Raw genomic sequence first — 115,343 nt, forward strand, 5'->3', positions numbered from 1 at the left:
ATTCCATTCATGATACCCATCATGAATGGAGCGGCCTTTTTTAGATGGTTTTTATCACGATATCCGTGAGCCTTCAATGGCACACGAGGGACAGTTTTCTTAAAGAACTGAAACTTTAGGGGTGTTACAAACCCGGATATTGTGTAAAATAGTATGGTATATATTCGTATCAGTCTAGTAAAGCAGGAAAGCAGATAGAATAGGAGTGAAAATACATGAGTCACGAAGAAATAAATGACCAGTTTCGCGTAAGACGTGAAAAAATGGAGTCCATCCGTGAAAAAGGAATGGATCCGTTCGGTAAACGTTTTGATCGTTCACACAGCTCATCAGAGATCAAAGAACAATATGATGAGTTTTCAAAAGAAGAGTTAGAAGAAAAAGAGATTACGGTAACGATTGCCGGCCGTATCATGACCAAGCGTGGAAAAGGAAAAGCCGGATTTGCCCACCTTCAAGATTTAGAAGGACAAGTTCAAATCTATGTTCGTAAAGATGCTGTAGGCGAAGAAGCATATGAATTCTTCAACACTGCAGACCTTGGGGATATCGTCGGTATTACAGGAACGGTATTTAAAACGAAGGTTGGAGAGCTTTCCGTTAAAGCGAAAGAATTCACATTGCTAACGAAAGCATTGCGTCCGCTCCCTGAGAAATTCCACGGGTTGAAAGACGTAGAGCAACGCTATCGTCAGCGTTACCTGGATCTCATTACAAGCCAGGAAAGCAAAGAGACGTTCATCGCTCGCAGCCGCATCATCCAATCGATGAGAAGATACTTAGATAACAACGGATACCTTGAAGTGGAAACACCTATGATGCATTCCATTGCGGGAGGGGCATCTGCACGTCCGTTCACGACACATCACAATGCCCTTGATATGCCGCTTTATATGCGTATCGCAATCGAGCTTCACCTGAAGCGCCTGATTGTCGGCGGTCTTGAAAAAGTATACGAAATCGGTCGTGTCTTCCGTAATGAAGGGGTGTCAACGCGACACAACCCGGAATTTACGATGATCGAGCTTTATGAAGCATATGCAGATTACCGCGACATCATGGCTTTAACTGAAAACCTTGTTGCTCATATCGCAAAAGAAGTATTCGGTTCTACGACTGTTCAATACGGAGAGTATGAAGTGAAACTTGAGCCTGAATGGACTCGCCTTCATATGGTAGATGCCGTTAAAGAACACACAGGAGTGGACTTCTGGAAAGAAATGTCCGATGAAGAAGCTCGTGCGTTGGCTAAAGAGCACGGCATTGAGATTAAAGACAATATGCAATATGGCCATGTCGTTAATGAATTCTTTGAACAAAAAGTAGAAGATAAGCTTATTCAGCCTACATTCATCTACGGTCACCCAGTGGAAATTTCTCCGCTTGCAAAGAAAAACGATGAAGATCCTCGTTTCACAGATCGTTTCGAGTTATTCATTGTGGGCCGTGAACATGCAAACGCGTTTACTGAGCTTAACGATCCGATAGATCAAAGAGAACGCTTTGAAGCTCAGCTGAAAGAAAGAGAAGAAGGTAACGATGAAGCACACATGATGGATGATGACTTCATTGAAGCATTGGAATACGGTATGCCTCCAACAGGTGGTCTTGGAATTGGAATCGACAGACTTGTTATGCTGTTGACGAACTCCCCGTCCATTCGAGATGTATTATTGTTCCCATTAATGCGTCATCGTGATTAATATGATTCGATAAAGAAAGCAGCGGCATTTACCGCTGCTTTCTATTTTTTGGTTCTGGTAAAGCTTATTGCCATTTTAACAGTCTCTGACTGTTGATCGAGATTGAGGGCAACTATCAATTAAACTAACTTCCAAATTCAGCAGTAGAAGATCGATCTTTGAATTAACCAAACAAGTTCAATTGAACCAGTTTAGTATTCATTAACGGTGGAATTACATATAAGGAAAGCAGATATATGTTCTGAAAATAAAAAGTACAAAAAAGATGAAAAAAACCCTTGCGCCATCGTTTATATGGTGGTATATTATTATCTGTTGCCGCAAAAACACGGCAAACACACAAAAAACTTTTTAAAAAAAGTTATTGACACCACGGTGTTGATGCTGTAATATTTAAAGGGTCGCTTCAAACGAAGCACATCAACAAATTGAACCTTGAAAACTGAACAAAACAAGACAATACGTCAACGTTAATTCTAGATTTACCGCAACGATAGAATCGTTGCAAACAAGAGCTATTCAAACTTTTATCGGAGAGTTTGATCCTGGCTCAGGACGAACGCTGGCGGCGTGCCTAATACATGCAAGTCGAGCGGATCGAAGGGAGCTTGCTCCCTGAGATCAGCGGCGGACGGGTGAGTAACACGTGGGTAACCTGCCTGTAAGACTGGGATAACTCCGGGAAACCGGGGCTAATACCGGATAACTCAGTTCCTCGCATGAGGAACTGTTGAAAGGTGGCTTTTAGCTATCACTTACAGATGGACCCGCGGCGCATTAGCTAGTTGGTGAGGTAACGGCTCACCAAGGCGACGATGCGTAGCCGACCTGAGAGGGTGATCGGCCACACTGGGACTGAGACACGGCCCAGACTCCTACGGGAGGCAGCAGTAGGGAATCTTCCGCAATGGACGAAAGTCTGACGGAGCAACGCCGCGTGAGTGAAGAAGGTTTTCGGATCGTAAAACTCTGTTGTTAGGGAAGAACAAGTGCCGTTCGAATAGGGCGGCACCTTGACGGTACCTAACCAGAAAGCCACGGCTAACTACGTGCCAGCAGCCGCGGTAATACGTAGGTGGCAAGCGTTGTCCGGAATTATTGGGCGTAAAGCGCGCGCAGGTGGTTTCTTAAGTCTGATGTGAAAGCCCACGGCTCAACCGTGGAGGGTCATTGGAAACTGGGGAACTTGAGTGCAGAAGAGGAAAGTGGAATTCCAAGTGTAGCGGTGAAATGCGTAGATATTTGGAGGAACACCAGTGGCGAAGGCGACTTTCTGGTCTGTAACTGACACTGAGGCGCGAAAGCGTGGGGAGCAAACAGGATTAGATACCCTGGTAGTCCACGCCGTAAACGATGAGTGCTAAGTGTTAGAGGGTTTCCGCCCTTTAGTGCTGCAGCTAACGCATTAAGCACTCCGCCTGGGGAGTACGGTCGCAAGACTGAAACTCAAAGGAATTGACGGGGGCCCGCACAAGCGGTGGAGCATGTGGTTTAATTCGAAGCAACGCGAAGAACCTTACCAGGTCTTGACATCCTCTGACAACCCTAGAGATAGGGCTTTCCCCTTCGGGGGACAGAGTGACAGGTGGTGCATGGTTGTCGTCAGCTCGTGTCGTGAGATGTTGGGTTAAGTCCCGCAACGAGCGCAACCCTTGATCTTAGTTGCCAGCATTCAGTTGGGCACTCTAAGATGACTGCCGGTGACAAACCGGAGGAAGGTGGGGATGACGTCAAATCATCATGCCCCTTATGACCTGGGCTACACACGTGCTACAATGGACGGTACAAAGGGCAGCGAGACCGCGAGGTTTAGCCAATCCCATAAAACCGTTCTCAGTTCGGATTGCAGGCTGCAACTCGCCTGCATGAAGCTGGAATCGCTAGTAATCGCGGATCAGCATGCCGCGGTGAATACGTTCCCGGGCCTTGTACACACCGCCCGTCACACCACGAGAGTTTGTAACACCCGAAGTCGGTGAGGTAACCTTTTGGAGCCAGCCGCCTAAGGTGGGACAGATGATTGGGGTGAAGTCGTAACAAGGTAGCCGTATCGGAAGGTGCGGCTGGATCACCTCCTTTCTAAGGAATATATATGAAACGTTTGACAGTCGAAGTTTTGTTCAGTTTTGATGGTTCAACCATCAAAACGAGGTATCTCGTATGAGATACACGTTATTTGTTCTTTGAAAACTAGATAAAGATATATTGATAGTCAAGAAATTACCGAGTATCGCCATTTTAGGTTTTAAACCTTATGTAACAACCAATTCGGTTAAGTTATGAAGGGCGCACGGTGGATGCCTTGGCACTAGGAGCCGATGAAGGACGGGACTAACACCGATATGCTTCGGGGAGCTGTAAGTGAGCTTTGATCCGGAGATTTCCGAATGGGGGAACCCATTGTTCGTAATGGAACAATATCCATATTTGAATACATAGAGTATGGAAGGCAGACCCAGGGAACTGAAACATCTAAGTACCTGGAGGAAGAGAAAGCAAATGCGATTCCCTGAGTAGCGGCGAGCGAAACGGGATGTAGCCCAAACCAAGAGGCTTGCCTCTTGGGGTTGTAGGACACTCTATACGGAGTTACAAAGGAAAGGAGTAGACGAAGAAGTCTGGAAAGGCTCGTCAAAGAAGGTAACAACCCTGTAGTTGAAACTTCGTTCCCTCTTGAGTGGATCCTGAGTACGGCGGGACACGTGAAATCCCGTCGGAAGCTGGGAGGACCATCTCCCAAGGCTAAATACTACCTAGTGACCGATAGTGAACCAGTACCGTGAGGGAAAGGTGAAAAGCACCCCGGAAGGGGAGTGAAAGAGAACCTGAAACCGTGTGCCTACAAGTAGTCAGAGCCCGTTAACGGGTGATGGCGTGCCTTTTGTAGAATGAACCGGCGAGTTACGATCCCATGCAAGGTTAAGTCGATGAGACGGAGCCGCAGCGAAAGCGAGTCTGAATAGGGCGAATGAGTATGTGGTCGTAGACCCGAAACCAGGTGATCTACCCATGTCCAGGATGAAGTCCAGGTAACACTGGATGGAGGTCCGAACCCACGCACGTTGAAAAGTGCGGGGATGAGGTGTGGGTAGCGGAGAAATTCCAATCGAACTTGGAGATAGCTGGTTCTCTCCGAAATAGCTTTAGGGCTAGCCTCATGTGTAAGAGTCTTGGAGGTAGAGCACTGTTTGGACTAGGGGCCCTCATCGGGTTACCGAATTCAGACAAACTCCGAATGCCAAAGACTTATCCATGGGAGTCAGACTGCGAGTGATAAGATCCGTAGTCGAAAGGGAAACAGCCCAGACCACCAGCTAAGGTCCCAAAGTATACGTTAAGTGGAAAAGGATGTGGAGTTGCTTAGACAACCAGGATGTTGGCTTAGAAGCAGCCACCATTTAAAGAGTGCGTAATAGCTCACTGGTCGAGTGACTCTGCGCCGAAAATGTACCGGGGCTAAACGTATCACCGAAGCTGTGGATTGACACCTCTAGGTGTCAGTGGTAGGAGAGCGTTCTAAGGACAGTGAAGTCAGACCGTAAGGACTGGTGGAGTGCTTAGAAGTGAGAATGCCGGTATGAGTAGCGAAAGATGGGTGAGAATCCCATCCACCGAATGCCTAAGGTTTCCTGAGGAAGGCTCGTCCGCTCAGGGTTAGTCGGGACCTAAGTCGAGGCCGATAGGCGTAGACGATGGACAACAGGTTGATATTCCTGTACCACCTCTTTTCCGTTTGAGCAATGGGGGGACGCAGGAGGATAGGGTAAGCGCACTGCTGGATATGTGCGTCTAAGCAGTTAGGCTGATGATGAGGCAAATCCCATCATCGCGAAGGCTGAGCTGTGATAGCGAGCGAATTATAGTAGCGAAGTTCCTGATTCCACACTGCCAAGAAAAGCCTCTAGCGAGGAAAAAGGTGCCCGTACCGCAAACCGACACAGGTAGGCGAGGAGAGAATCCTAAGGTGAGCGAGAGAAACTCTCGTTAAGGAACTCGGCAAAATGACCCCGTAACTTCGGGAGAAGGGGTGCTCTTTGAGGTGCATAGCCTCGAAGAGCCGCAGTGAATAGGCCCAGGCGACTGTTTAGCAAAAACACAGGTCTCTGCGAAGCCGTAAGGCGAAGTATAGGGGCTGACGCCTGCCCGGTGCTGGAAGGTTAAGAGGAGTGCTTAGCGCAAGCGAAGGTGCGAATCGAAGCCCCAGTAAACGGCGGCCGTAACTATAACGGTCCTAAGGTAGCGAAATTCCTTGTCGGGTAAGTTCCGACCCGCACGAAAGGCGTAACGATCTGGGCACTGTCTCAACGAGAGACTCGGTGAAATTATAGTACCTGTGAAGATGCAGGTTACCCGCGACAGGACGGAAAGACCCCGTGGAGCTTTACTGTAGCCTGATATTGAATTTTGGTACAGCTTGTACAGGATAGGTAGGAGCCTTGGAAGCCGGAGCGCCAGCTTCGGTGGAGGCGTTGGTGGGATACTACCCTGGCTGTATTGAAATTCTAACCCGCGCCCCTTATCGGGGTGGGAGACAGTGTCAGGTGGGCAGTTTGACTGGGGCGGTCGCCTCCTAAAGAGTAACGGAGGCGCCCAAAGGTTCCCTCAGAATGGTTGGAAATCATTCGCAGAGTGTAAAGGCACAAGGGAGCTTGACTGCGAGACCTACAAGTCGAGCAGGGACGAAAGTCGGGCTTAGTGATCCGGTGGTTCCGCATGGAAGGGCCATCGCTCAACGGATAAAAGCTACCCCGGGGATAACAGGCTTATCTCCCCCAAGAGTCCACATCGACGGGGAGGTTTGGCACCTCGATGTCGGCTCATCGCATCCTGGGGCTGTAGTCGGTCCCAAGGGTTGGGCTGTTCGCCCATTAAAGCGGTACGCGAGCTGGGTTCAGAACGTCGTGAGACAGTTCGGTCCCTATCCGTCGTGGGCGCAGGAAATTTGAGAGGAGCTGTCCTTAGTACGAGAGGACCGGGATGGACGCACCGCTGGTGTACCAGTTGTCTTGCCAAAGGCATCGCTGGGTAGCTATGTGCGGAAGGGATAAGTGCTGAAAGCATCTAAGCATGAAGCCCCCCTCGAGATGAGATTTCCCATCACTTTATGTGAGTAAGATCCCTAGAAGATGACTAGGTAGATAGGTCAGAGGTGGAAGCATGGTGACATGTGGAGCTGACTGATACTAATCGATCGAGGACTTAACCACAAAGAGTCATTTTTAAATGAACAACGGCAATACCGGTAATCTTGACATCAATCCTTTATCTAGTTTTGAAGGAACAACCCTTCAATTGAATATTCGTCTGGTGATTATGGCGAAGAGGTCACACCCGTTCCCATGCCGAACACGGAAGTTAAGCTCTTCAGCGCCGATGGTAGTTGGGGGCTCTCCCCCTGTGAGAGTAGGACGTCGCCAGGCGATTTATAATCCGGAGGATTAGCTCAGCTGGGAGAGCATCTGCCTTACAAGCAGAGGGTCGGCGGTTCGATCCCGTCATCCTCCACCATAGATTTTTGCGAAGCGCAGCGGAGCAAAATATCTTTCCTTCCTTTACTAAGGGCGAAGGAAACAAACGTCCTTAAATAGGACAAGCATAAACAACTTAACACGCCGGTGTAGCTCAACTGGTAGAGCAACTGACTTGTAATCAGTAGGTTGGGGGTTCAAGTCCTCTTGCCGGCACCATTTTGGTTTTTCTCATAACTTTTATGAGCCATTAGCTCAGTTGGTAGAGCATCTGACTTTTAATCAGAGGGTCGAAGGTTCGAGTCCTTCATGGCTCACCATTGATTTTTGCTCAAGCAAAACATCATATCTTTTATCATGCGGGTGTGGCGGAATTGGCAGACGCACCAGACTTAGGATCTGGCGCCGCAAGGCGTGGGGGTTCAAGTCCCTTCACCCGCACCATATATGCGGAAGTAGTTCAGTGGTAGAACACCACCTTGCCAAGGTGGGGGTCGCGGGTTCGAATCCCGTCTTCCGCTCCAAAGATTTTTGCCGGGGTGGCGGAACTGGCAGACGCACAGGACTTAAAATCCTGCGGTAGGTGACTACCGTACCGGTTCGATTCCGGTCCTCGGCACCAGAGTTTTTTTGAAAGAAAATAACATTCATTATATTAAGCGCCCGTAGCTCAATTGGATAGAGCGTTTGACTACGGATCAAAAGGTTAGGGGTTCGACTCCTCTCGGGCGCGCCATCTATTTCGGGAAGTAGCTCAGCTTGGTAGAGCACTTGGTTTGGGACCAAGGGGTCGCAGGTTCGAATCCTGTCTTCCCGACCACCTTAGATGGGGCCTTAGCTCAGCTGGGAGAGCGCCTGCTTTGCACGCAGGAGGTCAGCGGTTCGATCCCGCTAGGCTCCACCAAGATTTTTTACGCAGCGCAAGCGGAGTAAAAGAATCTACCTTAACTCACTTCGGTGAAAAAAGATTAAAAAAGTTGTTGACACTCACCAGTGTCGGTGATATACTTGAAAAGTCGCTTCAAACGAAGCACTTAACAAATTGAACCTTGAAAACTGAACAAAACAAGACAATACGTCAACGTTAATTCTAGATTTACCGTAACGATTATCGTTACAAAAAAGAGCTATTCAAACTTTTATCGGAGAGTTTGATCCTGGCTCAGGACGAACGCTGGCGGCGTGCCTAATACATGCAAGTCGAGCGGATCAAAGGGAGCTTGCTCCCTGAGATCAGCGGCGGACGGGTGAGTAACACGTGGGTAACCTGCCTGTAAGACTGGGATAACTCCGGGAAACCGGGGCTAATACCGGATAACTCAGTTCCTCGCATGAGGAACTGTTGAAAGGTGGCTTTTAGCTACCACTTACAGATGGACCCGCGGCGCATTAGCTAGTTGGTGAGGTAACGGCTCACCAAGGCGACGATGCGTAGCCGACCTGAGAGGGTGATCGGCCACACTGGGACTGAGACACGGCCCAGACTCCTACGGGAGGCAGCAGTAGGGAATCTTCCGCAATGGACGAAAGTCTGACGGAGCAACGCCGCGTGAGTGAAGAAGGTTTTCGGATCGTAAAACTCTGTTGTTAGGGAAGAACAAGTGCCGTTCGAATAGGTCGGCACCTTGACGGTACCTAACCAGAAAGCCACGGCTAACTACGTGCCAGCAGCCGCGGTAATACGTAGGTGGCAAGCGTTGTCCGGAATTATTGGGCGTAAAGCGCGCGCAGGTGGTTTCTTAAGTCTGATGTGAAAGCCCACGGCTCAACCGTGGAGGGTCATTGGAAACTGGGGAACTTGAGTGCAGAAGAGGAAAGTGGAATTCCAAGTGTAGCGGTGAAATGCGTAGATATTTGGAGGAACACCAGTGGCGAAGGCGACTTTCTGGTCTGTAACTGACACTGAGGCGCGAAAGCGTGGGGAGCAAACAGGATTAGATACCCTGGTAGTCCACGCCGTAAACGATGAGTGCTAAGTGTTAGAGGGTTTCCGCCCTTTAGTGCTGCAGCTAACGCATTAAGCACTCCGCCTGGGGAGTACGGTCGCAAGACTGAAACTCAAAGGAATTGACGGGGGCCCGCACAAGCGGTGGAGCATGTGGTTTAATTCGAAGCAACGCGAAGAACCTTACCAGGTCTTGACATCCTCTGACAACCCTAGAGATAGGGCTTTCCCCTTCGGGGGACAGAGTGACAGGTGGTGCATGGTTGTCGTCAGCTCGTGTCGTGAGATGTTGGGTTAAGTCCCGCAACGAGCGCAACCCTTGATCTTAGTTGCCAGCATTCAGTTGGGCACTCTAAGATGACTGCCGGTGACAAACCGGAGGAAGGTGGGGATGACGTCAAATCATCATGCCCCTTATGACCTGGGCTACACACGTGCTACAATGGACGGTACAAAGGGCAGCGAGACCGCGAGGTTTAGCCAATCCCATAAAACCGTTCTCAGTTCGGATTGCAGGCTGCAACTCGCCTGCATGAAGCTGGAATCGCTAGTAATCGCGGATCAGCATGCCGCGGTGAATACGTTCCCGGGCCTTGTACACACCGCCCGTCACACCACGAGAGTTTGTAACACCCGAAGTCGGTGAGGTAACCTTTTGGAGCCAGCCGCCTAAGGTGGGACAGATGATTGGGGTGAAGTCGTAACAAGGTAGCCGTATCGGAAGGTGCGGCTGGATCACCTCCTTTCTAAGGAATATATATGAAACGTTTGACAGTCGAAGTTTTGTTCAGTTTTGATGGTTCAACCATCAAAACGAGGTATCTCGTATGAGATACACGTTATTTGTTCTTTGAAAACTAGATAAAGATATATTGATAGTCAAGAAATTACCGAGTATCGCCATTTTAGGTTTTAAACCTTATGTAACAACCAATTCGGTTAAGTTATGAAGGGCGCACGGTGGATGCCTTGGCACTAGGAGCCGATGAAGGACGGGACTAACACCGATATGCTTCGGGGAGCTGTAAGTGAGCTTTGATCCGGAGATTTCCGAATGGGGGAACCCATTGTTCGTAATGGAACAATATCCATATTTGAATACATAGAGTATGGAAGGCAGACCCAGGGAACTGAAACATCTAAGTACCTGGAGGAAGAGAAAGCAAATGCGATTCCCTGAGTAGCGGCGAGCGAAACGGGATGTAGCCCAAACCAAGAGGCTTGCCTCTTGGGGTTGTAGGACACTCTATACGGAGTTACAAAGGAACGGAGTAGACGAAGAAGTCTGGAAAGGCTCGTCAAAGAAGGTAACAACCCTGTAGTTGAAACTTCGTTCCCTCTTGAGTGGATCCTGAGTACGGCGGGACACGTGAAATCCCGTCGGAAGCTGGGAGGACCATCTCCCAAGGCTAAATACTACCTAGTGACCGATAGTGAACCAGTACCGTGAGGGAAAGGTGAAAAGCACCCCGGAAGGGGAGTGAAAGAGAACCTGAAACCGTGTGCCTACAAGTAGTCAGAGCCCGTTAACGGGTGATGGCGTGCCTTTTGTAGAATGAACCGGAGTTACGATCCCATGCAAGGTTAAGTCGATGAGACGGAGCCGCAGCGAAAGCGAGTCTGAATAGGGCGAATGAGTATGTGGTCGTAGACCCGAAACCAGGTGATCTACCCATGTCCAGGATGAAGTCCAGGTAACACTGGATGGAGGTCCGAACCCACGCACGTTGAAAAGTGCGGGGATGAGGTGTGGGTAGCGGAGAAATTCCAATCGAACTTGGAGATAGCTGGTTCTCTCCGAAATAGCTTTAGGGCTAGCCTCATGTGTAAGAGTCTTGGAGGTAGAGCACTGTTTGGACTAGGGGCCCTCATCGGGTTACCGAATTCAGACAAACTCCGAATGCCAAAGACTTATCCATGGGAGTCAGACTGCGAGTGATAAGATCCGTAGTCGAAAGGGAAACAGCCCAGACCACCAGCTAAGGTCCCAAAGTATACGTTAAGTGGAAAAGGATGTGGAGTTGCTTAGACAACCAGGATGTTGGCTTAGAAGCAGCCACCATTTAAAGAGTGCGTAATAGCTCACTGGTCGAGTGACTCTGCGCCGAAAATGTACCGGGGCTAAACGTATCACCGAAGCTGTGGATTGACACCTCTAGGTGTCAGTGGTAGGAGAGCGTTCTAAGGACAGTGAAGTCAGACCGTAAGGACTGGTGGAGTGCTTAGAAGTGAGAATGCCGGTATGAGTAGCGAAAGATGGGTGAGAATCCCATCCACCGAATGCCTAAGGTTTCCTGAGGAAGGCTCGTCCGCTCAGGGTTAGTCGGGACCTAAGTCGAGGCCGATAGGCGTAGACGATGGACAACAGGTTGATATTCCTGTACCACCTCTTTTCCGTTTGAGCAATGGGGGGACGCAGGAGGATAGGGTAAGCGCACTGCTGGATATGTGCGTCTAAGCAGTTAGGCTGATGATGAGGCAAATCCCATCATCGCGAAGGCTGAGCTGTGATAGCGAGCGAATTATAGTAGCGAAGTTCCTGATTCCACACTGCCAAGAAAAGCCTCTAGCGAGGAAAAAGGTGCCCGTACCGCAAACCGACACAGGTAGGCGAGGAGAGAATCCTAAGGTGAGCGAGAGAACTCTCGTTAAGGAACTCGGCAAAATGACCCCGTAACTTCGGGAGAAGGGGTGCTCTTTGAGGTGCATAGCCTCGAAGAGCCGCAGTGAATAGGCCCAGGCGACTGTTTAGCAAAAACACAGGTCTCTGCGAAGCCGTAAGGCGAAGTATAGGGGCTGACGCCTGCCCGGTGCTGGAAGGTTAAGAGGAGTGCTTAGCGCAAGCGAAGGTGCGAATCGAAGCCCCAGTAAACGGCGGCCGTAACTATAACGGTCCTAAGGTAGCGAAATTCCTTGTCGGGTAAGTTCCGACCCGCACGAAAGGCGTAACGATCTGGGCACTGTCTCAACGAGAGACTCGGTGAAATTATAGTACCTGTGAAGATGCAGGTTACCCGCGACAGGACGGAAAGACCCCGTGGAGCTTTACTGTAGCCTGATATTGAATTTTGGTACAGCTTGTACAGGATAGGTAGGAGCCTTGGAAGCCGGAGCGCCAGCTTCGGTGGAGGCGTTGGTGGGATACTACCCTGGCTGTATTGAAATTCTAACCCGCGCCCCTTATCGGGGTGGGAGACAGTGTCAGGTGGGCAGTTTGACTGGGGCGGTCGCCTCCTAAAGAGTAACGGAGGCGCCCAAAGGTTCCCTCAGAATGGTTGGAAATCATTCGCAGAGTGTAAAGGCACAAGGGAGCTTGACTGCGAGACCTACAAGTCGAGCAGGGACGAAAGTCGGGCTTAGTGATCCGGTGGTTCCGCATGGAAGGGCCATCGCTCAACGGATAAAAGCTACCCCGGGGATAACAGGCTTATCTCCCCCAAGAGTCCACATCGACGGGGAGGTTTGGCACCTCGATGTCGGCTCATCGCATCCTGGGGCTGTAGTCGGTCCCAAGGGTTGGGCTGTTCGCCCATTAAAGCGGTACGCGAGCTGGGTTCAGAACGTCGTGAGACAGTTCGGTCCCTATCCGTCGTGGGCGCAGGAAATTTGAGAGGAGCTGTCCTTAGTACGAGAGGACCGGGATGGACGCACCGCTGGTGTACCAGTTGTCTTGCCAAAGGCATCGCTGGGTAGCTATGTGCGGAAGGGATAAGTGCTGAAAGCATCTAAGCATGAAGCCCCCCTCGAGATGAGATTTCCCATCACTTTATGTGAGTAAGATCCCTAGAAGATGACTAGGTAGATAGGTCAGAGGTGGAAGCATGGTGACATGTGGAGCTGACTGATACTAATCGATCGAGGACTTAACCACAAAGAGTCATTTTAAATGAACACAAGCGGCAATACCGGTAATCTTGACATCAATCCTTTATCTAGTTTTGAAGGAACAAACCTTCAATTGAATATTCGTCTGGTGATAATGGCGAAGAGGTCACACCCGTTCCCATGCCGAACACGGAAGTTAAGCTCTTCAGCGCCGATGGTAGTTGGGGGCTCTCCCCCTGTGAGAGTAGGACGTCGCCAGGCAAATAGGAAAAGCAGCTCATAGGAGTTGCTTTTTTGTGTTGATTCAAGTTCGTTAGGTTTTGGATTGTGAGTGGTTTTGAAAAATTAAGTATAGAAATTGAAAAAATATCTGGTTTTTTGAAAAAATATGGCCAGGAATTAAAAAAATAATCATCAGTTTTGAAAAAAGTCTCCTCATTGCCAAAAGACACAACTTCGAATGATTCCTAAATCAATGTATCTTAATCATTTCATTGAAAATCATCAAACTTTTCCCTTTTTAAGCCCTTTAATTTGTCTATTGTTAATAAAAACCCTCGTTCTTGCTGAAAAAGCAAGTCATGTTCTTCTTAATACGTAAGTATTTCATTCAAATCTCAAGAAATTGAATACCAGGTTGGATGCCACATCCGATATACAATCAAAAAGCCTCAAACCCCAAACCCTAACAAACCTGTAAAGACACCCCCTAGTAAACCCTTAATCTTCCGTTAACTTTCCAGCCCAACCAACATACAATACCTTAGGCTGAAGGAAAGGATCTTAAAACAAACTCAGGTAAACTCCTTTTCATACGTTTAAAAGTTTTCCAAAACAGGAAAACTTCTAAGGGTAAGTTCACAATTGCAAAGTTCATTTCCCGATTGTATAATTATAGTCAAATATAGTCAAAGTCAAAATGAGGAGGAGGTTTGATGAGGAACATTTCCGACATCATCGAGAGTTATTTGAAGAATGTTTTGGAACTGAGTGAAAGTGAAATAGTAGAGATAAAACGAAGCGAAATAGCTGATAAGTTTCAATGTGTTCCTTCTCAAATTAATTATGTGATCAATACCCGTTTCACGATTGAAAGAGGGTATGTGGTTGAAAGTAAACGTGGCGGCGGGGGTTATATCCGGATTATGAAGGTGAAAGCCCATGACCAGGTCCATCTTATAGATCAGTTGGTATCGCTTGTGACGAAAGCAATCAGTCAGAATACAGCTGCAGATATTATTTTCAGGTTAGTGGAAGAAGATATCATTTCGGAACGTGAAGCCAAGATTATGCTGAGCGTCATGGATCGTTCAGTGATCATGGTGAACCTGCCTGAAAGAGATGTGCTTCGGGGGAGAATGTTGAAGGCTATGCTGGATAGCCTGAAGTATGAGTAAGGGTTGAGAGGTGAGTTGGATGATTTGTCAAGAGTGTAATGAGAGGCCTGCTACTCTTCATTTCACTAAGGTAGTGAATGGGGAGAAGACAGAAGTGCATTTATGTGAACACTGCGCCCAGGATAAGGGAGATAAGTTTATGTTTGATACTTCGCCTGGATTTTCCGTGAACAACTTATTGGCAGGTCTTCTTAATATATCTCCTGCGTTCAAGCAGGCGAAAACGTCAGAAATTCCTCAGCAGGAAGTGCTGCAGTGTGAAAAATGCAAGATGACGTTTCAGCAGTTCATCAATGTCGGACGGTTTGGATGTTCTCACTGTTATGAGACCTTCAAATCACAACTGGATCCCATTTTGAAACGAGTGCACAGCGGCAATGTCGAGCACCATGGGAAAGTTCCTGAGCGTATGGGCGGAGCCATCCACTTAAAGAAAAGGATCCTTCAATTGAGGACAAATTTGCAAACATCAATCGAAAATGAAGAGTTTGAGCAAGCAGCCGAGATCAGAGATGAAATCCGCTCCCTGGAGAAAGAGGTTAAGAACGAGGGAGGAGATGCTGAATGAGCCTGGAGAAATTTTTGAGTAATGCCGTCAGCTCCTGGATGAATGAAGAAGGTCCGAAATCGGATATTGTACTCAGCTCTCGGGTGCGGCTGGCCCGTAATTTCACCGATTTCCGCTACTCCACCTTATATTCTGCAGAAGAAGCAAAAGAAATCGTCAGCAGGGTAAGGGATAAGGCCCATTTATACCCAAAAGATCTTGGTGAGTTGGAATTTCTGGCTACGAATGAGATTCAACCTCTTCAAAAAAGGGTATTGATGGAGAAACACCTGATCAGTCCTAATTTAGCGGAAAATGAAAAAGACGGTGCAGTGCTTTTATCAAATGAAGAAGATGTAAGCATTATGATAAACGAAGAAGATCATATTCGAATACAGTGTTTATTCCCGGGTCTGCAATTGAACGAAGCGTTGAACCGGGCCAATGAAATTGATGATTGGTTTGAAAGTGAATTCAATTATGCGTTTGACGAGAAACATGGATACTTAACGACATGTCCGACAAATGTTGGAACAGGATTAAGGGCTTCTGTCATGATGCACCTTCCAGGTCTTGTGCTGACCCAGCAGCTGAACCGTATCATTCCCGCCATCAATCAGCTGGGGCTGGTTGTAAGGGGGATTTACGGAGAAGGCAGCGAAGCATTGGGAAACATTTTTCAAATATCGAATCAGATTACATTAGGTAAATCAGAAGATGATATTGTGGAAGATTTATTGAGCGTCGTAAAGCAGATCATCGACAAAGAAGAGTCTGCCAGGGATGCATTGGTCAAGACTTCGAACATACAATTAGAAGACAGAGTGTTCCGCTCACTGGGAGTACTTGAACACAGCCGCATCATCGAATCCAAGGAAGCAGCGAAATGTTTATCGGATGTGAGGCTTGGAATCGATTTAGGATACATCAAAAACATATCCAAGAATATATTGAATGAACTAATGATTTTGACTCAGCCGGGATTTCTTCAGCAATACTCGGGAGGACCGCTTAGACCAAATGAAAGAGATATAAGAAGGTCTTCTTTGATAAGAGAGCGAATTAAATTAGATAAAGACGCATGTGAGGAGGAAGAATAATATGATGTTTGGTCGATTTACAGAAAGAGCACAAAAGGTATTGGCATTGGCACAAGAAGAAGCGATCCGCTTGGCACACAGTAATATTGGTACTGAACATATTTTATTGGGACTTGTCCGTGAAGGTGAAGGGATTGCGGCGAAGGCCTTGACTGCACTGGGGCTCAGCCCGGAGAAGATTCAGAAGGAAGTAGAAGGTCTGATCGGTAAGGGTACCGAGAAATCTCAAACCATTCATTATACACCTAGAGCGAAGAAGGTCATCGAACTGTCGATGGATGAGGCACGTAAGCTGGGCCACTCATATGTAGGTACTGAACATATTTTACTTGGATTGATCCGTGAAGGAGAAGGCGTGGCAGCGAGAGTGCTCGGAAACCTAGGTGTCAGCTTGAATAAGGCGAGACAGCAGGTTCTGCAGCTGCTTGGGAGCAATGATTCCAATAATCATCAAGGCGGAGGCAATGCAAACGCGAATACCCCGACACTTGACAGTCTGGCACGTGATTTGACGGCGATTGCTCGTGAGGGAAGTCTTGATCCCGTGATTGGAAGAAGCAAAGAAATTCAACGTGTGATAGAGGTATTAAGCCGCCGTACGAAAAATAACCCTGTGCTGATCGGGGAACCCGGTGTCGGAAAGACGGCCATTGCCGAAGGATTGGCACAGCAGATCATTGCCAATGAAGTACCGGAAATTCTCCGTGACAAGCGCGTCATGACGCTTGATATGGGTACAGTTGTTGCCGGTACGAAATACCGCGGTGAATTTGAAGACCGTTTAAAGAAAGTGATGGATGAAATCCGTCAGGCAGGGAATATCATCCTGTTTATCGATGAGCTTCATACCTTGATCGGTGCAGGAGGGGCAGAAGGAGCGATTGACGCGTCCAATATCTTAAAGCCGTCCCTTGCACGCGGAGAACTTCAATGTATCGGTGCTACGACACTTGATGAGTACCGTAAGTATATTGAAAAGGATGCAGCGCTCGAGCGCCGTTTCCAGCCTATTCAAGTGAATGAGCCGACTGCTGAAGAGTCCATCCAGATTTTAAAAGGGCTTCGTGACCGTTATGAAGCGCATCACCGTGTATCAATCACGGATGAAGCGATCGATGCCGCAGTCAAGTTATCCGACCGTTATATTTCAGACCGGTTCCTGCCGGATAAAGCGATTGACTTAATCGATGAGGCAGGGTCGAAAGTGCGCCTGCGTTCATATACGACTCCCCCGAATTTAAAAGAGCTGGAATCAAAGCTTGAGGAGATTCGCAAAGAGAAAGATGCAGCTGTTCAGAGTCAGGAATTCGAAAAGGCTGCTTCGTTACGTGATACAGAGCAGAAGCTGCGCGAAGAGTTGGAAGAAACGAAGAACACTTGGAAAGAAAAGCAAGGCCAGGAGAATACAGAAGTAACCGTGGAAGATATTGCGACAGTCGTTTCGAACTGGACCGGAGTACCTGTATCCAAACTTGCCCAAACAGAAACAGACCGACTGTTGAAGCTGGAAGAAATCCTCCATTCACGTGTAATCGGTCAGTCTGAAGCGGTAGTGGCTGTTTCCAAGGCAGTACGGCGTGCCCGTGCAGGCCTGAAAGATCCTAAGCGTCCAATCGGTTCCTTCATCTTCCTGGGGCCGACTGGTGTAGGGAAAACAGAGCTTGCCCGCGCATTGGCTGAATCGATGTTTGGTGATGAGGAAGCGATGATCCGGATCGATATGTCCGAGTACATGGAAAAACACTCCACTTCACGGCTTGTCGGATCACCTCCAGGGTATGTAGGCTATGATGAAGGCGGACAGCTGACGGAAAAAGTACGACGCAAGCCATACTCCGTCATCCTGCTGGATGAGATCGAAAAGGCTCACCCTGACGTCTTCAATATCCTTCTGCAAGTTCTGGAAGATGGACGACTAACAGATTCGAAAGGCAGAACGGTCGACTTCAGGAATACAGTGCTTATCATGACATCGAACGTCGGTGCACAGTCTCTTAAGAGCAATAAATATGTTGGATTCAACATTCAGGATGGAAAACAGGATTACAAAGATATGAAAGGGAAGGTTATGGAAGAGCTTAAGAGAGCATTCCGTCCGGAGTTCCTGAACCGTATCGATGAAATCATCGTATTCCACTCATTAGAAAAAGATCATTTAAAAGAAATCGTGACGCTTATGTCCGATCAGCTTACAAAACGTTTGAAGGAGCAGGATATCCACATCGAATTGTCAGCCTCTGCGAAGGAAAAGATCGCAGATGAAGGATTCGACCCGGAATATGGGGCACGTCCGCTGCGCCGTGCGATTCAAAAGCATGTCGAAGATAAACTGTCAGAAGAGCTTCTGAGAGGGAAAGTCCTGACGGGTCAAAGCATTGTGATCGATGTCGAGGATAAAGAATTTGTAGTGAAGGTAAAAGAAGAAGCTAATTCTGCTACCTGATCATCTATTGAAAAGAGGTACACGTATTTGTATGGCGTGTACCTCTTTTTTATAATTGCTTCGGGTAAAAACTTTGTGTGGTTTTAACAGGTACAAGCTGTTGATTGGAGTCGAAAGCACCCATACATAAACAAGAAGGGCTTTTCATTGAAAGCCTTACATAAAATCGTTACAATCAATCCAACAAGGATTGGTATGAATCAACAATAGATAAAATAGAGTAGAAGAGGAGAAGAAGTAATTTGGCAAAGAAAAAAACGAAATTTGTATGTTCATCGTGTGGATACGAGTCGGCTAAATGGATGGGAAAGTGTCCAGGCTGCGGTGAATGGAACTCCATGGTCGAAGAGGTTGCCATCACAGGCAAACAGCCGAGGGCAGCGTTTATGCATAGTGAGAAAACCGGGCCTTCCAAGGCAGAAAAGTTGTCCTCCATTGAAACCCGGCAGGAACCGCGGGTGTTAACCGATTCCAGGGAACTGAACCGGGTACTTGGCGGCGGGGTTGTTCCCGGATCGCTGGTTTTAATAGGAGGAGATCCGGGTATAGGGAAATCTACTTTGCTTCTTCAGGTATCCTCGCAGCTTGCGAGGCAAAATCAGAAAGTCTTGTATATATCCGGAGAAGAATCGATTAAGCAGACAAAATTAAGATCGGATCGTTTAAATATTAAAGGCGATGAATTATATATCTACGCAGAAACCAATTTAGAGTCCATTCATCAAACGATTGAGCATCTGTCTCCTGACTTCGTGATCATTGACTCTATACAGACGATTTATCATCCTGAAGTGACGTCTGCCCCGGGCAGTGTTTCACAGGTGCGTGAATGTACTGCAGAGCTGATGAGAATCGGAAAAACGAAAGGCATTGCCATCTTCATTGTAGGGCATGTTACTAAAGAAGGTTCGATTGCAGGACCGAGACTGCTCGAACATATGGTGGATACCGTTTTATATTTTGAGGGGGAGCGCCATCATTCTTATCGTATTTTAAGGGCCGTGAAAAATAGGTTTGGTTCTACGAATGAGATGGGGATTTTTGAAATGAAAGAGTTTGGTTTGGAAGAAGTAGCGAATCCGTCAGAGATTTTCCTTGAGGAGCGTTCCGAGGGGGCTACGGGTTCCACCGTGGTTGCCTCGATGGAAGGGACTCGGCCGGTACTCGTCGAAATACAGGCTTTGGTTACGCCGACAAGCTTCAATAATCCCCGCCGGATGGCGACAGGGATCGATCATAGCCGCGTTTCTCTAATTATGGCTGTATTGGAGAAGCGGGTGGGTATGCTTTTACAGCAGCAGGATGCCTATCTAAAAGTGGCCGGAGGAGTAAAGCTTGATGAGCCGGCGATTGACTTGGCCGTTGCCGCGAGTATCGCCTCCAGTTTCCGTGATAAAGCATCCAATCCCCATGATTGTATTATAGGTGAAGTCGGGCTGACCGGGGAAATCAGGAGAGTGTCAAGAATCGAACAACGGGTTCAGGAAGCAGCGAAATTAGGGTTCAAGCGTGTGATCGTTCCTCAAAATAACTTGAGCGGATGGCATCCGCCGTCTGATATTAATGTAGTGGGAGTAGCCACGATAAACGAAGCACTGGCCCTTATTTTAGGAGGATAAGGTATGGAAGAGAGAAAAACTGAAAAATCGATATCGGATATTCTGCAATTTGTCGCTCCGGGAGCTCCGATCAGAGAGGGAATAGATAATGTGCTCCGGGCAAAAACGGGAGGTCTGATTGTTGTCGGCTACAATGAAAAAGTGAGATCCGTCGTAGATGGAGGTTTTCATATCAATTGCTCCTTTTCCCCGAGCTATCTTTATGAGCTTGCAAAAATGGATGGAGCCATCATCTTAAATGAAGCCGGTACGAAGATTCTTTTTGCAAATGCACAATTGGCTCCGGATGTTTATGTGCCTTCTACCGAAACCGGAATGAGGCACCGGACAGCAGAAAGGGTTGCGAGACAGACGAATGCCCTTGTCATTGCGATTTCACAAAGACGAAATGTCATCACCCTTTATCAAGGGAATTTCCGGTATGCCCTCAAGGATATTTCGGTTATTTTAACAAAGGCGAATCAAGCGATACAGACGCTTGAGAAGTACAAGGTCGTGCTTGATCAGAGTATTTCCAATCTGTCAGTCCTTGAGTTTGAAGAACTTGTCACTCACAGTGATCTTCTTCAGGTTCTTCACCGATTTGAAATGGTCCTTCGGATCAAAAATGAACTCTTGACCTACCTGAGTGAACTCGGAACGGAAGGAAGGCTGATCCGCCTGCAGATGAATGAACTGCTCGCGGATATTGAAGAGGAAGCGATGCTCATCATCAGGGATTATGCTCAAGATCGAGATATCAAGCCATTTGAAGTATTATATAAATTCCAGGAGCTTGTCCATTCAGAGGTACTCGATGATAATGTCTTGCTGAAACTGCTCGGTTACCAAGGATACGTACATCACGATGATTCCATTTTCCCCAGAGGATACCGCGTATTGAATAAGATCCCGCGCCTGCCGGTCGTCATCATTGAGAATTTGATTACAGAATTCGAGACGCTGCCTAAGGTATGCAGTGCGTCTGTCGATGAGCTGGATGAAGTGGAGGGCATCGGAGAAGTGAGGGCAAGAAAGATCAAGGAAGGGCTGAAGCTCATAAAAGAACAGACGTTTGCAGACCGGCAATTATAGAGGCTAGTCAAAAAGACCCTGTTATGATACAATGGAATCTTTTTCAAAAAATTGACAGTTTGATGTGGACATGTTAGCCTTTTTTTATAGACCGTCATTATGATTGGGCTATCTGTATCAAATATATTTCTTTTCGGTTAAGTTCATGAAGTTTTCCGAATTCAAACGTTTTAAAAATAGTAAATTGTTTATAATGAGTAGGAGGAGGTGAGGGAATGTTAAAAAATATCGTTAAAGCGTGCTTCCTTATTGTAGGCGGGACACTGGGGATCTTTCTGCTTCCCGAATTGTTAACCGTAATAAACTTATCAGACATTCCTTTGATTAATAACCCTTATATGACTGCCATATTTGGTGCCATTATCTTTTATATTCTTACGTTTTGGGCAGTCGAGTACGTGGTCAACTTCGTAAAGTGGTTTGAAGATAGTCTCGTGAAGGCGCCTGTCACAGATTTATTATTTGGAAGTTTAGGTTTGATTCTTGGCTTATTTGTTGCGTATTTATTTGGAATTCCCTTTAACCAGATGGAAATTCCGATCGTCAATACGGTTGTTCCCATCCTATTGACATTGATTCTTGGTTATTTAGGATTTCAGGTTGGTTTTAAAAAGAGAGATGAACTGATGAACCTTTTTCCGGCCGCAGGCAAGGGAAAGAAAAAGGGTGCAGAAGATGATCTTGAAGAAAACGCCGTAAAAACGCTGAAAATCTTAGATACAAGTGTGATCATTGACGGCCGTATCGCTGATATTTGTCAGACTGGATTCCTTGAAGGGATCGTGGTCATCCCCCAATTCGTCTTGGAGGAGCTTCAGCATATTGCCGATTCATCAGATGTATTAAAACGCAACCGCGGGCGAAGAGGTCTTGATATCTTAAATCGGATACAAAAAGAACTTCCAGTCGAGGTTCAGATTTATGAAGGAGACTTCGAAGAAATCCAGGAAGTCGATTCAAAGCTTGTGAAGCTGGCCAAGCTTACAAATGGAATTGTGGTGACGAATGACTTCAACCTCAATAAAGTCTGTGATCTTCAAAGTGTACAAGTGTTAAACATCAACGACCTGGCGAACGCAGTCAAACCTGTCGTTCTGCCTGGAGAAGAATTAAAGGTGCAAGTGATCAAAGATGGTAAAGAACATAACCAAGGCATCGCTTACTTAGACGACGGAACGATGATCGTAGTCGAAGAAGGCCGCAACTACATCGGCAAATACATCGATGTCCTCGTAACAAGCGTCCTGCAAACATCAGCAGGCCGAATGATCTTCGCCAAACCCAAGCAACTGGAAAAAGCACTATAAACAGCTTTAATCAAGTCAGTCTGAAAGGTATTCCAATCTTTCAGGCTGGCTTATTTTATACTCAAGTATTCAGTAAAGGCATGTATCTTGTATTGAAACAAATGCATTTATAGTTCTAAATAAAGACTATTGTTTAAGTAAAGGGACTATCCAGCTATTGATTGGAGTGCAAGACGAAGACTCCTGCGGGAGAAGCGGGTTAGGTGAGACCCCGCAGGAGCGCAGCGACGAGGAGGCTCACCAACCGCCCGCGGAAAGCGAAGTCTTGCACGGAAATCAAAAGCGGTGATTTAAGGGGTCTCTTTGTATTACAATCTTAATAAAGAACATTGAAAATAATCTTTTGAACACCAATCATCTTTGCCCTGACTCCTCCAATACGGTAAGCTATAATAAAGATTGACAAACGAAAGAGTTAAAGGAGTTAACGCATGGAGTATCAAGTCGTCATCCCTGCTGCCGGACAAGGAAAGAGAATGAAAGCAGGTAAAAATAAATTGCTGCTTGAGCTGGATAGCTGCCCTGTCATCATCCATACACTGAGGGTGTTTGATCAAGATCCATCCTGCAAAGGCATCTATTTAGCCATCCACCCGGGTGATCGTGAAGCGCTCCAAAAATTGATCCAGCGCTACAACATCCAAAAGGTTGTTAAACTCGTCGAAGGTGGAGAAGAACGTCAGCACTCTGTATATAATGCATTGCTTGAGATAGATCACGAAATCGTTCTTGTTCACGATGGAGCAAGACCATTTATTAAACCAACGATGATCCATCACCTCGTGAAAGAGGCGAAATCTTCAGGAGCGGCTATTGCAGCTGTCCCGGTGAAAGATACGATCAAGAAAGTAAAGGGTGGAGTGGTCGAAGAAACGGTTGAACGCTCAAGCTTGTGGATGGTTCAGACCCCGCAGGCTTTTCGTGTTTCGTTATTGAAACGCGCACATCGGGAAGCGGCTGAGGCTGAGTTCCTTGGCACAGATGACGCTTCCCTCGTAGAAAGGCTGAACATCGATGTTTCGGTCGTTGAGAGTGATTACGATAATATAAAACTGACGACACCCGAGGATTTGTATTTTGCAGAAGCCATTGTAAAGAAGCAAGAGGAAATGAGTGGAGGAAACTAATATGTTTAGAATCGGACAAGGTTTTGATGTACATCAATTAATAGAAGGCAGACCATTGATCATGGGCGGAATCACCATTCCTTATGAAAAAGGATTACTGGGTCACTCAGATGCGGACGTCCTGCTGCACGCAGTAGCGGATGGATGCTTAGGGGCAATCGCAGCAGGTGATATCGGAAAGCACTTCCCGGACACTGACCCTGAATTCAAGGATGCCGATTCTGCCAAACTTCTGCAGCACGTTTGGATGCTTGTGAAAGATGAAGGTTATGAGCTTGGAAACATCGATTGCACCATCATCGCCCAAAAGCCCAAAATGGCCCCATATATCGATCAAATGAGGGAGCGTATCGCCGAACTGTTAGAAGCCGATATCACCCAGGTCAACGTAAAGGCAACCACATCGGAAAAACTAGGTTTCACCGGACGGGGAGAAGGAATCGCCGCGCAGACGACGGTTTTGATTAAAAAGAAATAACCACACAAAATCCGCTTTATTCCCTCTCACAACGGTGTTAAAATAAGCAGAGGATTTATGCACGTATCTAAAGGAGGAAACAATCATGACAAATGAAGTTCGTGTTCGTTATGCCCCAAGTCCAACGGGACATTTACATATCGGTAACGCAAGAACAGCCCTATTCAACTATCTATTTGCCAGAAGCGTAAACGGCAAATTCATCATCCGTATTGAAGATACAGATAAAAAGAGAAACATTGAAGGCGGCGAAGAGAGCCAGCTGAAATACCTTCAATGGCTTGGCATCGATTGGGACGAAAGTGTCGACAAACCAGGTGAATATGGTCCATACCGCCAATCTGAACGTAACCATATCTATGAGCAGTATTTGAACGAGCTGTTAGAAAGCGGGCAGGCATATAAGTGTTATTGCACCGAAGAAGAGCTTGAAGCTGAACGTGAAGCGCAGACTGCTGCTGGTCAGATGCCCCGTTATTCCGGCAAATGCCGTAATTTAACGACAGAAGACCAGGAACGCCTGGCTGCGGAAGGCCGCCAGCCGAGCATTCGTTTCCGAGTGCCTGCAGGCAAAGTGTACACTTTCAATGATATCGTGAAAGAAGATGTATCATTCGAATCCGATGGAATCGGAGACTTTGTTATTGCGAAGAAGGACGGAACACCTACGTATAACTTTGCGGTAGCGGTGGATGATTATTTGATGAAGATCTCTCACGTCCTTCGCGGGGAAGACCATATCTCGAATACGCCGAAGCAGCTGATGATTTTTGAAGCACTTGGGTGGGAAGCACCTGTATACGGTCATATGACGCTGATCGTCAATGAAAGCCGTAAGAAGCTGAGTAAGCGTGATGAAAGCATCATTCAATTCATCGAGCAATACGAAGCGCTGGGGTATCTGCCTGAAGCGTTATTCAATTTCATTGCTCTATTAGGCTGGTCGCCTAAAGGAGAAGAAGAACTGTTCTCAAGAGAAGAATTCATCGAAATCTTCGATCCTGAACGTCTATCCACTTCTTCTGCCCTTTTCGATAACCAGAAGCTGACTTGGATGAACAATCAATACATGAAGAATCTTGAGCTTGACGAAGTAGTGGAACTTTCACTTCCACACCTGATCAAGGCTGGCAAGCTGGAAGAACCGATGACAGATGAGAAACGTGAATGGGCGAAAGGCGTCATTTCCCTATACCAGGAGCAAATGAGCTTTGGTGCCGAAATCGTGGAACTTTCCGAAATGTTCTTCAAGAAGGATCTTGAATACGATGTGGATGCAAAAGCCGTATTGGATGAAGAAGAGGTGCCGGAAGTACTTCAGGCTTTCCTGGAGGAAATCGATGCGCTTGAAAATTACGAAGCGGCTGAAATCAAAAAATCAATCAAAGCCGTACAAAAATCGACTGGCCATAAAGGGAAGAAGCTGTTCATGCCGATCCGTGTTGCGGTAACCGGACAGACACATGGACCTGAATTGCCGAATGCAATCGAGCTTTTAGGGAAAGATAAAGTAAAGCACCGTCTTCAAAGTCTTTTAGGTTAACATTTTCGAATAAATGTAATATAGTAAGAGTACCAATTCATTAATATTGATCGCGTTGATGAGGAGAAGTAAGAAAAGGACGCTTATTAGAGAGAACCATCACCGGCTGAAAGTGGTTTAAGCCTCTCCTTTTCTGAAATGCACCTCAGAGCCCGTTACTGAAATAAGTAGGTAATGGCGGTTTCCTGCCGTTAACAGGTCGAGGTGGAGAAGAGAGATTCTTCTCAATCAGAGTGGAACCGCGCTGCCTATGCGTCTCTGTCATTACAATGACAGGGGCGTTTTTTTATTTTCTAAGAAAGTATAACTTGAATTTGAGAAATGGCCAGCTCCAGCGCCTAGCCCCTCGAGACGTTTCGGTCCGCCGGGTGGAGTCAAAGAACGACTTCACTGGTCGGCCCAAGAGCGCTTGTCGGGGCTGAACAAGGCGCTTGCGCTTTTCTAGATAGGAGGGGAGAAGATGTTTAAGACATTCAAAGAAGACATAGATGTTGTATTTGAACAGGATCCGGCTGCCAGGAGTTATATTGAAGTAATTCTGACGTATTCAGGGCTTCATGCTATCTGGTCCCACCGGATCGCTCATGCGTTTTTTAAACGGAAGTTCTTTTTTCTGGCACGCTTGATATCCCAGATCAGCCGGTTCTTCACCGGGATTGAAATTCATCCCGGGGCGAAGATCGGACGCCGTTTTTTCATTGACCATGGTATGGGTGTGGTGATTGGGGAAACATGTGAGATAGGGGATAACGTGACGATCTTCCAGGGGGTGACCTTGGGCGGGACCGGCAAGGAGAAAGGAAAGCGTCATCCGACCATCCATGATAACGCGCTGATTGCAACCGGAGCCAAGGTTCTGGGCTCGATCATAGTGGGAGAAAATTCTAAAGTCGGTGCCGGATCTGTCGTGTTGAAGGATGTGCCGCCGGACTCGACGGTTGTCGGCATTCCAGGCCGGATTGTGATAAGGGACGGAGTAAAGGTGCAGAAAGATCTGAATCACAGCAATCTGCCCGATCCAGTATATGATCGAATGAAACAAATGCAGGAAGAAATCGATGAACTGAAAACACTACTGAAGGATTATGAGGGAAGGAGTCGATCATTGTGACGATTCGTTTATACAATACGTTGACGAGAAAGAAAGAGGAATTTCAACCGCTGGAAGAGGGTAAAGTGAAAATGTATGTGTGCGGGCCGACCGTATACAATTACATTCATATCGGAAACGCCCGTCCTGCCATCGTGTTTGATACAGTCAGACGCTATCTGGAATACAGAGGATATGATGTTCAATTTGTATCCAATTTCACGGATGTCGATGATAAGCTGATCAAAGCGGCGAATGAATTGGGAGAAGAAGTCCCGGCCATTGCCAAGCGTTTTATTGAAGCCTATCATGAGGACACGGGAGCGCTCGGGTGCAAAAAAGCCGATATCCATCCGACCGTAACGGAAAACATTGAAACAATCATCGACTTCATCTCAGCCCTTGTTGAAAAGGGGTATGCCTATGAGTCAAAGGGCGATGTTTATTACCGCACCAGAAAATTCGAAGGGTACGGCAAGCTGTCACATCAGCCGATTGATGAACTGAAAGCTGGGGCGCGTATCGATGTAGGGGATAAAAAAGAGGATGCCCTTGATTTTGTCCTATGGAAAGCGGCGAAGGAGGGGGAAATCTCCTGGTCCAGTCCATGGGGAGAAGGCCGTCCGGGCTGGCACATCGAATGCTCGGCCATGGCGAAACGTTACTTGGGTGACAGCATCGATATCCATGCGGGAGGACAGGATCTCACTTTCCCTCACCATGAAAATGAAATCGCACAATCTGAAGCTCTGACGGGCAAGCCGTTCGCCAAGTACTGGATGCATAATGGCTACATCAATATCGATAATGAAAAGATGTCTAAATCACTGGGTAATTTCGTATTGGTCCATGACATCATCAAAGAACAAGATCCTCAGGTTCTTAGATTCTTCATGCTGTCCGTGCATTACCGCCATCCGATCAACTACAATCTCGAGCTCCTGCAAAATGCCGGATCCGCTCTTGACCGGATCAAGACAGCTTATGAAAACCTTAAACACCGGAAGGAATCAAGTACAGACCTTACCGACCACAATCAAGAATGGCTGGATAAGGTGGCAGGGTTAAAAGAACAGTTCATCTCTGAAATGGATGATGATTTCAATACGGCAAATGGTATATCCGTCCTGTTTGAACTTTCCAAGCAAGCGAACTATTATCTGATGGAGAAGAATACGGCTGTAGAGGTCATTGATGCTTTCCTTCATCAATTCGAAGATTTCTTTGACGTGCTGGGTCTCAGCCTGCAAGCAGAAGCCGAGCTATTGGATGAAGAAGTGGAAGAGTTGATTGAAAAACGTATCCAGGCACGTAAAGACCGGGACTTCCAGCTGGCGGATGACATTCGTGATACATTGAAAGACATGAATATCATTTTAGAAGACACACCTCAGGGTACCCGCTGGAAGAGAGGATCCTGATGATATACGAAACAAATGAACGTATCGATGCCAAACAAATTAATGCGCTTGCCCTTGCGTATATGGGAGATGCCGTCTATGAGACGTATGTACGGCAGCTCCTGTTGACGAAGGGGAAAATCAAGCCGAACCAGCTTCATCGGGCGGCAACCAATTATGTGTCAGCGAAGGCCCAGGCCGCGATTTTGAAAAAGCTTTTTGATGAGGAGCGGTTGACCGAGGAAGAAATCAATATTGTCAAACGCGGGCGCAATGCTAAATCGGGAAGTATCCCTAAGAATACAGATGTGCAGACGTATAATCACAGTACGGCATTTGAAGCACTGATCGGATATTTATTTTTACTTAACCGCACAGAACGGCTGGAAGAGCTGATCAAGATTATTTTTGAACAGAAAGGAAAGGAGGAATAAGAAATGAGTAAAGACTTTATTGGTGGAAGAAACCCCGTCATAGAAGCATTAAAGTCGGGTAGGGAAATTAATAAAATATGGATTGCAGAAGGTTCGCAGAAGGGTTCGATCCAGCAGATCCTGGGTCTTGCGAAAGAGGCAAACGTGATGGTTCAATATGTTCCCAAGAGAAAGATCGAACAAATGGTAGCGGAGAATCATCAGGGAGTGGTTGCGTCGGTGGCTGCTTATAAATATGCAGAGATCGATGATATTTTTGATAAAGCTGCACAAAAAGGGGAGGATCCGTTCGTTCTCATCCTGGACGAGCTTGAGGATCCCCATAATCTTGGATCCATCATGAGAACAGCCGATGCATCAGGCGCACACGGGATCATCATCCCGAAACGCAGGGCGGTGGGCTTGACCTCAACCGTAGCGAAAGCTTCAACTGGAGCGATCGAACATATTCCTGTAGCCCGTGTCACCAATCTCTCGAGGGCGGTGGACGAGCTGAAGGAACGAGGTGTGTGGGTTGCCGGGACCGATGCAAAAGGCAAGCAGGATTACCGTCAGCTTGATGGGACATTGCCGATCGGACTCATCATCGGAAGTGAAGGGAAGGGAATGAGCAGGATTTTACGTGATAAGTGTGATTTCCTGGTTCAGCTTCCGATGACGGGCCATGTCACGTCATTGAATGCTTCGGTGGCAGCCAGTATCTTAATGTATGAGGTTTACCGCAATCGCCACCCGCTGGGAGAATAGTGAATAATGGATATTCTCCTTGTGGATGGATATAACATCATAGGTGCCTGGCCGGAACTGAATGAATTAAAGAAAAAGGATCTAGCAGCGGCCAGGGACCGGCTGGTCGAGCAAATGGCCGAATATCAGGGATATACCGGCTACCGGGTCATCGTGGTCTTTGATGCCTACTACGTGCAGGGAATCGCTCGCAAATACAATAATTATAAGGTGGAAGTATTATTTACAAGAGAAAATGAAACGGCGGATGAACGGATCGAGAAGCTTGCCATCGAACTCAGTAACATAAAAACCCAAATCCATGTGGCCACATCTGACTTCACTGAGCAGTGGGCAATCTTCGGTCAGGGGGCTCTCCGTAAATCTGCGAGGGAGCTTCTGACAGAAATAAAAGTGATTGAAAGAAAGATTGAGAGAAAAGTCCGGAAATCCGCTGACAACAAGCCTTCCTCCAAGATTCAATTGTCAGAGGAAGTTGCTGAAATTTTCGAAAAATGGCGCCGTGGAGAAGGATGAACGGTTGACGATTGAATTTTCTGTAATGTATAATATTTCTATCTATTGTTTTGCGCGGGGGGATGAGTGTGAGCAATATCATCAAGAAGGATACATTTACCAGTCGATTTGAAGGTATGGATGATGAAGAAATCATAGAAGCCGTCCATCTTGGGAATAGTGAAGCGCTGGACTTCCTGATCAAAAAGTATCGGAATTTTGTGAGGGCGAAAGCCCGTTCGTATTTTTTAATCGGAGCGGATAAAGAGGATATCGTACAGGAAGGCATGATTGGTCTTTATAAAGCCATCCGTGACTACAAGGAGGACAAGCTGACCTCTTTTAAAGCATTTGCCGAGCTTTGTATCACGAGGCAGATCATCACGGCGATCAAGACAGCCACTAGACAGAAGCATATACCGCTCAATTCTTATGTATCATTGGACAAGCCCATTTACGATGACGAATCGGACAGGACACTGCTCGATGTCATTTCAGGTGCGAAGGTGATGGATCCCGAAGAGCTGATCATCAATCGTGAAGAGTTTGATAACATGGAAGATAAGATGGCCCAGCTGCTCAGTGACCTTGAGAGGAAAGTCCTGGCACTTTATCTGGATGGACAATCATATCAGGAAATCTCGGAAGAATTGAACCGTCATGTCAAATCAATTGATAACGCTTTACAGCGGGTGAAGCGGAAGCTCGAGAGATATCTTGAGGTACGTGAAATAACGATGTAATTGTGTTATTGACACAAATTGGTGCCCGTGTTATTTTTGATAGGACTTACTATGTATATTTTAGGTGAATGATATGACTGCTAAATTGGTACTGGCCTGTTCGGTGTGCGGTTCAAGAAATTACAGTGTTCCAAGTAACCGCAATCAATCGGTGAGGCTGGAAATAAAGAAGTTCTGCAATAAATGCAATGCTCACACCCTACACAAAGAAACAAAATAGTTGAGTGAGAAGTCTTGCGTATTGATACAAGTTGGAGGTTACAAAAGGATGGTTAATTTCTTTCGCAATGTTGCATCAGAGATGAGAAAGGTCAGCTGGCCAAAACGTAAAGAATTAACACGCTACACAATCACTGTTATCACAACAGTCGTATTCGTCGCTGTTTTCTTTGCTGTTGTCGATTTAGGGATTTCCGAATTGATGCGTTTGATCATCGGTTCTAAATAAGAGAAAGATAGAATTAAGTGTATATAACATGCCAAAGCATGGTATAATGAACATTAATAGAGTACATGACCTTTAAGCCCGTTCACTTTTACGGGTTTTTTCATTTGGAGAAAAAAGTCAGAGAGTATTCTTTAAATAGCGAGGAGGGACGGACGCTAAGTCCTATCAAATGGAGAAGAATTGGTATGTAGTTCATACTTATTCAGGATATGAGAATAAGGTTAAAGCCAACCTTGAAAAACGTGTTGAATCAATGGGGATGCAAGACAAGATTTTCCGCGTGCTCGTGCCTGAAGAAGAAGAAACAGATATTAAGAACGGTAAGAAAAAAGTAGTGAAGAAGAAAGTATTCCCAGGTTACGTCATCGTGGAAATCGTCATGACAGATGATTCCTGGTATGTTGTGCGTAATACACCGGGAGTGACTGGATTCGTCGGTTCAACCGGTTCGGGGTCAAAGCCTACACCACTGCTGCCTGAAGAAGTGACGTATCTTCTTAAACAAATGGGTATGTCTGATAAGAAGATCGAGGTAGATTTTGAATTGGGCGAGACGGTGAAGGTGAACGAGGGGCCATTTGCCAACTTTACAGGCACGATCGAAGAGATCGATCCTGCCAAATCAAAAGTCAAAGTCCATGTAAATATGTTCGGCAGAGATACCCCGGTAGAGCTTGATTTCTCTCAAATTGATAAATTATAATGGAAAAGAACTTGAAATCACTTAAAAAAAGTGATAATATTTCATAAGTCAGTGCGTCTCGACAAGAGATACTGAAACTAATAAACGTTCTTTATGTTGATAAAGACATTTTTTACATTTGAGTGGGAGGGTGAAAAGCCCAATAACCACATCACGGACTTAAGGAGGTGTGTCTCGTGGCTAAAAAAGTTATCAAAATGGTTAAATTGCAGATTCCTGCAGGTAAAGCTAATCCAGCTCCACCGGTTGGTCCTGCATTAGGTCAAGCAGGTGTTAACATCATGGGATTCTGTAAGGAATTCAATGCTCGTACAGCAGATCAAGCTGGCTTAATCATTCCAGTTGAAATTACGGTATTTGAAGACCGTTCATTTACATTCATCACAAAAACTCCACCTGCTGCTGTTCTACTTAAGAAAGCGGCTGGTATCGAGTCTGGTTCAGGCGAACCTAACAGCAAAAAAGTGGCAACACTTAAACGCGATAAAGTACGTGAAATTGCTGAAACAAAAATGCCTGACTTAAATGCAGCTAGCGTTGAATCAGCTATGCGCATGGTAGAAGGAACTGCGCGCAGCATGGGTATCGTCATCGAAGACTAATCCAGCTTCGCTTATTTGAATGTTCCTGTTGAACGAGGTTGCGATGATGAAATGTATTGTTTCACTCTCGCAACCTTATTTCGTGGGAGGTTATTCCGCTAAAACCACATCAAGGAGGAAGTTATAAAATGGCTAAAAAAGGTAAAAAGTTTCTTGAAGCTCAAAAGCTTGTAGATCGTACTACAGCTTACTCAGTTCAAGAAGCAATCGAACTAGTAAAGAAAACAAACATCGCTAAGTTTGACGCAACTGTAGAAGTGGCGTTCCGCTTAGGAGTAGATACTCGTAAGAATGACCAGCAAATCCGTGGAGCAGTAGTTCTGCCGCATGGTACTGGTAAAACTCAAAAAGTTCTTGTATTCGCAAAAGGCGAAAAAGCGAAAGAAGCAGAAGCTGCTGGCGCTGACTTCGTTGGTGATGCAGACCTTATCAACAAAATCAACCAAGGTTGGTTCGAGTTCGACGTAATCGTTGCAACTCCGGACATGATGGGTGAAGTTGGTAAACTTGGTCGTGTATTAGGACCTAAAGGTTTAATGCCAAACCCTAAAACTGGAACAGTGACATTCGATGTTGAAAAAGCTGTTAACGAAATCAAAGCTGGTAAAGTAGAATACCGTGCTGACAAAGCTGGTAACGTACACGTTCCTGTTGGAAAGATTTCTTTCGACAGCGAAAAATTAGTTGAGAACTTCACAACTATGTACGAAACAATGCTTAAAGCTAAACCTTCTGCAGCTAAAGGAACTTACATGAAGAACGTTGCTGTTACTTCAACTATGGGTCCTGGCGTTAAAGTTGATCCTTCAACTTTTGCAGTTAAGGCATAATTTGGTATTGACTTACTAGGAACTAGTCATTATAATTAGTTCTGTTGTTAAAAAACGAATACATTTGTACCGTAGACAGTAGGTGCTCTTCTGGAGCTTAATTTCCTGCCGAGGTAATTGCGATAAAAAATGCGCGTATGATGCGTGTTAGCGATGCCCTTATGTCTACATGATATAAGGGCATTTTTTATTGGATGACGGTATAAATGTTCATCAGTCAATCTACAGGAGGTGTAATGATGAGCAGCATTCTAGAACAAAAGCAACACATCGTTGGAGAAATCTCTGACAAGCTAAAGAACAGTGTATCTACTATCATCGTAGATTACCGTGGCCTAGATGTTTCTGAAGTAACCGAGCTTCGTAAACAACTTCGTGAAGCTGGCATCGACTTCAAAGTGTACAAAAACACTATGACACGTCGTGCTGCAGCGGAAGCTGGTCTTGAAGGGTTGAACGAATTCTTAACTGGTCCAAACGCAATCGCGTTCAGTTCAGAAGAAGTTGTAGCTCCTGCCAAGATCCTTAATAACTTCGCTAAAGAACACGAAGCACTTGAAATCAAAGCTGGTGTTATCGAAGGAACAATCACATCTGTTGAAGATGTTAAAGCTATCGCTGAACTTCCAAGCCGCGAAGGACTTCTTTCTATGCTACTCAGCGTGCTTCAAGCTCCAATGCGCAACTTCGCATTGGCTACAAAAGCCGTTGCAGACCAAAAAGAAGAACAAGGCGCGTAAGTTAAACAGAGTCGCTTAAATAATATTATGAACCAACACACTAAGGAGGAAATTTAAAATGAGTAAAGAGCAAATCATTGACGCGATTAAAGAAATGTCCGTTCTTGAATTAAACGATCTAGTAAAAGCAATCGAAGAAGAATTTGGAGTAACTGCTGCTGCACCTGTAGCTGTAGCTGGTGGCGGAGCAGAAGCTGCTGCTGAAAAAACTGAATTTGACGTTGTTCTTGAGAGCGCTGGTTCTCAAAAGATCAAAGTTATCAAAGTTGTTCGTGAAATCACAGGTCTTGGACTTAAAGAAGCGAAAGAACTTGTTGACAACACTCCAAAAGCTCTTAAAGAAGGCGTTTCTAAAGAAGAAGCTGAAGAGCTTAAAGCTAAACTTGAAGAAGTTGGCGCTGGCGTAGAAGTTAAGTAATAATCGCATAGAAGAAAAGCTCGCTTTATAAGCGGGCTTTTTTCTTCTTTTGGTTATTTACTCCAAGCCATTTAACTGATGGAGGTGTAATAATGACTAATCACTATTATTCCAGCAAGCCGGAAGTAGAAAGCAATCCCCAGATGATCCAATTTGAATTACGCGGGCATTCATTGCGATTCAAAACGGACCAGGGAGTCTTTTCGAAAAGAGAAGTGGATTTCGGTTCAAGAACATTGATCGAAAACTTTGAGCTGCCGGAAACAGAAGGTGCCATATTGGATGTTGGCTGTGGATATGGTCCGATCGGTTTGGCTTTGGCGAAAGATTTTAAAGACCGGATAATCCATATGGTCGATGTAAATGAAAGAGCCCTAACACTTGCCGGAGAAAATGCGAAAGCGAACGGTGTAGAGAATGTGAGCATCTACCAAAGTGACCGGTATCAAAACGTCAAAGAAAAAAGCTTTGCGGCCATCCTTACGAATCCTCCGATAAGAGCGGGTAAGGAAACCGTTCATTCCATTCTTTCCGAGAGTTATGACTACTTGGCGGATAAAGGTGAGTTATGGGTCGTTATTCAGAAGAAACAAGGCGCTCCATCCGCCATGGATAAAATGGAAGAATTGTTCTCAAATGTAGAAATCGCCGCACGAAAAAAAGGGTACTACATTTTGAGGTCGGTAAAATAAATCCGTTGACGTAGCTAGTGCGCTATGATAACATTATAAAATGCAAAAATATTATTTTCCGGTATTGTGTCCATATGTATACATATTGGATAAATTGGAAAAGATTATAAAATAATAGTTCGTCATATGAAAATGAGGTTTTATCATTAAAACCCTTTTTCTTTTTGTCTTGTGTAGAGTCAAATCTACTATAGACAATATAGACACAACCAAAACGCTTGATTTGAGGGGTGAATCAGTTGACAGGTCAACTAGTTCAGTATGGACGACACCGCCAACGCAGAAGTTTTGCGCGTATCAGTGAAGTTTTAGAATTGCCGAATTTAATCGAAATTCAAACTTCCTCGTATCAATGGTTTCTTGATGAGGGGTTAAGAGAAATGTTCCGTGACATTTCTCCGATTGAGGACTTCACTGGTAATCTCTCTTTAGAATTTATTGATTATAGTCTGGGAGAGCCAAAGTACTCGGTGGAAGAATCAAAGGAAAGAGATGTAACTTACTCTGCGCCGCTTAGGGTGAAAGTCCGTCTTGTGAATAAGGAAACAGGAGAAGTAAAGGATCAAGACGTATTTATGGGTGATTTCCCATTAATGACGGATACAGGTACTTTTGTCATTAATGGAGCTGAGCGTGTCATCGTATCTCAGCTTGTGCGTTCACCTAGTGTGTACTTCAGCGGAAAAGTAGATAAGAACGGAAAGAAAGGGTTTACTGCTACCGTTATACCAAACCGCGGAGCTTGGCTTGAGTATGAAACAGATGCAAAAGATGTTGTTTATGTGCGAATTGATCGAACTCGCAAACTGCCGGTAACGGTTCTTTTACGTGCCCTTGGGTTTGGCTCTGATCAAGAAATCATCGATCTGATCGGTGATAATGAGTACATTCGTAACACGCTCGAGAAAGACAATACGGAAGGTATCGACAAAGCATTGCTCGAAATCTATGAGCGTCTGCGTCCAGGAGAGCCTCCTACAGTAGAAAATGCTAAAAGTTTACTCGTTTCACGTTTCTTTGATCCAAAGCGTTATGACTTGGCAAACGTTGGACGTTATAAGATGAATAAAAAGCTTCATATTAAGAACCGTTTATTCGGTCAGACTCTAGCAGAAACTCTAGCAGATCCGGAAACGGGCGAGATTCTTGCAGAGAAAGGCACGGTTCTTGACCGTCGTACACTTGATAAAGTCATCCCTTACTTAGAAGAGGGAATCGGCTTCAAGACGTATCAGCAGTCCGGCGGAGTATTGGAAGAAGATGTCCTTCTCCAATCTATCAAAATCTACTCTCCTAATGAAGAAGGAGAACATGAGATTAATGTCATCAGCAACGCGTATGTAGATGAAGAAGTCAAATACATCACACCTGCTGATATCATTTCTTCCATCTCGTACTTCTTCAATTTATTGCATGGAGTAGGATTTACAGATGATATCGACCACTTAGGTAACCGTCGTTTACGTTCGGTTGGCGAATTGCTGCAAAACCAGTTCCGCATCGGTCTTTCCCGTATGGAGCGTGTGGTTCGTGAAAGAATGTCCATCCAGGACACGAACACGATCACTCCACAGCAGCTGATCAATATTCGTCCGGTCATTGCTTCCATTAAAGAGTTCTTTGGAAGCTCACAGCTGTCTCAATTCATGGATCAGACGAATCCATTGGCAGAATTGACGCATAAACGCCGTCTGTCTGCACTTGGACCTGGTGGTCTGACGCGTGAACGTGCCGGGTTTGAAGTGCGTGACGTTCACTATTCCCACTATGGCCGTATGTGTCCGATTGAAACACCTGAGGGGCCGAACATCGGACTGATCAACTCACTTTCTTCATTTGCGAAAGTGAATAAATTCGGATTTATCGAAACACCATATCGTCGTGTTGATCCTGATACAGGTAAAGTAACCAGTCGTATCGATTACTTGACAGCCGATGAAGAAGACAACTATGTAGTGGCACAGGCGAATGCGCGTCTTGGTGACGATGGTGCATTCCTGGATGAAGAAGTAATCGCCCGTTTCCGTGGTGAAAACACGGTAATCAAGCGTGAACGCCTTGACTACATGGATGTATCACCTAAACAAGTAGTATCAGCTGCGACAGCATGTATTCCTTTCTTAGAGAACGATGACTCCAACCGTGCCCTGATGGGAGCGAACATGCAGCGACAAGCAGTACCTCTTATGAATCCTGAGTCTCCGATTGTAGGAACTGGTATGGAACACGTATCAGCTAAAGACTCCGGAGCTGCAGTCATCTGTAAGCATGAGGGTGTTGTGGAAAAAGTTGAAGCGAAACAAGTTTGGGTTCGCCGCGTGAAAGAAATCGATGGTCAGGAAGTAAAAGGCGACCTCGATAAGTACCGTATGCAAAAATTCATCCGTTCCAACCAGGGAACTTGTTACAACCAGCGTCCGATCGTAAGTGAAGGCGACCGTGTAGTAAAAGGGGAAATCCTTGCTGATGGTCCTTCCATGGAAAAAGGTGAATTAGCCTTAGGACGAAACGTAATGGTTGGTTTCATGACATGGGACGGTTACAACTATGAAGATGCGATCATCATGAGTGAGCGTCTTGTAAAAGACGATGTGTATACTTCTATTCATATTGAAGAATATGAGTCTGAGTCACGTGATACGAAGCTTGGACCTGAAGAAATCACCCGTGATATTCCAAATGTCGGTGAAGATGCCCTGCGCAATCTTGACGAACGTGGAATCATCCGCATCGGTGCAGAAGTAAAAGACGGTGACTTGCTTGTCGGTAAAGTAACGCCTAAAGGTGTAACGGAGCTGACAGCTGAGGAACGTCTATTACATGCAATCTTTGGTGAGAAAGCCCGTGAAGTCAGGGATACATCCCTTCGCGTACCGCATGGCGGCGGCGGAATCATCCTCGATGTAAAAGTCTTCAACCGTGAAGACGGCGACGAACTGCCACCGGGTGTGAACCAGCTGGTCCGCGTCTACATCGTTCAGAAACGTAAGATCTCTGAAGGTGACAAGATGGCCGGCCGACATGGTAACAAGGGTGTTATCTCTAAGATTTTACCTGAAGAAGACATGCCGTATCTGCCAGACGGTACACCGATCGATATCATGCTTAACCCATTAGGGGTACCATCACGTATGAACATCGGTCAGGTGCTTGAGCTGCACTTGGGTATGGCGGCAAGATATCTTGGCATTCATGTTGCTTCACCGGTATTTGATGGAGCGCGTGAGGAAGATGTTTGGTCTACAATCGAAGAAGCAGGTATGGCACGCGATGCCAAAACCGTTCTTTACGATGGTAGAACCGGTGAACCGTTTGACAACCGTGTATCAGTTGGGATTATGTACATGATCAAACTTGCTCACATGGTTGATGACAAACTTCACGCCCGTTCTACTGGTCCTTACTCACTTGTTACGCAGCAGCCGCTTGGAGGTAAAGCTCAATTCGGTGGTCAGCGTTTCGGTGAGATGGAGGTATGGGCACTTGAAGCATATGGTGCTGCATACACACTGCAAGAAATCCTTACAGTTAAATCCGATGACGTTGTCGGCCGTGTGAAAACATACGAAGCCATCGTCAAAGGTGAAAACGTTCCTGAGCCTGGAGTTCCAGAATCATTCAAGGTTCTGATCAAAGAGCTTCAAAGTTTAGGTATGGATGTTAAGATCCTTTCAAGCACGGAAGAAGAAATTGAAATGCGTGACTTGGAAGACGAAGAAGAAGTGCAACAAGCTGACACGCTAAATATATCTGAGTCTAATGAGCAAGAGTCCGAGACAGTAGGGTCAAAGGAATAAATTTAGAGCAATTAGGGTTAGAGCCTGTAGATTAAAAGGGAGGTAGGCCCCTTGCTAGATGTAAATAACTTTGAGTATATGAAAATTGGTTTAGCTTCCCCCGATAAGATCCGTTCGTGGTCTTACGGGGAAGTCAAAAAACCGGAAACCATTAACTATCGTACATTAAAGCCAGAAAAAGATGGATTGTTCTGTGAACGTATCTTCGGTCCTACAAAGGACTGGGAATGCCACTGCGGTAAATACAAACGTGTACGCTATAAAGGCGTCGTTTGTGACCGTTGTGGAGTTGAAGTAACAAAAGCGAAGGTTCGCCGTGAACGCATGGGTCACATCGAACTTGCAGCTCCTGTATCTCACATCTGGTACTTCAAAGGAATCCCAAGCCGTATGGGTCTTGTATTAGACATGTCCCCTCGTGCATTGGAAGAAGTCATTTACTTCGCTTCCTATGTTGTTACAGAGCCTGGTGATACGGCTCTTGAAAGAAAGCAGCTGCTTTCTGAGAAAGAATACCGTGCTTACCGTGAAAAATACGGAGTGAAATTCCAGGCGGCAATGGGTGCAGAAGCAATCAAAAAACTTCTTCAGGATATCGATCTTGACAAAGAAGCCGACTTCTTGAAAGAAGAGTTGAAAACCGCACAAGGCCAGCGCCGCACACGTGCAATCAAACGTCTTGAGGTGGTCGAGTCATTCAGAAACTCAGGAAATGATCCTGATTGGATGATCCTTGACGTACTTCCTGTCATTCCACCTGAGCTTCGTCCTATGGTTCAGTTGGATGGAGGACGATTTGCAACATCTGACTTGAACGATTTATATCGTCGCGTCATCAATCGTAACAACCGTTTAAAACGTTTATTAGATCTTGGTGCTCCAAGCATCATCGTGCAGAATGAGAAGCGTATGCTTCAAGAAGCTGTAGACGCTTTGATTGACAATGGCCGCCGCGGACGTCCGGTAACAGGACCAGGTAACCGTCCATTGAAATCTCTTTCTCACATGCTTAAAGGGAAGCAAGGTCGTTTCCGTCAAAACCTTCTTGGTAAACGTGTTGACTATTCTGGTCGTTCTGTAATCGTTGTAGGACCTAACCTGAAGATGTACCAATGTGGTCTTCCAAAAGAAATGGCACTTGAACTATTCAAGCCATTTGTCATGAAAGAACTCGTGGAAAAAGGGTTGGCTCACAACATTAAGAGTGCAAAACGCAAGATTGAGCGCGTACAGCCGGAAGTATGGGATGTATTGGAAGAAGTGATTAAAGAACACCCTGTTCTTCTAAACCGTGCACCTACCCTTCACAGACTTGGTATTCAAGCATTTGAACCAACTCTTGTAGAAGGTAGAGCAATCCGTCTTCACCCACTTGTATGTACGGCATACAACGCGGACTTTGACGGTGACCAAATGGCGGTTCACGTACCGCTATCTTCTGAAGCTCAAGCTGAAGCACGCATGCTGATGCTTGCTGCTCAAAACATCCTGAACCCTAAAGATGGTAAACCAGTCGTAACACCATCACAGGATATGGTATTGGGTAACTATTACCTGACACTTGAACGTGAGGATGCTGTAGGCGAAGGCATGGTCTTCTCTGATGCAAATGAAGTACTGCTTGCTTATCAAAACGGATATGTACACTTGCATACACGTATTGGAATCAATGCAGGAACACTTCATAACAAAACGTTCACTGAAAAGCAAAACAATCAAATGTTATTAACAACGGTTGGTAAAGTAATCTTCAACGAAATTTTACCGGACTCCTTCCCGTTCATTAATGAACCGACAAAGACGAACCTGGAAGAAGCTACTCCAGAAAAATACTTTGTTGAGCCTGGTACTGATATCAAGGAAGAGTTTAAAAATCGCGAGTTAATCAATCCGTTCAAAAAAGGTTTCTTAGGAAACATCATCGCCGAGGTATTCAAGAAGTTTGCGATCACAGAAACTTCGCGAATGCTCGATAAAATGAAAGATTTAGGATTCAAATATTCTTCTAAAGCCGGTATTACAGTCGGTATCGCCGATATCGTAGTACTAGCTGAAAAAGAACAAATCCTGGTGGAAGCACAAAGTAAAGTAGATAACGTATTGAAGCAATTCAAACGTGGTCTGATTACAGAAGATGAGAGATACGATCGTGTCATCTCCATCTGGAGTGCTGCGAAAGATACAATCCAAGGTAAGTTAATGGCGACTCTTGATAAGCGCAACCCGATCTTCATGATGAGTGACTCAGGTGCCCGTGGTAACGCATCTAACTTCACTCAGCTTGCCGGTATGCGTGGTCTGATGGCCAACCCGGCTGGTCGTATCATTGAATTACCGATCAAATCAAGTTTCCGTGAAGGTCTGACGGTTCTTGAATACTTCATCTCTACCCACGGTGCGCGTAAAGGTCTTGCCGATACAGCACTGAAGACAGCTGACTCGGGTTACTTGACTCGTCGTCTTGTTGATGTGGCGCAGGATGTCATTGTACGTGAAGAGGACTGCGGAACAGATAGAGGACTGCTTGTTGGTTCCATCAAAGAAGGAACGGAAATCATCGAGCCGCTTGAAGAGCGTCTGCTTGGCCGTTACTCACGTAAAACATTGCGTCACCCTGAAACAGATGAAATCCTTGTCGATGAAAATCAGCTGATCAACGAAGACTTAGCGAAGGTCATCGTAGATGCGGGTGTTGAACAAGTGTCAATCCGCTCTGCATTCACATGTAACACACGCCACGGTGTATGTGAAAAATGTTATGGTACAAACTTAGCTACTGGTCAGAAAGTAGAAGTAGGAGAAGCAGTCGGTATCATCGCTGCGCAATCAATCGGGGAACCTGGTACACAGTTAACGATGCGTACGTTCCATACCGGTGGTGTTGCCGGAGACGATATCACTCAAGGTTTACCGCGTATCCAAGAGATCTTCGAAGCGCGTAATCCGAAAGGTCAGGCTGTCATCTCTGAAATTGACGGTGTCATTACTTCAATCAGTGAAGGAAAAGATCGTCAATACGAAATCACTGTTCAAGGTGATGTGGAAACAAGAAATTACACAGCTCCTTACACAGCTCGTCTGAAGTTCGCTGTCAACGATAAAGTGGCACGCGGGCAAGAGCTTACAGAAGGTTCAATTGATCCGAAAGAACTTCTTAAAGTGCGTGACGTATCAGCCGTCCAAGAATACCTGCTGCGCGAAGTACAAAAAGTATATCGTATGCAAGGGGTTGAAATCGGCGATAAGCACGTTGAGGTCATGGTTCGTCAAATGCTTCGTAAAGTCCGTGTCATCGACGCCGGTGAAACTGAGGTACTTCCAGGTACACTCATGGATATCCACCAGTTCAGAGACGCGAATGAGAATGCATTGCTTAACGGAAGCATTCCAGCTACAGGAAGACCTGTACTTCTTGGAATCACGAAAGCTTCCCTTGAGACGGATTCCTTCTTATCTGCAGCTTCATTCCAGGAAACAACTCGCGTGTTGACGGATGCTGCAATCAAAGGAAAACGCGATGAACTTCTAGGCTTGAAAGAGAATGTCATCATCGGTAAACTGGTCCCTGCTGGTACAGGTATGCAGCGTTACCGTAAGGCAGAACCTGTTTTAGCCGAAGAAACCATTGAAGAAACAGTTACTGTAGAGTAATCTAATATGGCTAACTCTTAGATTGTGTTCACTTTCTAAGAGTTAGCTTTTATAAATCTTTTGATTCTGTGTTGACATAGGAATTTTAAGATGATAATATATTCAAGGTTGCTCCTATTAATAACCTGCTACTTTGGAGGATATCAAATGTCTTATGAAAAAGTATCACAGGCGCAAGAAATTATTGTAGGGACAAAGCAAGCAGTGAAAGCTCTGAAGAATGGTCATGTACTGGAAGTTGTTATCGCGGAAGATGCTGATCCGAGGGTGATAGCGAAAGTGGTGCAGGCAGCTAAAGATCATGATGTACAGGTCAACAAAGTGGATTCTATGAAGAAGCTTGGCAGATCGTGCGGAATAGATGTTGGAGCGGCAGCTGTTGCGATTATACAGTAAAATAGTTTTTGTAGACTATATCTGCAAAAACTTTACTTTTACCCAAAAATGATCCACCTGGATGTGTGGGCTTACCAAGTAAGAAGGGAGGAAAACAAAATGCCAACTATTAACCAATTAGTTCGCAAGCCTCGTCAGTCTAAATCTACAAAGTCTAAGTCACCAGCACTTAACAAAGGCTACAACAGCTTCAAGAAAGTGCACACGAACTTGTCTTCTCCACAAAAACGTGGTGTATGTACTCGTGTAGGTACAATGACTCCAAAGAAACCGAACTCGGCTTTACGTAAATATGCTCGTGTTCGTTTGACAAATGGAATCGAGGTTACTGCTTACATTCCTGGTATCGGGCACAACCTTCAAGAGCACAGTGTCGTGCTTATCCGTGGAGGACGTGTAAAAGATTTACCGGGGGTACGTTATCATATCGTACGTGGTGCGCTTGATACAGCTGGAGTTGACGGCCGTATGCAAGGACGTTCTAAATACGGAACAAAGCGCCCTAAAGCAGCTAAAAAATAATAACAAAATCATAGATTCATTTCTCGTTGAAAGGAGGAAATCACATGCCACGTAAAGGTCCTGTAGCAAAAAGAGACGTTTTACCTGATCCAATGTACAATTCTAAATTAGTTACCCGCTTAATCAACAAAATCATGATTGACGGTAAAAGAGGTAAAGCTCAAAAGAAATTATACTCTGCGTTTGATATCATCAGTGAGCGTTCTGGGAAAGATGCAATGGAAGTATTCGATGCAGCTTTAAAGAATATCATGCCGGTATTAGAAGTTAAAGCTCGTCGTGTTGGTGGTTCAAACTACCAAGTACCTGTTGAGGTTCGCCCTGAGCGTCGTACGACTCTAGGTCTTCGTTGGTTAGTAAACTACTCTCGTCTTCGCGGTGAGAAGACAATGGAAGAGCGTTTAGCTAACGAAATCCTTGATGCAGCTAACAACACTGGTGCTTCTGTTAAGAAGCGTGAAGATACACACAAGATGGCTGAAGCGAACAAAGCGTTTGCTCACTATCGCTGGTAATCTTCTTTTAATAAACAAACTAATCATTCTGATATAAGGAAGGAGAAAGACCACATGCCAAGAGAGTTCTCCTTAGAAAACACTCGTAATATCGGTATCATGGCTCACATCGATGCCGGTAAAACAACTGCAACTGAGCGTATCCTATTTTACACTGGTCGTATCCATAAAATTGGAGAAACTCACGAAGGTGCTTCTCAAATGGACTGGATGGAGCAGGAGCAAGAGCGTGGTATCACGATCACATCTGCTGCGACAACAGCTCAATGGAAAGGCCATCGTATCAACATCATCGATACACCTGGACACGTAGACTTCACTGTTGAAGTTGAACGTTCCCTGCGTGTACTTGATGGTGCGGTAGCAGTACTTGATGCTCAATCTGGTGTTGAGCCTCAAACTGAAACTGTATGGCGCCAAGCAACAACTTACGGGGTTCCTCGTGTTGTGTTCGTTAACAAAATGGACAAAATCGGTGCTGACTTCCTTTACTCTGTAAAAACTCTTCATGAGCGTTTACAAGCGAATGCACACCCAATTCAGCTTCCTATCGGTGCTGAAGATGATTTCGAAGGTATCATCGACCTAGTGGAAATGAAAGCTTATTTCTATGAAGATGACCTTGGAACACGTGCAGAAGCTCGTGACATTCCTGATGAGTACAAAGATCAAGCTGAAGAATACCGTGGAAAATTAATAGAAGCAGTTTCTGAACTTGATGAAGAGTTAATGATGAAATACCTAGAAGGCGAAGAGCTTACAAATGATGAGCTTAAAGCGGCTATCCGTACAGCAACTCTAACTGTTGAGTTCTATCCGGTAGTTTGTGGATCAGCCTTCAAAAACAAAGGGGTTCAATTACTAATTGACTCAGTTATTGATTATCTTCCAGCGCCAACAGACGTTGAAGATATCAAAGGTTTTGTTCCTGAAACAGAAGAAGAAGTAACTCGTCCATCTTCAGACGATGCTCCATTCTCTGCTTTGGCGTTCAAAGTTGCAACTGACCCTTATGTTGGTAAATTAACATTCTTCCGTGTGTACTCTGGTATCCTAGAGTCAGGTTCATACGTAAGAAACTCTTCAAAAGGAAAGCGTGAACGTGTAGGACGTATCCTTCAAATGCACGCTAACTCCCGTGAAGAGATCTCAAGCGTTTACGCTGGGGATATCGCAGCAGCAGTTGGTCTTAAAGATACAAGTACTGGAGATACACTATGTGATGAAAAGAATCTTGTTATTCTTGAATCTATGGTATTCCCAGAGCCTGTTATCTCTCTATCTGTTGAGCCTAAATCAAAGGCTGACCAAGATAAGATGACTACTGCCCTGCAAAAACTTCAAGAGGAAGATCCAACATTCCGTGCGCATACTGACCAGGAAACTGGACAGGTTATCATCGCGGGTATGGGTGAGCTTCACTTAGATATCATCGTTGACCGTATGAAACGTGAATTCAAAGTAGAAGCAAACGTAGGTGCTCCTCAAGTATCTTACCGTGAAACTTTCCGTGATACGGCTAAAGTTGAAGGTAAGTTCGCTCGTCAATCTGGTGGACGTGGACAATTCGGACACGTTTGGATCGAATTCGCGCCTAACGAAGAAGGTAAAGGATTCGAATTCGAGAACGGTATCGTCGGTGGTGTAGTTCCACGTGAATACATCCCTGCAGTACAAGCCGGCCTTGAAGATGCACTTGAAAATGGTGTACTTGCTGGTTTCCCACTTGTTGATGTTAAAGCAAGATTATTCGACGGTTCATACCATGACGTTGACTCCTCTGAAATGGCGTTTAAGATCGCTGCTTCAATGGCACTTAAGAATGCCGCTTCTAAATGTAAGCCGGTAATCCTTGAGCCAATGATGAAGGTAGAGGTTGTTATCCCTGAGGAATACCTTGGAGATATCATGGGTGACGTTACTTCTCGTCGTGGACGCGTAGAAGGTATGGAAGCACGCGGTAACGCTCAAGTCGTTAAAGCGTTCGTACCACTATCTGAAATGTTTGGATATGCAACGTCTCTTCGTTCTAACACACAAGGACGCGGAACGTACTCCATGCACTTCGATCACTACGAAGAAGTACCTAAGTCGATTTCTGAAGAAATCATCAAAAAAAATAAAGGTGAATAATTGATTTATTCCCTTCAATAAAGTATAAATACTATTGTAAGCTAGTACATTTTCAGAGGTGGGGCAATCCACTTCTGAAAATAACCTAACAATATACTTATTTCTTTTAAAATTAAAGGAGGATTTTCAAATGGGTAAGGAAAAATTTGATCGTTCCAAGCAACATGCGAATATCGGTACAATCGGTCACGTTGACCATGGTAAAACTACATTAACTGCTGCAATCACAACTACACTTCACAAGAAGTATGGTCGTGGAACTGCAATGGCTTATGACCAAATCGATGGTGCACCAGAAGAAAGAGAGCGTGGAATCACAATCTCTACTGCACACGTTGAGTACGAAACTGACACTCGTCACTATGCACACGTTGACTGCCCAGGACACGCTGACTATGTTAAAAACATGATCACTGGTGCTGCGCAAATGGACGGAGGTATCCTAGTAGTATCTGCTGCTGATGGTCCAATGCCACAAACTCGTGAGCACATCCTTCTTTCTCGTCAAGTAGGTGTACCTTACCTAGTTGTATTCATGAACAAATGTGACATGGTAGACGACGAAGAGCTACTTGAATTAGTAGAAATGGAAGTACGTGACCTTCTTTCTGAGTACGATTTCCCTGGTGATGACGTACCAGTAATCAAAGGTTCTGCTCTTAAAGCTCTTGAAGGAGATCCTGCGTGGGAAGAAAAAATCTACGAACTTATGGAAGCTGTAGACAGCTACATCCCAACTCCAGAGCGTGACACTGAAAAGCCATTCATGATGCCTGTTGAGGATGTATTCTCAATCACAGGTCGTGGTACAGTTGCTACTGGTCGTGTTGAGCGTGGACAAGTTAAAGTTGGAGACACTATCGACATCATCGGTCTTTCTGATGAGCCTAAATCTACTACTGTAACAGGTGTAGAAATGTTCCGTAAGCTTCTTGATTATGCTGAAGCTGGAGACAACATCGGTGCTCTACTTCGTGGGGTAGCTCGTGAAGATATCCAACGTGGTCAAGTACTTGCTAAACCAGGTACAATCACTCCACACACTAAGTTCAAAGCAGAAGTTTATGTTCTTTCTAAAGAAGAAGGTGGACGTCACACTCCATTCTTCACTAACTACCGCCCTCAGTTCTACTTCCGTACAACTGACGTAACTGGTATCTGTAACCTTCCTGAAGGTGTAGAAATGGTTATGCCTGGCGATAACATCGAAATGACTGTTGAGCTTATCGCTCCAATCGCTATCGAAGAAGGTACTAAGTTCTCTATCCGTGAGGGTGGACGTACTGTAGGTGCTGGAGTAGTAGCTACAATCACTGAGTAATCAATGATGATATAAAACAGATGGACACCTTGTCCATCTGTTTTTTTATGTTGTATTTGACCTGGTTGTTGTAAGGAATAAATGTAGAAAGAAATAGTTTAAGAAAGGACAGATTTGATTTTTATAATGGCAGTTATAACACACGGATCTTGTTTTGATACTAATTAAGTGTTCGTCGATATATGACCCCATTCCGTGTTTTTTAATCCCAATAGAAATTTTATGAACTTGTCTGCAACGATATGATTCGTTATTCGAATTTGTCATCATAATCTTTGTAAAATCTAAACAAAACAATTTAAATTCTAAATACGCATTCGTCACCGCCTTCACTTGATCAGCAACGTTAAAACACCAATATCCAAATGGATTTCCCACCTAAAGAACGACTTTCTACTATATATATAGAACGACCACAGTAGAAGATCTTGAAACTGAAAATCCTCTCAGAGCCATCCATTATTAAATATTGTGAAAACTCCACATCCACTTGAATTTCACCCATCCAGTTTGTATAATAGAGAAAGTGTGCAAAACATATAGATTTTGCAAGAAACCCTTGCATCTTCTAGGTGTTTTAGTTATAATAGACAATGTTGGTCTTTGACTGCGATGAAATGGAAGGTTGCTGACACACCCGGCCGCTTTGCCATGGCGAGTGTGTGGGAAATTTCCATGGAGAATGTCTATTCAAAATAGGCGAAAAAGGAGGGAAAATAATGGCAAAACAAAAGATTCGTATCCGTTTAAAGGCTTATGATCACAGAATTCTTGATCAGTCAGCTGAGAAAATTGTTGAAACAGCAAAACGTTCTGGTGCGGCGGTTTCTGGACCGATCCCACTTCCGACAGAAAAGTCTGTTTACACAATCTTGCGTGCTGTGCACAAATACAAAGATTCTCGTGAGCAATTCGAAATGCGTACACACAAACGCTTAATCGACATTGTGAACCCAACACCACAAACAGTTGATGCGCTTATGCGTTTAGACTTACCATCTGGTGTAGATATCGAAATCAAACTTTAATCTTATAAATTATAATTAACAGGAGGTGTGACTTATGACCAAAGGAATCTTAGGAAGAAAGATCGGTATGACTCAAGTTTTTGCTGAAAACGGTGATCTTATCCCTGTAACAGTTATCGAAGCTGCTCAAAACGTTATTCTTCAAAAGAAATCTGTAGATGTTGATGGATACGATGCGATCCAAGTAGGTTTCGAAGACAAACGCGAAAAGCTTTCTAACAAGCCAGAGAAAGGCCACGTTGCTAAAGCTGAAACTGCTCCTAAGCGCTTCATCCGTGAAATCCGCGGTGTAAACGTAGAAGAGTACGAAGTTGGTCAAGAAGTCAAAGTTGATATTTTCGCTGCAGGCGATGTAGTAGATGTAACAGGAGTTTCAAAAGGGAAAGGTTTCCAAGGTGCGATCAAGCGTCATAACCAATCTCGCGGACCTATGTCTCACGGTTCTCGTTATCACCGTCGTCCTGGTTCAATGGGTCCTGTCGATCCGAACCGCGTATTCAAAGGTAAATTACTACCTGGACGCATGGGTGGAGAACAAATCACGATTCAAAACCTTGAAATCGTAAAAGTGGATGCAGAACGCAACCTGATCTTAGTAAAAGGTAATGTACCTGGACCTAAGAAACAACTTATCAAAGTTAAAACGGCTATCAAAGCAGTTAAATAATAGAACTTCTCAGGAAAGGAGGAAATAAGAATGCCGAAAGTAGCATTATTTAACCAAACAGGTTCTAAAGTTGGTGATATCGAACTTAATGATTCTGTATTTGGTATTGAACCAAACAAACATGTACTGTTTGAAGCAGTATTAATGCAAAGAGCTTCTTTACGTCAAGGAAATCATAAAGTAAAAAATCGTTCTGAAGTACGTGGCGGTGGACGTAAACCATGGCGTCAAAAGGGAACAGGTCGTGCTCGTCAAGGGTCAATCCGTTCTCCACAATGGCGCGGCGGTGGTGTTGTATTTGGACCAGTTCCACGCAGCTACAGCTACAAATTACCTAAGAAAGTTCGTCGCTTAGCGATCAAATCTGCTCTTTCTTCTAAAGTAGTGGAAGAGAACATCTTAGTATTAGAAGCATTATCATTTGATGCTCCAAAAACAAAGGAATTTGCTAACGTTCTTAAAGGTCTTTCAATTAACGCTAAAACATTAGTCGTTACTGATGGTCTTGACGAAAACGTAGCACTTTCAGCTCGTAACATCCCTGGTGTAACTGTTGTTACTGCAGATGGAATCAGCGTTCTTGATGTATTAGGACACGACAAACTAGTGATGACTAAATCAGCTGTTGAAAAAGTAGAGGAGGTGCTTGCATAATGGATGTACGTGAAATCATTAAGCGCCCCGTAATTACAGAAGCTTCTACAGATCTTATGTCTGAGAAAAAGTATACGTTTGAAGTTGATACTAGAGCGAACAAAACTCAAGTTAAAGATGCTGTTGAAGAAATCTTTGACGTAAAAGTCGAAAAAGTTAACATCATGAACTACAAAGGCAAATTCAAGCGTATGGGTCGTCACGCTGGTTACACTAACAAGCGTCGTAAAGCGATCGTAAAGCTTACTGCTGACAGTAAAGAAATCGAATTCTTTGAAGTATAATTCACTTAATTAAGAAGAGGAGGGAAAAACATGGCGATTAAAAAGTACAAACCTACCTCTAATGGTCGTCGCGGTATGACTTCATCTGATTTCGCAGAAATCACAACGGATTCTCCGGAAAAGTCACTTTTAGCACCCCTGCATAAAAAGGGTGGCCGTAACAACCAAGGTAAGTTAACAGTTCGTCATCAAGGCGGCGGTCATAAGCGTCAATACCGTATCATCGACTTCAAACGTGATAAAGATGGTATACCTGGACGCGTTGCTACGATCGAATACGATCCGAACCGCTCTGCAAATATTGCACTAATCAACTACGCTGATGGAGAAAAGCGTTACATCCTTGCACCTAAGTCAATCGAAGTAGGTATGGAAGTAATGTCTGGACCTGAAGCAGATATCAAAACAGGTAATGCGTTACCGCTTATCAACATCCCTGTTGGTACAGTAGTACACAATATCGAACTTAAACCAGGTAAAGGTGGTCAGCTGGTACGTTCTGCTGGTACATCTGCACAAGTACTTGGTAAAGAAGGTAAATACGTTCTTGTACGCCTAAACTCTGGTGAGACTCGTATGATCCTTTCTGCTTGCCGCGCTACAGTAGGTCAAGTTGGAAATGAGCAGCACGAACTTATCAACATCGGTAAAGCAGGACGTTCTCGCTGGTTAGGTAAGCGCCCAACAGTTCGTGGTTCTGTAATGAACCCTAACGATCACCCACACGGTGGTGGTGAAGGACGTGCGCCAATCGGACGTAAATCACCAATGTCTCCATGGGGCAAACCTACTCTTGGATACAAGACACGTAAGAAAAACAACAAATCAGATAAATTTATTGTGCGTCGTCGCAAAAAATAACGGGGTTGAACTACGGTTCGTTCACAGAGCCGTAGACCAATCACGAAGGGAGGTTCAAACATGGGTCGTAGCTTAAAAAAGGGACCTTTTGTTGATGATCATTTAATGACAAAGATCGAAAAATTGAACGAAACTGAAGGCAAACAAGTTGTTAAGACTTGGTCTCGTCGTTCAACGATCTTCCCAGCATTCATCGGTCACACTATCGCAGTTTACGATGGTCGTAAACATGTACCTGTATACGTCACTGAAGACATGGTAGGACACAAGCTTGGTGAATTTGCACCATCTCGTACTTACAAAGGTCATGGCAGTGATGATAAGAAAACAAGACGCTAATTGAGAGGAGGGTATCCTAATGCAAGCAAAAGCTGTTGCTAGAACAGTACGTATTGCTCCTCGTAAAGTACGTTTAGTCATCGATCTAATCCGAGGTAAGCAAGTTGGAGAAGCAGTTGCGATTCTTAAGCACACGCCTAAGGCAGCTTCACCAGTCGTTGAAAAAGTACTTAAATCTGCTATCGCAAACGCAGAGCATAACTATGACATGGATATTAACAGCCTGATCGTTACTGAGGCTTATGTAAATGAAGGACCAACACTTAAACGTTTCCGTCCACGTGCGATGGGTCGTGCAAGTCAAATCAACAAACGTACAAGTCACATTACACTTGTAGTATCAGAAAAGAAGGAGGGATAATCCGTGGGTCAAAAAGTACATCCGGTCGGACTTCGTGTCGGTATAATTCGTGATTGGGAGTCTAAATGGTACGCAGACAAAGATTACGCTACACTTTTACACGAAGACTTAAAAGTACGTGAATATATTGCAAAACGTTTAGTAGACGCATCTGTTTCTAAAGTAGAAATCGAACGCGCTGCAAACCGTATCAACATTACTGTTCATACAGCTAAGCCTGGTATGGTTATCGGTAAAGGTGGTACAGAAGTTGAAGCTCTTCGTAAAGCTCTTAACGAACTGACTTCAAAACGTGTACACATCAACATCGTTGAAATCAAAAGAGCTGACGTTGATGCTAAATTAGTAGCAGAAAACATTGCTCGTCAATTAGAAAACCGTGTTTCATTCCGTCGTGCTCAAAAGCAAGCGATCCAACGTGCGATGCGTGCTGGTGCAAAAGGAATCAAAACACAGGTATCTGGTCGTTTAGGCGGAGCTGACATCGCTCGTGCTGAACATTACAGTGAAGGTACTGTTCCACTTCATACTCTACGCGCTGACATTGACTATGCTCATGAAGAAGCTGACACAACTTATGGTAAGCTTGGTGTTAAAGTATGGATCTACCGTGGAGAAGTTCTTCCTACAAGAAAGAAATCTGAGGAAGGAGGCAAATAATTATGTTATTACCTAAACGCGTTAAACATCGTCGCGAACACCGTGGTAAAATGCGTGGTCGTGCTAAAGGCGGTCAAGAAGTTGCGTTCGGTGAATACGGTTTACAAGCTACAGAAGCTTCTTGGATCACAAACCGTCAAATCGAATCTGCTCGTATCGCTATGACTCGTTACATGAAACGTGGCGGTAAAGTATGGATTAAAATCTTCCCTCATAAACCTTACACTGCTAAACCTCTAGAAGTTCGAATGGGTTCTGGTAAAGGGGCTCCAGAAGGCTGGGTAGCAGTAGTTAAGCCTGGAAAAATCATGTTTGAAGTAGCTGGTGTTTCTGAAGAGGTAGCTCGTGAAGCTCTTCGTCTTGCAGCACACAAACTGCCTGTTAAATGCAAGTTTGTAAAACGAGAGGAAATTGGTGGTGAATCAAATGAAAACTAATGAAATTCGTGACCTAACCACTGCCGAAATTGAACAAAAAGTCAAAACTCTGAAAGAAGAGTTATTTAACCTTCGCTTCCAACTTGCGACTGGCCAACTTGAAAACACAGCCCGCATCCGTGAAGTCCGCAAAGGGATCGCTCGTATGAAAACTGTAATCCGTGAAAGAGAGATCGGGGTTAACAATCGATAAATGAGAGGAGGTTTGCTTAAATGAGTGACCGCAACCAACGTAAGGTATACACTGGCCGTGTTGTTTCCGACAAAATGGATAAAACAGTAACGGTTATGGTAGAAACTTATAAAAAGCATTCTCTATACGGCAAGCGCGTAAAGTACTCTAAGAAGTTTAAAACTCATGATGAGAACAACGAAGCAAAAGTAGGCGATATCGTACGTATCATGGAGACTCGTCCACTATCTGCTACGAAACGTTTCCGTTTAGTAGAAGTTGTTGAAAAAGCAGTTATTATCTAATATATTTGCTCGGATAATTTGTAATTCCGAAGGGAGGTAACCTACATGATTCAACAAGAATCACGTTTAAAAGTTGCTGACAACTCTGGTGCTCGTGAAGTATTAACGATTAAAGTTCTTGGTGGTTCTGGACGCAAGACTGCTAACATCGGTGATGTAATCGTATGTACAGTAAAACAAGCAACACCAGGTGGCGTTGTTAAAAAAGGTGACGTAGTTAAGGCTGTAGTCGTTCGTACGAAGTCTGGTGTACGCCGTCAAGACGGTACTTACATCAAGTTCGACGAGAACGCATGTGTAATCATCCGTGACGATAAAGGACCACGTGGAACTCGTATCTTCGGACCTGTTGCTCGTGAATTACGTGACAGCAACTTTATGAAAATTGTATCTTTAGCTCCAGAAGTTCTTTAATAGATTAGCATTGGCCAATCAAGGAGGTGCGATGAAATGCATGTGAAAAAAGGCGACAAAGTAGTGGTCATCACTGGGAAAGACAAAGGCAAAACAGGAACTGTTCTTGCAGCGTTCCCTAAGAAAGACCGAGTGCTTGTTGAAGGAATCAACGTTGTGAAAAAACACGCTAAGCCTTCACAGATGAACCCGCAAGGCGGAATCATCAGCCAGGAAGCATCTGTCCACGTATCAAACGTAATGCTTCTAGATCCGAAATCTAACGAGGCAACTCGTGTAGGTTACAAAACGGAAAACGGTAAAAAAGTACGTGTAGCAAAAAAATCAGGTGAAGTTCTAGATAAATAGTTCGATTAAGAAGGGAGGTATTCTGAATGAACCGCCTAAAAGAAAAATTTCAAAGTGAAATCAGCCCAGCTCTAGTGAGCAAATTCAATTACAAATCAGTAATGGAAGTACCTAAAGTTGAAAAGATCGTTGTCAACATGGGTATCGGTGATGCAGTTCAAAACTCAAAGGCTCTTGATGTAGCAGTTGACGAATTGACTCAAATCACTGGTCAAAAACCTGTTGTAACAAAAGCTAAAAAATCTATCGCAGGCTTCCGTCTACGTGAAGGTATGCCGATCGGTGCAAAAGTTACTCTTCGCGGAGAGCGTATGTACCAATTCTTAGATAAATTAATCTCTGTATCACTTCCACGTGTACGTGACTTCCGCGGTGTTTCTAAGAAAGCATTCGACGGTCGCGGTAACTACACTCTAGGTGTGAAAGAGCAATTGATTTTCCCTGAGATTGATTATGATAAAGTGTCTAAAGTACGCGGTATGGATATCGTTATCGTAACTACTGCTAATACAGACGAAGAAGCTCGTGAGTTATTGACTCAAATCGGAATGCCATTCCAAAAGTAATCGCTATATAAGGGAGGCGAAAATGTGGCTAAAAAATCAATGATTGCGAAACAAAAACGCACGCCAAAGCATAATGTTCAAGCGTACACACGTTGCGAACGTTGCGGACGTCCTCACTCAGTAATCCGTAAATTCAAGCTTTGCCGTATTTGTTTCCGTGAACTTGCATACAAGGGTCAGATTCCTGGCGTTAAAAAAGCTAGTTGGTAATACCCTATATTGGGAAGGAGGTAAATTATTATGACAATGACAGATCCAATTGCAGATTTGCTTACTCGCATCCGTAATGCGAACATGGTTCGTCACGAAAGACTGGAAGTTCCTGCTTCTAACATCAAGAAAGAAATCGCTGAAATCCTCAAACGTGAAGGTTTCGTACGTGACGTAGAATATGTTGAAGATAACAAACAAGGTGTTATCCGCATTTTCTTAAAATATGGAGCAAACAATGAGCGCGTAATCACTGGCTTAAAGCGTATCTCTAAACCAGGTCTACGTGTATATGCAAAATCTACAGAAGTACCTAAAGTATTAAACGGATTAGGTATCGCACTTGTTTCCACTTCTCAAGGTGTTTTAACTGATAAAGAAGCTCGTGCACAACAAGTGGGCGGAGAAGTATTAGCTTACGTTTGGTAATATTTTTTAAATGAATGGAGGTGCAACAGGATGTCACGTGTAGGAAAACAGCCTATCGAAATGCCATCTGACGTTACTCTTACAGTAGGTGAAGATAACCTAGTAACTGTAAAAGGACCTAAAGGTGAACTTTCTCGTACATTCAGTTCTGATATTAAAGTAGAATTAGAAGGTAACACAGTAACAATTACGCGTCCTTCTGATGCAAAAGAACACCGCGCGTTACACGGTACAACTCGTGCCTTGATCGCGAACATGGTTGAAGGTGTATCTAAAGGATTCGTAAGAAATCTTGAGCTTGTCGGTGTAGGTTACCGTGCTCAAAAACAAGGTGCTAAGCTTGTCCTTAACGTTGGGTACTCTCACCCAGTTGAAATCGAAGCTGAAAAAGGCATCGAGATCGAAGTACCATCAAACACTAAGATCTCAATCAAAGGTATCGATAAAGAACGTGTTGGTGCATTAGCAGCTAACATTCGTGCAGTACGCTCTCCTGAGCCTTACAAAGGAAAAGGTATTCGCTACGAAGGTGAATATGTTCGTCGTAAAGAAGGTAAAACAGGTAAATAATGCCGCGTAGGCAATAAGAAAGGAGTGACCGTAGGTGATTACTAAGCCAGATAAGAACAAAACACGTAAGAAGAGACATGCCCGTGTACGTTCTAAAATTACTGGAACTGAAACTCGTCCTCGTCTGAACGTTTTCCGTTCTAACAAAAACATCTATGCTCAAATTATCGATGATATGAACGGTGTTACTCTTGCAAGTGCATCTTCTAAAGATAATGATTTCGGATTAGAATCCACTAACACTGTTGAAGCAGCAGCGAAAGTTGGAGAACTAGTGGCGAAACGTGCAGCAGATAAAGGTTTAAAATCTGTAGTATTTGACCGTGGTGGATATTTATATCATGGCCGTATCAAAGCTCTAGCTGAATCAGCTCGTGAAAACGGCTTAGAATTTTAATTAAAAGGAGGGACAATCCAGATGCGTCGTATTGATCCAAGCAAACTAGAATTTGAAGAACGCGTAGTTACAATCAATCGTGTTGCGAAAGTTGTTAAAGGTGGACGTCGTTTCCGTTTCGCTGCTCTTGTAGTAGTAGGCGACAAAAACGGTCACGTTGGTTTCGGAACGGGTAAAGCCCAAGAGGTACCTGATGCAATCCGTAAAGCGATTGAAGATGCGAAAAAGAATCTAATTGAAGTTCCTATGGTTGGAGGTACCACTCCACACGTAGTAACTGGACGATTTGGTGCTGGTCAAATTCTTATCAAGCCTGCTTCTGCGGGTACAGGAATTATTGCTGGTGGACCTGTTCGTGCGGTACTAGAATTAGCTGGGGTACAAGATATCCTTTCTAAATCACTAGGATCTAACACTCCAATTAACATGGTTCGCGCAACAATCGAAGGTTTAAAACAATTAAAGCGTGCTGAAGACGTAGCTAAATTACGTGGAAAATCAGTAGAAGAACTATTAGGATAAGGGAGGGATAACGATGGCTAACAAACTAGAAATTACCCTCACTCGCAGTGTTATTGGTCGTCCGCAAGATCAACGTAAAACAGTTGAAGCTTTAGGACTTCGCAAAATGCACCAAACAGTTGAGCAACAAGATAATGCTGCTATCCGCGGTATGATCAACAAAGTTGCTCACCTTGTAACGGTAACAGAAAAATAATCGAGTTGTTTCGATAATAAGGAGGTGCCGACATGAAATTACATGAGTTACAACCTGCAGAAGGTTCTCGTAAAGTCCGCAACCGTGTAGGACGCGGAATTGGTTCTGGTAATGGTAAAACTGCTGGTAAAGGTCATAAAGGACAAAATGCTCGTTCTGGTGGAGGAGTACGTCCTGGATTCGAAGGTGGTCAAACTCCTTTATTCCAACGTTTACCAAAACGTGGTTTCACTAACATCAACCGTAAAGAATATGCAATCGTCAATCTTGACGCATTGAATCGCTTCGAAGATGGTACAGAAGTTACTCCGACTTTACTAGTTGAAACTGGTTTAGTAAGTAACGAAAAAGCAGGAATTAAGATTCTTGGTAAAGGTTCAATCGAGAAAAAGCTTACAGTAAAAGCACACAAATTCTCAACCACTGCTAAAGAAGCTATTGAAGCTGCTGGCGGTACATCTGAGGTGATCTAATGTTCCAAACTATCTCCAATTTTATGCGCGTGGGTGATATAAGAAATAAAATTATCTTCACCCTTTTAATGTTAGTCGTCTTCCGTCTTGGTACCTTCATTCCGGTGCCAAACGTAGACGCAGGTGTACTAAAGATGCAAGACCAGGCAGGGATTCTCGGATTCCTGAATACATTTGGCGGTGGTGCGCTGCAGAATTTCTCCATCTTCGCGATGGGAATCATGCCTTACATCACGGCTTCGATCATTGTTCAGCTGCTTCAAATGGACGTTGTTCCTAAGTTCACTGAATGGTCGAAGCAAGGTGAAGTCGGCCGCCGTAAATTAGCTCAGTTCACTCGTTATTTCACGATTATTCTTGGTTTTATCCAAGCTTTAGGGATGTCCTACGGCTTTAACCGAATTTATGGTGGAATGCTTATCCAAAGCCCTGGAGTAAGCACGTACCTGTTAATCGCTTTGGTATTGACAGCTGGTACGGCTTTTCTTATGTGGCTGGGTGAACAGATCACAGCTAAAGGTGTTGGAAATGGTATCTCGATCCTGATCTTTGCAGGTATCGTAGCTGCAATTCCTAACACTGTAAACCAAATTTATGCTCAACAAATAGAAGGAGCAGGTGAACAACTTTTCCTTCGCATTGTCGTTCTTGCACTTTTAGTATTGGCAGTTATTGCAATCGTTGTTGGTACAGTGTTTATTCAACAAGCACTTCGTAAAATTCCGATTCAATATGCAAAACGTCTAGTGGGACGCAGTCCGGTTGGCGGACAATCAACTCATCTTCCTTTGAAAGTAAATGCTGCGGGTGTTATTCCAGTAATCTTCGCGATTTCTTTTATCATCACGCCACAGACCATTTCGACTTTCTTCGGAGAAAATGATGTGACAAGTACGATTCAGTACATTTTTGATTACACGAAGCCGGTTGGTATGATCATCTATGTTGCATTGATCATCGCCTTTACTTACTTCTATGCTTTCATTCAAGTGAATCCGGAGCAAATGGCGGAAAACTTGAAGAAGCAAGGTGGATATATTCCTGGTATCCGTCCAGGTAAAACCACTCAAGAGTATCTCACTCGCGTTCTGTACCGCCTAACATTTGTAGGGGCAATTTTCTTATCTGTGATCTCCATTCTTCCAGTGTTCTTCATTAACTTCGCTGGACTGCCTCCTGCGGCACAAATTGGCGGAACAAGTCTCTTGATCGTCGTTGGTGTTGCTCTTGAGACAATGAAGCAATTGGAAGCACAGCTAGTGAAACGTCACTACAAAGGGTTCATTAAATAAGAGGGTTTTCGGGAACGTTCAGTTCCTGAAGCCATTTTATAGACATTTGAGGGGGAGTTCGAGTGAATATTGTTCTTATGGGCTTACCAGGCGCAGGAAAAGGCACTCAAGCTGAGAAAATCGTTGAAAAATATGGTATCCCTCATATTTCGACTGGTGACATGTTCCGTGCTGCGATCAAAGACGGCACTGAGCTTGGCTTGAAGGCTAAATCATTCATGGATAATGGCGATCTTGTTCCTGATGAAGTAACAATCGGAATTGTCCGTGAACGTTTAAGCAAAAAGGATTGTGGCAAAGGCTTTTTACTTGATGGGTTCCCAAGAACCGTCGCTCAGGCAGAAGCACTTGAAAACATCCTTGCTGATCTTGGTAAAAAGATGAATTATGTCATTAATATAGATGTAGATAAGGACATCCTGATGGGGCGCTTGACAGGTCGCAGAATCTGTAAAGAGTGCGGCGCTACTTATCATCTTGTCTTTAATCCACCAAAAGAAGAGGGCGTTTGTGATCGCTGTGGCGGAGAATTGTATCAGCGTGCTGATGATAACGAAGAAACAGTTCAAAACCGACTTGACGTGAACATCAAGCAAACTCAACCACTTTTGGCATACTACGAAGATAAAGGCTATCTGAAAAACATTGACGGTCAACAAGACATCGATAAAGTGTTTTCTGACATTGATGTACTACTTGGAGGCCTTTCAGTATGATCATTTGTAAAACTCCGAGAGAGATTGAGATCATGCGCCATGCGGGCAAGATTGTGGCCTTGACTCATGCGGAATTGCGAAAGTTTATTTCACCAGGAATAACGACGAAGGAATTGGATGCAATTGCTGAAAAATTCATTCGCAAACATGATGCAATTCCATCTTTTAAAGGGTATAATGGGTTTCGTGGCAGCATCTGTGCCTCAGTCAACAACGAGCTGGTTCATGGAATTCCGGGTGATCGGGTACTCAAGGATGGCGATATTATCAGCATCGACATCGGTGCGAAATATAATGGCTATCATGGAGATTCGGCCTGGACGTATCCAGTTGGGAAGATTGATGATGAAACCCGCAAGCTTCTTGATGTAACAGAGAAATCTTTATATCTGGGGCTTGATGAAGCTAAACCAGGCGAACGTCTGTCGAATATCTCTCATAGTATTCAAACTTTTGTTGAAGCAAATGGCTTTTCTATCGTTCGAGAGTATGTAGGGCACGGAGTTGGTCAAGACTTACATGAGGACCCTCAGATTCCTCATTATGGACCGCCTAACAAAGGTCCTCGCTTAAAGCCTGGCATGGTACTGGCTATTGAACCAATGGTTAATGCAGGAAGTCGATATGTTAGAACGTTATCAGATAACTGGACAGTCGTTACAGTTGATGATAAAATGTGTGCGCACTTTGAACACACCATTGCAATTACTGAAGAAGGCTATGAGATATTGACGAAAGCCTAAGTGAAGGTGATTGGATTGATCGAGTCAGATTCGGCGATACCGAGTGTAGGTCAGATTGTTCTGCCTCTTAAGGGCAGGGAAGCTGGAACGTATTCGGTCGTTGTTCAGCAATTGGATGAACGTTTTGTACTCATAGCAGACGGAGATAGACGAAAATTCGACCGCGCCAAGCGAAAGAATATCGGACATCTTCAACTGTTTGACTATGTTTCTCCAGAAGTTCAAAACAGTATTATCGAAACGGGTAAAGTGACGAACGGTAAACTGCGCTATGCGGTTTCAAAGTTTGTAAATGAAGTTTTAATTGATGAGAAGAAGGGAGACATGTTCGATGGCTAAAGATGATGTAATTGAAGTGGAAGGGAAAGTCGCTGAGACTTTGCCTAACGCGATGTTTAAGGTAGAATTAGAAAATGGTCATACAGTTCTGGCACATGTTTCAGGAAAGATTCGTATGCACTTCATCCGTATCCTACCTGGTGACAAGGTGACAGTTGAATTATCACCGTATGACTTAACTCGTGGTAGAATCACTTATCGTTATAAATAATTCATTGCACTCCGTACTATTAAGGAGGTTAGAATAAGATGAAAGTTAGACCATCTGTTAAGCCGATCTGCGAAAAATGTAAAGTTATCCGCAGAAAAGGTAAAGTCATGGTTATCTGTGAAAACCCTAAACACAAACAAAAACAAGGCTAAACTAAAAGGAGGTGCGCTATCACTATGGCACGTATTGCTGGTGTAGACATTCCACGTGACAAACGTGTTGTCATTTCATTAACATACATCTACGGTATTGGTAAAAATACTGCGACACAAATTCTTTCAGAAGCTGGTGTCTCTGAAGACACTCGCGTTCGCGATCTAACAGAAGACGAACTAGGAAAGATTCGTGATATCGTTGACAAATTAAAGGTTGAAGGTGATCTTCGTCGTGAGATCTCTCTAAACATCAAACGTCTTATGGAAATCGGTTCATACCGCGGTCTTCGTCACCGTCGTGGACTTCCTGTTCGTGGACAACATACGAAGAACAATGCTCGTACACGTAAAGGTCCTCGTAAGACTGTAGCAAACAAGAAAAAATAATAGGTAAAGGAGGTTACTTCTTAACATGGCACGTAAAACAAACACTCGTAAACGTCGTGTGAAAAAGAATATCGAAGCTGGTATTGCACACATTCGTTCTACATTCAATAATACAATCGTAACTATCACTGATGTTCACGGAAACGCTGTTGCATGGTCAAGTGCAGGTTCACTAGGATTCAGAGGTTCTCGTAAATCTACTCCTTTCGCAGCACAAATGGCTGCTGAAACTGCTGCAAAAGCTTCCCAAGAACATGGTTTAAAAACTCTTGAAGTAACAGTTAAAGGCCCTGGAGCTGGACGTGAAGCTGCAATCCGTGCTCTTCAAGCTGCCGGTCTTGAGGTTACTGCAATCAGAGACGTTACTCCAGTTCCTCATAACGGATGCCGTCCGCCAAAACGTCGCCGCGTTTAATTTTTCTGTATAAATTTTGTATCGTTGTCTATAATGGGATATGATACAAAATGTTCATTCGGAAAAATGTAACCAGTTGTTGGTGCACAATAGGGAACGTAAACATGGGGAATTTCGGACTTCATATTATTTAGCCCGGAGTTTCGACGTTTTGAAGGAGGGTAAATATTAATGATCGAAATTGAAAAACCAAAAATTGAAACGGTTGAGATCAGCGATGATGCCACATATGGAAAGTTCGTCGTAGAACCACTTGAGCGTGGATATGGTACAACTTTGGGTAACTCCTTACGTCGTATCCTACTATCGTCACTCCCAGGTGCCGCTGTCACATCTATTCAAATAGATGGAGTACTGCATGAGTTTTCAACAATTGAAGGCGTCGTAGAGGATGTCACATCCATCATTTTGAATATCAAAAAGCTTGCGTTGAAGATTTACTCTGATGAAGAGAAGACGCTTGAGATTGATGTACAGGGTGAAGGGGTCGTTACAGCTGCTGATATTACTCATGATAGTGATGTGGAAGTGTTAAATCCAGATTTACACATTGCCACATTATCTAAAAGTGGTCACTTCCGTGTGCGTTTAAGCGCATCTCGCGGACGTGGATACAGACCTGCTGACCAAAACAAACGTGAGGATCTTCCAATCGGTGTAATCCCAATCGATTCTATTTACACTCCAGTTTCACGCGTTAATTATCAAGTAGAAAACACTCGTGTTGGTCAAATGACTAACTATGATAAGCTTTCTCTTGATGTTTGGACTGATGGAAGTATTGGCCCGAAAGAAGCGATTTCTTTAGGAGCTAAGATTCTGACAGAACACTTGAATATTTTCGTCGGCCTTACAGATGAAGCGCAGAATGCTGAAATCATGGTAGAAAAAGAAGAAGACCAAAAAGAAAAAGTTCTAGAGATGACGATCGAAGAATTAGATCTTTCTGTTCGTTCTTACAACTGCCTGAAGCGTGCTGGAATCAACACTGTTCAAGAGCTTGCCAACAAGACTGAAGAAGATATGATGAAAGTACGTAACCTAGGACGTAAATCTCTTGAAGAGGTCAAAGTTAAACTTGAAGACCTTGGATTAGGGTTACGTAAAGACGATTGATAATCATTTTAGATAGATAGTTTCAACAAAGGAGGGAACCCTTAATGGCTTACAGAAAGTTAGGACGTACAAGTGCTCAACGTAAAGCAATGCTACGTGATTTAGCTACTGACCTAATCATTAATGAGCGTATTGAAACAACTGAAACTCGTGCGAAAGAGCTTCGTTCAGTTGTGGAAAAAATGATCACATTAGGTAAACGTGGTGATGTTCACGCACGTCGTCAAGCTGCTGCATTCATTCGTAAAGAAGTTGCAAACGCTGAAAACAACCAAGATGCTCTTCAAAAGTTATTCTCTGACATCGCTCCTCGTTACAACGAGCGTCAAGGCGGATATACTCGCATTATGAAGGTTGGTCCTCGCCGTGGTGACGGTGCTCCAATGGCAATCATCGAATTAGTTTAATAATTCGTGACGACTAACATTAAGGGCGGGACAGTTAATCCTTAACTGCTTCTTTGCCCTTTTTGTATAAGTGCATGATTGATGATGAAAAGCAGAGCGTTACGATGAGCAGCACTGCTGACTCGTCTAGCTCGTGCGCCCCTTCCGACTTCTATAACGATAGAAGCTGTTCAGTGGATGAACAAGAAAAGGATTCTTTTCTTTGGACGGGGTGCAGGCTTTTTTTTATTTATATGGAATTTTGCTATTATTTATTTATTGGATTTCTAATTCCGCTATTGATTTCCGTGGAAGGCTTCGCTTTCCGCGGGCGGCCGGTGAGCCTCCTCGTCGTGGGGTAGAACTGTCCAGCTGCAGGGCTTAGAAGCACATGTCATAAGACAAACCGACCAATAAGGCAAAGAACGCCTTCATGGACGATTCGTCTTATGCCACAAGCTTCTGGGCAAAGCCCTTCCGCTTTTATAATAGGAGTCTACGCCTTCCACTCCAATCAATAGCTGGAACCAGAAAAAATATAGAAATAGTTAAGAATAAAAACAATCTGTTCTTAAAAGATAAAAAAGCCGAGCAGAGTTAAAATTCAGCTGAGAATTGATGAGCATAGAGGAGGTATGTATCGTGCGAAAGATGATTAACGTCAATGATGTTTATTTCCGTTATCCGGATCAGGAAGCATATGCGCTGGAAGGAATCAACCTGCACGTAGAGCACGGTGAGTGGCTTGCGATTGTCGGACATAATGGTTCTGGTAAATCGACACTGGCCAAGATGCTGAACGGCCTGCATTTTCCTGAAAAGGGTGACGTTACAGTAGACGGAATCGCATTAGAAGAAGAGACGATCTGGGATATCCGTTCCAAGATCGGAATGGTCTTTCAAAATCCAGATAATCAGTTTGTCGGTGCTACAGTGGAAGATGATGTGGCTTTTGGGTTAGAAAACCATGGAGTACCGCATGAAGCAATGGTACAAAGAGTGAATAACGCGTTAAAGCGTGTCTATATGGAAGATTTTCTTGATCAAGAGCCGCACCATTTATCAGGCGGACAGAAGCAGCGTGTTGCGATCGCAGGAGTGGTGGCCCTGCAGCCGGATATCATCATTCTGGACGAATCCACATCGATGCTTGATCCGAAAGGGAAGAAAGAAGTCCTTGAAACGGTCAGGATCCTGAAAGAAAAAGAGGATTTGACTGTTATTTCGATCACTCATGACCTTGAAGAAGCTGCAAAGGCTGATCGAATCATTGTACTAAACAAAGGAAGAGTCTTCAAGGAAGGGACACCTCAGGAGATTTTCCTGCTCGAGGATGAATTAAAGAAGTTGGGGCTTGATTCTCCTTTTACCATTAAACTTTCAGGGGCGCTGAAGAATGCGGGTATATCACTACCTAAGAATTATTTTACAGAAGAAGAGCTGGTGAACGAGTTATGGAAATCTCATTTCAACAAGTAGAATATCGATATTCCTATAAAACCCCATTTGAAAAACTCGCTCTTGAAGATATCAACCTCACCATTCCATCCGGTCAGTTTCTGGCTGTCATCGGTCATACAGGTTCGGGCAAGTCGACATTGCTTCAGCATTTGAATGCCTTGCTAAAGCCTACATCCGGACTAGTGAACGTAGGAGGCTTTGAAATCAGCCCCGATAAAAAAACGAAGAGCCTGAAATCGATCAGGCAAAAAGTAGGGATTGTCTTTCAGTTTCCTGAACATCAATTATTTGAAGAAACGGTACTGAAGGATATTTGTTATGGCCCTATGAATTTCGGAGTATCCGAAGAAGAAGCGAAGGAAAGAGCGAAGGAATTGATTGTGAAGGTCGGTCTATCTGAGGACATTCTTAAGAAATCCCCATTCGATCTCTCAGGCGGTCAAATGAGAAGGGTCGCCATTGCCGGCGTCCTTGCCATGAATCCGGATGTAATCGTATTGGACGAGCCTACAGCAGGCTTAGATCCGCGGGGGCAGCGCGAAATCATGGATATGTTCTATGATCTTCATAAAGAGAAAGGGCTGACCACCATCCTTGTCACGCACAGTATGGAGGACGCGGCTCATTATGCAGATGAGATTGTCATCATGCAGAAGGGACGCCTGAAGAGGAAGGGATCGCCTCAAGACATTTTTTCACAACCAGAGGAACTGTTTGAAATGGGGCTTGATGTCCCTGATGTGGTCCGTTTCCAGTTCAAGCTGGAAGAGCGTATCGGCAGGAAACTCGGCGTCACCTGTTTGACGATTGAAGAACTCGCTGATGCGATTGGTTCCCTTGAAGAAGGGGGTGGCCCGCTATGATGGAAAAAATGATTTTCGGGCGTTATGTACCCGCAAATTCCATACTGCACAGCATGGATCCAAGGTCGAAGCTTCTCTTTATTTTCGGATTCATCTGTGTTGTATTTTTAGCGAATAATGTGATCACCTATGCCTTATTAGGGGCATTTACGCTTACTGCACTCATCTTTTCCAATCTTCCCATCCGGTTCATCATCGGAGGGTTGAAGCCCATTCTCTGGCTGATCCTGTTTACGTTCTTCCTGCATGTGTTCTTTACAAAAGAAGGAGGGGTCATCCTGGATCTTGGCTTCCTCAAAATTCACGAGGAAGGACTGCGTCAGGGGATATTCATATCTCTGCGATTCTTTTACCTGATCCTGATCACGTCTTTACTGACACTGACGACATCGCCGATCACGATCACAGATGGATTGGAAACATTATTGAACCCGCTGCGGAAAGTGAATTTCCCTGTCCATGAGCTTGCCTTGATGATGTCGATTTCTCTGCGATTCATCCCGACCCTGATGGAGGAAACGGATAAAATCATGAAGGCGCAGATTGCCAGGGGAGCAGAATTCTCTTCTGGGCCGATAAAAGACCGTATCAAGGCGATTATCCCATTGCTCATCCCTTTGTTTGTGAGTGCGTTCAAGCGTGCAGAGGACCTGGCTACGGCCATGGAAGCAAGGGGTTATCAAGGCGGCGAAGGAAGAACGAAATACAGGCTTCTTTCCTGGCATAAAAAAGATACGGGCGCACTGGTTGTACTTGGCATCCTGACAGCCTTGTTACTATTCTTCAGAGGATAGGGGGAGTGAATCTATGAAGCGGGTAAAATGTACGATCTCATATGACGGCACCCATTTCAGCGGGTATCAAATACAGCCGAATCAGCGTACAGTGCAGGGCCTCCTGGAAGACACCCTGAGTGACATTCATAAAGGGGAGCGGATACGTGTCACTGCTTCGGGCAGAACGGACGCAGGGGTCCACGCACAAGGCCAGGTGTTCCATTTTGATACTCCGCTGTCCATTCCTGAGGAAAAATGGCCGGTTGTTCTAAACACGCGCCTTCCTGATGAAGTAACCATCAAAGAGGCAGCATTCGTCTCTGATGACTTTCATGCCAGATTTTCAGTCAAGAGGAAGGAATATCGTTACAGAGTCCATACAGCCGAATCTAGGAGCCCTTTCCACCGTAACTTTGCCCTCCACTATCCATTTACTATCTCAGTAGATGAGATGAAAAAGGCGGCGGAGGATTTAATAGGGGAGCATGACTTCACAAGTTTTTGCTCTGCCAAAACGGAAGTGGAAGACAAAGTAAGAAACCTTTACGACATCACCATCACGGAACATGATGACGAAATCATTTTTTCCTTTACGGGGAATGGGTTTCTTTACAATATGGTAAGGATCCTGGTCGGTACCCTGTTGGAGGTAGGTTTTGGGAATCTCCGCAGTGAGGACATAAAGGGCATACTTCAAGCCAAAGACAGGAACCAGGCAGGGAAGACAGCTCCGCCGCATGGATTGTATCTTTGGAAGGTGGAGTATGGGGATTGATAGAAAGTTGCCATGCTAGAAAGAAATTTTCTTCAATAGCTGTAAGCCGGTTCCAGCGGTTGATTGGAGTGCAAGACGAAGACTCCTATCAGAAAAGCGAAAGGGCTTTGCTCAGAGGCGTGTGGCATAAGGCGAATCGTCCAAGAAGGCGTTCTTTGCCTTCTTGGACGAGTTGACTTATGACATGTGCCTCTAAGCCCTGCAGCTGGACAGTTCCTATCCCCGAAAAAAGGAGGCTCCCCGCTCGCCCGCGGAAAGCGAAGTCTTGCACGGAAATCAAAAGCGGAGTATAAATAACAAACTGGAAATAAACTTTTTATCTAAAACAACTAATCCAGGTGTAACATCCCCTTGACAATCGCCTGGGAACAAGATATTATAGCATATGGTATGTTATTAACCCCACGATAAGCCCCGGAAACTTATTGTGATTAGAAAATAAATACTACGGATTCATTTAATAGGAGGTAAACTCATGCGTACTACGTATATGGCAAAAGCCAACGAAATCGATCGTAAATGGTACGTTGTAGATGCTGAAGGCAAAACTCTTGGTCGTCTGGCTAGTGAAGTAGCTTCAGTTCTACGCGGTAAACACAAACCAACTTTCACACCACACGTTGACACTGGTGATCATGTAATTATTCTTAACGCTTCAAAAATCGAATTGACTGGTAAAAAGCTTACTGACAAGATCTACTACCGTCACAGTAACCACCCTGGTGGTTTGAAGCAGCGTACTGCATTAGAAATGCGTACAAACTATTCAGAGAAAATGTTAGAGCTTACTATTAAAGGTATGCTTCCAAAAGGTTCTCTAGGTCGTCAAATGATCAAGAAACTACATGTATACTCTGGATCTGAGCATCCACACCAAGCACAACAACCAGAAGTTTACGAACTTCGTGGATAATTAAAAAGAGGAGGTTATTATCTTGGCTCAAGTTCAATATTACGGAACTGGTCGTCGTAAGAGCTCAGTAGCTCGCGTACGTTTAGTACCAGGTAACGGTAACATTGTTATCAATGATCGTGAAGTAGAAGTATATATCCCATTCGCAGCACTAAGAGAAGTAATCAAGCAACCACTAGTTGCAACTGAAACTCTTGGTAACTATGACGTTTTAGTAAACGTACACGGTGGAGGTTACGCTGGTCAAGCTGGTGCGATCCGTCACGGTATCGCTCGTGCTTTACTTCAAGCTGATCCTGAGTACCGCGGTACTCTAAAACGCGCTGGATTGTTAACTCGTGACGCTCGTATGAAAGAACGTAAAAAATACGGTCTTAAAGGCGCTCGTCGTGCACCACAATTCTCTAAGCGTTAATTATTGCTTACAAAGACTCTCAACCTTTTGGTTGGGGGTCTTTTTTATGTAAATAGAATGGCTTTTGACTACATATAAAACTCAATTACCTAGCGGAATTGCAACGAATTCCAGCTCAAAAGTTAGGGGATTTAAGGCAGCTATTACTGTAATTCTACCGCTGGTATGACTGAAGACCATATGATAAGAGTTGAACACAAGGCAACATCCATATTATATTTAATGCAAAATTTCAGGTTCGGTTGTTGTTAAGTCGTTTTCAAAAGAAAAGTGCAATTCATGATGTTCATTGATCGATGCGAAAAAAATGCCGTCCATATTATTAATCCCTTTCTTTTGTAATTCATTTCTTAACCACTTCTCACTTAAATTCATATCAGTAAGAACGGACTGATAAATTTCCCCTTCGATAATAACAGGATATGCAATACCTGCATGCTTCTTTTCAATTCCTAAGTCTTCTATGGTGACTGAAGCTTTATTAGATTGCTTGTACACTGTTAACTTACCGTTCGCCTCTACTATGGCAAGTTCAACATCTTTTATGTCAAAAATATCTTTCTCTCTAAGCATTTGAAGAATATTGTCTATAGAATAGCTAAGGCGTCTCAAATTCCCAACGAGAAATGTTCCGTTTTTTACAACAGCTGTCGGTTCAAATGTGATAAGTTTACCGATCTTCCGTTTCTTGATAACGATTCTAGAAATAACTTTTTGCAATAACCCTATTGCGATAACTGCTGCAGCAGTATGAATATGCCTGATATTGGGATCAGCAATATCTGCGCCTACAACTGCACCCAGTGTTAATATAATTAAAAAATCAAAAACCGGTAATTCCCCTATAGATCTCTTACCCATAAATAAAGTAACAATTAATAACAAAGGTAAAATGGTTATAATCCTTCCGAATACAATAAAAATCTCTTTAATCGTCTCCATCCATTTATAACCCTTGTATCGATTCTGAATTAATAGATAATCTAGAGTCATAATAATGGTATTGTCCGCAACCTGTAAAAAGTACACCAAATAATATTAAAGTTAGAGGGCTTTTTGTTAATTTCAAAAGTGCTTCCTCCTTTAATTGAAATATATAGTTAAATTGCTCTCTGTGAAAATTATTATTCATTACACGGAAAGTAAGACTAGCGGTGACAACCCCTCTTGAAAAGGTTATTCTTAACTATATGCCAAATCCAAAATAGGTCAAATCTCCTTGGGACAGGATAGATAAAATCGAGAGAAATGTTGAATTATCAATCTGCTTTGGAAAATCAGTTCATATACGTTGAAAGATTTAGTAAGCGTTTTCGAACTGAAACCCGTGACAATCCTCACAAACAAACGCTGGACAAAAATAAAAATCTGATTTGACAGATTATTTAGACTCCTATATGATGATAAACATTCATAAAAAAAAATTGAATATTTCCTTATCAAGAGTCGGGGGAGGAACCTGGTCCCGTGATCCCGCAGCAACCGTTACTTGTAACAAGGTGCTAATTCCAGCAAGCAGATGCTTGAAAGATGAGAGGATGGTATAGAAGCGAACCTCTTCCTCATCGGGAGAGGTTTTTTTATTGGAAGCGGTCAGCTGTAATACGGAACTTCACGTTGTTCCTAAACCGAGTATAACGATAGGAATACTCATAACAAATAGCCCAAGTCACGGACAAACTACATTTTTAAAAAAGGAGCTCTGTCCCATGAAAAAGCAAATTCATCTTAACGGATTCATCCAAAACTCGCCTTCACCGCATTCAACCGGATTATGGAAGCATGAAAAGGACCAGGGTACTTCGCACAACAGCTTATCCTACTGGATAGAAACGGCCAAAACGCTTGAGCGTGGGAAGTTTGATGCGATGTTCATCGCTGATGTGCTTGGAACATACAGCGTATATGAAAACAGTCACGATGCAGCGGTCAGGGGGGCGGTGCAGCTGCCTGCACATGATCCGCTCATTCCCATTTCAGCTATGGCCGCGGCAACGGAGCATCTTGGATTTGCACCGACCATTTCAACGACATACGCACAGCCTTACTCACTCGCGCGGCAGTTATCGACGCTGGATCATTTAACCGGGGGAAGGGTCGCATGGAATGTGGTGACGTCCTATTTGGAAAGTGAAGCCGTTAATCTTGGGCTGTCAGGCAGACTCCCAAAGGAACTCCGATATGACCGTGCAGATGAATTCCTCCAAGTGGTTTATAAATTATGGGAACACAGCTGGGAGGACGAGGCAGTTGTCTATGATAAAGAACATGATACGTTTGCGGATCCAAAGAGGGTGCACCCCATCAATCATGAAGGAGAGTTTTTCAGTGTGCCTGGCCCTCATCTCGTGGAGCCGTCTCCACAGCGAACCCCGGTATTATTCCAGGCGGGATCTTCTCCGAAAGGAAGGGATTTTGCAGCCAAACATGCCGAGGCGGTATTCACTAAAAACCATTCACTGGACGGATTAAAACTGTACACAACGGATATCCGCAGACGGGCACGTGAACAGGGGAGAAACCCGGATGAACTTCTCATCTTCCCGATGATCCTGCCAATCATAGGCTCAACGGAGGAAGAAGCGTATGCCAAATATGAAGAGCTTACAAACCACGTCAGCTACGAAGGCACGGCTTCCCTTTTATCGGGGCACACAGGAATTGACTTCTCACAATTTGACCCTGATCAGTATATCGAGGACATTGAGACGGATGCGATGCAGGGCAATCTCGATATGTATGGAAAAGATCCAAACAAAAGGTGGACGCTCCGGGAAGCGATCAAAAATCACGGCCTGGGCAACGGAACGGTCAAGTTCATCGGCACCCCTGAGCAGATTGCGGATGAAATCGAGAGGTGGGCTGTGGAAGGGGATGCGGACGGATTCAATATCGCCCAGACGTATTCACCTGGTACGTTCACAGAGTTTGTCGATCAGGTGATCCCTGAACTGCAGAAGCGGGGAATTTACAGGACGGAATATGAAGGATCGACCCTAAGGGAAAACATGTTTGGCAGAGGCCGGAAACACTTGCCTGCTAATCACCCTGCCAAGAAGCTTGTACCTGTTCATTCATAAAACGCTTATAAAAGAAGGGAGCAGAATATGAATCAAGTAGCATTATATACATGGATAGGATTTGCCGTATTTCTTGCAGCGATGTTCGCCCTGGGCTTTATCAGTATGAAAAAAACCAAAAGTGTCAGTGATTTCGCCATAGGAGGGGGGAATCTCGGTCCGTATGTGCTTGGGCTTTCCTTTGCCGCCACATACTTAAGTGCGGCCACCTTCCTCGGTTATCCGGGCTGGTCGCATGATTGGGGATTATCGAATCTTTGGCTGTTCCTGGCGATAATCGGCGGTGGACCGATAGGCGTTTTGATGGTAGCCAAAAAAGTCCGGAAGCTCAATAACGGACAAAAATCATTATCCCTGCCCGACTGGCTGGGTGATTTTTATAACAGCGACCTTCTCCGGGTCGGTGCAGGGCTGATTCTTTTGTTCAATATCTTTTATATAGCCGCCCAGTTTGTTGCAGGTGCCCGCATCTTTGAATATCTGCTCGGTATGTCCTATCAGGGCGGATTGATTTTTATAGCCGTGATCGTTGTACTTTACGTCTTTGGCGGAGGGGCATTCGCGGATATCTATACGGATGCTGTCCAGGCAGTGATGATGGCCGCGGCCGGTGTGTTCATTTTTATTTCAGGGATAGTCGTCTTCTGGAAGGGGAGCATCTCGACGACATTTACCAGCATCAGCGGGAAGTTGGCTGGGCAGGATGCAAATCTGATCCAGGCATTCAATCCGGATTCCGCTCATTTTTCTTCCCTGAGTTTAGTGACAGGAGCGATTGTGATTCAGTGGGCCTTTGCCTCCGCTCCCCATCTATTTAACAAAGTGTTGGGGCTGAAGAGTGAAAAAGATTTGGGGAAAATGATTTTGACTTATGTGATTACTGCTTCATTATCAGTTTTAGTGTTATTCGGAGGCATATACAGCAGGGCTGCACTGGGAGATAACGTTGCAGCTCCTGATCTTGCACTGATGGAATATGCAGTCTATGCATTTCCGGCAGTCATCGTTGCACTTTTGGGTGTTGTAATCCTCGCCGCAGCCATGTCGACAACGGATGGATTATTTGTTTCGATTTCGACTGTGTTTGCCAATGATATTTTCCTGAAAGTACTGGTGAAAAGAAGGATCGTGAAAGTGAGTGACTCGAAGGCAGAAAAAATCGCACTGCAGATCAGCCGCCTTTCAGTCCCCGTTATCGGGCTCCTGGCATACTTAATTGTCTTGAAGCCGCCTGCATATATGGGTGATATCATGTGGATCGGCATTTCAGGGATCGCTGCCGGAACAATGGGGCCGATTTTACACGCAGTATACGGCCGTAGAAAAGCATCAGCCAGGGCAGCGGAACTTTCCATGGTGATCGGACTGCTTTCCTACCTTATCCTATACTTTGGAGGAATCGTCCCAAGCACCATGGCAGCGGGAGCCGTTTCAACCTTCATCGGCATCGCCGTGATCACAGTGCTCGCCCCGATCTTGAAAGAAAAACAGCCGCAAACCAGCCAAAGTCTCGAAAAATTGTACAACCTAAAGTAAAGGAAAGGAAAGGATGAAACAACATGTTCGTAAACGAAATGCTCTCTATCTGGCTCTACGGCTTCATCACATTCCTAATCATCATCGGTTTTTCACTTTGGAAGTGGTATTTTACGAAATGATGTAAATCAGGGGCTGTCATATTGATTTGGGTTATCTGTGATTTTGTTCCTTATTTTTCCAAGTGACGGAATAATCGGCGAAATCGAAAGATAAAAGTGAATAATGGAAAGATTAAATGCCAAAAGTGAAAGATTATCGGCCCAAACTCTAAGATTACTGAGCAAAACTGAAAGATTCCTTCCGCTCCATACGAAAACAGACCAACCATGACGGGTCGATCAACGAAAAAGTAGAGAAATTTTAATTAAACAAATTAACTTTTAGAAAAAACGCACGCGGAAAGCGAAGTCTTGCATAGGAATCAATAGTGGCAATCAGAAGATCCGTATCCATCAAAATTGGTAACAGTTACTCGAATGAAGACTTCTCTTAAGAAGGAAAATACGTTCAAAGGGGTGGATCTACATTGAACGTTATTACAACCTTCAATACAAAGAGAAGAGAAAAACAAATCAAAACAGAAAGAAAACTGCTGAAAGAAATCTCAATTAAAATGCTTCAGGAAAGTGTACGAAAGCATTTCGGATATATAAAAATTCAAGGCGGGGTATTCATGCAGCAAGGGTTTGACGAGGCATGCTTTGATGTCGCGATTGAAGCTTATCTGCTGGGTGGAAAGGTAAGCAAGTTCGGCTATTCAGGAGAAGATAGGGAGTTGGTGAAAAAGAGGTGCGGGGAAGAATTGAAGCACTTCATCGATACGCTTTATAACTTCTGGCTGTATTGGTCCGAGATGGGTATCTCGAATCAAGTGGATGAATCCATTTTCTACAGCTGCGAGCACTTCGTGGAGACATGGTGGTCAGAAGGCTATGACAAAGGAATCAAGCGCCTTAAGCTTCGTCTTCACTAATTTTTTTCTGTTCTAAAAGTGTTTCTTGTCCCATATTTTTAGTAAAGAACAGCATGGTTACAATTCTTACTGAAAATAGGGGGAGTGACATGAAACAGAAATTGAAGCTTGCAGGGATCATTGCTGCCCTCGGGATCCTGTTATTCATTGTTCAATATAAAATTCTGGATAAAGATACATGGGATTCATGGAATCTTCCCTTGTCAGGAAAGATTATATATATTGATCCGGGTCACGGGGGGCCAGATGGCGGAGCGGGGGATGAAGACGCTTTAGAAAAGGATATCGCTTTGAATGTCTCCTTGATGATCAGGGATTATCTTCAGGAGCAGGGAGCACTTGTGCTTATGACCCGGGAAGAGGACAAGGATCTGGCGGATGAACATACAAAGGGATACAGCCGGAGAAAGGTAGAAGATTTGCACAAGCGTCTGAACCTGATCAATGAGTCAGAAGCAGATATGTATTTAAGTATTCATCTGAATTCAATTCCTTCTCCGAAGTGGAGCGGGGCACAGACCTTTTATAATCCGAAGTATAAGGAAAACAAGGTTCTCTCAAAAGCCATACAAAAAGAGATCACCCGCAATTTAGAAAATACAAGCCGGGAAGCAAAAGGGCTTCAAAGTGTGTATATCTTAAAGCACGCAAAAAAACCCGGGGCTTTAGTGGAAATCGGCTTCCTCTCAAACCCTGAAGAACGGTCGAATCTTCTCGATGAGGATTATCAAGAAAAAGTGGCCGCTTCCATTTATCAGGGTATCCTGAACTATTTAACTGAAGAAGATTGATGATGAAAGCTTCTCCTAAAGCAGGAGCGGCTTTTTTGTTTTTTTTTGTATAAGGCTCTTTTCTACGAAAAGCCATTTTAGAAAACATTTTTTTCAATAAAACAGCGTTAAGAATAAACAGGAGAAGGGTATAGTATTAGAAGCCTTGAAGTAGTCTACACTTGAAGTAGACAAGTATTTAAGATGGGAAGGGTTCAATATGAAAGCATCGATTATTGAAACACTCGAACTTCATCATGATGATCTTTATTCCAGATGGGTTCAAGATCTAGATGAAACGACAGACAGATTGAATATATCCTATTACCAGATTACCCAAGTGAAGAATGAATTGTTTGAATCAATTTATAAAAGCCTTCACCAGGAGAACGATCGCTTTATCAAGGACTTTGATGAGTTATACAAAAAAATTGTGGAAAACAATGAAGCTCTTGAGTATATCTCTACAGGGTATCAATCGTTCAGAAGGGCCGCACTATGGATTCTTTTAAAAGAAGACTTACCAAAAGAGGAAGTATTGGACATTTACCAGGAAGTCGACCGCTGGTTTGACCCCGTTTTCAATAAGATGATCAGTAAGTGTACAGACTCATGGGAAGAGACGTTCAATGTACAGAAGAAAACGCTGGTTGAACTGTCTGCTCCCGTCATTCAATTATATGATCATATTTCGGTGATGCCGTTAGTCGGTCATATCGATGAAGAAAGGATCAATCGTATACAAGAGAACCTGCTGGCAGGAGTCACCAAATATCATTCCTCCATTGTCTTTATGGACATTACGGGAGTCCCTGTATTGGACACGTTTGCGGCACAGGGTATCATTGAATCTACAAGGGCGGCTGGACTGCTCGGTGCAGAATGCATCCTGGTAGGGGTTCGTCCTGAAATAGCTCAGACGCTGATCAATCTGGGAATCGATCTTAAGGAGCTGAAAACGTTCAGTTCCCTGAATAATGGATTAGTGTTCGCGCAGAATCAATTGGAACACTAATAATCAATCAAGAGGGCTGTCCGAATGGCTCTCTTTTTGTTTATCGTTCCTTTCGCCCTCGAAGAGAACCGCACCACAAAGAATAATATTCAACAAAAGTATTCCGACCCTTTTACACGATTTTTCTGATAACGATATGTTATACTGATAATGGTAGTTGTAAACGAATACATAAAAAAGGGTGGTTATTCATGTTAACAGAACAGCAGACTCGCGATCTTTTATCTCAGTTAAAGGATCCTTTTTTACATAAAACGTTAGAAGAAACCAATGGTGTTGTTGAAGTTAGTGTGAAAGAAGAAAAAGGGCATGTGAGTGTAAAGATTGCACTTGCTAAAACCGGTTCAGGCGAACAGTTGCAATTCCAGCAGCAGGTTGTCCAATTATTAAAGGACAATGGAGCGGGATCTGTTGGAATCCGTTTCACTGAACTTCCCCAGGAAGAACTTGAAAAACATAGAGGGACAGGCGGAGAAGGCACGGACTTATTATCACCTGCAAGTAAAACCACTTTCATTGCAATCGCCTCGGGTAAAGGCGGCGTGGGTAAATCCACTGTTTCTGTCAACCTGGCAGTGGCACTGGCCCGTCAAGGAAAGAAAGTGGGACTGATCGATGCGGATATTTACGGGTTCAGTGTTCCGGATATGATGGGAATCGTGAAGCGTCCGGTAGTCCGCGGGGAAAGAATTATTCCAGTAGAACGTTTCGGCGTCAAAGTCATTTCGATGGGCTTCTTCGTTGAAGACAATGCACCAGTCATTTGGAGAGGACCGATGCTTGGGAAGATGTTGAATAATTTCTTCTCGGAAGTAGAGTGGGGAGACTTGGATTATCTGCTATTGGACCTGCCTCCGGGTACCGGGGATGTGGCACTTGATGTTCATACGATGCTTCCGCATTGTAAAGAAATCATCGTCACTACGCCTCATCCGACAGCAGCGTTTGTTGCGGCCCGTGCCGGCGCGATGGCATTGCAGACCGATCACGATATCCTTGGCGTCGTTGAGAACATGTCATACTTCGAAAGCAAGCTGACTGGTGAGAAGGAATTCGTATTCGGTCAAGGCGGAGGGGAAAAGCTCACAGAAGAATTGCGGACAGACCTTCTGGGCAAACTGCCCCTGCAGCAGCCTGATTGGAATGAAGAAGATTTCGCACCTTCCATCTATGCTGAAGACCACAGACTTGGACAGATTTATGGAGAAATCGCCCATAAAGTCATTGAGAAATTATCCTGACAAAATGAAAGGACAAATGGTGGGGAAGTGTCCTCTGCCATTTGTCCTTTTTTATATGAGCTTTGGTTTAGCCTCCGCCTTGACCGCCGCCTTCACTTGAAGACCCCTGGCCACCGCCGGTTTGACCGCTTTCGCCGCCGCCGCCTTCTTCACTTTCTTTTCCGCCGCCTGCTTCCTCGGCTGCCTTAAGAAGGATATCCTGTATCTTTGCTTTGAATAACGGGCTTTCAAATGTTTCGAGTATCACTTTTTGAAGATGTTCACGGTACTCCTTGCTCTTTAAGGCCTCTGTCAACTCTTTTTGAAATTCAGGATCTTTCATTAAATCCATCATCATACCTTGATATTCTGGATCCTTCATTAAATCCTTAAGCAGCTTTTCGTTGCCATCCTTCATGCTTTTTGCCATGGATTCGGCAAACTTTGGATCTTCGATGGCTTTCTTCCAGAATTCAGTGCCTTTATCAGACGTAAGGGTTTTAGAAATGGTATCCTTTACAACTCCCTGGTCCATAATAAGCTCTGCCTTCATTTTTTCATCCTTCATTACTTCCTGTATTGCCTTTTTTCCATCGTCGGTTTTTAATATATCGACAACCATTTTCTTGGTTTCTTCATAATCCATTTTACTGCCGCCTGTATCCCCGCCACCGCCGCAAGCGGTTAAAAGAAGAACAGTCAGTAGTAAAAGAAAGGAATATTTCTTCATGGGTAGGCTCCTTCCATACAAATTCCCTTACCTTTAATATGAGGAATTGTGAAAAAAATATACGCATCCAATATTGGAACCTAGATTTTTTAAGACAGCGTTGGTACAATCAACAGAGTGTATATTTTATATTTGGAGGAAAAATGAAGTGACCATCCGAAATTGGATTCGTTTTTTTGTACATACGTTAATTCTTGGTGGAGCCGTAACGGCTATTGCCTCTCTTTTCATTAGATGGGATCAATACAGTCCGTACATCCAAGATGGAAATATAATCGGGATATTATCCAGCCTGTTATGGTTTTTATTTGTAGGTTTCACTTTTAGTGTCATCAGCCAAATGGGGTACTTTGCTTATTTGACGATCCACCAATTTGGAGTGGGGATGTTCAGAAGCTTTTGGAATTCCGTTCAGGTTGTGTTGATTGCATTTGTGTTATTCGACCTTATTTATTTTCGCTTCCGTGCTTTTGCTGAAGAAGGGGCTTCTTATACCCCGTATATCCTCTTGGGGATCGGCATCCTGCTCATCGGAATGCTTGTGGCATACTTAAAAAATCAACAATCGGAAGCAAAAACCAATACATTTATATCAGCATTGTTCTTCATGGTTGTTGTCACCACGCTGGAATGGCTTCCCGTACTATTGGTAAACTCCATTAAATGGCTTTACCTCATGCTGATCGCTCTGCTGGTATGTAATGCTTATCAACTGCTGAGACTTCCCAAATACATCGAACAATCTCAAATTGAAAGAGAAAATAAACAACAAAAGAATTAACAAAAAAGCCCCGGGATAGTGTAGTACACTTTCCGGGGCTTTTTTGAAAATATCCATTTCAATTCGAGAATTGTCCAGCTTCGGCGACTAGTGGCTCGAGACATAAGCCATGCCAACCAAAAGGAAAAAAACGCCTTTATGGCTGTCATGTCTTATGCTTATCGCCTCTGGTCAAGCCGCCTCAGCTTTACTGATTATTGTATTAAACTCGATTTCGCGTCACCATTTGAAATCATATCAGACACCGTCACGAAGTTTCCTTTTCCTTTCAGGGTCTTCACGATGGCAGGCAGTGCGTTTTTCGTCTGCTTTGCAGAGTCGGAAGCATGTAGAAGAATGATATCCCCTTTCTTGGCATCACTTACATTCTTTATGATCGCCTCTGTCCCGGGATTGGTCCAGTCCTTCGAATCCACGCTCCAGTGAACAACGGTCAGACCAAGGCTATCTGCCACCTTTAATGTTTCTTTGTTAAAATGGCCGGTCGGAACACGAAGCAATTTTACATCTTTTACATTCAACTTTTTAAAAACAGTATCAGCCTTCATGATATCCTGTCTGATTTTATTCGGTTCCATATCAGTATAATCTGAATACGCATATCCGAGATTACCGATTTCATATCCATCCTTTACAATTTGCTCGACCAAATCAGGATGGCGCTCAGCCCAGGAACCGGAAATGAAGAAAGTGGCAGACTGAACGTTCAACTTCTTTAACTCGTCTAAAATCGGTTTTGCCTTCTCATCCCCCCATCCGATATTGAATGTCAACGCAACACCTTTCTCCCCCTTGTAAATAGCTTTCGGTCCATCTTTCGTTCCGAAAACAGGAACAGAAGAGAGCGTACTGCTGTAGACAAATAGAGCGGTAAAGAACGAGATGATGATGACCAAACTGATCTGCTTCATTCTTTTCGCATTTACGGTATAGAACACATTCATTACACAATCCCTCCGTAACGTATATCTCTATTAAAGATATGCATGTCCCCAGAAAAAATATCTAACTTCAGAAAAAAATGATTATAAAATCCCCGATATGGAAAAAACTACAAATAACAACATAAAGGGGTGACTTACTTGCTGGGGTTAATGATTGATGACAGAGAAAGACAAGAACTAGAATATCTGTTGAAAAGAGAAATGGATGAAATCTTATTTGACCTTAAAGATGCCCGGATTGATCACATCGTGAAGCGGGCGATGGATGAAAGATATAAAATACTGTTTTCTCTATTCCGCAGATTTGCAAGTCATAAAGAATGCCTCAAGTATATGAAGAGAAGCAATGATAAAAAAGAAAAATATTAAGTTCATCAGCGGCTTTTAATGGACAGGCTTCCAGATGCGAAAGTCTTTCGTCCATAAAGAGCCGCTTTCATATGCAATAAATTTAACATGTTGTAAAAAAATCTTAAAAAAGTATTGACCCAGTGAAAAATACTTGGTATATTATTAATCGTCGCTGTTGAGCTATCGAATAACTCGAAAACGCACTGAAAAATAAATTTCAAAAAACAGTTGACTCCACACGATGTTGTGTGGTAAATTAATAAAGTCGCTTCAAACGGAGCGCATCAACAAATTGAACCTTGAAAACTGAACAAAACAAGACAATACGTCAACGTTAATTCTAGATTTACCGTAACGATTATCGTTACAAAAAGAGCTATTCAAACTTTTATCGGAGAGTTTGATCCTGGCTCAGGACGAACGCTGGCGGCGTGCCTAATACATGCAAGTCGAGCGGATCAAAGGGAGCTTGCTCCCTGAGATCAGCGGCGGACGGGTGAGTAACACGTGGGTAACCTGCCTGTAAGACTGGGATAACTCCGGGAAACCGGGGCTAATACCGGATAACTCAGTTCCTCGCATGAGGAACTGTTGAAAGGTGGCTTTTAGCTACCACTTACAGATGGACCCGCGGCGCATTAGCTAGTTGGTGAGGTAACGGCTCACCAAGGCGACGATGCGTAGCCGACCTGAGAGGGTGATCGGCCACACTGGGACTGAGACACGGCCCAGACTCCTACGGGAGGCAGCAGTAGGGAATCTTCCGCAATGGACGAAAGTCTGACGGAGCAACGCCGCGTGAGTGAAGAAGGTTTTCGGATCGTAAAACTCTGTTGTTAGGGAAGAACAAGTGCCGTTCGAATAGGGCGGCACCTTGACGGTACCTAACCAGAAAGCCACGGCTAACTACGTGCCAGCAGCCGCGGTAATACGTAGGTGGCAAGCGTTGTCCGGAATTATTGGGCGTAAAGCGCGCGCAGGTGGTTTCTTAAGTCTGATGTGAAAGCCCACGGCTCAACCGTGGAGGGTCATTGGAAACTGGGGAACTTGAGTGCAGAAGAGGAAAGTGGAATTCCAAGTGTAGCGGTGAAATGCGTAGATATTTGGAGGAACACCAGTGGCGAAGGCGACTTTCTGGTCTGTAACTGACACTGAGGCGCGAAAGCGTGGGGAGCAAACAGGATTAGATACCCTGGTAGTCCACGCCGTAAACGATGAGTGCTAAGTGTTAGAGGGTTTCCGCCCTTTAGTGCTGCAGCTAACGCATTAAGCACTCCGCCTGGGGAGTACGGTCGCAAGACTGAAACTCAAAGGAATTGACGGGGGCCCGCACAAGCGGTGGAGCATGTGGTTTAATTCGAAGCAACGCGAAGAACCTTACCAGGTCTTGACATCCTCTGACAACCCTAGAGATAGGGCTTTCCCCTTCGGGGGACAGAGTGACAGGTGGTGCATGGTTGTCGTCAGCTCGTGTCGTGAGATGTTGGGTTAAGTCCCGCAACGAGCGCAACCCTTGATCTTAGTTGCCAGCATTCAGTTGGGCACTCTAAGATGACTGCCGGTGACAAACCGGAGGAAGGTGGGGATGACGTCAAATCATCATGCCCCTTATGACCTGGGCTACACACGTGCTACAATGGACGGTACAAAGGGCAGCGAGACCGCGAGGTTTAGCCAATCCCATAAAACCGTTCTCAGTTCGGATTGCAGGCTGCAACTCGCCTGCATGAAGCTGGAATCGCTAGTAATCGCGGATCAGCATGCCGCGGTGAATACGTTCCCGGGCCTTGTACACACCGCCCGTCACACCACGAGAGTTTGTAACACCCGAAGTCGGTGAGGTAACCTTTTGGAGCCAGCCGCCTAAGGTGGGACAGATGATTGGGGTGAAGTCGTAACAAGGTAGCCGTATCGGAAGGTGCGGCTGGATCACCTCCTTTCTAAGGAATATATATGAAACGTTTGACAGTCGAAGTTTTGTTCAGTTTTGATGGTTCAACCATCAAAACGAGGTATCTCGTATGAGATACACGTTATTTGTTCTTTGAAAACTAGATAAAGATATATTGATAGTCAAGAAATTACCGAGTATCGCCATTTTAGGTTTTAAACCTTATGTAACAACCAATTCGGTTAAGTTATGAAGGGCGCACGGTGGATGCCTTGGCACTAGGAGCCGATGAAGGACGGGACTAACACCGATATGCTTCGGGGAGCTGTAAGTGAGCTTTGATCCGGAGATTTCCGAATGGGGGAACCCATTGTTCGTAATGGAACAATATCCATATTTGAATACATAGAGTATGGAAGGCAGACCCAGGGAACTGAAACATCTAAGTACCTGGAGGAAGAGAAAGCAAATGCGATTCCCTGAGTAGCGGCGAGCGAAACGGGATGTAGCCCAAACCAAGAGGCTTGCCTCTTGGGGTTGTAGGACACTCTATACGGAGTTACAAAGGAACGGAGTAGACGAAGAAGTCTGGAAAGGCTCGTCAAAGAAGGTAACAACCCTGTAGTTGAAACTTCGTTCCCTCTTGAGTGGATCCTGAGTACGGCGGGACACGTGAAATCCCGTCGGAAGCTGGGAGGACCATCTCCCAAGGCTAAATACTACCTAGTGACCGATAGTGAACCAGTACCGTGAGGGAAAGGTGAAAAGCACCCCGGAAGGGGAGTGAAAGAGAACCTGAAACCGTGTGCCTACAAGTAGTCAGAGCCCGTTAACGGGTGATGGCGTGCCTTTTGTAGAATGAACCGGCGAGTTACGATCCCATGCAAGGTTAAGTCGATGAGACGGAGCCGCAGCGAAAGCGAGTCTGAATAGGGCGAATGAGTATGTGGTCGTAGACCCGAAACCAGGTGATCTACCCATGTCCAGGATGAAGTCCAGGTAACACTGGATGGAGGTCCGAACCCACGCACGTTGAAAAGTGCGGGGATGAGGTGTGGGTAGCGGAGAAATTCCAATCGAACTTGGAGATAGCTGGTTCTCTCCGAAATAGCTTTAGGGCTAGCCTCATGTGTAAGAGTCTTGGAGGTAGAGCACTGTTTGGACTAGGGGCCCTCATCGGGTTACCGAATTCAGACAAACTCCGAATGCCAAAGACTTATCCATGGGAGTCAGACTGCGAGTGATAAGATCCGTAGTCGAAAGGGAAACAGCCCAGACCACCAGCTAAGGTCCCAAAGTATACGTTAAGTGGAAAAGGATGTGGAGTTGCTTAGACAACCAGGATGTTGGCTTAGAAGCAGCCACCATTTAAAGAGTGCGTAATAGCTCACTGGTCGAGTGACTCTGCGCCGAAAATGTACCGGGGCTAAACGTATCACCGAAGCTGTGGATTGACACCTTTAGGTGTCAGTGGTAGGAGAGCGTTCTAAGGACAGTGAAGTCAGACCGTAAGGACTGGTGGAGTGCTTAGAAGTGAGAATGCCGGTATGAGTAGCGAAAGATGGGTGAGAATCCCATCCACCGAATGCCTAAGGTTTCCTGAGGAAGGCTCGTCCGCTCAGGGTTAGTCGGGACCTAAGTCGAGGCCGATAGGCGTAGACGATGGACAACAGGTTGATATTCCTGTACCACCTCTTTTCCGTTTGAGCAATGGGGGGACGCAGGAGGATAGGGTAAGCGCACTGCTGGATATGTGCGTCTAAGCAGTTAGGCTGATGATGAGGCAAATCCCGTCATCGTGAAGGCTGAGCTGTGATAGCGAGCGAATTATAGTAGCGAAGTTCCTGATTCCACACTGCCAAGAAAAGCCTCTAGCGAGGAAAAAGGTGCCCGTACCGCAAACCGACACAGGTAGGCGAGGAGAGAATCCTAAGGTGAGCGAGAGAACTCTCGTTAAGGAACTCGGCAAAATGACCCCGTAACTTCGGGAGAAGGGGTGCTCTTTGAGGTGCATAGCCTCGAAGAGCCGCAGTGAATAGGCCCAGGCGACTGTTTAGCAAAAACACAGGTCTCTGCGAAGCCGTAAGGCGAAGTATAGGGGCTGACGCCTGCCCGGTGCTGGAAGGTTAAGAGGAGTGCTTAGCGCAAGCGAAGGTGCGAATCGAAGCCCCAGTAAACGGCGGCCGTAACTATAACGGTCCTAAGGTAGCGAAATTCCTTGTCGGGTAAGTTCCGACCCGCACGAAAGGCGTAACGATCTGGGCACTGTCTCAACGAGAGACTCGGTGAAATTATAGTACCTGTGAAGATGCAGGTTACCCGCGACAGGACGGAAAGACCCCGTGGAGCTTTACTGTAGCCTGATATTGAATTTTGGTACAGCTTGTACAGGATAGGTAGGAGCCTTGGAAGCCGGAGCGCCAGCTTCGGTGGAGGCGTTGGTGGGATACTACCCTGGCTGTATTGAAATTCTAACCCGCGCCCCTTATCGGGGTGGGAGACAGTGTCAGGTGGGCAGTTTGACTGGGGCGGTCGCCTCCTAAAGAGTAACGGAGGCGCCCAAAGGTTCCCTCAGAATGGTTGGAAATCATTCGCAGAGTGTAAAGGCACAAGGGAGCTTGACTGCGAGACCTACAAGTCGAGCAGGGACGAAAGTCGGGCTTAGTGATCCGGTGGTTCCGCATGGAAGGGCCATCGCTCAACGGATAAAAGCTACCCCGGGGATAACAGGCTTATCTCCCCCAAGAGTCCACATCGACGGGGAGGTTTGGCACCTCGATGTCGGCTCATCGCATCCTGGGGCTGTAGTCGGTCCCAAGGGTTGGGCTGTTCGCCCATTAAAGCGGTACGCGAGCTGGGTTCAGAACGTCGTGAGACAGTTCGGTCCCTATCCGTCGTGGGCGCAGGAAATTTGAGAGGAGCTGTCCTTAGTACGAGAGGACCGGGATGGACGCACCGCTGGTGTACCAGTTGTCTTGCCAAAGGCATCGCTGGGTAGCTATGTGCGGAAGGGATAAGTGCTGAAAGCATCTAAGCATGAAGCCCCCCTCGAGATGAGATTTCCCATCACTTTATGTGAGTAAGATCCCTAGAAGATGACTAGGTAGATAGGTCAGAGGTGGAAGCATGGTGACATGTGGAGCTGACTGATACTAATCGATCGAGGACTTAACCACAAAGAGTCATTTTTAAATGAACAACGGCAATACCGGTATTCTTGACATCAATCCTTTATCTAGTTTTCAGGGAATAAATTTTTAAAATTTACCCTTGAAATCCATTGAAAATATTATATAATAATATTTGTCATTGTAAGCAATATTGTCTGGTGACTATGGCGAAGAGGTCACACCCGTTCCCATGCCGAACACGGAAGTTAAGCTCTTCAGCGCCGATGGTAGTTGGGGGCTCTCCCCCTGTGAGAGTAGGACGTCGCCAGGCTATAATCATTCCGCAGTAGCTCAGTGGTAGAGCTATCGGCTGTTAACCGATCGGTCGCAAGTTCGAATCTTGCCTGCGGAGCCATTGCTTCCATAGCTCAGCAGGTAGAGTGCTTCCATGGTAAGGAAGAGGTCACCGGTTCGAGCCCGGTTGGAAGCTTTTATTTTTTAAAAAATAGACTGGCCCATTGGTCAAGCGGTTAAGACACCGCCCTTTCACGGCGGTAACACGGGTTCGAATCCCGTATGGGTCACCATGTTTTTTCACAATAATGAAAGAACTCATCATACATATCGGAGGATTAGCTCAGCTGGGAGAGCATCTGCCTTACAAGCAGAGGGTCGGCGGTTCGATCCCGTCATCCTCCACCATGCTTTTTTACGAAGCGAAGCGGAGTAAAATAAGCGTCCTTAATCTTTGCGTCAGCAAAATATCTTTCCTTCCTTTACTAACAGCGAAGGAAATAATCGTCCTAAAATTGGACAAGACTTAAAAATTTAACACGCCGGTGTAGCTCAACTGGTAGAGCAACTGACTTGTAATCAGTAGGTTGGGGGTTCAAGTCCTCTTGCCGGCACCATTTTCTCTCATTATGGAGGGGTAGCGAAGTGGCTAAACGCGGCGGACTGTAAATCCGCTCCTTCGGGTTCGGCAGTTCGAATCTGCCCCCCTCCACCATTGTATATTTCAAAATGAAATGGACATATTAGTAATGTCCCTTTTTTATGTCATAATATTGGGCTATAGCCAAGCGGTAAGGCATCGCACTTTGACTGCGACATGCGTTGGTTCGAATCCAGCTAGCCCAGCCATTATGAGCCATTAGCTCAGTTGGTAGAGCATCTGACTTTTAATCAGAGGGTCGAAGGTTCGAGTCCTTCATGGCTCATCATTATTTCTCACATCTTACCCATGGATGTGAGAAATTCCTATATCATTAATTGGGGCCTTAGCTCAGCTGGGAGAGCGCCTGCTTTGCACGCAGGAGGTCAGCGGTTCGATCCCGCTAGGCTCCACCATACATACGACATTAAGAACCTCAACTCTTTAATAAAGTTGGGGTTTTTTTATGTAGCTGGTGTTTGTGGCAGGGAAAATGTAAAATTCATTCGTAAAACCACTGGCAAGAGAAAAATTTTGTTTGTTTATGGAGGATAGCGGCCATTATTTTTGAGTTGTTAGCAGGATTTCAGTCAAAATACGTGGTATTTTTAGTTGCATGGAGCCTATAACATGTAATTGGAACAGGTATGGGGGATAATCATGCCACATTTTAATTAATTGCACCGGAATCCCGATAATTGCGCCAGTTTCGAATTAATTGCACCGGAATCCCGATAATTGCGCCAGTTTCGAATTAATTACACCGGAACCCCGATAATCGCGCCGCTTTCGAATTAATTACGCCACTTGTCGAAAAATCTCTACGCTGCCAGTTTTCTAAACAAGCCCATAACATGGCCCTCGGCCTAATATTCTTCCACAATCCCCTCCCTAAACCCACCCCCTGCCGCATATATATACACAATCCTGTCCAGTTGAGTCATCGCTCAATTACAGGCTACAATAGAGGAAGTGTTAGACAAAAGGGTTAGGAGGAATATGAACTATGAACAGAAATATTTCAATTATCGGGGTACCTATGGATTTAGGACAGATGAGACGCGGTGTCGATATGGGACCAAGTGCCATCCGTTATGCAGGAGTGGTTGAGCGACTTGAAAATTTGGGGTATGAAATGAAAGACCTTGGCGATATTGAAATTGGCCAGGCTGAACGAGTACATAATAACCCGGATACGAATTTGAGAAATTTGAAAGCGGTTGCTGAAGCGAGCGGCAAGCTTGCATCTAAAGTGGATGAAGTGATTTCAAGCGGTGATTTCCCATTGATTTTCGGAGGGGATCACAGTATTGCCATCGGTACGTTGGCTGGTGTTTCTAAACACTATGAGAACTTAGGGGTCATCTGGTATGACGCGCATGGAGATTTAAATACAGGGGAAACTTCTCCGTCAGGAAACATCCACGGAATGCCTCTTGCGGTAAGCTTGGGTATCGGTCATGAAGACCTGACAAGCATCGGTGGGGATACGCCGAAGATCAAACCTGAGAATATCGTGATCATCGGGGCCCGTTCACTAGACGAAGGAGAAAGAGAGCTTATCAAGGAAAGAGGCATCAAGGTATATACCATGCATGAAATTGACCGCATGGGCATGGCGAAGGTAATGGAGGATGCGATTGGATACTTGAAGGATAGAACGGATGGCGTTCATTTATCCCTTGATCTGGACGGTCTGGATCCAAGTGATGCTCCTGGTGTTGGTACACCGGTTCTTGGAGGGATCAGCTACCGTGAAAGCCATTTGGCCATGGAAATGCTTGAGGAAGCTAAAATCATTACATCTGCGGAATTTGTAGAGGTCAATCCGATCCTTGATGAAAAAAATAAGACTGCAACCGTAGCTGTAGCCTTGATGGGATCCTTATTCGGAGAAAAACTGCTTTAATAATTCTGAGGAGGCTCTGGGGGGCAGTCACCACAATGCAGTCCCACACAGCTCTAGAAGAATGAATGGCTTACAAAGGTTTACTGGCTTCTCGCAGTGAACCCTAAAATGATATAAAACAAATAAGGCTGAAAACCTCATGAGGTTTTCAGCCTTTTTCTATCTTCTTTCAATTTTGTTTGACTAGTTGATATTTGTTTAACAGATTATCCAGTCGAGTGCTTAAATGGACGACTTTTTCATCAGCGTATGATGACTCTTTTGCGAGTTCTACCATTTGACGCCGGCAGTCTTCAATTTGATACAGCAACTCATTATTTAACCTTCCACTCATGGTGAATCCCCCTGTACATTAAATATTAGTCCTTTTATACCCCTTTTCTATAAAATGTAAACATTTTTATTAAAAAATTTGTTAGGATTATATTATAAAAAAAATGAAACCTTTTTATAGGGTATAACGTATATAAATATAGCCGCATAGAGCGGAGGTATAACTGAGATGGAAGCATTAGTGAAAAAACGGATAAAACAAGTGTTGAAAGGCGATCAAAGTGCTTTTGCTGAATTGGTGGAGCTTTATAAAGATAAGGTGTTTCAGATTTGTTATCGGATGCTTGGGAACCGGCATGAAGCAGAAGATATAGCCCAGGAAGCGTTTATCAGGGCTTATGTGAATATTGAAACCTTTAACCAAAAGCGAAAGTTCTCAACATGGCTGTTTAGGATTGCGACAAACCTTTGTATTGACCGGATACGAAAGAAGAAGCCGGATTATTATCTGGATGCCGAAGTGGCGGGTACGGACGGATTGACGATGTACTCACAGGTTGCAGCCGATGTACAGTTGCCCGAGGATGAAGTGGAAAACATGGAGCTGCAGGAAACGATACAGAAGGAAATTTCCAAGCTGCCTGAGAAGTATCGATCGGTCATCGTGTTAAAATATATCGAAGAACTGCCGCTGCAGGAAATCAGTGAAATACTGGATATGCCTTTAGGTACTGTCAAAACAAGGGTACATAGAGGGCGGGAAGCTCTTCGTAAACAATTAAAATCTTTATAGAGAGGGTGAGTGGAAATGAAAACTTGTCCTGAAGAATTGATCGACTATATGCACGACTATTTAGACGGCGACATCATGAGTGAAAATGAACAAAAATTAAAGGATCATCTGCAGCAATGTGAGGAGTGTCAGCATCACTTTCATGAACTGAAAAAAGCGATTGCGTTTGTACAAAGCACTTCCCATATCAGTGCACCTGATGATTTTACAAATAAGGTGATGGACAAATTACCGAAAGAAAAGAAAAAGGTGGGCGTACAGAGATGGCTGCGCCACCACCCGTTGCTGACAGCGGCTGCTTTATTCATCTTTTTTATGACAGGAAGCGTGTTTGCCTCGTGGAATGACCATCAGGATTTCTCATTCACCAAAAATGATGCGCTGGTCGTACAGGATCACACGGTCGTGGTTCCTGAAGGCAAGGTGGTAAATGGTGATTTGACCGTGCGGAACGGGGATGTGAAAATAGAAGGAAAAGTGACAGGGGACGTAACCGTCATTAACGGGAAGCAATACCTTGCTTCTGCCGGTACCGTTACTGGAGAAATCAAAGAAATCGATGCGGCATTCGAATGGCTTTGGTACCAGGTGAAAACCGGGGCCAAAGATTTAGTTGAATGGGGAAATTCGCAACTTGATGAAAAGTAAGATATGATAAGAGGGATGAAACATTACATGTTCGTCCCTGACTGACATGCAAGGTTTCATGTCAGTTTTTTTGCGGAATACTTTAATTAAAGAATAAATGTATCATTGGTTATTATTAATATATAGAGCCATGGGATCTTACCTGTAACAGACTGAGAATGTGCTATAATAGTTAAGTTACGAAAAAGAAGCCACATGGCGGCTTACGCTTTCGATTAAGCTATTGGAGGATGTAATATGCCGTTTACCGATCTATTTTCAGATTACTCTGCCCTTGATTATGTCTCGGATATCGTAGACATTCTTGTGGTATGGTTTGTTATTTATAAATTAATCATGCTTATAAAGGGTACAAAGGCAGTTCAATTATTAAAAGGTATTTTTGTCATCATCATCGTCAGGGGGCTCAGTAGTATCTTTGGTTTGGATACACTGGGGTGGATGATGGAGCAGGCGCTCACTTGGGGGTTCCTCGCGATCATCATCATCTTCCAGCCTGAACTGCGCCGCGCACTTGAGCAGCTGGGAAGGGGACATTTGTTCTCGAGAACCGGTTTGCAGGAGGAAGAAGAGCAGGAGCAAATGATCGAGTCCATGACGAAGGCAGTCAGTTATATGGCTAAACGCCGGATCGGTGCTCTCCTTTCCATTGAAAGAGAGACAGGGATGAGTGACTACATAGAAACCGGTATCGCGATTGATGCCAAGATCACTTCTCAATTACTGATCAATATCTTTATTCCGAATACTCCGCTTCACGATGGAGCGGTCATTATCCAGAAACGACAAATTGCTGCTGCAGCCTGTTATCTGCCTCTCTCAGAAAGTCCGTTTATTTCGAAAGAGCTGGGAACGAGGCACAGAGCAGCCCTGGGTGTAAGTGAAGTGACGGATAGTATCACGGTTGTCGTATCAGAAGAAACGGGAGCAATCTCCATCACAAAGAATGGAGAATTACATCGCGACCTGTCTTTGGAACGCTTCAAGGAAATCCTTACTGTGGAGCTGATTGGCGATAAGACAAGTGCTTCCTCATCAAAATGGAGCTGGAGGGGGAAGAAAGAAAATGGATAAATTCATGGAATCCAAATGGTTCATGCGAGTGGTCGGGTTACTCCTGGCTTTCATCCTATACTTATCAGTGAACTTTGATGATATCCAGAAGACTGCGAACAACAGCAGTAATCCCCAGACGTCCTTTGACACCATTCAGAATGTACCGCTTGAAGTTTTTTACGATTCAGAGAACCTTGTCGTCTCTGGACTGCCTGAAACCGTCAATCTAACGGTGGATGGGCCCAAGGCAATCGTTCAGCCGACCAAGACATTAAAAGATTTTCAAGTATATGTTGACTTGAATGATGTAGGAATCGGGGAACATCAGGTTCCTGTGGAAATCGATAATATATCGGATAAATTAAAGGTGAAGATCAATCCGGAATTTGTAACGGTGACCGTACAGGAGAAAGTGACCGAGGAATTTACGATAGAGCCCGAGTTCAATTCAGGACTCTTATCCAATGGATTTGAAGCAGAAGGTTTATCTGTGAATCCGAAAACGGTCAAAGTTACTGGGGCAAAGGATCAGATCGACCAGATTGCGTATGTAAAAGCAACCCTTGATATTGAGGGTGAAATAAATGAAAATGTCACAAGAGAAGCGAAGGTCCAGGTGCTGGACCGGGAATATAACAAACTCAATGTCCAAATCGAACCGGAATATGTGGATGTCACCGTTTCGGTGGTGAACCCCAGCAAGGAAGTCCCGATCGCCGTAAAGGAAAAAGGTTCCTTACCGGAAGGGACGACCCTTGAATCCATATCGGTCGAACCAGAAACAGCCAACGTGTTCGGCAGACAGGAAGTATTGGATACAATCGAAGAGCTTACAGCTGAAATCGATTTAAGTAAAATCACGAAAGATACGACCATTTCTGTCCCGTTATCTTTGAAGGAAGGCTTAAATAAAGTAGCCCCTGAAGAAGTGAAGGTCAAAATTGACGTAAACACGAAAGCCGAGAAAAAATTATCGGGAATTGAACTGACACCTGAAGGCTTGGCGGAAGAGTACGAATACACCATACTGACACCTGAGGACGGTGCGGTTGATGCCACATTAAAGGGTGAAAATGGTGCTGTTGAAAAAATAACAAAAGAAGATTTTACCTTAGCGCTGGACCTGGCCGGGCTTGAACCCGGCGAGCATGAAGTGGCAATCGATGCCGTGGGTCCTGAAAACGTTGATTGGACGCTATCTCAAGATACAGTGAAAATACAGATTAAAGAAAAGAACACTTCAGCATAAGAGCTGTGAAAAGGAGAGAATTTCAATGGGTAAGTATTTTGGAACAGATGGTGTAAGAGGTGTAGCGAATACGGAATTAACACCGGAATTGGCATTTAAACTTGGCCGATTAGGAGGTTATGTCCTGACAAAGGATGCGACACGTCCTAAGATCCTGATTGGGAGAGATACCCGTATTTCCGGGCATATGCTGGAAGGTGCGTTAGTTGCCGGGCTGCTCTCTATCGGTGCGGAAGTGATGCGTCTTGGTGTCATCTCAACTCCGGGGGTATCCTATTTGACGAAAGCGCTTGGTGCCCAAGCGGGAGTGATGATCTCTGCTTCTCATAATCCTGTTGGGGATAACGGAATTAAGTTCTTCGGTCCGGACGGCTTTAAATTATCGGATGCTCAGGAAAATGAAATCGAGGAGCTCTTGGATCAAACGGAAGATACCCTTCCACGTCCAATCGGTGCGGATTTAGGACAGGTAAGTGATTATTTCGAAGGCGGACAGAAGTACCTTCAATACTTAAAGCAGACTGTGGACGAAGATTTCGATGGTTTACATATTGCACTGGATTGCGCTCACGGTGCCACATCCTCATTGGCGACTCACTTATTTGCTGATTTGGATGCAGACATTTCGACGATGGGTGCTTCTCCGGATGGATTGAACATTAATGAAGGAGTCGGATCCACTCATCCTGAATCACTTGCTGAGATGGTGAAGGAAAAAGGTGCGGATGTCGGACTCGCATTTGATGGTGACGGGGACCGCATCATTGCCGTTGATGAGCACGGAAACATCGTAGACGGTGATCAAATCATGTATATCTGTGGTAAGTATCTGAAGTCTGAAGGCAGATTGAAGCAATCCACCGTCGTATCGACTGTCATGAGTAATCTAGGCTTCCATAAAGGCCTTGAAGAACATGGGATTCAAAGCATTCAGACAGCAGTCGGTGACCGCTATGTAGTAGAAGAAATGAAAACAAATGGCTATAACCTGGGCGGTGAACAGTCAGGACATATCATCTTCCTCGATTACAATACGACTGGTGACGGACTGTTAACGGGTATTCAGCTTGTGAATATCATGAAGGTAACAGGCAAATCATTATCCGAGCTGGCAGGAGAAATGCAGAAGTTCCCTCAGAAGCTTGTGAATGTCCGTGTAACAGACAAGCATCATGTAACCGATAATGAAAAGGTCAAGAGCGTCATCGGGAAAGTGGAAGAAGAAATGAACGGAAACGGCCGCATTCTTGTACGCCCGTCAGGCACTGAGCCACTTGTGCGTGTGATGGCTGAAGCTCCGACTGAAGAATTATGCACACAATACGTCGATGAGATTGCCCAAGTGGTAAAAGAAGAAATGGGACTAAACGAATAACTGTTTTTATGCACAAGGGGTACAAAACACTCCCCTTGTGCATATTTAATAATGTGGTAATTTTTTTGTGTTTATGTAGAGATTGTTGCGGGAAGATAACAATGTGGTGACAACTGATTCCGGTGTTCATATTTTTATTGACGCGAGAGTTCCTGCTGGTGTATGATGATTTTGTTTTTGATTTTCAAAAAATTTGGAAACAGCAGATTTGATTCAAATATGGAAAGGTGGATTGTCCATAAATACCATTTTAAAAAGCGCCAGGACTAAACGGGAACGAGCCGTTTAGTTGACGAGGTGGAGGTTCAATCGAGTGTTCGGCGGATGCCTCCCGGTTATATGAAGTTACGGAGCCGTTAGATTCTTTCTCAAAACATCGAGGCAACTTGATGCACAAAGGGAAGATAAACAGTGACTTACTAAAACTAATGACAATTGAGATAAGGGGGCAGGCTGTCCCCAAAAGATATCTTGCCCCCTTTTCCATTCAGGGAGGATATTTAATTATGTGTGGTATCGTAGGATATATTGGAAATTCAGATACAAAGGAAATTTTATTAAAAGGTCTTGAGAAGCTTGAGTACCGCGGTTATGACTCTGCAGGTATTGCCGTTCAAAACGCGGATGGAATCCACGTATTCAAAGAAAAAGGCCGTATCGCTGATCTTCGCGGAATCGTTGATGAGAATGTAGCAAGCAACACAGGAATCGGACATACGCGCTGGGCGACACATGGTGTACCAAGCCAAGTGAATGCTCACCCTCATCAAAGTACTTCAGGCCGTTTCACGATCGTTCATAACGGAGTAATCGAAAACTACTCACAGCTTAAACGTCAATATCTTACAGATGTTGAGTTCAAGAGTGAAACGGACACAGAAGTCATCGTTCAATTGATTGAAAAGCTTGTTGAAGAAGGAAACGCGGTAGAAGAAGCATTCCGTCAAACATTGATGCTGCTTAAAGGTTCTTATGCAATCGCGCTATTGGATGCTGAAAACGATGAAACGATCTTTGTCGGTAAAAACAAGAGCCCGCTGCTTGTAGGTCTTGGTGAAGGCTTCAACGTTGTAGCAAGTGATGCAATGGCGATGATCCAAGTAACGGATCAATTCGTTGAACTGATGGATAAAGAAATGGTCATCGTGACAAAAGAGAAGGTTGAAATCCAAAACCTGATCGGGGAAGTAATGGAACGTGCTCCTTACACGGCTGAAATTGATGCAAGTGACATCGAAAAAGGAACATACCCTCATTACATGCTGAAAGAAATCGATGAGCAGCCATTGGTGATGCGTAAAATCATCCAAGCATACCAAAACGAGAACAACGAGCTTCACATCGATGAGCCGATCGTTGGCGCAATGAAAGAAGCGGACCGCATCTACATCATCGCTGCCGGAACAAGCTACCATGCCGGCCTTGTAGGAAAGCAATTCATCGAGAAGAGCGCAGGAATCCCTGTGGAAGTCCATGTTGCGAGTGAGTTCAACTATAATATGCCGCTTCTATCAGAGAAGCCATTATTCATCTTTATTTCTCAAAGCGGTGAAACGGCTGACAGCCGTGCCGTTCTTGTTCAAGTCAAAGAGATGGGCCACAAAGCGCTTACGATTACAAACGTAGCAGGATCCACTCTATCCCGTGAAGCGGATTACACACTTCTTCTTCACGCAGGACCTGAAATTGCAGTAGCTTCCACAAAAGCTTACACAGCTCAATTGGCTGTATTGGCGATCCTGGCTCACGTAACGGGTCAATCTTGTGGAACGGTTCAGGACTTCGACTTAATCCAAGAACTTGGAATTGTAGCGACGGCTATGGAAGCTCTATGTGATACGAAGGAAGAATTCGAGGAAATCGCACGCGAATATCTTTCAACAACACGCAACTGCTTCTTCATCGGACGTTCCCTTGACTTCTATGTAGGGCTTGAAGGTTCATTGAAGCTTAAAGAAATCTCATACATCCAGGCAGAAGGATTTGCCGGTGGAGAACTTAAGCACGGTACAATCGCCCTCATCGAAGAAGGAACACCGGTTGTCGCTCTTGCAACTCAGGAAGCTGTAAACTTAAGCATCCGTGGAAATGTGAAAGAGGTAGTGGCTCGCGGAGCTAACCCTTGCATCATCTCCATGAAAGGCTTAGAAGACGAAGAAGACCGCTTCGTCATCCCAGAGGTTAACCCAATGTTAACACCTCTTATCTCTGTCATTCCGTTACAATTGATTTCTTACTACGCTGCTCTGCACCGCGATTGTGATGTAGATAAGCCGCGTAACCTGGCTAAGTCGGTTACGGTTGAGTAAGAAAAGACAAAACCCATTACCGCTGACATCAGCGGTAATGGGTTTTTTAATGCTCAAATGAATCTTGATCGGTAGGATGTGCATCCAATGCAATTTCATAGGCATCCAATATATTTTCTATTGTGTTGGGGTCCTCAATACTTTCCAGATACTGCTCACTGCCTTCATTTTCAACTCGCATCACCAGCATGTCCTGATTTTCATCCCGGGTTTTTAAGAGGGCATATGTTTCATCGTACATATCAAATAAAGCTTCTACTGTTAAATGCATTTCATCACCGTTTTCATCTGTTACGGTAATTGGATCTCTTACGTTTCTCTCCATTATACACCTCCATATAGTTTTATAATCTCTCCAAGTTACTGTAGTTATAAGCACTTTCCTTTACCTCCACCCCCAAAACCCGTATAATCGTAAAAATAACATAAAGGAAATCGTTCCTTATGTTGCACCGACACAAAAAGTAACCTGCTGTTTAGACAGTCCAGGTTACTTTTTTATTGAGAAGGGTACGATATAAGAAATTACTTCAATGGTAGAGGTATGATGATGAAATGAAACATTTACATAGACAACATGTATGGATAGGGAGGTTCTTGGCTTCGGATCCAGGGCGGAAGAGGTTTCAGCAGGCAGGCAAGGCGACGATCAGTTTGATATCTGCTGTGTTTACGATGCTTCTTCTCCTCAATCTATGGGATTATCAGGCGATTACCCCAGCCATTGTAGCGGGGCTCGTTGGCATGCTTGGAGTCATGATCGTGATGGATGACACCGAAGCGAAGAAGAAAGTGACGACCGTGCTGATTGGGGTGTCGGTCGCTTTTGGGATAACGGTCGGTTCATTACTGGCGCATTATAGTCTGCTGGTGAACGGGCTGATGGTGCTGGTCATTTTCTCGGCTTTTTATTTTTCGCGGTTTCAGATCCGGTATTTTTCGATGGGGATGGCAGGATTCATGGCCATCTATATGTCGTTCATTTTGCAGTTGGATGCCGCACATCTCATGTGGTTTTATATTGGAATAATCATCGGGGTTCTATACGTTTATTTCTACAGTTTTGTCTTGTTTAAGGGATCCGTTCACGTTCTGCGCAGAAGTATGCGTTCATTCCATATCCAATCGAATGTGACATTTACGATTCTGATAAAAATGATTGAAGACCCAGAAAACAGCGAGAAGAGGAGAAAGCTACTTTATCGAAATGTGAATCGTTTAAACGATTATGCCAGAATTGTATCCTCTGAGATCAATGATGAGGATCTAAAAAAGCTGTGGCCGGGCATTGAATCGTCTCAGTTACGGTTGTATGTGTTCGATACGGAAATGCTTGTCCAAACCTTGACGGATTCGCTCAGACGCTTGAAGGAACTTGACGCGCTTGAATCTGTAGAAGTGAGGCGTCTGTTGGTCTGGGTCATCCGTTCACTCCGGGATGCCGAGGTGCTGGCACATAATTATGATCCTCATTACTTGGAGGAAGCGGAAAAAGCCATTCAGGGACTTCGGCTGCTTCTGACTGAATTTCTTAGTCAAGAAGAAAAGCCTAAAGGAGTGTATCTCTTAAGAAGGATTGAATCGATTGCGAATCACGTGCTGGAAGCGGCCCTGACCATCCAGGAGTCACTTAAAAAGCCCGGAAAGGAAATGGAATCAGCAGATGAAGCGGCTATGGATGAACCGGAAGAGAAGGAAGATGAGCCTTTAATTGATCGGGCCCTCAAGCCGCAGACTAGAAAAGGCATTCAAGCGCTGGTCGCTGGTACCCTTGCTATCATCGTAGGAGAAATCATCTCACCGACTCAGCCTTATTGGGTTCTGCTGACCACCTTTATCATTCAGATCGGTACCGAGTCAGTGGGCAGAACATATATGAAAGGCTTCCAACGATCTGTCGGCACGGTTATCGGGGCCATCATAGGGTTCGGTGCGGCAAAGCTTGTGTCCGGACAGTCCGAGCTTGAAGTTTTCCTGCTCTTTTTAGTCTTATTCATGGCCCTCTATTTGTTTACCGTTTCCTATACGATGATGAGTTTATTCATCACGATGCTGATTGCGTTTATGTATGATTTATTATTGGGCGGAATCAGCATGGAATTAATGGGGGCGAGAGTCCTGGATACGATTGCAGGGGTGGTGATTGCCTTAAGTGTGTCTGCACTTGTGCTGCCAAAGAGAACAAAGGATAAGGTTGGGGACGCGCTCGATGAGTTCTTCCAGGAGCTTGAAGGATATGTATCTGCTTATTTGAAAAGTTTTATGAAAACAGAGAACGTTCAGCTGACAGATCAGGCATTCCACCTCGACCAGAAGCTCCAAGCCGTCAAAGACGAAGCAGCATCGATCCTTCAAAGACCCGGCGCCCTCACCCGGTCGGGAATCGGAAGGTGGATCACGGTGACGACAGCCATCAATTATTATGCGAAGCATCTGCTTGCCTCATCCAATAGAAAAGCCGATCCGCAGGTAACGGATCATTTATATGCAATATTAGAAGAAACAGAAGAGAAACTTACACACAATATTGAGTCCCTGCGCGGGCTGATGAAAGGGGCCGAGAGCAAAGCCTCTTTCTGGAGTCTGAGTGAGGAACGGGCAGAAGTCGAGAAGCTTGCCCCGAGCAGACTCCGCTCTCAATTGGACATCATTCACCACCTCTATTATATATGGAGGATCAACCAATCGATTCTTGCAATCGGCAAGGAAGTCGGGGCAGAGGTAGTAGATACAAAGGGAGAAAACAGCTAAAACTGTTTTCTCCTTTTTTTTACGATTAATTTCCACATCATTTGTTTTAAGCAGCCTCCCCAAGGGTACAAACTACCATCTGTAAAAATAGTGAGGTGGCAGTTGTGTCAGGCAAAAGAAGTTATTTATTTACGAAAGAAGATATGACCAATCCGGACATCGTCCCGCAGTGGGTCACGGAGGAATATCAACATTTTCATGAAGTCGTGACGGACAAAACGTTCCCTTGTTATTTTGGCATGACGGGTGAGAAAAAAGGCGAACTTCGCTACTCATATATAAGTCATGACAATTGGGAGCACCTGCCTCGGACTCTTCAGGAATTCAACCGGCTATTCGATGTCCCTGAAGGAGAGCGTCTCATCCGTCATGGATTCTTCCTCTTTGTAGAACCCGAGAAGGAAGAGAAGGGTATTCCTTATTATCGTGACTATTTCTGGAACATCCTTCAATTTCTGCATGAGAAGGATCACAAACTGTGGCCGGCGGATTATCCAAAAGATCCCGATCACCACTTATGGGCATTTTCATTTGCTGAAGAACCGTATTTCGTTTTCGGGAATACGCCTGCCTATAAGCAGCGGAAAACCCGTGATCTTGGAAGCAGCCTTGTATTGGGCTTTCAGCCGAGGAGGATATTTGAAGGATTAGAAGGTACCTCCAAAGGAGGCATCATGTCACGTGAAAAAGTACGGGAACGTGTGGAGAAGTGGGACGGCCTTCCGAAGCACCCCAATATCAGCCATTACGGTGATCCTGAGCATCGGGAGTGGAAGCAGTACTTCATAGGAGATGACATTGAACCGATTGAAGGGAAATGTCCATTTCAGCATAAATAGAAAAAAGTGTCAGACCTCATCTTAGAAGGTTTGACACTTTTTTGCTAATAAATATCCACACTGCCGCTTGAGACAGAAGCCTTCACTTGGTACTTTCCGTTACCTGCTGTACCGCTGAGGTCGCCATCCTCCTCTTTTCGATTCTTTAGCGGGAAGTTTGATGACACATCACCGCTGCTTGCACGTCCATCCAAGGTGAAACTGGCGTCATCGGGGAGGTCCAGATTCACTTCGCCTGAACTGACATCAAAGTCTATGTCCCCTGTCAGAGACTTCATCATGACCGTTACATCACCGGAAGAAACATCTCCGCTAAGCGGCCCCTCATAATTCGAGATTTCGACGTCGCCCGAGCTTAGATCCACTTTACCGTTTTTAGTTGATAAATTTTCAATGGTTAAATCACCTGACGATCCCTTATGATCGAATACTTCTGTATCGAAGTTAGCCAGTTCAATATCACCCGATCCCATCCTTACTGTGAATGTATCCAGCTTCATGGGTTTGGACGTAGATCCGCCAGTAAAGATAACTTCACCAGATCCAAGTTCAATGTTCATGTTCCGGTCATAATCCTTTGGAATATAAACGGTGATATCTGATTTGCGGTTGAAGGCAATCCACTGGTACCATTTATGCTTTACCTCAACTTCGATCGTATTTCCTTTCTCTTTCAGTGTGAGTTTTCCTTTTCCATCTATTTCGACTTTCACTTCATTCCCATCTGCAGGAATGATTTCGGTCTCACCGCTTTCCAGCAGCAATTCAATTGAATCCACATCGTTGGTCACTTGTACGGCATCCCCTGATTTATTTTCTTTGGCAAACAACGATGTTTGATCATTTATAATGGTGTAAAGTGCCCCTAAAGCCAATATCGCAATGATGACAGCAAAAATATTTTTCATCTACATCCCCTACCTTTGGTTTGTTTTTCCAATTTATAATTTTATTGTACTGGAAGCCTCGTTTCCCAACAATGACGCTCAGGAATTATTTTTCACTCGGTCCTGAGACGTATGGGATAGTAAGCAATGAATGAAATGCAACAACCAACTTATCTGAGTAAAAAAAGGATATTCCTCCCTAATGATCCTGTTTATAATGAAAATATAGTCGTCATTAAAGGAGAGGAACATTCATGTCCGTTATATTCGGTAGAGCCAATGAAGAAGAAATTCACGAAATTTATGAACTGGCTGGTATAAATCGGGAAGAAGCAACTGGGATCCCTTTTGAAAATCATAAAGAAGAAATGATTAAGGCGTATGAACATTCGAAAAAGTTTGGTGCTTATTTTCTTGCAGCCAGATCAAGCGGGAAGCTGTTGGGCTGGGTTCAGGTTGATAAAAGCACCGATTGGGTAACTGGAAAAGAAATTGGCTGGATCAATGACGTATATGTAAAGAAATCGTTTCGGGGCAATGGGGTTGCGACTGCTCTATTGAAACAGGCACTAAAAGAGCTGAAAGAGATGGAATATGATGAGGTCCGTTTGAATGTGTACAGCAGTAATGAACAAGCGATAAAACTATATGAAAAATTGGGATTCATGGATTTAAATAAATTCATGAAGCTGGATTTGTAAAAAAAAGAAGGACACGATGATGAATCGGTCCTTCTTTTCATAGACGAAGATATTATTTTGCGATGAACATCTGTGTCCAGTATATCCCTTGGCTGCTGTCTTTGGCGATTCCTACACCGATATGTGTCAATTGACCGTTCAGGATGTTTTTGCGGTGACCTGGGCTGTTCATCCAGGCATCTACAACCGATTGAGGTGATTCCTGTCCAACTGCAATGTTTTCTGCAGCAGATGAATATTGAATCCCGAAGTTTTGCATCATCTCAAATGGCGATCCGTAAGTCGGAGAAGTATGGGAAAAATAATCCTTATTTTTCATATCCTCTGACTTCATCTCTGCGACATTGGCAAGTTCTCCATCCGCTTTAAGAGCACCAAGCCCATTCTTTTTGCGTTCCTGGTTCGTTAAATCAACCACCTGTTTCACAAATCCACTTGCCTCTGAAGGCTGAGCTTTTTCCTGAGGCTGATTCGCTGGTGGCTCTGGTTGTGCAGTGTTTGGTTCTTGAGCCTTTTTATCACCGTCTGGAGTGAACGCTTCACCCGGATCTAAATGTGTAAACTCCTTTAATGTCCCATTGGGATCAAGTGGGGCCATGAAACGATGAAGAGCGGTTTGATTCCCCTCATTTACATTATACCCGCCCATATTTGTCGTTCTATTACGGTCTAAATCGGTACGAGGCTTATCTAAGTTCCCATAGTTTACAGGATCATAAGTGACGTCTTGGGTATCTGTCATGTTTTCATTCCCATTATTCGTGTTACATGCTGTTAACAGCATTAAGGGAACAATCGTACATATGCTTAACAGTCTAAGATGTTTTTTCAATTTCATTTCCTCCAAATTTTTATGATGCATTCTCCCGGCCGGAATTGGCCAGGATTGATGACAGTTATTAATATTTGCACCTTCTGCAGGAGGTATCCTCTGAAATATGTGGGAGAATTGGGGAGAGGAATTCATCGGTGTGTTTAGGTTGAGTTGAGGTGGTTGGTGCCAGGCACAAAACAGCGGAATTGAGCCAGGCACAAAACAGTTGAATTGTGCCTGGCACCAAACCGAACAAGACATCAAAAGAGGTAATCACCTGTTCCAGAACGAATTGTAAAAGTACATGTCAGAAAGGAGTGTTCGCTTTAATGGAGAGGAAAAGACTGCGTGAACTGGGAGTGGAGATTGGTTCTTATTCTTGCGGGCATGCTAACAGCATTACTGATATCGAAGGTGTTAAAGTGGGGCACCAGACACTTCATTATGAAAGTAACGGCACAACGGTGCGTACAGGTGTCACGGCTGTTTTGCCCCATGAAGGGAATATATTCAGGGATAAAGTGTTCGCCGCGAGCCATGTGATCAATGGGTTCGGCAAGACGGCGGGGACGATTCAAATCGAGGAATTGGGCGTGTTGGAAAGCCCGATCATGCTGACCAACACTCTTTCGGTCGGGGATGTCATGAAAGGTACGGTTCAATATTTGTTGGAGGAAAGCCCGGAGATTGGGGATACCACAGGGACAGTCAATGTTTTCGTTGGGGAGTGCAATGATGGGTATCTGAATGACATCCGGGGGCTTCACGTTTCCCCGGATGATGCCAGGGAAGCGATAAACAAGGCTCACTCGGGAATCGTCGAAGAAGGTTGCGTAGGGGCTGGAACCGGAATGCTCTGTTTGGGCTATAAGGGAGGCATCGGGACTAGTTCCAGGCAGCACACGTTCGGCGATGAGGTATATTCAGTGGGCGCCCTTGTGGTTACGAATTTTGGCAGGCGCAAAGATCTGCGCATCCCCGAAGAATTAAAAAAGGAAGAACGTGAGATTCCTGATGGCTCCATTATGATCATCCTGGCGACAGACGCGCCAATGAATGAGAGGCAGCTTAAGAGGCTGGCAAAGCGGGCCTCATTCGGCTTATCCCGGACCGGTTCTTATGCGGCTCATGGGAGCGGCGATATCGTCCTGGCCTTTTCGACTGCACACAGAGTACCGCATCAACCAACTGAAGACAATACGGTGTCTTACTCGTTCATTAAAGAAGATGGTGAGATCATTTCTGCACTTTTTGAAATGGCTGTAGATAGTGTCGAGGAAGCGATATGGAATGCCCTGGCGGGAGCGGAAACAACGACAGGAAGGAATGAGCGGCAAGTGGAAGCCATTCCGTTGGAGCTGCTGATCGGTTTGAAGAAGTAAAGAATATGGAAAGAAGCCCGCTGTAATAAAAGGTTTTTTCCTGTGGGGAAAGAGGAAATATAAAAAGAAGGAATGACAATAAGGGATGTGAAATGATGAACTACACACCTTTGCCTCTTTCTTTTTACGAACAGCCGACTTTAGAACTTTCTCAAGCACTGTTAGGCTGTGTATTAGTAAAGGAAACGGAGGAAGGAATTGCTTCAGGCTATATAGTGGAAACGGAAGCTTATCTGGGTCCTGAAGACAGGGCAGCCCACAGCTTTGGCAATCGCCGGACAAAGCGGACAGAGATCATGTTCCATGAAGCAGGCCGGGTTTATACATATTTGATGCATACCCATTGCCTGGTTAATGTCGTATCGGCTGAAGTCGGGGTGCCGAATGCCATTTTAATCAGGGCGGTCGAACCTTTGGAGGGTCTCGACTTAATGATGGAAAGAAGAAAAGGCCAGCCGATGAAAAACTGGACAAGCGGACCCGGTAAATTGACGAAAGCTTTAGGGATTACCATGGAGGACTATGGAAGGTTTTACACCGGGCCTCCGATCATGATTGCAGAAGGTTATACCCCTGCCGAAATTGCTTCCGGAAAAAGAATCGGGATCGACAATACCGGAGAAGCAAGGGATTATCCATGGCGCTACTGGGTGAAGGGTAACCCTTATGTTTCCAGATAGTGCATCAGATTCTAAATTTTCAAACAAATAAAGAAAAACTACACCCAATGTACTAGTTTTATGGTATATTTTACTTATTAAGATTATTTTCTACATAAAATGATAATATTCGCATTGGGAGCTGTGAACCTGAATGATAGATGGGCGCTTACATTCTGGGGAGCTAGTAGCGCAACCGACCACATACGAACGTATTCATACGTTCTTTCATGTGGTCTTTTTTATTTGAAAACGGGGAATTCTGTTCCAAAAACTTACGATAAAGAAAGTATAGGGGTTTTATGAATATATTTACGATTTTTCAAGATGACTTTATTTATCATGATTATCAGCCTTTATATACAATTGATCGCAGTCAATCGCTTTTTGGATACGAGGCGCTGCTGAGGAATAAACTTCAGGAGAATCCCGAGACGCTTTTCCAGACAGCTATGAGGGCTAACATTTTATATAAGCTTGATACCTTATCTATATCAAAAGCCATTGAGGGCTTCCTGCATAATCGGAATCAGAATGGACGGCTGTTCGTTAATGTTTATGTGACCACGATCTTACATCCAAGCTTTCATAAATATTTCGACTATCTCATGGGGACCTACCCTGAACTGCAGGGTCGCCTTGTATTCGAGCTGAATGAATCAACGTCAGATGAGCTCTGGCAGAACCCGTTATTGCTGAAGGCTCTGAAGAATCTGAAACAATACAATGTGTTATACGCCATTGACGATTTCGGACAAGGGACGGCTTCGATAAAAAAGTCCATCGAATTTGAACCGGATATCATCAAACTTGATCGTTATTTTGCAAAAAATTTGGCTGAGAGTGAAAGGAAGCAGCGGTTCATCTCTTTTTTTAGTCAGTTTTATGGAAGTGACACAATCATCATATTAGAAGGAATTGAACAAGAAGAAGATATGCAAGTGGCCAAGGAACTTGGCATCACGATCGGACAAGGCTATTTTCTTGGCCGACCGAGCCAGCTGCTCGCATAATTCATTTGAACGAATGAAGATCAGGGCGTTTACCTGATCTTTTTTTAATATATCAAAAATAGTTGAAACAAAATTGTTTAAATTGAAATAAAATTGAAAAAATTTACATTATCCATTAAACTGAAGGAAAAAGAAAAAGGGGATTACGATGAAATTTCTGAGGTTTCCGTTTAAATTCGTATTCTATTATTTTCTCGGCTTCATCGGTATCATAGCGATCAGCGTTGCTCCTCAAGCGATGAGGGAAAGGGGACTGTACAACTTTATCGGGTACTCCGAAGAAGTTGTGAAGTTTTTCTTTGCGTTTTGGGATAAAGAAAATTGGAGCTATACCTATAAAGGGTATACCGAGCATTTCATGGATATGCTCTGGGATCCGTACCTGTATTCATTACAAGTATTAGGAGGGGCCTTGGCAATCGGACTCGTACTCGGGTTTGTTCTGACTGTCATCACGGTATTTCTTCCCCGATGGTTGTCGTCACCACTAAAAAAGCTGTTGAACCTCCTGGAAACAGTTCCGGATCTTATGTTTGCTTTCATGCTCCAGCTGTTCATTGTCTTCATCTTTAAAAAGTTCGGCTTCGAGCTGATGCAGTTCACGGAATTGGGAGACGAAAAAATCTATCTTGCACCGATGATCACTCTCTCGATCATCCCGATGATATCATTCTTTCGCATCCTGCTTTTGATTACAGAAGAAGAACTCTTAAAACCTCATATTGAATTTGCCCAAAGTAAAGGGATGTCCAAAGGGAAGATCCTGTTGTCCCATGTATTTAAAAATATATCACCAAGCCTTTTTTATCATGGAAAAATCATCATTTGGGGAATGCTTTCAAGCTTATTTGTCATTGAAACGATTTTCAATATGAGAGGAATCACGTACTATATCGTGCAGGATTTCAGGCCGATGGTCATCGCCATTTCTCTTATTCTGATTTTCACTCCTTTCTTCGTCGTCTATCAGGGAGTGTATCTGTGGGTAAATACAGCCGGCAATGAAGATGATACCAAATATAAAAAGGATAAAATAAAATGGACGGAATGGAAGGTTTGGAGATGGCTTGCCGCAATCAGAAGATTGTGGTGGCAGCATATGCACAATCCTAAATTTGCTTTGGGGTGCAGCGTACTGTTTATCATGATTATGTACAGCTTTCTCTACCCTTTATTTAAAGAGAATCCGATCCATTACATCAAGTATCTGAAAAATGATGAAGGCCGGATCGTTTCAGGCCCTCCGCATGAACCATCAAGCCAAATGATCCTCGGTTCGGATATTTATGGATACAGCATAATGGATCAATTGATAGTCGGGGCTAAATATACTCTGCTATTCGCTTTGATTGTAGCCTCATTACGTGTCATAGGCGGTTTTTACTTAGGGGTCTTCTATCATTTTCACTTAAAGGAAAGGAGAAAGAATTGGCTCGATCGACTGGTTGATTCGATACACTTTCTTCCGCTAAGTTTGATTGCATACCTGCTGCTTAGGCCCGTTTTATGGGGATTGCCTGTACTTGGATGGGATAACTCGATGTTTGAGCGACTTGTATTTGAGGCAATGGTCCTCACCATAATGGTATTGCCGTTAACGACGGTATTGATCGGGAATGAACTGAAATTGATAGGGAGAAAAGATTTTGTACTATCTGCCAAACTATTGGGGGGAAGCAATAAGCATTTGTTGTGGACCCACCTCTTCCCGCATCTTGCACCAAGGTTGTTCATTATCTTCGGTCACCAGTTTATTCAAACTCTATTGATTCTGGTGCATTTAGGCTTGTTCCACCTGTTTCTTGGCGGGACGATCATTTCGGGAGGAGATCTGCCGGACCCGCCTAAATCAGGGACCTTTGAATGGTCAGGTCTGATAAGCTCCGCCAGGTATTCACTCATGACCGGTAAATATTGGATCGTCATTGCTCCGCTCGTGGCATTCATGATCGCCATCATCGCGATGCAGCTCATCGTTCAGGGAGTAAAAGAAATCCAGCAGCAAAAGGTTGGCGTACTGATCAACAATACCCCGATCAAGAGCAGAGACAAATCAGTGAAAAAGAAAGCGTACCGTCCGGTAATAGGGGACTTCCATTTAACAAAGCAGCAGAACTATAAAGGATAGAAGGAGTTGAAAGACATGAGCGGTAAAAGCCCGAAACTTCCTTTGACAGATGATGAAAGAAAATCACTTAGAAGAGAGAAAATGAAACTAAGAGATTTACATACAATGTCGCCAGAAGAATTGAGTGAAAGGTTGGAAATCCCCATTGAAAGATCAAGATACTTGGTGGGGATGTCCATTTTCCAACAGATTCCTTCCATCGGTCCGAACATGGCACATAACGTAGTAGAAGATTTGCAATTTCATTCTTATGATGACATCAAGGGAGAAAAAGGTGAAGACCTGATCATCAAACTCGAGAAGAAATACGGGGTGTGGATGGACCCCTGTGTAGAAGATTCTCTGAGGTGTATCGTTCATCATGCGCAGCACCCTGGCAGTGAGAAGAATTGGTGGAACTTCACCCCTGAAAGAAAAGCATACAGGAAGAAATATGGTTATCCGCCTGACCGGCCGAAAAAGGCTTGGGATTCAGTGAACCGATGAATACACGGTAGAAAACATGCTCTCTTGCGGGGCATGTTTTTTTATGGGTAAATAAGCAGATGTCCCTTCCTGACTTACGAACTAAATAATCTAAAAATTACAAAAATACGTAGTGCTTTCCTTCTGTTTTTATTAAAACATACTGACAAGCCATATCTTCTGTGTTAAAACATTAAAAACCATAAAATGTAATAAATGGTAATAAAGTCGGGGAGGCTGTTTAAGTGAAAAGAAAACTTCTATTAAAATCATTTTTTATCGCAGCTTTGAGTTTGGCAATGATGACACCGAGTGTGATTGCCCATGACGTCTTAGATGACATTTCCATTGAAAAAGGAGAGGGTGCAGGTTCGGAAGCTGTCATTCCTCAGCTTGAAGGCAGTAAGAATCTTAATGGATGGCATGAAGTGGCAGCGGTCCAATTGGCAGAGAAAGACGGGATTCAAAATAATACCGCGGATGTCTATGCACATAACGGCTTTGCTTATGTGGGTACCCACACTAGGAATGGAGGCAATGGCGGGGTACGTGTATTCGATCTGAAAGACCCGGCGAACCCGAAAGAAGTATCCGTTTTTGCCGATGACATTCCAGGTACATGGACAGAAAAGGTCATAGTGAAGAAAGTGAATACAAAGGATTTCAATGGCGACTTGGCCGCAGTCAGCGTTCAACAGCTGAATCGAAGCAACCCTGACTCTGTAGGAGGCGTACTCCTTTATGATGTCACGGACCCTTATCATCCTGAAAAGCTCGGGTTCTGGGCAGTGGATAAGAGGGCACCGGGAACCCATGAGTTATACTTAGCCAAACAGGGGGACCGTGCGTTTGTATTGGCGGCGAGCAACTATGCTGACTATTATACACACGGAGAGAAGAAGGATTTCTCCCTGATTGATGTGAGCGACCCGACCGACCCTGAAACCATTTATGAATTTGATCCCCGCCAGCTTGAAGAAGTCCCGGCTGACTTTAATGGATACCACTGGCAGGCTCCGGATGGAAAGACCCGCCCGGTATTCAATCACAGCGTCATGACTGATGAAAATGCCAAGACAGCTTTCCTATCATATTGGGATCTTGGTACCATTATGCTGGACATCAGTAACCCGGACAACCCTGTATACTTGGGAAGAACGGAATATGCATCGGATCAGCAGGGGTCGGCACATTCCGCTCAAGTTGCCAAGGGAGGCACGGTCCTGATAGAGACGAGAGAAGTATACGCGCCGAAACGGGAGGGCTTTGAAGAGTCCTATGGTTATACGAGAATCTTTGATATCAAGGATAAAACAAATCCGAAGCTTTTGAGTAATTTCAAGACGGATCTAGTTGACAATGTGGAGGACGGAGTGACGTTCGCAAATACCGTCCATGACCCTAAAGTGGTCGGGAATACCCTTTATTTATCCCACTATGCAGGCGGCGTGAGAGCGGTGGACATCACAGACCCGGCACAACCGGAAGAGATTGGGCGCTACGTTCCAGAAAACTCGTTCATCTGGGGTGTGTTTGCAGACCGCAACTACATTCTTGCTTCTGATATGGGGTCAGGCTTGAAGGTTCTTCAGAAAAATAATGCCCATGAGTAATCGATAAGTTGAAAGGCTCCGCGACTTCATACCGCGGAGCTTTTTTCCCAGAGAGGAAAATGGTGAAGTCAAAATTTTTTGTGATTCAAATCGTCTCTTATATAATCAATCATATAAGGAAGGAGAGGATCACATGGATTATGCCATCGTTACAGGAGCGACAAGAGGATTAGGTGAGTCGATTGCCAAGCTCTTTACCCGGAAAGGAATCCGCCTGATTAACGTTTCCCGTTCGGATAATGATACATTGAAGAAAATATGTGATGAAGAAGGGGTCCCATATGAGTATGTCGGGTGCGATCTTTCCAATCCAGGGGAAACCGAGAACGTAATGAAAAGAATAGGGAGCAGCGTGTTCAATTCCGGTGCCAACCGAATTTACCTTGTTCAAAATGCTGGAGTGGTCACACCCATCAGTCCTTCCGGTCAGGTAGAAAACACGGAGCTTGCAAAGAGTGTGAATGTAAACCTGGTTTCTCCTATGATCATTACAAATGAAATGCTGAAAGCGTCCGAGGGTTCTGAAAGCCAGCTTATCATGGTCAATGTGAGCTCTGGTGCCGGGAGCAGACCCGTTTACGGATGGAGTACGTATTGTTCTACGAAAGCGGGGATCAATATGCTGACGGAAACTGTGAGCCTGGAACTCTCAAACAAGGGCAGCCGGCATAAAGTCATTGCTTTCAGTCCAGGGGTGATGGATACGGACATGCAGGGAACAATCCGTTCCTCATCAGAAGAAGCCTTTGCCGATGTTGAAAATTTTAAGCGTTACAAAGAACAGGGAATGCTGAGGGACACGGATACAGTAGCAGGTGTCCTTGTGGAGCTTGTGACAGAAGCGGATGTTGAATCTGGTAAGTTGTATCATGTGAATGATTTGTTATAGAAACAGGGTATAGATTTGATAAATGCACAAAAAGAGACAAATCCGATAAGGATTTGTCTCTTTTGTATTATGAACGCGCAGTGCTCGGTTTAGGTGCTTTTGAGCGTGTAAACTTCGGCAGTGCAAATCGGATCGCAATTAAACCGCATATTGCTGTCAGAATCGGATAGAATGCATATGGAATGACACTCAATGGTGAGATCCCTGCTGTTTCTGCTACTAATAATGCCTGAGCTCCATAAGGGATCAAGCCTTGTACGGAGCAAGAGAAGATATCCAGGATACTTGCAGATTTACGGGAATCGACTCCATAATTTTCACCGATTTCTTTCGCAAGCGGACCTGCAATGATGATAGAAATCGTGTTGTTTGCCGTGCAAAGGTTTGTTGAACTTACAAGCCCGGCTGTTGCCAATTGTGCTCCTTTCGGGGAGCGGATCTTGCGGGTGGCAAGATAAAGCAGTGCCTGTATTCCTCCATTATAACGGATAAGTTCAACCACACCGCCGATAAGGACGGTCAAAATCACGATTTCAGCCATTCCGGTCATTCCATCGGCGATGCTTCCGAAGTAGCTGGAAGGTGTAAAGCTTCCATCCGCAAATCCGATGATCCCTGATAGCACGATGCCTCCGAATAGGACGATGAACACATTCAATCCTGCCAATGCACCGATGATGACACCCAGATAAGGGAGGATTTTCACCCAGTTAAAGGTATCGACGTTTACCGTTGATTGGTTGCCTGCTGTGATAAAGTATAAAATCACCATTGTTAGTATGGCTGCAGGAAGAACGATAAAGAAGTTCACCTTGAATTTATCTTTCATTTCCGTTTTCTGTGTGCGTACGGCAGCGATCGTTGTATCAGAGATGAACGATAGATTGTCACCAAACATCGCACCACCGATGACCGTCGCCATTGCAACAGGCATCGCGATATCCGTACCTGAGCTGATTCCTACACCGATCGGGGCAAGTGCCGCGATCGTACCCATTGAAGTCCCCATGGATAATGAAACAAACGCTGCTATTAAAAACAGTCCAACGATCAGAAGATTTTCCGGCAGTACTGATAGAGCCATATTGACCGTTGAATCCACAGCGCCCATTTTTTCAGCGACTCCAGAGAATGCCCCTGCTAGAAGGAAGATGAACACCATGATCATAATGTCAGGATGTCCTGCCCCTTTGGCAAATCGCTCGACTTTAACATTCAGTGAGTCCTTTCTGTTCATGAACAGCGCAACTACAGCTGCGATGATGATGGAAACAAGTACAGGGAATGCGTAAAAATCTCCTGAAATGATTCCGGCACCCAGAAAGAGTGAAACAAATATGAATAATGGCAGTAATGCCAGAAGATTTCCTTTTTCGTTAATCATTTGAACAACTCCTTTGACAATTTGCTATTGATAAATGGGTTGAATAATGGATTGTGGTGTAAGATCCGACATCGAACGACAAATTTCGCTATCGGGCCAATGACCGGTCCATGGCAACCCGATCCCAACGTTATAAGTATTACCTCGCTGGATAAAAATAAAAACCTCTTCTTAACAAGAAGAGGTTTCCAATAAAAGAAACACTCTTCTCATCTTTCAAGCTTCATGCTTGCTGGATGTGGCACAGCACTCGTTTGGAGTCCGCTGCCGAGACATCATAGGGCCAGTCCCTCCGTCTCTCTGGATAAGAAGAATACCTATATTCACTTTTAAAATTATACTTACATACTTTAAGGCGTTTAAGAAGAAAAGTCAAACGGAAAATGGTTGATGTTCACTCTTCTCGGACAATAAAGATTTTCCAGTCAACATGATGAAATACAATGAGCTTGATAACAATAGGGTTTATCCGTTGTGGATGATTTCATTAGATATTATGGTTTATCCAGAAAAAGGAACGAGTTTATTTACAATCTTCTAAAATAGGGCTAGTATAATAGGGATAAAAAATCATCTGGGGGATACGGAAGTGGAGAGAACAATACGCAATCAAGTCTTTACTTTACAAGGCTTCTATTTTTTGACGTTTTTCGGTGTGGGCAGTTTATATCCGCTGTTAAGTGTGTATTTAAGCGAAAGTGTTGGTTTGAATGGATATCAGATCGGGACCATCATGTCGATCGGCCCTATTATGATGATTTTCTTCCAGCCTATCTGGGGGATGGTGAGTGATGCGACGAATCGTCCGACACAGGTGCTCGCCTTTACTTCATTGGTTGCCGGGATGTTTGCCCTTGGGTATGTAGTGACCGACCTTTACTACGGACTCCTTCTGATCGCGATCCTGGTTGCTGTTTTCCAGAGCGCGATCATACCGGTTTCAGACAGTATCAGTCTGAAGTATACAAGCAAGGTCCGTTATAATTATGGAAATATACGACTATTTGGATCGTTGGGTTTCGGTGTTGCCGTGTATGTGATGGGGAAATTATCTGAAGGTTTTATCGGCCCTACCATCATTTTCTACGCATTCTTCGTTTGTCTGGTCATGTCTGCTGTGCTGGCTTTCCGATTCCCAAAGGAACGCGCCTCTGCCAAACTGGATTTGAAAGCGGGAATGAAGGAATTGTTTACGCTCAAAAAGTTTTTGATTTTCTTGGCCGTCACCTTCATGGTATTCGGTCCGAACCTGGCCAATAATACGTACTTTGGATTGTTTGTGGAAGATTCAGGAGGTACATATGCGGGTATCGGCCTCGCGTTTTTGATTGCGGTACTATCGGAAGTTCCGTTTATGAAGGTTGCAGGAAATTGGATCGATCGATTCGGCTTGTTGACCGTAGCGGCTTTAGCAGGGGCGGCATCGATGCTCCGCTGGCTGTTCTACTTCACGGAACCAAGCCTCTGGCTGGTGTATACTTCTGCTGTCATGCAGGGTCTTGCAATCGGGCTGTTTGTACCGGCAGGCCTGCGTTATATCAGGGAAATCACGCCCGCCCATATTACGGCCACAGCCGTCACGATTTATTCGGCCATCGGCAACGGTCTCGGCAACTGGTTCAGCACGTTTGTCGGCGGCTTCATCCTTGAAACATTCTCAATCTATGCAGTCTACTTGTTCTTTGCATTGCTATCATTGATAGGTATTCTCCTTTGCTTTGTTTTAATGAAGGAAGAGAAGAAGCAGGCACTGGCCTATTAATCGCAGACGCTTTCTGAAGAGGAATCTTTGGGAGGCGTCTTTTTTGTGGGCATCAATAGATAGCAGGTTTCTAGATAATGCCCGTTATTATTATAAAATAACTTCACTCCTCGACAGGTTTTATTTTTATAAAAGCACTTTTGCTCTGCAGGAAGCACTGTTGGGAATAGAAAACGGAGATCAAGAGGCTTTTAAAAATGGACTTGCTGGATATATAAAATAATATCAAAAAAATTTTTTCGTTAAAGGTTTGAATTTTCGCAAAAAGTGGTACATGAAGGATAAGAAAATATGAATCAATCTACTTTAAATATAGCTTGCTAAATCACAAAACAATAAAGGGGATCATTCCAATGAATACCAACTTCTTGTACTCAAAAAACAATGCAAACCTTGGGGATAAAATCGAATTTAAACGAAAGAAGCAAATAGTTAATGGTGTGGTGACGGCTTTAAGGGAAAATACGGTCATCGTCAAAGTGAAAAATGACGCTGCCAAAAAGCTGGACCTTCCTGATAACCAGACGGTTGTGGCTCATAAAAACTATGTCATCGTTGAACGGGCAGTAAATGAAACTCAGCCGGTGTTCGTATATGATGGCTGGAACAGTGCATTAAAAGCATAATAAATGAAAGGCTGACCTCCGATCATCCGTGGGGTCAGCCTTTTTATTTATTGTTGATTCAACCTGCCTGCATATTCCTCGACCATTTCGATGGTCACTAATTTTCGCTGCGGCACAACTCCCTGACGTGCAAGGGTATTGATTCTCTGTGTAGCCTCATTAATCCGGTCCGTTGAAAAAGCCTCGCCTGCCTGACATAGCTTTATGGCTTCATCGATGGCTCGTTCTCTTTCCTGGTCCAGCACCATGAACTTCTGTACAAGTTGATTTTGCTTTGTTGAATGCTTTGTAATGTCCTTATGTACACTCATGCTTTCATTCCTCTCAGTCGAATTGTTCTTGTCCTTATTATGCTTTTTAATGGGTGAAATGGCAATGTTTCATTTCAAGTAGAAATTGGTATGCAACCTGGGGGATCGGGTGGAATTTATGGGCGGGATTTTTGATATAAGGGTGATATGTTAATTTAAAGGGCGAACTACCGATTTTTCGACAATACTACTCGCTGAATTAGTCTACGGGTTTCCATCCTGCACTCTTATCCAAAGGCAGGAGGAGCTAACATCACATAAAAAGAACAGGCCCCCATGAAGGTGAGCCTGTTCTATCGAATAGTAACCGATATTATTCATTAACTGCTTTCTTTCGCACTTCGTCACGCTTCGGCCAGCTTTCGACCCCTTTTAATCCAGGGATGTCATCGGCATAGAAGACAGGATCCAATCCTTGTCGCCGTTGGTCCATGTAGTTGTTCAATGCTTTAAAGGCAATAGGTGCCAGGATTCCAATGGCAATCAAGTTTGTAGTCGCCATCAGGGCCATCGATAAGTCAGCAAGTGCCCAAACGATATCAAGACTTGCCATAGAACCGAATACAACCATTCCTAATGCAATGAAGCGATAGATGAGAAGACCGGTTTTACTTTTATTGATAAATGGAAGGTTGGCTTCTCCATAATAGTAACTTCCAATAATGGAACTGAAGGCAAATGTGAAGATCGCAATTGCCAGGAAGATACCTGCCCATGATTGGAAATGTTCAGACATAGCAGCCTGCGATAGTTCGATCCCTGTCAAACCTGATCCGTAAGCGTCGGAAGTAAGGATGATGAACGCTGTTGCAGAACATACAAGCAATGTATCAAAGAATACTCCAAGTGCCTGGATGAAACCTTGCTTTACAGGGTGGGAAACGGATGCAGTCGCAGCCGCGTTAGGTGCACTACCCATACCTGCTTCATTTGAGAACAGTCCGCGTTTCACACCGTTCATGATGGCAGCACCGATTCCTCCGCCCACTACTTGTTCAAATCCAAATGCGCTCTTGAAAATAAGGGCGATAACACTTGGCATTTCAGTGATATTCGTAATGACAACAAATAATGCCAACACAATGTAAAAGACAGCCATGATTGGAACGATTGCCGTTGAGAAACTTGCAATACGCTTGACACCGCCAAAAATGATAAGGGCCGTCAAACCTGCTAATATAAGTCCGATTGCTAATGGGCTGATCCCAAATGAATTATTGAATGCTGTAGAAATCGTGTTACTTTGTACGGCATTAAAGGTTGTCCCGAATGAAAGAATGATCGTAACCGCAAATATGGAACTCATCCAGCGTTTCCCTAATTGTTTCTCCATGTAGTAGCCGGGGCCGCCTTTGAATCCAACTTTGTCATTCACTTTATAAATCTGTGCAAGGGTACTTTCTACAAATGCACTGGCACCTCCCAGAATGGCTACAAGCCACATCCAGAATACCGCTCCAGGGCCTCCAAGTGCTAAGGCAATGGCTACTCCAGCTAAATTACCTGTACCAATTCGAGTACCTGCTCCGATAAAGAATGCCTGTAAAGAAGAAATATGTTTCTTTCCTTCCGCTTCTGTAACATCCTTATCTCCTAATAACCTAATCATTTCGCCGAAGTGGCGAATTTGAACAAATTTTGATCCTACTGTGAAGTACAACCCTAAAATGATCAGTAACCCAATTAGGATATAACCCCATAATAGTGAATTTGCCTCATTTACTAAACTATTTAAAATATCCATGATAACCCCCTCGAAAATTTGAATCGGTTACGCTTACTATTATCTGAAAATTGAAATCGCTTGTCAAGTTATTATCTGAATATTAAAATTTTACCAAAAGTATTTTAGGGATACGAAGTATACCATCATAATAAATAGTTGATTTTTATGGCGTTCCTGATGAGTAGGGGTACGGAGGGAGAGTGGTGGAAGTTATTCTAATAAAATAAAAAATAATGTGCGAAATAATAATATTCTCATCGTACAATGAAAAAAAGCCATAGGATTTACCCATGGCAGAGGCCGGTTCATATGTTCATGCTGTCATTTGAATCGA

Annotated in this window: 107 protein-coding genes, 18 tRNA genes, 9 rRNA genes, 3 riboswitches and 2 other annotated features; of the genes, 124 read left to right on the plus strand and 10 right to left on the minus strand. The window is 44.5% G+C overall.

The features are described from left to right. Positions 1 to 215 precede the first annotated feature (215 nt). The 84 genes from lysS (at position 216) to rpsI (ending at position 68,109) form a co-directional block, all read left to right on the plus strand. Complete coding sequence (lysS, locus tag ACUXV2_RS20335; protein WP_446244930.1) at positions 216 to 1,703, plus strand: lysine--tRNA ligase; 1,488 nt, start codon at positions 216 to 218, stop codon at positions 1,701 to 1,703. 527 nt (positions 1,704 to 2,230) lie between these two features. Beyond that, positions 2,231 to 3,782: ribosomal RNA gene (locus ACUXV2_RS20340) — 16S ribosomal RNA — on the plus strand. 191 nt (positions 3,783 to 3,973) lie between these two features. Continuing rightward, positions 3,974 to 6,910 (plus strand): 23S ribosomal RNA (locus ACUXV2_RS20345). A 96-nt stretch (positions 6,911 to 7,006) separates the two neighbouring features. Continuing rightward, a 5S ribosomal RNA gene (gene rrf, locus ACUXV2_RS20350) occupies positions 7,007 to 7,123 on the plus strand. A gap of 12 nt (positions 7,124 to 7,135) precedes the next feature. Further along, positions 7,136 to 7,211: transfer RNA gene (locus ACUXV2_RS20355), tRNA-Val, on the plus strand. A 103-nt stretch (positions 7,212 to 7,314) separates the two neighbouring features. Further along, positions 7,315 to 7,390 (plus strand) — tRNA-Thr (locus tag ACUXV2_RS20360). Positions 7,391 to 7,415: 25 nt separating this feature from the next. Further along, positions 7,416 to 7,491: transfer RNA gene (locus ACUXV2_RS20365), tRNA-Lys, on the plus strand. Positions 7,492 to 7,530: 39 nt separating this feature from the next. Then, positions 7,531 to 7,615: transfer RNA gene (locus ACUXV2_RS20370), tRNA-Leu, on the plus strand. A 5-nt stretch (positions 7,616 to 7,620) separates the two neighbouring features. Beyond that, positions 7,621 to 7,695 (plus strand) — tRNA-Gly (locus ACUXV2_RS20375). Between the two features lie 9 nt (positions 7,696 to 7,704). Next, a tRNA-Leu gene (locus ACUXV2_RS20380) sits at positions 7,705 to 7,793 on the plus strand. A gap of 37 nt (positions 7,794 to 7,830) precedes the next feature. After that, positions 7,831 to 7,907: transfer RNA gene (locus tag ACUXV2_RS20385), tRNA-Arg, on the plus strand. A 7-nt stretch (positions 7,908 to 7,914) separates the two neighbouring features. Next, a tRNA-Pro gene (locus tag ACUXV2_RS20390) sits at positions 7,915 to 7,991 on the plus strand. Positions 7,992 to 7,999: 8 nt separating this feature from the next. After that, a tRNA-Ala gene (locus ACUXV2_RS20395) sits at positions 8,000 to 8,075 on the plus strand. A 235-nt stretch (positions 8,076 to 8,310) separates the two neighbouring features. Further along, positions 8,311 to 9,862: ribosomal RNA gene (locus ACUXV2_RS20400) — 16S ribosomal RNA — on the plus strand. 191 nt (positions 9,863 to 10,053) lie between these two features. Beyond that, positions 10,054 to 12,987, plus strand: a 23S ribosomal RNA gene (locus ACUXV2_RS20405). A 98-nt stretch (positions 12,988 to 13,085) separates the two neighbouring features. Continuing rightward, positions 13,086 to 13,202 (plus strand): 5S ribosomal RNA (rrf, locus tag ACUXV2_RS20410). The 16S, 23S and 5S rRNA genes sit together here with 9 tRNA genes alongside, the layout of an rRNA operon. Positions 13,203 to 13,876: 674 nt before the next feature. Then, positions 13,877 to 14,338 (plus strand): CtsR family transcriptional regulator, encoded by a 462-nt coding sequence (locus ACUXV2_RS20415; protein WP_446244931.1) that lies wholly within the window; start codon positions 13,877 to 13,879, stop codon positions 14,336 to 14,338. A gap of 19 nt (positions 14,339 to 14,357) precedes the next feature. After that, positions 14,358 to 14,906, plus strand: coding sequence for a UvrB/UvrC motif-containing protein (locus ACUXV2_RS20420; protein WP_446244932.1), 549 nt, complete (start codon positions 14,358 to 14,360; stop codon positions 14,904 to 14,906). Beyond that, positions 14,903 to 15,985 carry a protein arginine kinase gene (locus ACUXV2_RS20425; protein WP_446244933.1) on the plus strand — a complete coding sequence of 361 codons (1,083 nt, stop codon included), beginning with the start codon at positions 14,903 to 14,905 and terminating at the stop codon, positions 15,983 to 15,985. The genes ACUXV2_RS20420 and ACUXV2_RS20425 overlap by 4 nt, the downstream gene beginning before the upstream one ends. A 1-nt stretch (position 15,986) precedes the next feature. Continuing rightward, positions 15,987 to 18,428: an ATP-dependent protease ATP-binding subunit ClpC gene (clpC, locus tag ACUXV2_RS20430; protein WP_446244934.1), complete on the plus strand. Its 2,442-nt coding sequence runs from the start codon at positions 15,987 to 15,989 to the stop codon at positions 18,426 to 18,428. 242 nt (positions 18,429 to 18,670) lie between these two features. Further along, complete coding sequence (gene radA, locus ACUXV2_RS20435) at positions 18,671 to 20,047, plus strand: DNA repair protein RadA (RefSeq protein ID WP_446244935.1); 1,377 nt, start codon at positions 18,671 to 18,673, stop codon at positions 20,045 to 20,047. A 3-nt stretch (positions 20,048 to 20,050) separates the two neighbouring features. Then, positions 20,051 to 21,121 carry a DNA integrity scanning diadenylate cyclase DisA gene (disA, locus tag ACUXV2_RS20440; protein WP_446244936.1) on the plus strand — a complete coding sequence of 357 codons (1,071 nt, stop codon included), beginning with the start codon at positions 20,051 to 20,053 and terminating at the stop codon, positions 21,119 to 21,121. A gap of 215 nt (positions 21,122 to 21,336) precedes the next feature. Beyond that, positions 21,337 to 22,428 carry a PIN domain-containing protein gene (locus tag ACUXV2_RS20445; RefSeq protein ID WP_446244937.1) on the plus strand — a complete coding sequence of 364 codons (1,092 nt, stop codon included), beginning with the start codon at positions 21,337 to 21,339 and terminating at the stop codon, positions 22,426 to 22,428. Between the two features lie 431 nt (positions 22,429 to 22,859). After that, positions 22,860 to 23,555 carry a 2-C-methyl-D-erythritol 4-phosphate cytidylyltransferase gene (ispD, locus tag ACUXV2_RS20450; protein ID WP_446244938.1) on the plus strand — a complete coding sequence of 232 codons (696 nt, stop codon included), beginning with the start codon at positions 22,860 to 22,862 and terminating at the stop codon, positions 23,553 to 23,555. 1 nt (position 23,556) lies between these two features. Next, a complete protein-coding gene (ispF, locus tag ACUXV2_RS20455; protein ID WP_446244939.1) occupies positions 23,557 to 24,033 on the plus strand; it encodes a 2-C-methyl-D-erythritol 2,4-cyclodiphosphate synthase in 477 nt (158 codons plus the stop codon). 85 nt (positions 24,034 to 24,118) lie between these two features. Then, positions 24,119 to 25,576, plus strand: coding sequence for a glutamate--tRNA ligase (gltX, locus tag ACUXV2_RS20460; protein ID WP_446244940.1), 1,458 nt, complete (start codon positions 24,119 to 24,121; stop codon positions 25,574 to 25,576). A 46-nt stretch (positions 25,577 to 25,622) separates the two neighbouring features. Further along, positions 25,623 to 25,839: a binding site (T-box leader), on the plus strand. 197 nt (positions 25,840 to 26,036) lie between these two features. After that, positions 26,037 to 26,687 carry a serine O-acetyltransferase gene (gene cysE, locus ACUXV2_RS20465; protein ID WP_446244941.1) on the plus strand — a complete coding sequence of 217 codons (651 nt, stop codon included), beginning with the start codon at positions 26,037 to 26,039 and terminating at the stop codon, positions 26,685 to 26,687. Continuing rightward, a complete protein-coding gene (gene cysS, locus ACUXV2_RS20470; protein WP_446244942.1) occupies positions 26,684 to 28,087 on the plus strand; it encodes a cysteine--tRNA ligase in 1,404 nt (467 codons plus the stop codon). The genes cysE and cysS overlap by 4 nt, the downstream gene beginning before the upstream one ends. After that, positions 28,087 to 28,500 carry a Mini-ribonuclease 3 gene (locus tag ACUXV2_RS20475; protein WP_446244943.1) on the plus strand — a complete coding sequence of 138 codons (414 nt, stop codon included), beginning with the start codon at positions 28,087 to 28,089 and terminating at the stop codon, positions 28,498 to 28,500. Before cysS ends, ACUXV2_RS20475 begins: the two co-directional genes overlap by 1 nt. Positions 28,501 to 28,503: 3 nt before the next feature. Next, a complete protein-coding gene (gene rlmB / locus ACUXV2_RS20480; protein WP_446244944.1) occupies positions 28,504 to 29,247 on the plus strand; it encodes a 23S rRNA (guanosine(2251)-2'-O)-methyltransferase RlmB in 744 nt (247 codons plus the stop codon). A gap of 6 nt (positions 29,248 to 29,253) precedes the next feature. Beyond that, on the plus strand, positions 29,254 to 29,763 hold the full coding sequence (locus ACUXV2_RS20485; RefSeq protein ID WP_446244945.1) for an NYN domain-containing protein: 510 nt from the start codon (positions 29,254 to 29,256) through the stop codon (positions 29,761 to 29,763). A 62-nt stretch (positions 29,764 to 29,825) separates the two neighbouring features. Continuing rightward, positions 29,826 to 30,485 (plus strand): RNA polymerase sporulation sigma factor SigH, encoded by a 660-nt coding sequence (gene sigH / locus ACUXV2_RS20490; RefSeq protein ID WP_446244946.1) that lies wholly within the window; start codon positions 29,826 to 29,828, stop codon positions 30,483 to 30,485. 73 nt (positions 30,486 to 30,558) lie between these two features. Beyond that, a complete protein-coding gene (rpmG, locus tag ACUXV2_RS20495) occupies positions 30,559 to 30,705 on the plus strand; it encodes a 50S ribosomal protein L33 (RefSeq protein WP_446244947.1) in 147 nt (48 codons plus the stop codon). A gap of 48 nt (positions 30,706 to 30,753) precedes the next feature. After that, the gene (gene secE / locus ACUXV2_RS20500) at positions 30,754 to 30,933 is read left to right on the plus strand and encodes a preprotein translocase subunit SecE (protein ID WP_446244948.1); all 180 of its coding nucleotides are present in this window, start codon (positions 30,754 to 30,756) and stop codon (positions 30,931 to 30,933) included. 169 nt (positions 30,934 to 31,102) lie between these two features. Continuing rightward, positions 31,103 to 31,636 (plus strand): transcription termination/antitermination protein NusG, encoded by a 534-nt coding sequence (nusG, locus tag ACUXV2_RS20505; RefSeq protein WP_446244949.1) that lies wholly within the window; start codon positions 31,103 to 31,105, stop codon positions 31,634 to 31,636. Between the two features lie 176 nt (positions 31,637 to 31,812). Further along, complete coding sequence (rplK, locus tag ACUXV2_RS20510; protein ID WP_032085258.1) at positions 31,813 to 32,238, plus strand: 50S ribosomal protein L11; 426 nt, start codon at positions 31,813 to 31,815, stop codon at positions 32,236 to 32,238. 128 nt (positions 32,239 to 32,366) lie between these two features. Further along, positions 32,367 to 33,068, plus strand: coding sequence for a 50S ribosomal protein L1 (gene rplA / locus ACUXV2_RS20515; protein WP_446244950.1), 702 nt, complete (start codon positions 32,367 to 32,369; stop codon positions 33,066 to 33,068). Between the two features lie 51 nt (positions 33,069 to 33,119). Beyond that, positions 33,120 to 33,265, plus strand: a sequence feature (ribosomal protein L10 leader region). A gap of 42 nt (positions 33,266 to 33,307) precedes the next feature. Then, a complete protein-coding gene (gene rplJ / locus ACUXV2_RS20520) occupies positions 33,308 to 33,808 on the plus strand; it encodes a 50S ribosomal protein L10 (protein ID WP_175989565.1) in 501 nt (166 codons plus the stop codon). A 58-nt stretch (positions 33,809 to 33,866) separates the two neighbouring features. Continuing rightward, on the plus strand, positions 33,867 to 34,226 hold the full coding sequence (rplL, locus tag ACUXV2_RS20525) for a 50S ribosomal protein L7/L12 (protein ID WP_446244951.1): 360 nt from the start codon (positions 33,867 to 33,869) through the stop codon (positions 34,224 to 34,226). 92 nt (positions 34,227 to 34,318) lie between these two features. After that, a complete protein-coding gene (locus tag ACUXV2_RS20530) occupies positions 34,319 to 34,918 on the plus strand; it encodes a class I SAM-dependent methyltransferase (RefSeq protein WP_446244952.1) in 600 nt (199 codons plus the stop codon). 239 nt (positions 34,919 to 35,157) lie between these two features. Continuing rightward, entirely contained in the window at positions 35,158 to 38,715 is a 3,558-nt protein-coding gene (gene rpoB, locus ACUXV2_RS20535) for a DNA-directed RNA polymerase subunit beta (protein ID WP_446244953.1), read from the plus strand. 51 nt (positions 38,716 to 38,766) lie between these two features. After that, positions 38,767 to 42,366: a DNA-directed RNA polymerase subunit beta' gene (gene rpoC, locus ACUXV2_RS20540; RefSeq protein WP_446244954.1), complete on the plus strand. Its 3,600-nt coding sequence runs from the start codon at positions 38,767 to 38,769 to the stop codon at positions 42,364 to 42,366. A gap of 147 nt (positions 42,367 to 42,513) precedes the next feature. Next, positions 42,514 to 42,762: a 50S ribosomal protein L7ae-like protein gene (locus ACUXV2_RS20545; RefSeq protein WP_446244955.1), complete on the plus strand. Its 249-nt coding sequence runs from the start codon at positions 42,514 to 42,516 to the stop codon at positions 42,760 to 42,762. 99 nt (positions 42,763 to 42,861) lie between these two features. Then, positions 42,862 to 43,284 (plus strand): 30S ribosomal protein S12, encoded by a 423-nt coding sequence (gene rpsL / locus ACUXV2_RS20550; protein ID WP_034765995.1) that lies wholly within the window; start codon positions 42,862 to 42,864, stop codon positions 43,282 to 43,284. A 44-nt stretch (positions 43,285 to 43,328) separates the two neighbouring features. After that, positions 43,329 to 43,799, plus strand: a complete 471-nt coding sequence (gene rpsG / locus ACUXV2_RS20555; RefSeq protein WP_032085267.1) for a 30S ribosomal protein S7 — start codon at positions 43,329 to 43,331, stop codon at positions 43,797 to 43,799. A 54-nt stretch (positions 43,800 to 43,853) separates the two neighbouring features. Further along, a complete protein-coding gene (fusA, locus tag ACUXV2_RS20560) occupies positions 43,854 to 45,932 on the plus strand; it encodes an elongation factor G (RefSeq protein WP_032085268.1) in 2,079 nt (692 codons plus the stop codon). Positions 45,933 to 46,062: 130 nt separating this feature from the next. Continuing rightward, complete coding sequence (tuf, locus tag ACUXV2_RS20565) at positions 46,063 to 47,253, plus strand: elongation factor Tu (RefSeq protein ID WP_446244956.1); 1,191 nt, start codon at positions 46,063 to 46,065, stop codon at positions 47,251 to 47,253. A gap of 719 nt (positions 47,254 to 47,972) precedes the next feature. Continuing rightward, positions 47,973 to 48,281, plus strand: a complete 309-nt coding sequence (gene rpsJ / locus ACUXV2_RS20570) for a 30S ribosomal protein S10 (RefSeq protein WP_007085291.1) — start codon at positions 47,973 to 47,975, stop codon at positions 48,279 to 48,281. A gap of 34 nt (positions 48,282 to 48,315) precedes the next feature. Continuing rightward, on the plus strand, positions 48,316 to 48,948 hold the full coding sequence (rplC, locus tag ACUXV2_RS20575) for a 50S ribosomal protein L3 (protein ID WP_446244957.1): 633 nt from the start codon (positions 48,316 to 48,318) through the stop codon (positions 48,946 to 48,948). A 30-nt stretch (positions 48,949 to 48,978) separates the two neighbouring features. Further along, the gene (rplD, locus tag ACUXV2_RS20580) at positions 48,979 to 49,602 is read left to right on the plus strand and encodes a 50S ribosomal protein L4 (RefSeq protein ID WP_446244958.1); all 624 of its coding nucleotides are present in this window, start codon (positions 48,979 to 48,981) and stop codon (positions 49,600 to 49,602) included. Beyond that, positions 49,602 to 49,886: a 50S ribosomal protein L23 gene (gene rplW / locus ACUXV2_RS20585; protein ID WP_224878088.1), complete on the plus strand. Its 285-nt coding sequence runs from the start codon at positions 49,602 to 49,604 to the stop codon at positions 49,884 to 49,886. Before rplD ends, rplW begins: the two co-directional genes overlap by 1 nt. 30 nt (positions 49,887 to 49,916) lie before the next feature. Beyond that, positions 49,917 to 50,747 carry a 50S ribosomal protein L2 gene (gene rplB, locus ACUXV2_RS20590; RefSeq protein ID WP_175986355.1) on the plus strand — a complete coding sequence of 277 codons (831 nt, stop codon included), beginning with the start codon at positions 49,917 to 49,919 and terminating at the stop codon, positions 50,745 to 50,747. Positions 50,748 to 50,807: 60 nt separating this feature from the next. Beyond that, complete coding sequence (rpsS, locus tag ACUXV2_RS20595; protein ID WP_032085274.1) at positions 50,808 to 51,086, plus strand: 30S ribosomal protein S19; 279 nt, start codon at positions 50,808 to 50,810, stop codon at positions 51,084 to 51,086. 19 nt (positions 51,087 to 51,105) lie between these two features. Further along, entirely contained in the window at positions 51,106 to 51,447 is a 342-nt protein-coding gene (gene rplV / locus ACUXV2_RS20600; protein WP_032085275.1) for a 50S ribosomal protein L22, read from the plus strand. Between the two features lie 3 nt (positions 51,448 to 51,450). Continuing rightward, a complete protein-coding gene (gene rpsC / locus ACUXV2_RS20605) occupies positions 51,451 to 52,107 on the plus strand; it encodes a 30S ribosomal protein S3 (RefSeq protein ID WP_172253791.1) in 657 nt (218 codons plus the stop codon). Positions 52,108 to 52,109: 2 nt separating this feature from the next. Further along, positions 52,110 to 52,544 (plus strand): 50S ribosomal protein L16, encoded by a 435-nt coding sequence (rplP, locus tag ACUXV2_RS20610; RefSeq protein ID WP_032085277.1) that lies wholly within the window; start codon positions 52,110 to 52,112, stop codon positions 52,542 to 52,544. Continuing rightward, positions 52,534 to 52,737, plus strand: a complete 204-nt coding sequence (gene rpmC, locus ACUXV2_RS20615; protein ID WP_032085278.1) for a 50S ribosomal protein L29 — start codon at positions 52,534 to 52,536, stop codon at positions 52,735 to 52,737. Before rplP ends, rpmC begins: the two co-directional genes overlap by 11 nt. Before the next feature lie 20 nt (positions 52,738 to 52,757). Next, positions 52,758 to 53,021, plus strand: coding sequence for a 30S ribosomal protein S17 (gene rpsQ, locus ACUXV2_RS20620; RefSeq protein ID WP_032085279.1), 264 nt, complete (start codon positions 52,758 to 52,760; stop codon positions 53,019 to 53,021). Between the two features lie 45 nt (positions 53,022 to 53,066). Continuing rightward, positions 53,067 to 53,435 (plus strand): 50S ribosomal protein L14, encoded by a 369-nt coding sequence (rplN, locus tag ACUXV2_RS20625; protein ID WP_032085280.1) that lies wholly within the window; start codon positions 53,067 to 53,069, stop codon positions 53,433 to 53,435. Between the two features lie 36 nt (positions 53,436 to 53,471). Next, the gene (rplX, locus tag ACUXV2_RS20630; RefSeq protein ID WP_446244959.1) at positions 53,472 to 53,783 is read left to right on the plus strand and encodes a 50S ribosomal protein L24; all 312 of its coding nucleotides are present in this window, start codon (positions 53,472 to 53,474) and stop codon (positions 53,781 to 53,783) included. Between the two features lie 26 nt (positions 53,784 to 53,809). Continuing rightward, positions 53,810 to 54,349, plus strand: coding sequence for a 50S ribosomal protein L5 (gene rplE, locus ACUXV2_RS20635; protein ID WP_032085282.1), 540 nt, complete (start codon positions 53,810 to 53,812; stop codon positions 54,347 to 54,349). A gap of 24 nt (positions 54,350 to 54,373) precedes the next feature. Further along, the gene (locus ACUXV2_RS20640; protein WP_010191505.1) at positions 54,374 to 54,559 is read left to right on the plus strand and encodes a type Z 30S ribosomal protein S14; all 186 of its coding nucleotides are present in this window, start codon (positions 54,374 to 54,376) and stop codon (positions 54,557 to 54,559) included. Positions 54,560 to 54,589: 30 nt separating this feature from the next. After that, positions 54,590 to 54,988 (plus strand): 30S ribosomal protein S8, encoded by a 399-nt coding sequence (gene rpsH, locus ACUXV2_RS20645; protein ID WP_032085283.1) that lies wholly within the window; start codon positions 54,590 to 54,592, stop codon positions 54,986 to 54,988. Between the two features lie 30 nt (positions 54,989 to 55,018). Continuing rightward, positions 55,019 to 55,558, plus strand: a complete 540-nt coding sequence (gene rplF, locus ACUXV2_RS20650; protein ID WP_446244960.1) for a 50S ribosomal protein L6 — start codon at positions 55,019 to 55,021, stop codon at positions 55,556 to 55,558. Positions 55,559 to 55,592: 34 nt separating this feature from the next. Then, positions 55,593 to 55,955, plus strand: a complete 363-nt coding sequence (gene rplR / locus ACUXV2_RS20655; RefSeq protein ID WP_446244961.1) for a 50S ribosomal protein L18 — start codon at positions 55,593 to 55,595, stop codon at positions 55,953 to 55,955. A gap of 21 nt (positions 55,956 to 55,976) precedes the next feature. Then, positions 55,977 to 56,477, plus strand: a complete 501-nt coding sequence (gene rpsE / locus ACUXV2_RS20660) for a 30S ribosomal protein S5 (RefSeq protein WP_175986360.1) — start codon at positions 55,977 to 55,979, stop codon at positions 56,475 to 56,477. Between the two features lie 13 nt (positions 56,478 to 56,490). Continuing rightward, complete coding sequence (gene rpmD / locus ACUXV2_RS20665) at positions 56,491 to 56,673, plus strand: 50S ribosomal protein L30 (RefSeq protein ID WP_032085287.1); 183 nt, start codon at positions 56,491 to 56,493, stop codon at positions 56,671 to 56,673. Between the two features lie 32 nt (positions 56,674 to 56,705). Continuing rightward, entirely contained in the window at positions 56,706 to 57,146 is a 441-nt protein-coding gene (gene rplO, locus ACUXV2_RS20670) for a 50S ribosomal protein L15 (RefSeq protein ID WP_175986362.1), read from the plus strand. Then, on the plus strand, positions 57,146 to 58,438 hold the full coding sequence (secY, locus tag ACUXV2_RS20675; RefSeq protein ID WP_446244962.1) for a preprotein translocase subunit SecY: 1,293 nt from the start codon (positions 57,146 to 57,148) through the stop codon (positions 58,436 to 58,438). Before rplO ends, secY begins: the two co-directional genes overlap by 1 nt. Positions 58,439 to 58,500: 62 nt before the next feature. Next, entirely contained in the window at positions 58,501 to 59,154 is a 654-nt protein-coding gene (locus ACUXV2_RS20680) for an adenylate kinase (protein WP_446244963.1), read from the plus strand. Then, positions 59,151 to 59,897, plus strand: a complete 747-nt coding sequence (map, locus tag ACUXV2_RS20685; RefSeq protein ID WP_446244964.1) for a type I methionyl aminopeptidase — start codon at positions 59,151 to 59,153, stop codon at positions 59,895 to 59,897. The genes ACUXV2_RS20680 and map overlap by 4 nt, the downstream gene beginning before the upstream one ends. A 15-nt stretch (positions 59,898 to 59,912) precedes the next feature. Next, complete coding sequence (locus tag ACUXV2_RS20690; RefSeq protein ID WP_446244965.1) at positions 59,913 to 60,236, plus strand: KOW domain-containing RNA-binding protein; 324 nt, start codon at positions 59,913 to 59,915, stop codon at positions 60,234 to 60,236. Further along, positions 60,229 to 60,447: a translation initiation factor IF-1 gene (gene infA / locus ACUXV2_RS20695; protein ID WP_034765945.1), complete on the plus strand. Its 219-nt coding sequence runs from the start codon at positions 60,229 to 60,231 to the stop codon at positions 60,445 to 60,447. The genes ACUXV2_RS20690 and infA overlap by 8 nt, the downstream gene beginning before the upstream one ends. A 38-nt stretch (positions 60,448 to 60,485) precedes the next feature. Then, positions 60,486 to 60,599 carry a 50S ribosomal protein L36 gene (rpmJ, locus tag ACUXV2_RS20700; RefSeq protein WP_003156543.1) on the plus strand — a complete coding sequence of 38 codons (114 nt, stop codon included), beginning with the start codon at positions 60,486 to 60,488 and terminating at the stop codon, positions 60,597 to 60,599. A gap of 24 nt (positions 60,600 to 60,623) precedes the next feature. Next, positions 60,624 to 60,989 carry a 30S ribosomal protein S13 gene (gene rpsM, locus ACUXV2_RS20705; protein WP_172254178.1) on the plus strand — a complete coding sequence of 122 codons (366 nt, stop codon included), beginning with the start codon at positions 60,624 to 60,626 and terminating at the stop codon, positions 60,987 to 60,989. A gap of 25 nt (positions 60,990 to 61,014) precedes the next feature. Further along, positions 61,015 to 61,404: a 30S ribosomal protein S11 gene (gene rpsK / locus ACUXV2_RS20710; protein WP_032085294.1), complete on the plus strand. Its 390-nt coding sequence runs from the start codon at positions 61,015 to 61,017 to the stop codon at positions 61,402 to 61,404. A 171-nt stretch (positions 61,405 to 61,575) separates the two neighbouring features. Further along, positions 61,576 to 62,520 (plus strand): DNA-directed RNA polymerase subunit alpha, encoded by a 945-nt coding sequence (locus tag ACUXV2_RS20715; protein WP_032085295.1) that lies wholly within the window; start codon positions 61,576 to 61,578, stop codon positions 62,518 to 62,520. 44 nt (positions 62,521 to 62,564) lie between these two features. Beyond that, positions 62,565 to 62,927, plus strand: a complete 363-nt coding sequence (gene rplQ, locus ACUXV2_RS20720) for a 50S ribosomal protein L17 (RefSeq protein ID WP_032085296.1) — start codon at positions 62,565 to 62,567, stop codon at positions 62,925 to 62,927. A 630-nt stretch (positions 62,928 to 63,557) separates the two neighbouring features. Further along, positions 63,558 to 64,385: an energy-coupling factor ABC transporter ATP-binding protein gene (locus ACUXV2_RS20725; RefSeq protein WP_446247118.1), complete on the plus strand. Its 828-nt coding sequence runs from the start codon at positions 63,558 to 63,560 to the stop codon at positions 64,383 to 64,385. Beyond that, entirely contained in the window at positions 64,361 to 65,230 is an 870-nt protein-coding gene (locus ACUXV2_RS20730; protein ID WP_446244966.1) for an energy-coupling factor ABC transporter ATP-binding protein, read from the plus strand. The genes ACUXV2_RS20725 and ACUXV2_RS20730 overlap by 25 nt, the downstream gene beginning before the upstream one ends. Further along, the gene (locus ACUXV2_RS20735) at positions 65,227 to 66,024 is read left to right on the plus strand and encodes an energy-coupling factor transporter transmembrane component T family protein (protein WP_446244967.1); all 798 of its coding nucleotides are present in this window, start codon (positions 65,227 to 65,229) and stop codon (positions 66,022 to 66,024) included. Before ACUXV2_RS20730 ends, ACUXV2_RS20735 begins: the two co-directional genes overlap by 4 nt. A 13-nt stretch (positions 66,025 to 66,037) precedes the next feature. Then, positions 66,038 to 66,781, plus strand: coding sequence for a tRNA pseudouridine(38-40) synthase TruA (truA, locus tag ACUXV2_RS20740; RefSeq protein WP_446244968.1), 744 nt, complete (start codon positions 66,038 to 66,040; stop codon positions 66,779 to 66,781). A 475-nt stretch (positions 66,782 to 67,256) separates the two neighbouring features. Beyond that, entirely contained in the window at positions 67,257 to 67,694 is a 438-nt protein-coding gene (gene rplM, locus ACUXV2_RS20745) for a 50S ribosomal protein L13 (RefSeq protein WP_032085300.1), read from the plus strand. A gap of 22 nt (positions 67,695 to 67,716) precedes the next feature. Beyond that, the gene (rpsI, locus tag ACUXV2_RS20750; RefSeq protein ID WP_172250513.1) at positions 67,717 to 68,109 is read left to right on the plus strand and encodes a 30S ribosomal protein S9; all 393 of its coding nucleotides are present in this window, start codon (positions 67,717 to 67,719) and stop codon (positions 68,107 to 68,109) included. A 219-nt stretch (positions 68,110 to 68,328) separates the two neighbouring features. Here the strand turns inward: rpsI and ACUXV2_RS20755 are convergent, their stop codons facing one another. Beyond that, entirely contained in the window at positions 68,329 to 69,051 is a 723-nt protein-coding gene (locus ACUXV2_RS20755) for a DUF421 domain-containing protein (RefSeq protein ID WP_446244969.1), read from the minus strand. Between the two features lie 491 nt (positions 69,052 to 69,542). Then, positions 69,543 to 69,646: riboswitch (SAM riboswitch) on the plus strand. A gap of 172 nt (positions 69,647 to 69,818) precedes the next feature. Between ACUXV2_RS20755 and ACUXV2_RS20760 the strand changes: the two genes are divergently transcribed. The 6 genes from ACUXV2_RS20760 to ACUXV2_RS20785 all read left to right on the plus strand — a co-directional run bounded on the left by ACUXV2_RS20760 (position 69,819) and on the right by ACUXV2_RS20785 (position 76,727). Beyond that, positions 69,819 to 71,189 (plus strand): LLM class flavin-dependent oxidoreductase, encoded by a 1,371-nt coding sequence (locus ACUXV2_RS20760; RefSeq protein ID WP_446244970.1) that lies wholly within the window; start codon positions 69,819 to 69,821, stop codon positions 71,187 to 71,189. 27 nt (positions 71,190 to 71,216) lie between these two features. Continuing rightward, entirely contained in the window at positions 71,217 to 72,725 is a 1,509-nt protein-coding gene (locus ACUXV2_RS20765) for a sodium:solute symporter family protein (RefSeq protein WP_446244971.1), read from the plus strand. A gap of 529 nt (positions 72,726 to 73,254) precedes the next feature. After that, positions 73,255 to 73,701 carry a DUF2521 family protein gene (locus ACUXV2_RS20770; RefSeq protein WP_446244972.1) on the plus strand — a complete coding sequence of 149 codons (447 nt, stop codon included), beginning with the start codon at positions 73,255 to 73,257 and terminating at the stop codon, positions 73,699 to 73,701. An 89-nt stretch (positions 73,702 to 73,790) separates the two neighbouring features. Next, positions 73,791 to 74,492: an N-acetylmuramoyl-L-alanine amidase CwlD gene (gene cwlD / locus ACUXV2_RS20775; RefSeq protein ID WP_446244973.1), complete on the plus strand. Its 702-nt coding sequence runs from the start codon at positions 73,791 to 73,793 to the stop codon at positions 74,490 to 74,492. Between the two features lie 199 nt (positions 74,493 to 74,691). Beyond that, positions 74,692 to 75,486, plus strand: coding sequence for an STAS domain-containing protein (locus ACUXV2_RS20780; RefSeq protein WP_446244974.1), 795 nt, complete (start codon positions 74,692 to 74,694; stop codon positions 75,484 to 75,486). 191 nt (positions 75,487 to 75,677) lie between these two features. Then, positions 75,678 to 76,727 (plus strand): Mrp/NBP35 family ATP-binding protein, encoded by a 1,050-nt coding sequence (locus ACUXV2_RS20785; RefSeq protein ID WP_446244975.1) that lies wholly within the window; start codon positions 75,678 to 75,680, stop codon positions 76,725 to 76,727. Between the two features lie 67 nt (positions 76,728 to 76,794). Here ACUXV2_RS20785 and gerD read toward each other — a convergent pair whose 3' ends face one another. Then, a complete protein-coding gene (gene gerD, locus ACUXV2_RS20790; protein ID WP_446244976.1) occupies positions 76,795 to 77,436 on the minus strand; it encodes a spore germination lipoprotein GerD in 642 nt (213 codons plus the stop codon). Between the two features lie 148 nt (positions 77,437 to 77,584). Here gerD and ACUXV2_RS20795 point away from each other — a divergent pair, with 148 nt between their 5' ends. Continuing rightward, entirely contained in the window at positions 77,585 to 78,217 is a 633-nt protein-coding gene (locus tag ACUXV2_RS20795) for a KinB-signaling pathway activation protein (RefSeq protein ID WP_446244977.1), read from the plus strand. A 194-nt stretch (positions 78,218 to 78,411) separates the two neighbouring features. Here the strand turns inward: ACUXV2_RS20795 and pdaB are convergent, their stop codons facing one another. Beyond that, a complete protein-coding gene (pdaB, locus tag ACUXV2_RS20800; RefSeq protein ID WP_446244978.1) occupies positions 78,412 to 79,161 on the minus strand; it encodes a polysaccharide deacetylase family sporulation protein PdaB in 750 nt (249 codons plus the stop codon). Between the two features lie 138 nt (positions 79,162 to 79,299). Between pdaB and ACUXV2_RS20805 the strand changes: the two genes are divergently transcribed. The 14 genes from ACUXV2_RS20805 to rocF all read left to right on the plus strand — a co-directional run bounded on the left by ACUXV2_RS20805 (position 79,300) and on the right by rocF (position 87,356). Next, positions 79,300 to 79,530, plus strand: a complete 231-nt coding sequence (locus tag ACUXV2_RS20805) for a hypothetical protein (RefSeq protein WP_446244979.1) — start codon at positions 79,300 to 79,302, stop codon at positions 79,528 to 79,530. A 370-nt stretch (positions 79,531 to 79,900) separates the two neighbouring features. Continuing rightward, positions 79,901 to 81,452, plus strand: a 16S ribosomal RNA gene (locus ACUXV2_RS20810). A 191-nt stretch (positions 81,453 to 81,643) separates the two neighbouring features. Beyond that, positions 81,644 to 84,579 (plus strand): 23S ribosomal RNA (locus ACUXV2_RS20815). A gap of 148 nt (positions 84,580 to 84,727) precedes the next feature. Continuing rightward, positions 84,728 to 84,844 (plus strand): 5S ribosomal RNA (gene rrf, locus ACUXV2_RS20820). 9 nt (positions 84,845 to 84,853) lie between these two features. Then, positions 84,854 to 84,928, plus strand: a tRNA-Asn gene (locus ACUXV2_RS20825). Positions 84,929 to 84,930: 2 nt separating this feature from the next. Then, positions 84,931 to 85,003 (plus strand) — tRNA-Thr (locus tag ACUXV2_RS20830). Positions 85,004 to 85,025: 22 nt separating this feature from the next. Then, positions 85,026 to 85,100, plus strand: a tRNA-Glu gene (locus ACUXV2_RS20835). Between the two features lie 39 nt (positions 85,101 to 85,139). Continuing rightward, positions 85,140 to 85,215 (plus strand) — tRNA-Val (locus ACUXV2_RS20840). A gap of 133 nt (positions 85,216 to 85,348) precedes the next feature. Continuing rightward, positions 85,349 to 85,424: transfer RNA gene (locus ACUXV2_RS20845), tRNA-Thr, on the plus strand. A gap of 14 nt (positions 85,425 to 85,438) precedes the next feature. Beyond that, positions 85,439 to 85,522, plus strand: a tRNA-Tyr gene (locus tag ACUXV2_RS20850). Between the two features lie 59 nt (positions 85,523 to 85,581). Continuing rightward, a tRNA-Gln gene (locus ACUXV2_RS20855) sits at positions 85,582 to 85,656 on the plus strand. A 4-nt stretch (positions 85,657 to 85,660) separates the two neighbouring features. Then, positions 85,661 to 85,733 (plus strand) — tRNA-Lys (locus tag ACUXV2_RS20860). Between the two features lie 54 nt (positions 85,734 to 85,787). Next, positions 85,788 to 85,863: transfer RNA gene (locus tag ACUXV2_RS20865), tRNA-Ala, on the plus strand. A 590-nt stretch (positions 85,864 to 86,453) separates the two neighbouring features. Beyond that, the gene (gene rocF, locus ACUXV2_RS20870) at positions 86,454 to 87,356 is read left to right on the plus strand and encodes an arginase (protein ID WP_446244980.1); all 903 of its coding nucleotides are present in this window, start codon (positions 86,454 to 86,456) and stop codon (positions 87,354 to 87,356) included. Positions 87,357 to 87,525: 169 nt separating this feature from the next. On the opposite strand, the gene ACUXV2_RS20875 is transcribed toward rocF, so the two are convergent. Then, positions 87,526 to 87,690 carry a Spo0E family sporulation regulatory protein-aspartic acid phosphatase gene (locus tag ACUXV2_RS20875; RefSeq protein ID WP_446244981.1) on the minus strand — a complete coding sequence of 55 codons (165 nt, stop codon included), beginning with the start codon at positions 87,688 to 87,690 and terminating at the stop codon, positions 87,526 to 87,528. Positions 87,691 to 87,858: 168 nt separating this feature from the next. On the opposite strand from ACUXV2_RS20875, the gene sigW reads away from it, so the two are divergent. The 6 genes from sigW to glmS all read left to right on the plus strand — a co-directional run bounded on the left by sigW (position 87,859) and on the right by glmS (position 95,059). Beyond that, on the plus strand, positions 87,859 to 88,422 hold the full coding sequence (sigW, locus tag ACUXV2_RS20880; protein ID WP_446244982.1) for an RNA polymerase sigma factor SigW: 564 nt from the start codon (positions 87,859 to 87,861) through the stop codon (positions 88,420 to 88,422). Between the two features lie 15 nt (positions 88,423 to 88,437). Continuing rightward, positions 88,438 to 89,070, plus strand: coding sequence for a zf-HC2 domain-containing protein (locus tag ACUXV2_RS20885; protein ID WP_446244983.1), 633 nt, complete (start codon positions 88,438 to 88,440; stop codon positions 89,068 to 89,070). A 237-nt stretch (positions 89,071 to 89,307) separates the two neighbouring features. Beyond that, the gene (gene cdaA / locus ACUXV2_RS20890) at positions 89,308 to 90,144 is read left to right on the plus strand and encodes a diadenylate cyclase CdaA (protein ID WP_446244984.1); all 837 of its coding nucleotides are present in this window, start codon (positions 89,308 to 89,310) and stop codon (positions 90,142 to 90,144) included. Continuing rightward, on the plus strand, positions 90,137 to 91,375 hold the full coding sequence (locus tag ACUXV2_RS20895) for a CdaR family protein (RefSeq protein ID WP_446244985.1): 1,239 nt from the start codon (positions 90,137 to 90,139) through the stop codon (positions 91,373 to 91,375). Before cdaA ends, ACUXV2_RS20895 begins: the two co-directional genes overlap by 8 nt. Positions 91,376 to 91,400: 25 nt before the next feature. Further along, on the plus strand, positions 91,401 to 92,750 hold the full coding sequence (glmM, locus tag ACUXV2_RS20900; RefSeq protein WP_446244986.1) for a phosphoglucosamine mutase: 1,350 nt from the start codon (positions 91,401 to 91,403) through the stop codon (positions 92,748 to 92,750). Positions 92,751 to 93,256: 506 nt separating this feature from the next. Continuing rightward, complete coding sequence (gene glmS, locus ACUXV2_RS20905; RefSeq protein WP_446244987.1) at positions 93,257 to 95,059, plus strand: glutamine--fructose-6-phosphate transaminase (isomerizing); 1,803 nt, start codon at positions 93,257 to 93,259, stop codon at positions 95,057 to 95,059. Between the two features lie 46 nt (positions 95,060 to 95,105). Here the strand turns inward: glmS and ACUXV2_RS20910 are convergent, their stop codons facing one another. Further along, positions 95,106 to 95,384: a DUF1292 domain-containing protein gene (locus tag ACUXV2_RS20910; RefSeq protein WP_446244988.1), complete on the minus strand. Its 279-nt coding sequence runs from the start codon at positions 95,382 to 95,384 to the stop codon at positions 95,106 to 95,108. A gap of 272 nt (positions 95,385 to 95,656) precedes the next feature. On the opposite strand from ACUXV2_RS20910, the gene ACUXV2_RS20915 reads away from it, so the two are divergent. Together ACUXV2_RS20915 and ACUXV2_RS20920 are read left to right on the plus strand one after the other, a co-directional pair. After that, positions 95,657 to 97,810, plus strand: a complete 2,154-nt coding sequence (locus ACUXV2_RS20915) for an FUSC family protein (RefSeq protein WP_446244989.1) — start codon at positions 95,657 to 95,659, stop codon at positions 97,808 to 97,810. A 143-nt stretch (positions 97,811 to 97,953) separates the two neighbouring features. Then, positions 97,954 to 98,649, plus strand: coding sequence for a YqcI/YcgG family protein (locus ACUXV2_RS20920; RefSeq protein ID WP_446247119.1), 696 nt, complete (start codon positions 97,954 to 97,956; stop codon positions 98,647 to 98,649). A 44-nt stretch (positions 98,650 to 98,693) separates the two neighbouring features. Here ACUXV2_RS20920 and liaG read toward each other — a convergent pair whose 3' ends face one another. Next, on the minus strand, positions 98,694 to 99,557 hold the full coding sequence (gene liaG / locus ACUXV2_RS20925; protein ID WP_446244990.1) for a LiaG family protein: 864 nt from the start codon (positions 99,555 to 99,557) through the stop codon (positions 98,694 to 98,696). A gap of 233 nt (positions 99,558 to 99,790) precedes the next feature. Here liaG and ACUXV2_RS20930 point away from each other — a divergent pair, with 233 nt between their 5' ends. After that, a complete protein-coding gene (locus tag ACUXV2_RS20930; RefSeq protein WP_446244991.1) occupies positions 99,791 to 100,237 on the plus strand; it encodes an N-acetyltransferase family protein in 447 nt (148 codons plus the stop codon). Between the two features lie 52 nt (positions 100,238 to 100,289). Here ACUXV2_RS20930 and ACUXV2_RS20935 read toward each other — a convergent pair whose 3' ends face one another. Beyond that, the gene (locus ACUXV2_RS20935) at positions 100,290 to 101,069 is read right to left on the minus strand and encodes a CAP domain-containing protein (protein ID WP_446244992.1); all 780 of its coding nucleotides are present in this window, start codon (positions 101,067 to 101,069) and stop codon (positions 100,290 to 100,292) included. A 311-nt stretch (positions 101,070 to 101,380) separates the two neighbouring features. Here ACUXV2_RS20935 and ACUXV2_RS20940 point away from each other — a divergent pair, with 311 nt between their 5' ends. From ACUXV2_RS20940 to ACUXV2_RS20970, 7 genes are all read left to right on the plus strand, one after another. Further along, positions 101,381 to 102,433: a DmpA family aminopeptidase gene (locus tag ACUXV2_RS20940; RefSeq protein ID WP_446244993.1), complete on the plus strand. Its 1,053-nt coding sequence runs from the start codon at positions 101,381 to 101,383 to the stop codon at positions 102,431 to 102,433. Between the two features lie 92 nt (positions 102,434 to 102,525). Further along, entirely contained in the window at positions 102,526 to 103,113 is a 588-nt protein-coding gene (locus tag ACUXV2_RS20945) for a DNA-3-methyladenine glycosylase (protein WP_446244994.1), read from the plus strand. Between the two features lie 108 nt (positions 103,114 to 103,221). Next, a riboswitch (cyclic di-GMP riboswitch) is annotated at positions 103,222 to 103,303 on the plus strand. A gap of 91 nt (positions 103,304 to 103,394) precedes the next feature. Further along, positions 103,395 to 104,105, plus strand: a complete 711-nt coding sequence (locus tag ACUXV2_RS20950) for an EAL domain-containing protein (protein WP_446244995.1) — start codon at positions 103,395 to 103,397, stop codon at positions 104,103 to 104,105. Between the two features lie 148 nt (positions 104,106 to 104,253). After that, positions 104,254 to 106,233: an ABC transporter permease subunit gene (locus ACUXV2_RS20955; RefSeq protein WP_446244996.1), complete on the plus strand. Its 1,980-nt coding sequence runs from the start codon at positions 104,254 to 104,256 to the stop codon at positions 106,231 to 106,233. A gap of 15 nt (positions 106,234 to 106,248) precedes the next feature. Continuing rightward, positions 106,249 to 106,719 carry a helix-hairpin-helix domain-containing protein gene (locus ACUXV2_RS20960; RefSeq protein WP_446244997.1) on the plus strand — a complete coding sequence of 157 codons (471 nt, stop codon included), beginning with the start codon at positions 106,249 to 106,251 and terminating at the stop codon, positions 106,717 to 106,719. Between the two features lie 224 nt (positions 106,720 to 106,943). Next, entirely contained in the window at positions 106,944 to 108,311 is a 1,368-nt protein-coding gene (locus tag ACUXV2_RS20965) for an LVIVD repeat-containing protein (protein WP_446244998.1), read from the plus strand. 133 nt (positions 108,312 to 108,444) lie between these two features. Next, entirely contained in the window at positions 108,445 to 109,200 is a 756-nt protein-coding gene (locus ACUXV2_RS20970; RefSeq protein WP_446244999.1) for a (S)-benzoin forming benzil reductase, read from the plus strand. Between the two features lie 67 nt (positions 109,201 to 109,267). On the opposite strand, the gene ACUXV2_RS20975 is transcribed toward ACUXV2_RS20970, so the two are convergent. Next, entirely contained in the window at positions 109,268 to 110,584 is a 1,317-nt protein-coding gene (locus ACUXV2_RS20975) for a Na+/H+ antiporter NhaC family protein (RefSeq protein WP_446245000.1), read from the minus strand. A gap of 206 nt (positions 110,585 to 110,790) precedes the next feature. Further along, a riboswitch (SAM riboswitch) is annotated at positions 110,791 to 110,895 on the minus strand. Positions 110,896 to 111,173: 278 nt separating this feature from the next. Between ACUXV2_RS20975 and ACUXV2_RS20980 the strand changes: the two genes are divergently transcribed. From ACUXV2_RS20980 to ACUXV2_RS20990, 3 genes are all read left to right on the plus strand, one after another. Further along, positions 111,174 to 112,346: an MFS transporter gene (locus ACUXV2_RS20980; RefSeq protein WP_446245001.1), complete on the plus strand. Its 1,173-nt coding sequence runs from the start codon at positions 111,174 to 111,176 to the stop codon at positions 112,344 to 112,346. A gap of 43 nt (positions 112,347 to 112,389) precedes the next feature. Further along, positions 112,390 to 112,569: a hypothetical protein gene (locus tag ACUXV2_RS20985; protein ID WP_446245002.1), complete on the plus strand. Its 180-nt coding sequence runs from the start codon at positions 112,390 to 112,392 to the stop codon at positions 112,567 to 112,569. A gap of 130 nt (positions 112,570 to 112,699) precedes the next feature. Next, on the plus strand, positions 112,700 to 112,972 hold the full coding sequence (locus ACUXV2_RS20990) for a DUF2187 family protein (RefSeq protein WP_446245003.1): 273 nt from the start codon (positions 112,700 to 112,702) through the stop codon (positions 112,970 to 112,972). 47 nt (positions 112,973 to 113,019) lie between these two features. On the opposite strand, the gene ACUXV2_RS20995 is transcribed toward ACUXV2_RS20990, so the two are convergent. Next, complete coding sequence (locus ACUXV2_RS20995) at positions 113,020 to 113,283, minus strand: YpbS family protein (protein WP_446245004.1); 264 nt, start codon at positions 113,281 to 113,283, stop codon at positions 113,020 to 113,022. 313 nt (positions 113,284 to 113,596) lie between these two features. Continuing rightward, positions 113,597 to 115,027, minus strand: coding sequence for an alanine/glycine:cation symporter family protein (locus tag ACUXV2_RS21000; protein WP_446245005.1), 1,431 nt, complete (start codon positions 115,025 to 115,027; stop codon positions 113,597 to 113,599). Positions 115,028 to 115,343: the final 316 nt, after the last annotated feature.

This window comes from Rossellomorea sp. NS-SX7 (genome assembly GCF_052828565.1).

What these genes read in the sequence shown, in the direction of transcription:
- lysS (WP_446244930.1), top strand. Translation starts at nt 216, where the DNA reads ATGAGTCACGAAGAAATAAATGACCAGTTTCGCGTAAGACGTGAAAAA.
- ACUXV2_RS20415 (WP_446244931.1), top strand. Translation starts at nt 13,877, where the DNA reads ATGAGGAACATTTCCGACATCATCGAGAGTTATTTGAAGAATGTTTTG.
- ACUXV2_RS20420 (WP_446244932.1), top strand. Translation starts at nt 14,358, where the DNA reads ATGATTTGTCAAGAGTGTAATGAGAGGCCTGCTACTCTTCATTTCACT.
- ACUXV2_RS20425 (WP_446244933.1), top strand. Translation starts at nt 14,903, where the DNA reads ATGAGCCTGGAGAAATTTTTGAGTAATGCCGTCAGCTCCTGGATGAAT.
- clpC (WP_446244934.1), top strand. Translation starts at nt 15,987, where the DNA reads ATGATGTTTGGTCGATTTACAGAAAGAGCACAAAAGGTATTGGCATTG.
- disA (WP_446244936.1), top strand. Translation starts at nt 20,051, where the DNA reads ATGGAAGAGAGAAAAACTGAAAAATCGATATCGGATATTCTGCAATTT.
- ACUXV2_RS20445 (WP_446244937.1), top strand. Translation starts at nt 21,337, where the DNA reads ATGTTAAAAAATATCGTTAAAGCGTGCTTCCTTATTGTAGGCGGGACA.
- ispD (WP_446244938.1), top strand. Translation starts at nt 22,860, where the DNA reads ATGGAGTATCAAGTCGTCATCCCTGCTGCCGGACAAGGAAAGAGAATG.
- ispF (WP_446244939.1), top strand. Translation starts at nt 23,557, where the DNA reads ATGTTTAGAATCGGACAAGGTTTTGATGTACATCAATTAATAGAAGGC.
- gltX (WP_446244940.1), top strand. Translation starts at nt 24,119, where the DNA reads ATGACAAATGAAGTTCGTGTTCGTTATGCCCCAAGTCCAACGGGACAT.
- cysE (WP_446244941.1), top strand. Translation starts at nt 26,037, where the DNA reads ATGTTTAAGACATTCAAAGAAGACATAGATGTTGTATTTGAACAGGAT.
- ACUXV2_RS20475 (WP_446244943.1), top strand. Translation starts at nt 28,087, where the DNA reads ATGATATACGAAACAAATGAACGTATCGATGCCAAACAAATTAATGCG.
- rlmB (WP_446244944.1), top strand. Translation starts at nt 28,504, where the DNA reads ATGAGTAAAGACTTTATTGGTGGAAGAAACCCCGTCATAGAAGCATTA.
- ACUXV2_RS20485 (WP_446244945.1), top strand. Translation starts at nt 29,254, where the DNA reads ATGGATATTCTCCTTGTGGATGGATATAACATCATAGGTGCCTGGCCG.
- sigH (WP_446244946.1), top strand. Translation starts at nt 29,826, where the DNA reads ATGAGTGTGAGCAATATCATCAAGAAGGATACATTTACCAGTCGATTT.
- rpmG (WP_446244947.1), top strand. Translation starts at nt 30,559, where the DNA reads ATGACTGCTAAATTGGTACTGGCCTGTTCGGTGTGCGGTTCAAGAAAT.
- secE (WP_446244948.1), top strand. Translation starts at nt 30,754, where the DNA reads ATGGTTAATTTCTTTCGCAATGTTGCATCAGAGATGAGAAAGGTCAGC.
- nusG (WP_446244949.1), top strand. Translation starts at nt 31,103, where the DNA reads ATGGAGAAGAATTGGTATGTAGTTCATACTTATTCAGGATATGAGAAT.
- rplA (WP_446244950.1), top strand. Translation starts at nt 32,367, where the DNA reads ATGGCTAAAAAAGGTAAAAAGTTTCTTGAAGCTCAAAAGCTTGTAGAT.
- rplJ (WP_175989565.1), top strand. Translation starts at nt 33,308, where the DNA reads ATGAGCAGCATTCTAGAACAAAAGCAACACATCGTTGGAGAAATCTCT.
- rplL (WP_446244951.1), top strand. Translation starts at nt 33,867, where the DNA reads ATGAGTAAAGAGCAAATCATTGACGCGATTAAAGAAATGTCCGTTCTT.
- ACUXV2_RS20530 (WP_446244952.1), top strand. Translation starts at nt 34,319, where the DNA reads ATGACTAATCACTATTATTCCAGCAAGCCGGAAGTAGAAAGCAATCCC.
- ACUXV2_RS20545 (WP_446244955.1), top strand. Translation starts at nt 42,514, where the DNA reads ATGTCTTATGAAAAAGTATCACAGGCGCAAGAAATTATTGTAGGGACA.
- rpsL (WP_034765995.1), top strand. Translation starts at nt 42,862, where the DNA reads ATGCCAACTATTAACCAATTAGTTCGCAAGCCTCGTCAGTCTAAATCT.
- rpsG (WP_032085267.1), top strand. Translation starts at nt 43,329, where the DNA reads ATGCCACGTAAAGGTCCTGTAGCAAAAAGAGACGTTTTACCTGATCCA.
- fusA (WP_032085268.1), top strand. Translation starts at nt 43,854, where the DNA reads ATGCCAAGAGAGTTCTCCTTAGAAAACACTCGTAATATCGGTATCATG.
- tuf (WP_446244956.1), top strand. Translation starts at nt 46,063, where the DNA reads ATGGGTAAGGAAAAATTTGATCGTTCCAAGCAACATGCGAATATCGGT.
- rpsJ (WP_007085291.1), top strand. Translation starts at nt 47,973, where the DNA reads ATGGCAAAACAAAAGATTCGTATCCGTTTAAAGGCTTATGATCACAGA.
- rplC (WP_446244957.1), top strand. Translation starts at nt 48,316, where the DNA reads ATGACCAAAGGAATCTTAGGAAGAAAGATCGGTATGACTCAAGTTTTT.
- rplD (WP_446244958.1), top strand. Translation starts at nt 48,979, where the DNA reads ATGCCGAAAGTAGCATTATTTAACCAAACAGGTTCTAAAGTTGGTGAT.
- rplW (WP_224878088.1), top strand. Translation starts at nt 49,602, where the DNA reads ATGGATGTACGTGAAATCATTAAGCGCCCCGTAATTACAGAAGCTTCT.
- rplB (WP_175986355.1), top strand. Translation starts at nt 49,917, where the DNA reads ATGGCGATTAAAAAGTACAAACCTACCTCTAATGGTCGTCGCGGTATG.
- rpsS (WP_032085274.1), top strand. Translation starts at nt 50,808, where the DNA reads ATGGGTCGTAGCTTAAAAAAGGGACCTTTTGTTGATGATCATTTAATG.
- rplV (WP_032085275.1), top strand. Translation starts at nt 51,106, where the DNA reads ATGCAAGCAAAAGCTGTTGCTAGAACAGTACGTATTGCTCCTCGTAAA.
- rplP (WP_032085277.1), top strand. Translation starts at nt 52,110, where the DNA reads ATGTTATTACCTAAACGCGTTAAACATCGTCGCGAACACCGTGGTAAA.
- rpmC (WP_032085278.1), top strand. Translation starts at nt 52,534, where the DNA reads ATGAAAACTAATGAAATTCGTGACCTAACCACTGCCGAAATTGAACAA.
- rpsQ (WP_032085279.1), top strand. Translation starts at nt 52,758, where the DNA reads ATGAGTGACCGCAACCAACGTAAGGTATACACTGGCCGTGTTGTTTCC.
- rplN (WP_032085280.1), top strand. Translation starts at nt 53,067, where the DNA reads ATGATTCAACAAGAATCACGTTTAAAAGTTGCTGACAACTCTGGTGCT.
- rplX (WP_446244959.1), top strand. Translation starts at nt 53,472, where the DNA reads ATGCATGTGAAAAAAGGCGACAAAGTAGTGGTCATCACTGGGAAAGAC.
- rplE (WP_032085282.1), top strand. Translation starts at nt 53,810, where the DNA reads ATGAACCGCCTAAAAGAAAAATTTCAAAGTGAAATCAGCCCAGCTCTA.
- rpsH (WP_032085283.1), top strand. Translation starts at nt 54,590, where the DNA reads ATGACAATGACAGATCCAATTGCAGATTTGCTTACTCGCATCCGTAAT.
- rplF (WP_446244960.1), top strand. Translation starts at nt 55,019, where the DNA reads ATGTCACGTGTAGGAAAACAGCCTATCGAAATGCCATCTGACGTTACT.
- rpsE (WP_175986360.1), top strand. Translation starts at nt 55,977, where the DNA reads ATGCGTCGTATTGATCCAAGCAAACTAGAATTTGAAGAACGCGTAGTT.
- rpmD (WP_032085287.1), top strand. Translation starts at nt 56,491, where the DNA reads ATGGCTAACAAACTAGAAATTACCCTCACTCGCAGTGTTATTGGTCGT.
- rplO (WP_175986362.1), top strand. Translation starts at nt 56,706, where the DNA reads ATGAAATTACATGAGTTACAACCTGCAGAAGGTTCTCGTAAAGTCCGC.
- secY (WP_446244962.1), top strand. Translation starts at nt 57,146, where the DNA reads ATGTTCCAAACTATCTCCAATTTTATGCGCGTGGGTGATATAAGAAAT.
- map (WP_446244964.1), top strand. Translation starts at nt 59,151, where the DNA reads ATGATCATTTGTAAAACTCCGAGAGAGATTGAGATCATGCGCCATGCG.
- infA (WP_034765945.1), top strand. Translation starts at nt 60,229, where the DNA reads ATGGCTAAAGATGATGTAATTGAAGTGGAAGGGAAAGTCGCTGAGACT.
- rpmJ (WP_003156543.1), top strand. Translation starts at nt 60,486, where the DNA reads ATGAAAGTTAGACCATCTGTTAAGCCGATCTGCGAAAAATGTAAAGTT.
- rpsM (WP_172254178.1), top strand. Translation starts at nt 60,624, where the DNA reads ATGGCACGTATTGCTGGTGTAGACATTCCACGTGACAAACGTGTTGTC.
- rpsK (WP_032085294.1), top strand. Translation starts at nt 61,015, where the DNA reads ATGGCACGTAAAACAAACACTCGTAAACGTCGTGTGAAAAAGAATATC.
- ACUXV2_RS20715 (WP_032085295.1), top strand. Translation starts at nt 61,576, where the DNA reads ATGATCGAAATTGAAAAACCAAAAATTGAAACGGTTGAGATCAGCGAT.
- rplQ (WP_032085296.1), top strand. Translation starts at nt 62,565, where the DNA reads ATGGCTTACAGAAAGTTAGGACGTACAAGTGCTCAACGTAAAGCAATG.
- ACUXV2_RS20725 (WP_446247118.1), top strand. Translation starts at nt 63,558, where the DNA reads ATGATTAACGTCAATGATGTTTATTTCCGTTATCCGGATCAGGAAGCA.
- ACUXV2_RS20730 (WP_446244966.1), top strand. Translation starts at nt 64,361, where the DNA reads ATGGAAATCTCATTTCAACAAGTAGAATATCGATATTCCTATAAAACC.
- ACUXV2_RS20735 (WP_446244967.1), top strand. Translation starts at nt 65,227, where the DNA reads ATGATGGAAAAAATGATTTTCGGGCGTTATGTACCCGCAAATTCCATA.
- truA (WP_446244968.1), top strand. Translation starts at nt 66,038, where the DNA reads ATGAAGCGGGTAAAATGTACGATCTCATATGACGGCACCCATTTCAGC.
- rplM (WP_032085300.1), top strand. Translation starts at nt 67,257, where the DNA reads ATGCGTACTACGTATATGGCAAAAGCCAACGAAATCGATCGTAAATGG.
- ACUXV2_RS20755 (WP_446244969.1), bottom strand. Translation starts at nt 69,051, where the DNA reads ATGGAGACGATTAAAGAGATTTTTATTGTATTCGGAAGGATTATAACC.
- ACUXV2_RS20760 (WP_446244970.1), top strand. Translation starts at nt 69,819, where the DNA reads ATGAAAAAGCAAATTCATCTTAACGGATTCATCCAAAACTCGCCTTCA.
- ACUXV2_RS20765 (WP_446244971.1), top strand. Translation starts at nt 71,217, where the DNA reads ATGAATCAAGTAGCATTATATACATGGATAGGATTTGCCGTATTTCTT.
- cwlD (WP_446244973.1), top strand. Translation starts at nt 73,791, where the DNA reads ATGAAACAGAAATTGAAGCTTGCAGGGATCATTGCTGCCCTCGGGATC.
- ACUXV2_RS20780 (WP_446244974.1), top strand. Translation starts at nt 74,692, where the DNA reads ATGAAAGCATCGATTATTGAAACACTCGAACTTCATCATGATGATCTT.
- ACUXV2_RS20785 (WP_446244975.1), top strand. Translation starts at nt 75,678, where the DNA reads ATGTTAACAGAACAGCAGACTCGCGATCTTTTATCTCAGTTAAAGGAT.
- gerD (WP_446244976.1), bottom strand. Translation starts at nt 77,436, where the DNA reads ATGAAGAAATATTCCTTTCTTTTACTACTGACTGTTCTTCTTTTAACC.
- pdaB (WP_446244978.1), bottom strand. Translation starts at nt 79,161, where the DNA reads ATGAATGTGTTCTATACCGTAAATGCGAAAAGAATGAAGCAGATCAGT.
- rocF (WP_446244980.1), top strand. Translation starts at nt 86,454, where the DNA reads ATGAACAGAAATATTTCAATTATCGGGGTACCTATGGATTTAGGACAG.
- ACUXV2_RS20875 (WP_446244981.1), bottom strand. Translation starts at nt 87,690, where the DNA reads ATGAGTGGAAGGTTAAATAATGAGTTGCTGTATCAAATTGAAGACTGC.
- sigW (WP_446244982.1), top strand. Translation starts at nt 87,859, where the DNA reads ATGGAAGCATTAGTGAAAAAACGGATAAAACAAGTGTTGAAAGGCGAT.
- ACUXV2_RS20885 (WP_446244983.1), top strand. Translation starts at nt 88,438, where the DNA reads ATGAAAACTTGTCCTGAAGAATTGATCGACTATATGCACGACTATTTA.
- cdaA (WP_446244984.1), top strand. Translation starts at nt 89,308, where the DNA reads ATGCCGTTTACCGATCTATTTTCAGATTACTCTGCCCTTGATTATGTC.
- ACUXV2_RS20895 (WP_446244985.1), top strand. Translation starts at nt 90,137, where the DNA reads ATGGATAAATTCATGGAATCCAAATGGTTCATGCGAGTGGTCGGGTTA.
- glmM (WP_446244986.1), top strand. Translation starts at nt 91,401, where the DNA reads ATGGGTAAGTATTTTGGAACAGATGGTGTAAGAGGTGTAGCGAATACG.
- glmS (WP_446244987.1), top strand. Translation starts at nt 93,257, where the DNA reads ATGTGTGGTATCGTAGGATATATTGGAAATTCAGATACAAAGGAAATT.
- ACUXV2_RS20910 (WP_446244988.1), bottom strand. Translation starts at nt 95,384, where the DNA reads ATGGAGAGAAACGTAAGAGATCCAATTACCGTAACAGATGAAAACGGT.
- ACUXV2_RS20920 (WP_446247119.1), top strand. Translation starts at nt 97,954, where the DNA reads ATGACCAATCCGGACATCGTCCCGCAGTGGGTCACGGAGGAATATCAA.
- liaG (WP_446244990.1), bottom strand. Translation starts at nt 99,557, where the DNA reads ATGAAAAATATTTTTGCTGTCATCATTGCGATATTGGCTTTAGGGGCA.
- ACUXV2_RS20930 (WP_446244991.1), top strand. Translation starts at nt 99,791, where the DNA reads ATGTCCGTTATATTCGGTAGAGCCAATGAAGAAGAAATTCACGAAATT.
- ACUXV2_RS20940 (WP_446244993.1), top strand. Translation starts at nt 101,381, where the DNA reads ATGGAGAGGAAAAGACTGCGTGAACTGGGAGTGGAGATTGGTTCTTAT.
- ACUXV2_RS20945 (WP_446244994.1), top strand. Translation starts at nt 102,526, where the DNA reads ATGATGAACTACACACCTTTGCCTCTTTCTTTTTACGAACAGCCGACT.
- ACUXV2_RS20950 (WP_446244995.1), top strand. Translation starts at nt 103,395, where the DNA reads ATGAATATATTTACGATTTTTCAAGATGACTTTATTTATCATGATTAT.
- ACUXV2_RS20955 (WP_446244996.1), top strand. Translation starts at nt 104,254, where the DNA reads ATGAAATTTCTGAGGTTTCCGTTTAAATTCGTATTCTATTATTTTCTC.
- ACUXV2_RS20960 (WP_446244997.1), top strand. Translation starts at nt 106,249, where the DNA reads ATGAGCGGTAAAAGCCCGAAACTTCCTTTGACAGATGATGAAAGAAAA.
- ACUXV2_RS20970 (WP_446244999.1), top strand. Translation starts at nt 108,445, where the DNA reads ATGGATTATGCCATCGTTACAGGAGCGACAAGAGGATTAGGTGAGTCG.
- ACUXV2_RS20975 (WP_446245000.1), bottom strand. Translation starts at nt 110,584, where the DNA reads ATGATTAACGAAAAAGGAAATCTTCTGGCATTACTGCCATTATTCATA.
- ACUXV2_RS20990 (WP_446245003.1), top strand. Translation starts at nt 112,700, where the DNA reads ATGAATACCAACTTCTTGTACTCAAAAAACAATGCAAACCTTGGGGAT.
- ACUXV2_RS20995 (WP_446245004.1), bottom strand. Translation starts at nt 113,283, where the DNA reads ATGAGTGTACATAAGGACATTACAAAGCATTCAACAAAGCAAAATCAA.
- ACUXV2_RS21000 (WP_446245005.1), bottom strand. Translation starts at nt 115,027, where the DNA reads ATGGATATTTTAAATAGTTTAGTAAATGAGGCAAATTCACTATTATGG.